86 protein-coding genes and 1 tRNA gene (1 of these 87 running past the window's edge) are annotated in these 115,343 nt (G+C 42.9%); 49 read left to right on the forward strand and 38 right to left on the reverse strand.

Features of this window, described 5'->3' with window-relative positions:
• The first annotated feature begins 69 nt into the window (after positions 1-69).
• Positions 70-1,587: a LamG-like jellyroll fold domain-containing protein gene (locus tag WCM76_02805; protein ID MEI6764542.1), complete on the forward strand. Its 1,518-nt coding sequence runs from the start codon at positions 70-72 to the stop codon at positions 1,585-1,587.
• A 194-nt stretch (positions 1,588-1,781) separates the two neighbouring features.
• Here the strand turns inward: WCM76_02805 and WCM76_02810 are convergent.
• From WCM76_02810 to WCM76_02825, 4 genes are all read right to left on the reverse strand, one after another.
• Positions 1,782-1,854, reverse strand: a tRNA-Gln gene (locus WCM76_02810).
• A gap of 104 nt (positions 1,855-1,958) precedes the next feature.
• On the reverse strand, positions 1,959-3,668 hold the full coding sequence (locus WCM76_02815) for a glutamine--tRNA ligase/YqeY domain fusion protein (GenBank protein ID MEI6764543.1): 1,710 nt from the start codon (positions 3,666-3,668) through the stop codon (positions 1,959-1,961).
• Between the two features lie 151 nt (positions 3,669-3,819).
• Positions 3,820-7,563 carry a C25 family cysteine peptidase gene (locus WCM76_02820; protein ID MEI6764544.1) on the reverse strand — a complete coding sequence of 1,248 codons (3,744 nt, stop codon included), beginning with the start codon at positions 7,561-7,563 and terminating at the stop codon, positions 3,820-3,822.
• A gap of 53 nt (positions 7,564-7,616) precedes the next feature.
• Entirely contained in the window at positions 7,617-11,123 is a 3,507-nt protein-coding gene (locus tag WCM76_02825; GenBank protein MEI6764545.1) for a C25 family cysteine peptidase, read from the reverse strand.
• A gap of 215 nt (positions 11,124-11,338) precedes the next feature.
• Here WCM76_02825 and WCM76_02830 point away from each other — a divergent pair, with 215 nt between their 5' ends.
• Positions 11,339-11,896: an isoprenylcysteine carboxylmethyltransferase family protein gene (locus WCM76_02830; protein MEI6764546.1), complete on the forward strand. Its 558-nt coding sequence runs from the start codon at positions 11,339-11,341 to the stop codon at positions 11,894-11,896.
• Here WCM76_02830 and mutY read toward each other — a convergent pair.
• Positions 11,891-12,955, reverse strand: coding sequence for an A/G-specific adenine glycosylase (gene mutY, locus WCM76_02835; protein ID MEI6764547.1), 1,065 nt, complete (start codon positions 12,953-12,955; stop codon positions 11,891-11,893). The two genes, WCM76_02830 and mutY, sit on opposite strands and share 6 nt — an antisense overlap.
• A gap of 154 nt (positions 12,956-13,109) precedes the next feature.
• Here mutY and WCM76_02840 point away from each other — a divergent pair, with 154 nt between their 5' ends.
• The 6 genes from WCM76_02840 to WCM76_02865 all read left to right on the forward strand — a co-directional run bounded on the left by WCM76_02840 (position 13,110) and on the right by WCM76_02865 (position 21,030).
• A complete protein-coding gene (locus WCM76_02840) occupies positions 13,110-13,394 on the forward strand; it encodes an HU family DNA-binding protein (GenBank protein MEI6764548.1) in 285 nt (94 codons plus the stop codon).
• Between the two features lie 241 nt (positions 13,395-13,635).
• Positions 13,636-15,186 carry an Rne/Rng family ribonuclease gene (locus WCM76_02845; GenBank protein MEI6764549.1) on the forward strand — a complete coding sequence of 517 codons (1,551 nt, stop codon included), beginning with the start codon at positions 13,636-13,638 and terminating at the stop codon, positions 15,184-15,186.
• Between the two features lie 136 nt (positions 15,187-15,322).
• Positions 15,323-15,952, forward strand: a complete 630-nt coding sequence (locus WCM76_02850) for a hypothetical protein (GenBank protein MEI6764550.1) — start codon at positions 15,323-15,325, stop codon at positions 15,950-15,952.
• Between the two features lie 16 nt (positions 15,953-15,968).
• Positions 15,969-17,156, forward strand: a complete 1,188-nt coding sequence (locus WCM76_02855; GenBank protein MEI6764551.1) for a thioredoxin-like domain-containing protein — start codon at positions 15,969-15,971, stop codon at positions 17,154-17,156.
• A gap of 12 nt (positions 17,157-17,168) precedes the next feature.
• Positions 17,169-20,231, forward strand: a complete 3,063-nt coding sequence (locus WCM76_02860; protein MEI6764552.1) for a M1 family metallopeptidase — start codon at positions 17,169-17,171, stop codon at positions 20,229-20,231.
• A gap of 1 nt (position 20,232) precedes the next feature.
• Positions 20,233-21,030, forward strand: coding sequence for a UDP-2,3-diacylglucosamine diphosphatase (locus WCM76_02865; GenBank protein ID MEI6764553.1), 798 nt, complete (start codon positions 20,233-20,235; stop codon positions 21,028-21,030).
• 80 nt (positions 21,031-21,110) lie between these two features.
• Here the strand turns inward: WCM76_02865 and WCM76_02870 are convergent, their stop codons facing one another.
• The 4 genes from WCM76_02870 to mrdA form a co-directional block, all read right to left on the reverse strand.
• Positions 21,111-21,356: a hypothetical protein gene (locus WCM76_02870; GenBank protein ID MEI6764554.1), complete on the reverse strand. Its 246-nt coding sequence runs from the start codon at positions 21,354-21,356 to the stop codon at positions 21,111-21,113.
• An 18-nt stretch (positions 21,357-21,374) separates the two neighbouring features.
• Positions 21,375-21,524, reverse strand: a complete 150-nt coding sequence (locus WCM76_02875; protein ID MEI6764555.1) for a hypothetical protein — start codon at positions 21,522-21,524, stop codon at positions 21,375-21,377.
• A gap of 455 nt (positions 21,525-21,979) precedes the next feature.
• Complete coding sequence (rodA, locus tag WCM76_02880) at positions 21,980-23,242, reverse strand: rod shape-determining protein RodA (protein ID MEI6764556.1); 1,263 nt, start codon at positions 23,240-23,242, stop codon at positions 21,980-21,982.
• A gap of 5 nt (positions 23,243-23,247) precedes the next feature.
• Positions 23,248-25,065, reverse strand: coding sequence for a penicillin-binding protein 2 (gene mrdA, locus WCM76_02885; protein MEI6764557.1), 1,818 nt, complete (start codon positions 25,063-25,065; stop codon positions 23,248-23,250).
• A gap of 216 nt (positions 25,066-25,281) precedes the next feature.
• Here mrdA and WCM76_02890 point away from each other — a divergent pair, with 216 nt between their 5' ends.
• The 9 genes from WCM76_02890 (at position 25,282) to WCM76_02930 (ending at position 33,804) form a co-directional block, all read left to right on the forward strand.
• Entirely contained in the window at positions 25,282-25,893 is a 612-nt protein-coding gene (locus tag WCM76_02890; GenBank protein MEI6764558.1) for a TetR/AcrR family transcriptional regulator, read from the forward strand.
• Positions 25,894-25,898: 5 nt separating this feature from the next.
• Positions 25,899-27,173, forward strand: a complete 1,275-nt coding sequence (locus WCM76_02895; protein MEI6764559.1) for a TolC family protein — start codon at positions 25,899-25,901, stop codon at positions 27,171-27,173.
• A gap of 58 nt (positions 27,174-27,231) precedes the next feature.
• Entirely contained in the window at positions 27,232-28,104 is an 873-nt protein-coding gene (locus WCM76_02900) for an HlyD family efflux transporter periplasmic adaptor subunit (protein ID MEI6764560.1), read from the forward strand.
• Positions 28,105-28,127: 23 nt separating this feature from the next.
• Positions 28,128-29,051: an ABC transporter ATP-binding protein gene (locus tag WCM76_02905; GenBank protein MEI6764561.1), complete on the forward strand. Its 924-nt coding sequence runs from the start codon at positions 28,128-28,130 to the stop codon at positions 29,049-29,051.
• Positions 29,051-29,788 carry an ABC transporter ATP-binding protein gene (locus WCM76_02910; protein MEI6764562.1) on the forward strand — a complete coding sequence of 246 codons (738 nt, stop codon included), beginning with the start codon at positions 29,051-29,053 and terminating at the stop codon, positions 29,786-29,788. Before WCM76_02905 ends, WCM76_02910 begins: the two co-directional genes overlap by 1 nt.
• Before the next feature lie 60 nt (positions 29,789-29,848).
• Positions 29,849-30,205, forward strand: coding sequence for a four helix bundle protein (locus WCM76_02915; protein MEI6764563.1), 357 nt, complete (start codon positions 29,849-29,851; stop codon positions 30,203-30,205).
• A gap of 31 nt (positions 30,206-30,236) precedes the next feature.
• Entirely contained in the window at positions 30,237-31,343 is a 1,107-nt protein-coding gene (locus WCM76_02920) for an ABC transporter permease (GenBank protein ID MEI6764564.1), read from the forward strand.
• 30 nt (positions 31,344-31,373) lie between these two features.
• Positions 31,374-32,495 carry an ABC transporter permease gene (locus WCM76_02925; GenBank protein MEI6764565.1) on the forward strand — a complete coding sequence of 374 codons (1,122 nt, stop codon included), beginning with the start codon at positions 31,374-31,376 and terminating at the stop codon, positions 32,493-32,495.
• Positions 32,496-32,643: 148 nt separating this feature from the next.
• Complete coding sequence (locus WCM76_02930) at positions 32,644-33,804, forward strand: metallophosphoesterase (protein ID MEI6764566.1); 1,161 nt, start codon at positions 32,644-32,646, stop codon at positions 33,802-33,804.
• 2 nt (positions 33,805-33,806) lie between these two features.
• Here the strand turns inward: WCM76_02930 and WCM76_02935 are convergent, their stop codons facing one another.
• The gene (locus WCM76_02935; GenBank protein ID MEI6764567.1) at positions 33,807-34,781 is read right to left on the reverse strand and encodes a substrate-binding domain-containing protein; all 975 of its coding nucleotides are present in this window, start codon (positions 34,779-34,781) and stop codon (positions 33,807-33,809) included.
• A 149-nt stretch (positions 34,782-34,930) separates the two neighbouring features.
• Between WCM76_02935 and WCM76_02940 the strand changes: the two genes are divergently transcribed.
• From WCM76_02940 to WCM76_02955, 4 genes are read left to right on the forward strand one after another with little or no spacing between them, the layout of a single operon-like run.
• Positions 34,931-35,587, forward strand: a complete 657-nt coding sequence (locus tag WCM76_02940; protein MEI6764568.1) for a GNAT family N-acetyltransferase — start codon at positions 34,931-34,933, stop codon at positions 35,585-35,587.
• 13 nt (positions 35,588-35,600) lie between these two features.
• Positions 35,601-37,124: a HAMP domain-containing sensor histidine kinase gene (locus WCM76_02945; protein MEI6764569.1), complete on the forward strand. Its 1,524-nt coding sequence runs from the start codon at positions 35,601-35,603 to the stop codon at positions 37,122-37,124.
• 59 nt (positions 37,125-37,183) lie between these two features.
• Positions 37,184-38,725, forward strand: coding sequence for a GH3 auxin-responsive promoter family protein (locus tag WCM76_02950; GenBank protein MEI6764570.1), 1,542 nt, complete (start codon positions 37,184-37,186; stop codon positions 38,723-38,725).
• A gap of 4 nt (positions 38,726-38,729) precedes the next feature.
• Entirely contained in the window at positions 38,730-39,374 is a 645-nt protein-coding gene (locus WCM76_02955; protein ID MEI6764571.1) for a LysE family translocator, read from the forward strand.
• Here WCM76_02955 and WCM76_02960 read toward each other — a convergent pair.
• The 11 genes from WCM76_02960 to panC form a co-directional block, all read right to left on the reverse strand.
• On the reverse strand, positions 39,371-40,105 hold the full coding sequence (locus tag WCM76_02960; protein ID MEI6764572.1) for a hypothetical protein: 735 nt from the start codon (positions 40,103-40,105) through the stop codon (positions 39,371-39,373). The two genes, WCM76_02955 and WCM76_02960, sit on opposite strands and share 4 nt — an antisense overlap.
• Positions 40,106-40,176: 71 nt before the next feature.
• Positions 40,177-40,620 carry a hypothetical protein gene (locus tag WCM76_02965; protein MEI6764573.1) on the reverse strand — a complete coding sequence of 148 codons (444 nt, stop codon included), beginning with the start codon at positions 40,618-40,620 and terminating at the stop codon, positions 40,177-40,179.
• Between the two features lie 41 nt (positions 40,621-40,661).
• A complete protein-coding gene (locus tag WCM76_02970) occupies positions 40,662-43,436 on the reverse strand; it encodes a leucine-rich repeat protein (GenBank protein MEI6764574.1) in 2,775 nt (924 codons plus the stop codon).
• Positions 43,437-43,506: 70 nt separating this feature from the next.
• Positions 43,507-43,836, reverse strand: coding sequence for a transcriptional regulator (locus tag WCM76_02975; GenBank protein MEI6764575.1), 330 nt, complete (start codon positions 43,834-43,836; stop codon positions 43,507-43,509).
• Positions 43,830-44,468: a hypothetical protein gene (locus WCM76_02980; protein MEI6764576.1), complete on the reverse strand. Its 639-nt coding sequence runs from the start codon at positions 44,466-44,468 to the stop codon at positions 43,830-43,832. Before WCM76_02980 ends, WCM76_02975 begins: the two co-directional genes overlap by 7 nt.
• Before the next feature lie 146 nt (positions 44,469-44,614).
• Positions 44,615-45,979, reverse strand: coding sequence for a DNA repair protein RadA (gene radA / locus WCM76_02985; GenBank protein ID MEI6764577.1), 1,365 nt, complete (start codon positions 45,977-45,979; stop codon positions 44,615-44,617).
• A gap of 30 nt (positions 45,980-46,009) precedes the next feature.
• Positions 46,010-46,423, reverse strand: a complete 414-nt coding sequence (locus tag WCM76_02990; GenBank protein ID MEI6764578.1) for a hypothetical protein — start codon at positions 46,421-46,423, stop codon at positions 46,010-46,012.
• Positions 46,424-46,490: 67 nt separating this feature from the next.
• Positions 46,491-46,988 (reverse strand): D-glycero-beta-D-manno-heptose 1-phosphate adenylyltransferase, encoded by a 498-nt coding sequence (gene rfaE2, locus WCM76_02995; GenBank protein MEI6764579.1) that lies wholly within the window; start codon positions 46,986-46,988, stop codon positions 46,491-46,493.
• Positions 46,960-47,988, reverse strand: a complete 1,029-nt coding sequence (locus tag WCM76_03000) for a lysylphosphatidylglycerol synthase transmembrane domain-containing protein (GenBank protein MEI6764580.1) — start codon at positions 47,986-47,988, stop codon at positions 46,960-46,962. The genes rfaE2 and WCM76_03000 overlap by 29 nt, the downstream gene beginning before the upstream one ends.
• 5 nt (positions 47,989-47,993) lie before the next feature.
• Positions 47,994-48,347: an aspartate 1-decarboxylase gene (gene panD / locus WCM76_03005; GenBank protein MEI6764581.1), complete on the reverse strand. Its 354-nt coding sequence runs from the start codon at positions 48,345-48,347 to the stop codon at positions 47,994-47,996.
• Positions 48,348-48,362: 15 nt separating this feature from the next.
• Positions 48,363-49,205: a pantoate--beta-alanine ligase gene (gene panC / locus WCM76_03010; GenBank protein ID MEI6764582.1), complete on the reverse strand. Its 843-nt coding sequence runs from the start codon at positions 49,203-49,205 to the stop codon at positions 48,363-48,365.
• Positions 49,206-49,365: 160 nt separating this feature from the next.
• On the opposite strand from panC, the gene WCM76_03015 reads away from it, so the two are divergent.
• Genes WCM76_03015 through WCM76_03035 form a run of 5 tightly spaced genes read left to right on the forward strand, consistent with a single transcriptional unit; the run spans position 49,366 to position 55,439 of the window.
• On the forward strand, positions 49,366-50,190 hold the full coding sequence (locus WCM76_03015; GenBank protein MEI6764583.1) for a glycogen/starch synthase: 825 nt from the start codon (positions 49,366-49,368) through the stop codon (positions 50,188-50,190).
• Positions 50,191-50,216: 26 nt separating this feature from the next.
• A complete protein-coding gene (locus WCM76_03020) occupies positions 50,217-51,527 on the forward strand; it encodes a DUF4270 family protein (GenBank protein ID MEI6764584.1) in 1,311 nt (436 codons plus the stop codon).
• A 6-nt stretch (positions 51,528-51,533) separates the two neighbouring features.
• Complete coding sequence (glmS, locus tag WCM76_03025) at positions 51,534-53,375, forward strand: glutamine--fructose-6-phosphate transaminase (isomerizing) (GenBank protein MEI6764585.1); 1,842 nt, start codon at positions 51,534-51,536, stop codon at positions 53,373-53,375.
• A gap of 60 nt (positions 53,376-53,435) precedes the next feature.
• The gene (locus WCM76_03030) at positions 53,436-54,530 is read left to right on the forward strand and encodes a Nif3-like dinuclear metal center hexameric protein (protein ID MEI6764586.1); all 1,095 of its coding nucleotides are present in this window, start codon (positions 53,436-53,438) and stop codon (positions 54,528-54,530) included.
• Between the two features lie 21 nt (positions 54,531-54,551).
• Entirely contained in the window at positions 54,552-55,439 is an 888-nt protein-coding gene (locus WCM76_03035; GenBank protein MEI6764587.1) for a C4-type zinc ribbon domain-containing protein, read from the forward strand.
• Positions 55,440-55,561: 122 nt separating this feature from the next.
• On the opposite strand, the gene WCM76_03040 is transcribed toward WCM76_03035, so the two are convergent.
• The gene (locus WCM76_03040) at positions 55,562-58,519 is read right to left on the reverse strand and encodes a glycosyl hydrolase family 18 protein (protein ID MEI6764588.1); all 2,958 of its coding nucleotides are present in this window, start codon (positions 58,517-58,519) and stop codon (positions 55,562-55,564) included.
• Positions 58,520-58,644: 125 nt separating this feature from the next.
• On the opposite strand from WCM76_03040, the gene WCM76_03045 reads away from it, so the two are divergent.
• Positions 58,645-61,824 (forward strand): serine hydrolase, encoded by a 3,180-nt coding sequence (locus tag WCM76_03045; protein ID MEI6764589.1) that lies wholly within the window; start codon positions 58,645-58,647, stop codon positions 61,822-61,824.
• Between the two features lie 24 nt (positions 61,825-61,848).
• On the opposite strand, the gene WCM76_03050 is transcribed toward WCM76_03045, so the two are convergent.
• Positions 61,849-63,027, reverse strand: coding sequence for an ATP-binding protein (locus WCM76_03050; GenBank protein ID MEI6764590.1), 1,179 nt, complete (start codon positions 63,025-63,027; stop codon positions 61,849-61,851).
• Between the two features lie 183 nt (positions 63,028-63,210).
• Here WCM76_03050 and WCM76_03055 point away from each other — a divergent pair, with 183 nt between their 5' ends.
• Positions 63,211-63,735, forward strand: coding sequence for a prolyl-tRNA synthetase associated domain-containing protein (locus WCM76_03055; GenBank protein MEI6764591.1), 525 nt, complete (start codon positions 63,211-63,213; stop codon positions 63,733-63,735).
• A gap of 7 nt (positions 63,736-63,742) precedes the next feature.
• Here WCM76_03055 and WCM76_03060 read toward each other — a convergent pair whose 3' ends face one another.
• Positions 63,743-64,765 carry a rod shape-determining protein gene (locus WCM76_03060; GenBank protein ID MEI6764592.1) on the reverse strand — a complete coding sequence of 341 codons (1,023 nt, stop codon included), beginning with the start codon at positions 64,763-64,765 and terminating at the stop codon, positions 63,743-63,745.
• Positions 64,766-65,128: 363 nt separating this feature from the next.
• Between WCM76_03060 and WCM76_03065 the strand changes: the two genes are divergently transcribed.
• From WCM76_03065 to gpmI, 4 genes are all read left to right on the forward strand, one after another.
• Complete coding sequence (locus tag WCM76_03065) at positions 65,129-66,382, forward strand: ABC transporter permease (protein MEI6764593.1); 1,254 nt, start codon at positions 65,129-65,131, stop codon at positions 66,380-66,382.
• 157 nt (positions 66,383-66,539) lie between these two features.
• On the forward strand, positions 66,540-67,619 hold the full coding sequence (locus WCM76_03070; GenBank protein MEI6764594.1) for a hypothetical protein: 1,080 nt from the start codon (positions 66,540-66,542) through the stop codon (positions 67,617-67,619).
• Between the two features lie 72 nt (positions 67,620-67,691).
• Positions 67,692-69,608: an NAD-binding protein gene (locus WCM76_03075; protein MEI6764595.1), complete on the forward strand. Its 1,917-nt coding sequence runs from the start codon at positions 67,692-67,694 to the stop codon at positions 69,606-69,608.
• A gap of 121 nt (positions 69,609-69,729) precedes the next feature.
• The gene (gene gpmI, locus WCM76_03080) at positions 69,730-71,259 is read left to right on the forward strand and encodes a 2,3-bisphosphoglycerate-independent phosphoglycerate mutase (protein ID MEI6764596.1); all 1,530 of its coding nucleotides are present in this window, start codon (positions 69,730-69,732) and stop codon (positions 71,257-71,259) included.
• A gap of 48 nt (positions 71,260-71,307) precedes the next feature.
• Here gpmI and WCM76_03085 read toward each other — a convergent pair whose 3' ends face one another.
• The 9 genes from WCM76_03085 to WCM76_03125 all read right to left on the reverse strand — a co-directional run bounded on the left by WCM76_03085 (position 71,308) and on the right by WCM76_03125 (position 86,126).
• Positions 71,308-72,486 (reverse strand): efflux RND transporter periplasmic adaptor subunit, encoded by a 1,179-nt coding sequence (locus tag WCM76_03085; protein ID MEI6764597.1) that lies wholly within the window; start codon positions 72,484-72,486, stop codon positions 71,308-71,310.
• Positions 72,487-72,524: 38 nt separating this feature from the next.
• The gene (locus WCM76_03090) at positions 72,525-76,898 is read right to left on the reverse strand and encodes a CusA/CzcA family heavy metal efflux RND transporter (protein MEI6764598.1); all 4,374 of its coding nucleotides are present in this window, start codon (positions 76,896-76,898) and stop codon (positions 72,525-72,527) included.
• A gap of 88 nt (positions 76,899-76,986) precedes the next feature.
• A complete protein-coding gene (locus WCM76_03095; GenBank protein ID MEI6764599.1) occupies positions 76,987-77,358 on the reverse strand; it encodes a DUF6660 family protein in 372 nt (123 codons plus the stop codon).
• Positions 77,359-77,542: 184 nt separating this feature from the next.
• Complete coding sequence (locus tag WCM76_03100) at positions 77,543-78,409, reverse strand: nitrilase-related carbon-nitrogen hydrolase (protein MEI6764600.1); 867 nt, start codon at positions 78,407-78,409, stop codon at positions 77,543-77,545.
• Positions 78,410-78,515: 106 nt separating this feature from the next.
• The gene (gene hydA, locus WCM76_03105) at positions 78,516-79,898 is read right to left on the reverse strand and encodes a dihydropyrimidinase (protein ID MEI6764601.1); all 1,383 of its coding nucleotides are present in this window, start codon (positions 79,896-79,898) and stop codon (positions 78,516-78,518) included.
• Between the two features lie 35 nt (positions 79,899-79,933).
• A complete protein-coding gene (locus tag WCM76_03110) occupies positions 79,934-81,292 on the reverse strand; it encodes an aminotransferase class III-fold pyridoxal phosphate-dependent enzyme (protein ID MEI6764602.1) in 1,359 nt (452 codons plus the stop codon).
• Positions 81,293-81,404: 112 nt separating this feature from the next.
• A complete protein-coding gene (preA, locus tag WCM76_03115; GenBank protein MEI6764603.1) occupies positions 81,405-82,649 on the reverse strand; it encodes an NAD-dependent dihydropyrimidine dehydrogenase subunit PreA in 1,245 nt (414 codons plus the stop codon).
• On the reverse strand, positions 82,649-83,980 hold the full coding sequence (locus WCM76_03120; protein ID MEI6764604.1) for an FAD-dependent oxidoreductase: 1,332 nt from the start codon (positions 83,978-83,980) through the stop codon (positions 82,649-82,651). Before WCM76_03120 ends, preA begins: the two co-directional genes overlap by 1 nt.
• A 280-nt stretch (positions 83,981-84,260) precedes the next feature.
• Positions 84,261-86,126 carry a T9SS type A sorting domain-containing protein gene (locus WCM76_03125; protein ID MEI6764605.1) on the reverse strand — a complete coding sequence of 622 codons (1,866 nt, stop codon included), beginning with the start codon at positions 86,124-86,126 and terminating at the stop codon, positions 84,261-84,263.
• 152 nt (positions 86,127-86,278) lie between these two features.
• On the opposite strand from WCM76_03125, the gene WCM76_03130 reads away from it, so the two are divergent.
• The gene (locus WCM76_03130; protein ID MEI6764606.1) at positions 86,279-87,031 is read left to right on the forward strand and encodes a hypothetical protein; all 753 of its coding nucleotides are present in this window, start codon (positions 86,279-86,281) and stop codon (positions 87,029-87,031) included.
• Positions 87,032-87,043: 12 nt separating this feature from the next.
• On the opposite strand, the gene WCM76_03135 is transcribed toward WCM76_03130, so the two are convergent.
• Positions 87,044-89,098, reverse strand: a complete 2,055-nt coding sequence (locus WCM76_03135; protein ID MEI6764607.1) for a CotH kinase family protein — start codon at positions 89,096-89,098, stop codon at positions 87,044-87,046.
• A gap of 508 nt (positions 89,099-89,606) precedes the next feature.
• On the opposite strand from WCM76_03135, the gene WCM76_03140 reads away from it, so the two are divergent.
• A complete protein-coding gene (locus WCM76_03140; GenBank protein ID MEI6764608.1) occupies positions 89,607-90,818 on the forward strand; it encodes a site-specific integrase in 1,212 nt (403 codons plus the stop codon).
• A gap of 95 nt (positions 90,819-90,913) precedes the next feature.
• Here WCM76_03140 and WCM76_03145 read toward each other — a convergent pair whose 3' ends face one another.
• A complete protein-coding gene (locus WCM76_03145) occupies positions 90,914-92,029 on the reverse strand; it encodes an ATP-binding protein (protein MEI6764609.1) in 1,116 nt (371 codons plus the stop codon).
• Positions 91,998-92,471: a proprotein convertase P-domain-containing protein gene (locus WCM76_03150; protein ID MEI6764610.1), complete on the reverse strand. Its 474-nt coding sequence runs from the start codon at positions 92,469-92,471 to the stop codon at positions 91,998-92,000. The genes WCM76_03145 and WCM76_03150 overlap by 32 nt, the downstream gene beginning before the upstream one ends.
• Positions 92,472-92,568: 97 nt before the next feature.
• Here WCM76_03150 and WCM76_03155 point away from each other — a divergent pair, with 97 nt between their 5' ends.
• The 5 genes from WCM76_03155 (at position 92,569) to WCM76_03175 (ending at position 98,480) form a co-directional block, all read left to right on the forward strand.
• On the forward strand, positions 92,569-94,068 hold the full coding sequence (locus WCM76_03155) for an Omp28-related outer membrane protein (protein ID MEI6764611.1): 1,500 nt from the start codon (positions 92,569-92,571) through the stop codon (positions 94,066-94,068).
• Positions 94,069-94,614: 546 nt separating this feature from the next.
• Positions 94,615-95,223 (forward strand): hypothetical protein, encoded by a 609-nt coding sequence (locus WCM76_03160; GenBank protein MEI6764612.1) that lies wholly within the window; start codon positions 94,615-94,617, stop codon positions 95,221-95,223.
• 12 nt (positions 95,224-95,235) lie between these two features.
• Positions 95,236-96,150, forward strand: a complete 915-nt coding sequence (locus tag WCM76_03165; protein ID MEI6764613.1) for a cache domain-containing protein — start codon at positions 95,236-95,238, stop codon at positions 96,148-96,150.
• 9 nt (positions 96,151-96,159) lie between these two features.
• On the forward strand, positions 96,160-97,527 hold the full coding sequence (locus WCM76_03170; GenBank protein MEI6764614.1) for a solute carrier family 23 protein: 1,368 nt from the start codon (positions 96,160-96,162) through the stop codon (positions 97,525-97,527).
• Between the two features lie 11 nt (positions 97,528-97,538).
• The gene (locus WCM76_03175) at positions 97,539-98,480 is read left to right on the forward strand and encodes a formyltransferase family protein (protein ID MEI6764615.1); all 942 of its coding nucleotides are present in this window, start codon (positions 97,539-97,541) and stop codon (positions 98,478-98,480) included.
• Here the strand turns inward: WCM76_03175 and WCM76_03180 are convergent.
• Positions 98,463-99,263, reverse strand: a complete 801-nt coding sequence (locus tag WCM76_03180; protein MEI6764616.1) for a DUF3147 family protein — start codon at positions 99,261-99,263, stop codon at positions 98,463-98,465. The genes WCM76_03175 and WCM76_03180 overlap by 18 nt on opposite strands.
• A gap of 264 nt (positions 99,264-99,527) precedes the next feature.
• On the opposite strand from WCM76_03180, the gene WCM76_03185 reads away from it, so the two are divergent.
• From WCM76_03185 to WCM76_03215, 7 genes are all read left to right on the forward strand, one after another.
• Positions 99,528-101,312, forward strand: a complete 1,785-nt coding sequence (locus tag WCM76_03185; protein MEI6764617.1) for a phospholipase D-like domain-containing protein — start codon at positions 99,528-99,530, stop codon at positions 101,310-101,312.
• Positions 101,313-101,339: 27 nt separating this feature from the next.
• On the forward strand, positions 101,340-102,557 hold the full coding sequence (locus tag WCM76_03190; GenBank protein MEI6764618.1) for an MFS transporter: 1,218 nt from the start codon (positions 101,340-101,342) through the stop codon (positions 102,555-102,557).
• A 64-nt stretch (positions 102,558-102,621) separates the two neighbouring features.
• Positions 102,622-104,112 (forward strand): ATP-binding protein, encoded by a 1,491-nt coding sequence (locus WCM76_03195; GenBank protein ID MEI6764619.1) that lies wholly within the window; start codon positions 102,622-102,624, stop codon positions 104,110-104,112.
• Between the two features lie 12 nt (positions 104,113-104,124).
• Positions 104,125-105,255 (forward strand): acyl-protein synthetase LuxE, encoded by a 1,131-nt coding sequence (locus WCM76_03200; GenBank protein MEI6764620.1) that lies wholly within the window; start codon positions 104,125-104,127, stop codon positions 105,253-105,255.
• Between the two features lie 224 nt (positions 105,256-105,479).
• A complete protein-coding gene (locus WCM76_03205) occupies positions 105,480-106,676 on the forward strand; it encodes a phosphatidylserine decarboxylase family protein (GenBank protein ID MEI6764621.1) in 1,197 nt (398 codons plus the stop codon).
• A 94-nt stretch (positions 106,677-106,770) separates the two neighbouring features.
• Positions 106,771-109,416 carry an acyl-CoA reductase gene (locus tag WCM76_03210; GenBank protein MEI6764622.1) on the forward strand — a complete coding sequence of 882 codons (2,646 nt, stop codon included), beginning with the start codon at positions 106,771-106,773 and terminating at the stop codon, positions 109,414-109,416.
• On the forward strand, positions 109,413-110,636 hold the full coding sequence (locus WCM76_03215; protein ID MEI6764623.1) for an ATP-binding protein: 1,224 nt from the start codon (positions 109,413-109,415) through the stop codon (positions 110,634-110,636). Before WCM76_03210 ends, WCM76_03215 begins: the two co-directional genes overlap by 4 nt.
• On the opposite strand, the gene WCM76_03220 is transcribed toward WCM76_03215, so the two are convergent.
• Complete coding sequence (locus WCM76_03220) at positions 110,633-111,391, reverse strand: DUF481 domain-containing protein (GenBank protein ID MEI6764624.1); 759 nt, start codon at positions 111,389-111,391, stop codon at positions 110,633-110,635. The genes WCM76_03215 and WCM76_03220 overlap by 4 nt on opposite strands.
• Positions 111,392-111,982: 591 nt before the next feature.
• On the opposite strand from WCM76_03220, the gene WCM76_03225 reads away from it, so the two are divergent.
• The 3 genes from WCM76_03225 to WCM76_03235 all read left to right on the forward strand — a co-directional run.
• Positions 111,983-113,404: an aldehyde dehydrogenase family protein gene (locus WCM76_03225; GenBank protein ID MEI6764625.1), complete on the forward strand. Its 1,422-nt coding sequence runs from the start codon at positions 111,983-111,985 to the stop codon at positions 113,402-113,404.
• Between the two features lie 11 nt (positions 113,405-113,415).
• Positions 113,416-113,709, forward strand: a complete 294-nt coding sequence (locus WCM76_03230; protein MEI6764626.1) for an STAS domain-containing protein — start codon at positions 113,416-113,418, stop codon at positions 113,707-113,709.
• 104 nt (positions 113,710-113,813) lie between these two features.
• Positions 113,814-115,343, forward strand: partial view of a SpoIIE family protein phosphatase gene (locus tag WCM76_03235; GenBank protein MEI6764627.1) — the 5' portion only. The gene runs 837 nt beyond the window's last position; only the first 1,530 of its 2,367 coding nucleotides appear in the window; the start codon lies at positions 113,814-113,816; the stop codon falls past the right edge of the window.

The raw sequence follows: 115,343 nt of genomic DNA on the forward strand, positions 1-115,343 counted from the left end.
TATTACATTTGTGTCAAATAGCGGCATCAAAAAAGTAGTTTATAGAGGTGCCCATTACATTGGTTCATCATGGCACTTGCTTTTTCTGTAGTAGCAATAAATGCTCACGGTCAAATGGGTTGCCTGATAGCCCATTATACTCTGGACGGCAATGCTGCTGATATCAGCGGTCATGGTTATGGCGGCACCTTGCATGGAACAACTCCCGCAGCCAATCGTTTCGGAAATCCTGCATCAGCATTGTTATTCAACGGTACATCAGATTACATTGAACTTCCGACGGATTTTGACCTTCAGCAGCGTACTATCTGCGCCTGGGTAAAGGTCAATAGCTATTCTACCAATATGGGGCTGGTGTTTTCGACCGACCACGCCGCAATGGTTTATGGTGGGACCGGTTTGAACACCTGGAATAATTCAGGTACAAATGAAATAGTTGTGGGCGTTGGTGCAAATTCCATTGCCAGCCCGAATACCCTTACCGGTGTGTGGTATCATATGGCCCTCAGTGTAAGTACGTCATGGGTTAAATATTATCTGAACGGTTCGCTGGTTGATTCTTTGCCCAACAATAGTTTTACACATTCTACTGGAGGACCAACCAATGCACATTTAGGCTGCAACAGGCTTATCAGTCGCTTTTACAATGGTGTGATGGATGACGTGATGATTTTTGATTGCGCGCTCGATGCTTCTACCATTGATTCTATATATAATGGTGTAGAAACCTGCTTGCTGGCTGATTATCCGCTTGATGGAAATGCTTATGATATTGGTGGTTTTGGTTATAACGGAACCTTGCATGGCGCAACCCTGGTACCGGGTCACAACGGCATTCCCAACACAGCACTGCATTTCAATGGAACGTCTGATTACATCGACCTCGGCTCTGATTTTGATATTCCGGTAAAGACAATCAGCCTTTGGGTTAAACTGGACACTTTTTCATCCGATATGGGCCTGATTTATTCAAGCGATCACGACCTTACCCAGTACGGAGGAACGGGAATCAACTCAACAAGCAGCGGCGGTAACAACCAGCTTGTGGTAGGAGTGGGAGTTAACTCGATATTCTCTCCTGAGAAATCAATAAATACCTGGTACCATCTTGCACTTACGGCAGGACCGGTTTGGCTGAAATTCTATATCAATGGTGTGCTGTTTGATTCTATAGTCAACAACAGTGTGTCTCATTCTACCGGGGGATGTTCCGCGGCTCACCTTGCTTGTAACAGGCTTCATACGCGCTTTCTGAAGGGCAGCATCGACGATGTGAAAATATTCAAATGTGAGTTAAGCCATGATGAAATAGCACAGTTATTATTATCAACAGACATGCCGCTTGCCGGAACTTCAACGATGAGCGTTTATCCAAATCCGGCTGAAGATAAAATAACCCTTGAAGTGCCTGCATTCAAAGGTTGTGCAAAAGCGTCCATTTACAATATGCAGGGACAGTTGATTCTGCAGAAAACAATCACCGGTGAAAAAACTGAGATGGAACTTAACGGCTGTGCAAGCGGAATATATGTGCTTACATTATCTGACGGCATCAACACGTCAGTTAAGAAATTTATTAAGCAATAGGGTTTGCTAAGTGCTTCTTGGAGCCGGTTTTTCAAGAACCGAACACAATGATTGGTCTTTAATAAAAAAAAAGCGTTGCAAATGCAGCGCTTTTCCTTGTTGTCCCGCTAGGGGTTCCGCCGAAGGCGGACAGGCTTCTCCCCCTGGATGCAGGATAAAAAAAAGAGCCACACTTTCGTGCGGCTCTTGCCATGTTGTCCCGCTAGGGGTCGAACCTAGACTCTTCTGATCCAGAATCAGACGTGTTGCCAGTTACACCACGGGACAATAAAACCGCTGCAAAAATATAAAACTTTTATTTGCTGCGGCGAAAAAAGTTGCCTTTTTTTTAAATGCCTGGCAGATAGTGGTTCTTATATGTAATTCGTCAATTACTTACCCTTTTTTCCGGCATCCTGAATGTTTGTCCAGGCACTTTTTAGGGTTACGGTACGGTTTAACACAAATTTATCCGCTGTTGTGTCGCTATCCACACAGAAATATCCAACCCGCTCAAACTGCAATCTGGCTCCGGCTGAAAAGTTCTTAATATGCGGTTCTGCAAAGGCTGTTACCACTTTTAGCGATGCCGGATTCATATTCACCTTAAAATCAACGCCTTCGGGAACATCTTCGGGGTTTTCTTTCGCGAATAACTGCTCATATATGCGTGTTTCCGATTCAACGGCATGCCGGGCCGAAACCCAGTGAATGGTGCCTTTTACTTTGCGGTTACTCCCCGGCAGTCCGGTGCGGCTGTCGGGGTCATAAGTGCAGTGAACTTCTGTAATATTTCCTTCTGCATCTTTGATAACATCCGTACAACGTACAATGCATGCATATTTCAGACGCACCTCATTGCCCGGAGTAAGCCGGAAGTACTTCGGCGGCGGGGTTTCCATAAAGTCGTCCTGCTCAATATACAGCACTTTCGAAAATGGTATTCTGCGGTTGCCCTGTTCAGGATTTTCAGGATTGTTCAATGCCTCAAATTCTTCGCTCTCGTTTTCAGGATAATTTGTTATAACGAGCTTCAGCGGATTGAGTACCGCCATGATGCGCTGTGCCTTTTTGTTAAGGTCTTCGCGCAGGCAATGCTCCAGCAACGCATATTCGATTACGTTATCGCGACGAGCCACGCCAATGATTTCTGCAAAATTTCGCAACGATTCGGGCGTGTAACCGCGCCTGCGAAGTCCGCTGATGGTAGGCATACGCGGGTCGTCCCACCCGTTCACAATGTTTTCCTGAACCAGCTGCAGCAGCTTGCGTTTGCTCATTACCGTATAGCTGAGGTTGAGGCGCGCAAATTCTATTTGCTGCGGTGCATAGATATCGAGTTCTTTAATAAACCAGTCATATAACGGGCGGTGTACTTCAAATTCAAGTGTGCAGATGGAATGTGTGATGCCTTCAATGGAGTCGCACTGTCCGTGTGCAAAATCATACATAGGGTAAATACACCAGGTGTTCCCGGTGCGATGGTGTTCGGCATGAAGAATGCGGTACAGCACCGGATCGCGGAACAGCATGTTGGACGATGCCATGTCAATTTTAGCGCGCAGTGTTTTTGCCCCATCGGCAAATTCACCTTTACGCATGCGGTTAAATAAATCGAGATTCTCTTCAATGCTGCGTTCCCGGAAAGGGCTTTCGGTGCCCGGCGTATTCACTGTGCCGCGTGCTGCGGCCATTTCTTCACCCGTCTGGTCGCACACATAAGCCTTGCCTTTTTTTATCAGTGTTACGGCGTATTGATAAATGGTTTCAAAATAATCAGAAGCATAAAATTCACGATCGTCCCAGTCAAATCCCAACCAACGCACATCTTCTTTAATGGAGTTCACATATTCCACATCTTCTTTGGTGGGGTTGGTGTCATCAAACCTGAGGTTGCACAATCCGTTGTACTGTTTTGCCAAACCAAAATTCAGACAGATTGATTTTGCATGACCGATGTGAAGATAACCGTTGGGCTCGGGCGGAAATCTTGTATGAACTCGTTTCTGATGTTTCTCTGAACGGATATCCTCCTCAATAATCTGCTGTATAAAATGCAGTGATGGCTTGTTCTCGACGGGCTTATTTTCGTTATCGTTCATAATAATTTCAAATATTTTTCAGCAACAAAGTTACAAATTTCACGACATAATTTGGACAGCAGCGGCAGTTTCGCAACACAAAGCAGGATTTTTTTACCCTTTGTTTTCCTTCACAAACGGGGTATTGACGAGCTTTTAAGCTATAGCGAAATTATTTTCCGGCAATTACCAATTTCTTTGTCATTACCGTTTCTCCTGTCCGGATAACCATAAAATACAGGCCATTCCGCAGTCGACTTACATCAAGCACGTGAGTAGTTGCACCATCAAGTGAAACACCGGTTTCTGCTCTTGCAAAAACCTGTTTACCGGTAACATCATACAGCAGAATTTCCACAGCATTATCACTCGATGTAACACTGACATAAACCTGTCCGTTTGCCGGATTTGGGTATATGCTGATATTCTGTGATGATGCATTGTGCTTAATGCCTGCGGTGTTTATTTCAATATTCTGTGTGATGCTGTCGGCGCCACAGCCGTTATATACGACTTCTTTAATCGTATAAGCGCCGTCGGTTGCGTAGGTATGTGCAGGGTTTTGCAGTGTGCTGGTATTGCCATCGCCGAAATACCACAGCCATGATGCAGCATTGGTCGACTGGTCGGTAAACGTGGCAGTATGGCCTGTTATATTTGAAATAAAGGCAGCCGAAGGAGTATTAGAACTTACATTCACAATCGCGGGAATCCTTGCACTTACGCAATTAGGGGTTTGAAGTTCCCAGTCATAGAAATAATAATAACGCAAATAGGCATTTCCACCTCCTGCATTGCTTCGGTTAATACTTATGTAACCCGGAAGTACGTAAGGATACGCAAGGTTGGTTGTATTTCGGTACATATTGGGATAGGTAGAACAGAGCAGTTGAAGACCTGTATCGGCGGGTATCGCAAAGTTCAGTGTGACGCGGCTCATCCCGGCAGGAATATTAACCGTGGCCGTTTGTAAGGTAGTGCCACCACTATTCACTAAAGTGATTGTTCTGCTGGCAGTAGTTTGTGCATTTACCAGAACAGAAACGAGTGTTAATGGTGTATAACAGTCAAAAATTTCACCATAGGTGCTGTTATTATTAAACATTGTTCCGTTAGAGTTGGTGTCTGGGTTCCCAACATATGCAGGGGCTGAAACAACTGAATTTTCAACATAATAGGTTGTGGTAGAAGTGAGAGTTGGGGTAGTATATGTTGTTCCCGTTGTCAGAATATTGCCTCCGGTAGCCGCATCATACCATGTTAAGCTTCCGTTGCCTGATGCGTTTAAAACTGCAATGCCTGAAACGCAGAATGAAGTATCAGAAGTTACGGGAGGTTCTGCGCCGACTGTGATATAATCAATCAGTGTTTCTGTGTCATCTCCGCACACACCGGCCGAGGCCGTAAGTACAACTGTGTATGTGCCCAGGGTTAAATAATCATGTGCAGGATTTGCATCGGTCCCGGTGCTGCCGTCACCAAAATCCCATGAATAGGAAAGGGCATTGGCACTGGTATTTGTAAATTGAACGCTTGCAGGTGCCTGACAAGTGCTGGTGATATCGGCAGTAAAACCCGCACTCACCACTGCATTATTGACTGTAATACTCCGCTGCAGACTGTCGTTATTCGTATTATCATCGCTCACACCGTTAGGCAGCGACGTATATGTTTTAATCAGGTGAGCACCTGTTGTGAGTGTTATTGCCTGAAAAATCACAGTGTCAGTTGCATATTGTGCCAGATTTCCGCTCCACGACTGAGACGTAATCACGCCGTCGTAATTGCAGTACAGCGTACAATTTGTAAGTGCCGTTGTACCTAAATTACGAAGAACTACTGTTGGCAGTACCGATAGTCCTGAGCATGAATAAACCGATGCGGGCTCTATAATCTGCGCTGTTTGTGCGTCATTCGGAAATGTAGCGGCAATTATGTAAACATCGCCCTGATAGGGAACATAGTTGAATGCCGTGGCGGTTACCAGAATTGTGTCAGGATTCATTTGTGCAGGGAAGGTAATATTGGCAATACCTCCCACAACATAAGCAGTTCCAATAATCTGATGATGAATAGTAAGACATACGAGTGCGCCTTCAACGTTGCAATTCACCGCGAGACTTGTTTCTCCAAGATTAATTTGCGGGCTGTGGGTTACGGTCATGCTCATGGGGTTGGCGGTACGTACCATCAATGACGGGTCGCCGAAAATGTGCCATGTGTCCGTCATATTATAATCTGAATACAAATCATTCATTTTAAGATTTCCGTTCACACAGATGCCGCCATAAGTGCGTTTGATGTTATTGGTATAAGCCTCGGTGAGTATACTCACCGACTCGTCTTGCGAAGCCATCGGCGGGTTCCAGCTTTGATTGATACTCGACATAAAGGTTGCGACAGCACCGGCGGGCAGACCGTTGTAAGTGTATCGCATCCATGCTTCGGCAAAGCAGGTTCCTGCTGTGAAATTACCGTTCACACAGGCAACCGATAAAATAAATGGCCACATGCTTGTATTAGTAAGGCTGGTCACATCGGTATTGGCGAAACCTGTCGTTCCCCAGGCATTATCAGCACCATGTCCTGTATAGGTGATGATGCCCGTTCCCGCATTTACATCGGCTGTTACCATGGCGGGTGTGGGATTTCCGGCAGCGTCGGGCGACGCCTGCGTACCGTCGAACAAGGCCGTTTCGGCAGTATATGTATAGTTCATAAGCTTGGCAAGAATCACCTGCTGATGCTGGTAATCATATTCATTATTATCGCCCGGTCCCTGATCGGAACCAATCGCTGTGCAATGGTTGAATTTGCCCGGAGTCATGGTTGGCGTAAGCTCGTATGAAATGCTGCGGTTCACCTGAGTTGTGACCTGTGCAGCATTCTCAGCAGAAAAACGACCTACAAAAATTTCCTGAAAATGATCGTTCCCGACAAGGTAACCATAGGTAGGGTCGGAGCCTCCGCCGGCAACGGTAAATGTGGGGAGCTGTGCGGCATCGCCCACAAGCAATAAAAAGGTAAGACCGTTGGTGTTGTAATAATTCGTAACATAAGTTTTAATATTTGTAGCTGTTCCGCCGGCAGTTGTTACACTTACCATTTCTGTTGGGACGCCCTCGTCATTTTTCCAGTCTACAAAAGGCTGCATGTCGCTCATAAATGCATCATAGCAAACCACCAGCATTTTACCATGCTCGCCAAGTGCTGTGTATTTCGGATTTTGCTTGTAATTCAGGAAGTGTGAATCGTACACGTTCTTAAATTCGGTGTCGATGGCAGTGATTTGTTTTGTGCGGTTAAAAGTATTTGTTCCGCTCAGCCCACCGGCAGATTCCATTTTAACAACAATTTCTGAATACACTCTTAAAACTTTTGTAACCGGATTGTACTGGAATGGATAAATCATCGCAGCCTGTCCCCTGAAATCCCTGAGAATATAAGGATCGTTAAGTGATACCAGATTCCCGGGATAAAAACTGTTTTGAGAATAAACTGCGCCATAAGTATAGGGAACACTTGCCGGATCAATAGTGCGCAGCAAATTACCTTTCGATGGTGCAATATCAACATTCGGGAAATCGGTATAATTTGATGAAACAATGCTGATTGTCATATTGCCCAAATCAGGGATAATAAGAGATGCCGATGCCACCGGAAGGTCGGGAGCACCTGCCTGCTGAATATATCCTGTATTTCCGAGGGCAGGAATTACAGAATTTCCCTGTGGCGTTGTGACAGAATTAAGTGAAAACCCACGCAGGTTTATTTTAAAAACGGAGGTAGTTATATTAGATGAGATGAGTTTTATTTTTGCAGGTTCCTGTGTTGCAGAACCCATATTTACCCAACTCTGAGCCATTACACTCACGGAAATTGCCAGTATGGCCAATACAATAAAAAATCTTTTCATACACATGAATTTGATTAGGGAAACGCAGGATTTGAATTATAGAATATTCCAGATTAATTTATTACAACAAGTTTTGTACTCAATGATTTATCATCTGTTACCAGAACGACTGAATAAATGCCCGCTTCAAATTGAGAAGCATCGAACAGCAGGGTGTATGTTCCGGCCTGCTTTGTGTGGTTATTCAGTATTGAACGAACTTCACGGCCACGGATATCAAATATTTTAAGACTTACCGTCGATGCGGACGCGAGGCTGAATTCCAGACTTGTAATTCCATGCGCGGGGTTCGGGTAACAGCTTAAACGGGTTGCCGTATTTAACGCGTTTTTTTCAATTGAGCTGACGGCCATTACCGGCGGAAACATAATAAAGTCAATCCATGCAGCGTCACTGCCGCTCGATGTGCTGTAATCTTTCACATACGACCATTTGAACGTATGAGCGCCTGTTGTTACAGGAAATTCGGCTTTTGCCCATCCAAGCTCACCATCCCAGCGTTGCTGGCTTACACCATCAATAGAGAAATCCAGAAAATCCCACCAGTCACTATAAACTGAGCCTTGCTCGCACGATACTTTACGGAAAAATGAAATGGTATCAGCCATGGTCACGTTCATAGCAATAAATAAATCTGACTGCTGATTATCGCTGATGGTCCCCGATTTATTGCAGTATAATCCTTCGTAAGGATTCACATTACTGACAGACCATGGCGCGCTTCCTGAAGTTTGCCAGTGGTATTTTGCCATAGTACCGGTTTCCCAGTCTTCCATGGCCTGCCCGATTGGAATAAAATAATCAAGTGCAACAACGCGGCTTCCAGAAGTCACCGTGTAGGTCAGTTTAACAACAGCGGTATCAGGTACTGTAGGTGAAACGTCAAGCGTGAAAATAGCATCCGCATTGGAAAGTTTATTCAGCGTGCCGAAATTATGAGTGCCGGTGGTTATAGTGATATACGGACTGTTGGTTGTCAATACGCCCTGTGTTGTCAGTGCATCGGCATGTCCGGTATTCAGCGTATTGATTATAATGTCAACGGTTTCGCTATGGTCAAGTGAGCCGTTCCCATTGCCCAGAGCCGCATCATCAATAGCGAAATTGCCGATTGCCAGAATCGGAGCATTCACTTTTAAATCAAAATCAGATGTCCATGAATTGCTGTTATTATCGCTTATTGCGATGTCGAAATGTGCGATATGCTGATCGGGAACTGCGTCTGCAACATTGAAAACATAGGCTCCTGCTTGTGTTGATGATGTGTTCGAAGCAATGGCTCCATAGGTTTGGGAATTATCAGTGATGGCAATAAAAGCATCGGCTGATGTAATTGTGGCATTCACACCGTTGGCGGTTGCCGCACCAAAATTCTTCAGTGTAACGTCGAGATTAATAGTATCATTATTATCTACAATTGTGTCTGATCCGCTTTGGTCAACCGGATGATTTTTTGTGTATAAAACATACGGTCCGGCAGGAGATGCTACAGCCACAGTGCCTACATAAGGTTGCCTGTTCTGGCAGGTTACCACTACATCAGCTGTGACGGGGATGCCGATAGGCGACAGCGTGATGTTTGCAACACCGTTTGTATCGGCAAGTGCAGCGCCATACAGTACACCGGCTTTACTAATCGCGGCATATGCAAAAGGCGCGTTTGTTGTAACGGTAAAGTTAGTTGAACCAAGCGGCATAAGTGAATTATACGCAACCGTCATAGCATCGGGAACACCATAATAAATCATCAATGAGGGGTCGCCCATAAGGTGATAAATTTCCCAGTAGTAGTCAGATGAACCACCTGCCTGCATAACTGCCAAATCGCCCGCAACCACCATTTGCCCTTGGGTTGTGAACCATTGTGCAAATGATTCGCCATGGTCGTGGAACGTTCTGTCGTAAGCACCTAAGCCAGATGCATCGTAAGTTGCGTGCAAGGGTGGGTTGCCTGACGGAAAGGTTCGTGCGCCCACACCCCACCAGTAATCTTCATCCCAATACGTACTGTTTGACCCACCGATATAGCCCACCGAGCCTTTACCACTGGCGCGCAGCAGTGCTTCACCGAAACAAACCGTTTCATCAAATTTGTTTGTCAAACAACAATTGCCCACAAGCAAACCATATTTATGATTGTTTGTCAACGAATTTACATCGGTTACCGTAAATGAGGGATTGGAAAATCCGTCGGGCCCGCCATGCGCGGTATAGTTGAGGTAAGCACAACCGGTACTGACATTTTGAATAATTTGTGAGCTACTGCTTCCGGAAACTGCATAAAGATAGGTGTGGGAAAAAAGGCCGTGAGCCATATTGAAATACGTATCGGTCCCGTAATTAATCTGACCGTCGCCGTAGGTAGGTCCGTTAGTCGGATCCTGACCGGCTATCATCACGCAGGTATCAAGATACGACGGGTGGGGCATCAGGTATTTTTCGTACTCCAGCGTCTTGTCAATTTGGGGCTGCAATTCTGCAACTGAAGTTGCCGAAAACCGTCCATAATAAAGTTCCGGCAGCTTATCGCCGGTATATTCGCAATAATACAAATCGGATACGTGTGTGCCGGTAGTACCTGCAAAAGCGGGCACCTGAGCAATATCTCCGACAATCAGAACAAAAGATGGTGCAGGGCTTGAAGGCGTTCCCGCATTGTATAATCCCTGCAAATATGATTTGATAGAAGTCGTAGTTGCTCCAACCAATGGATTATTGGTATAGGCTTCAATTACAGTAAAACCTTTTTTTGTTTTCCATTGTATGAAGGGCTGCAGTGCCGACTGAAACATCGGGTCGGCAACAATCACATATTTTACCGGGTATTGAGTCAGGTTTGATTTTAAATGGTCATTTTTATAGTTAAGAATTTTCGAATATCCCGGTTCAAAATACGGAGAATAAGTGTTTGCTTTTAAAGCCTGCGTTGCTGCAATATCGGCATTTTCAAACGTTATTTCAATTTCCATAGACGTGCAAACTTTTATAAGTCTGCCTGCCGGATTATATTGTACGGGCGAAATCTCTAAGCGTCCCAGACGCGTGCCACGCATGGTGCCCAGTTCAATAACGCTTGCGGTGTTGCGTTCAAGGAAATTGTTCTGGCTGTAAAGCGCTTCGTTATATTTAAAAGGCACAGTTTTAACATCGGCACTTTTACTCAGCGACGGCTGTGATGGCATCACATCGAACGGTATCTGAAGGTCGCTCAGACTGTACGTTTTCCAAATGGCATTCTTTATTTTGACAACAACATTCGCGCCCTGCGGAATCTCAATCAGTTTTTTAAGTACCGGAAGCCGGGGCTCCCCAATAATCATGCTGGTTCCAAAATCTTTTATCACCAGTTCACTGAACAGACCGCGGCTCGTATTTACTTTAATGGTTTTAATATCGTCTGCCGATAACGTATTTACCAATGTGAGTCCATAATCAGTATTTGCAGTAACTTTCAAACCGGTATTATTCTCCGGATTACCTGCAAATAATGAGGGTGTAAAAGTGCTTAGAACAAAGAATATCATCGTTACCACGATGCCTGAAGTGAAAGATTTTTTCATAGCGCTGTTTAGGGAAATATATGAATTAATGGATAAAGATACAAAATCAATGTGTATCTAATGATGTGAATTTTTCTTAACAAAAGTTTAACGGCTTGATTTTTAGAAAATAACAGCTTTTTCAGGCTGGTAACTTTGACGGTTATCACGCTGAGGACAATTATTAATATTACCGGATTATCTTTACATTTGTGTAAATAACTCAAATTGTTGGTATGCACCGGTATTTTGTACTGTCATCATTTATTGTGTTGGGAATTGCATTCTTGGGGGTTCTCATCAGCCATCGGATGCGTGGTCATGAATTTATGGGGAAGCCACCGTTAAGAAAGTCACTGTTCATTCTCGGCAAGATATGTGTTTTCGGCAGCTGGCTTTTTTTTCTTCTCAAAGCCGTGTTTCCTTCAATCGGCTATATTCCTGTTCCTGAATTTTTATCATGGACAGCTACAGCTGTTTTAATTCCGGCAATCCTGATTTTCGTAATTTCTTTTTTTCAGCTGGGCACCGCACTTAAAATGGGGCTGCCCAACGAAAGCACAACGTTGCGCACTTCAGGCTTGTATCGCTTTTCCCGTAATCCTATCTATGCTGCGGTTTTTATGATGTTCTTTGCATCACTTATGTACTTTCCCGACCCGTTGAACTTCTGTTTAGCCATTATAGGTACAATCATTCACTACCGAACGACCCTGTCCGAAGAAAAATTTCTGTTGCAGCGTTTCGGCAGCGAATGGACCATGTATACATCACGGACACGTCGATATTTATAGAATGGACGCCGCTGCAAGATATTTTTCTATCAGCCGCGGAACGGGATATTGCTTGATTTCATTATAGGCAACCCAAACCAGATTTTCTTTTTGAAGTTTTTTGGGAAGATGGATTTGTACAAACCGTACGTGCATGCTTATATGGCTCAGCTTATGAAGGTATTCAGTGCTTAATTTGCCAGATGTAACGGCTGTTTTTCCAAACAATGACTGAAATTCTGGATGTGTGGAAATGTTGTTGAAATATAGTGGTATTAAGGACTCAATGCAAGGGAAATCATATAGGTTTTTCAAAATCCCGGCTGTGGTGCGTTTGCGAAGGCATATTTTTTTTAAGTTGCCGCTTCCGGAAGTAATAACAAAATAGAGATAGTGCCGTTCGGTAACTGTTGTTTTAACCATTTTCACCGGGAAGTTTTCAGGTGTTCCAGTCGCCAGAGCCTTGCATTTCTTTTTAAAGACACAATCTGAACAGCCCGGTTTTTGAGGTGTACAGCAAAGTGCTCCGAATTCCATCACGGCCTGGTTGTATGTGCCGGGATTGTCATCGCTTATTATAGATGTGGCAAGTTGCAGAATTTCTTTTTTGCCATCGGCCGTATCATATGCCTTTTCAATACCAAAAAGGCGTGAAAGTACGCGCACAACATTGCCGTCAACAACAGGATATGCCTTATTAAATGCGATGGATAAGATTGCGGCAGCTGTATATTCGCCAATGCCTTTGAGTTTAATTATTTCTTCATGTGTATCCGGAAAGCGGCCATTATAGTCTGCCACTATTTGTTGAGCAGCGTGGTGCATATTCCGGGCACGGGAATAATAACCAAGTCCCTGCCAGCATTTAAGCACCTGCTCTTCGCCGGCATCTGCCAGTGAAAAAACGTCGGGAAAGGCTTCAATAAACCTGTTATAATATGCAAGTCCCTGGTCGACACGTGTTTGCTGTAAAATAATTTCCGAAACCCAAATTTTATAAGGGTCGTTTGTCAGTCGCCAGGGCAGGCTGCGTTTATGCTTATTATACCATAAAATAAATGTAGTATGGATTATTTTCATATTTAATGAACAAATTTATTTTGAGGGCTTTAGATGAAAAAAAACGTAAAATTACTTTTTTTGAACGAAAATAAGTTTATATTTGCAGCCCGGTTAGAATACGGTATATAAAAAAGATAAAGAACGAACTTATAACCACTTAAATTTTTTAGAAATGACAAAAGCAGAAATTGTAGCAGAAATCGCTAACAAAACAGGAATTGAAAAAGTTGCCGTTCAGGCAACTGTTGAATCATTCATGGAATGTATGAAAGCTTCACTTGCAAAAGGTGAAAACGTTTACCTCAGAGGCTTTGGAAGTTTTATCATTAAGAAACGTGCTCAGAAAACCGGACGGAATATTTCAAAGAATACAACCATTGTTATTCCTGCGCATTATATTCCCGCATTCAAACCTGCTAAAGTATTTGCTAACGAAGTAAAGAAAAGCGTTAAATAATTTTATTTTCTACGTCATAAACACAACTTATCATGCCAAGCGGAAAAAAGAGAAAAAGACATAAAATGGCAACGCACAAACGTAAAAAACGTTTGCGCAAGAACAGACACAAAAAGAAATAATCTGGCCGTTTAAATCTGCCTTTAGTTTATTACACAGCAATCCCGCTGTGTAATAAACTTTTATAGACGATCCTGATTTAGATGTACTATTTGCTGCACCTCCTGAAATAAGGATAAACGTGAACAAGGAATTAATTATAGACTCCGGTCCTGCCGAGGTCACTATCGCCCTTCTTGAAGAAAAGAGACTGGTTGAGCTGCATAAGGAAAAGAATAATAACAATTATTCTGTCGGAGATGTTTATCTCGGCAGAGTAAAGAAAATTGTTTCCGGACTGAACGCTGCCTTTGTAGATGTTGGCTACGAAAAGGACGCTTTTTTGCATTACCTCGACCTTGGTCCTCAGGTGCGTTCGGTGCTCAAGTATACCCGTAGCTGCATATCTGCTGCACAGCCCAGCATTTCAGAAGATACCTTCAACTTCGAAAAAGATATTGATAAATCCGGAAAGATATCAAACATCTTAACCGCGAATATGGATATCCTTGTTCAGATTGCAAAAGAACCGATATCCAGCAAAGGCCCGAGAATAACGGGCGAACTTGCCATTGCAGGCAGATACCTCGTTCTGGTTCCTTTTTCAGACAGAATATCAGTATCACAGAAAATCAGCAACAACGATGAACGCAACCGACTCAAAAGGCTGCTGATCAGCATTAAACCAAAGAATTTTGGTGTAATCATCCGTACCGTTGCTCAAAACAAAAAAGTTGCCGAGCTGATTGGCGATCTGGACGATCTGGTTAAAAAATGGGATAACCTTATCGGAAGGCTTCCTCAGGCACATCCTCCACGCAAAGTTCTGAGCGAAATGGATAGGTCATCAGCTATTTTACGCGACCTGCTCAACGAATCGTTCAACTCCATTTACGTGAACGATCAGGATTTGTACGATGAGCTTAAAAGCTACGTGCGCACCATTGCACCCGATAAAACAGACATTGTAAAATTACACAAGTCTAAAACACCCATTTTTGAGCATTTCGGCGTTGACAAGCAGATACGAAACCTGTTTGGCAAAAAAGTGACCCTTAAAAATGGTGTCTATATCATTATTGAGCATACCGAAGCCATGCATGTTGTTGACGTGAACAGCGGTCATCGCATGAATAACCAGATCAATCAGGAAGCCAACGCACTTGCCGTTAACATGGATGCTGCAACAGAAATTGCACGCCAGCTCAGGCTTCGCGATATGGGCGGCATCATTGTCATCGACTTTATTGATATGCACCTTGCCACAAACAGGCGCATACTCTTTGATAAACTCCGTGAAGAAATGCTCACGGATAATTCAAAACACACCATTTTACCGCCGAGTAAATTCGGGCTTGTTCAAATCACCAGACAAAGGGTCCGCCCCGAGACCAGCGTGAAAATACTTGAGAAATGCCCCGTTTGCGAAGGAACAGGCGAAATTAAAGCCAGCATCACCCTGCTCGACGAAATTGAGAATCATATCCGTTATCTCATCGATGAACAAAATGAGGTGAAGCTCAAACTCGTGGTGCATCCCTACGTTTACGCTTTTATTATGCGGGGATTTTTCACACGCCGCTGGAAATGGTACCGCCGTTTCCACAAGTGGATCGGTATCAGCTCAGACAGCACGTATCATTTCCTCGAATACCATTTTTTTAATGGTAAAGGCGACGAGATAAAACTGTAAGATTTCCGATATTCTTCTTCCCTTTTTTCATGTACTTTCTTTGACCGGATGTGTTTTACATTCAGCAGTGAAAACAATTCACCCAAACGTGATATTATATTTGTATTTTTGATTTGAAAACAAAAACATAACAGTCATGACACAAACACCTGATAATAAAAAAAGCCCTGCCCAAAATGCTGCAGATACAACCGGCACACCGGAGGTGAAGAAAAAAAGCCATGTGCGGCTCATTCTTTGGCTGATATTCATCTTTGTAATTATTGCCGTTCCTGTAATTATTTATTTTGTAAAGGATATTCAGATAAACAATCTGAAAAAAGACCACGAAAAAGAAATCAGTGCAATGCAGGAAAAGGCAAATGCAAAAGTGGCCGAAATGAACCGCGGAAATCTGATTTCTGTTTCCCGCGTATTTTCGTGGGCCGTCCGTTCCGAAATTCAGCGAGGCAACGCCGAGAATGTTGGCATGTATATGACAGAGCTGGTTAAAATTCCGAACATACAACAAGCACTCTATGTTGATAATTCCGGAAATGTTGTACAATCAACAGATGCTAAATACAAAGGAATGGCATGCAGCAATATTTTCGCAGACGCCATTCTCAACAACAATGATATAAAGATATCCGACCGTGAAAACGGCGATTTGATGGTGGTTTCACCTGTAATGGGAATAGGAACGCGTTTAGGTTCGGTGGTAATTACGTATACACCTCAGAAATTGAATTTTGAAGTGCCTGTTGCAAATCCGGAGAAAAAATAAAGAATAAGAGCTTACAATGAGATATTCCAGAAATTCCGGTCTGCTTGTGATAGCAGCCATCTGTCTGATTATTGCTTCATGCGGGAACAATAAAAGCCGTGTCAAAAATGAGTTTACCATACACGGTAAATTTAAAAACACTAAAGGCGAAATGCTCCGCCTGGTGCAGTTAACCGTTGATAGTGTTATCCCTCGTGATTCAGCCATCATAGATGAAAACGGCGCTTTTTCATTTAAAGTAAAAGCAACAGCACCTTCGTTTTATCTTGTGAAAGCAGCTGCCGATAATTTTATAACGCTGTTAATAAATCCGGGCGAAATTATTGAGCTGTCAGGTAACTTCCAGCAGCTTGCCCGCGAATATAATGTCAGCGGTTCTCCCGGATCAGCGCTGCTTGCAGAACTTAATACCCACACCCGTATTAATTACCGAAAGGTCGATTCTATTGAAAATATTCTGAATAAAAGTCAGGATAGTTCACGCTTTGCGGATATTAAAAAAGAAATAGACTCTGCTTATACCCTGATTTTTCTTGATCAGCAAAAATTTGTCAAAGCATTCATCGATAAAAATGACTCGTCGCTTGCTTCGCTCATGGCCATTTATCAGGTGTTTGGACGGGTAAAAGTGTTGAATGAACGCGATCATTTCGAATATTTTGAAAAACTGGATAAACGTTTAACAGCCCTCTATCCCGCTAACGGATACGTGCTTGAACTACATAACCGGGTGTTGCAGATATACAAGAATGACGAAGAACAAAAACTTGCCGAAAAGAAACTGGATTCGGGACTGGTGGCGCCTGATATCTATCTGAAAAATATTGGCGGAGTGACGTGCAATTTGTCGTCGCTCAAGGGCCGCGTTGTGCTGGTATGGTTCTGGGCTGGCTGGAGCAAGTCTTCGCAAAAAGACATTGATACGTATAAATATCTTTATAAAAAATTCCGCAGCAAGGGATTTGAAATCTATGCTGTGTCTCTTGATAAAGAGCGCCAAACCTGGGAAGATGCCGTACGCGGAAACAAAATGCAATGGCTGCAGGTCGGCGATTTGCTCGAATGGGATTCGCCTGTCGTTAAAACATATTGTATCAAAAATATTCCGCATGCTCTGTTGATTGGAAAGGACGGCCGCATCCTGAAACGGGGTATAACAGCCGAGCAGTTGCCCGAATACCTTGCGAAGCAGTTTAAAAATTAGAAACATAGTTGAATGTTTGATAAACGAATTTCCATTTTTATTTTTTTCTTAGCATCGCTGCAATGTGTTGCCCAGTCTTACTTTCAGCAAAAAACAGATTATACCATTTCGGTTTCTTTGAACGACAGCTCACATGAACTCGATGCAACTGAACGTATAGATTATACCAATAACAGTCCTGATACTCTTCATGAGATATGGTTTCATCTGTGGCCAAATGGCTACGCAGATAAGCATTCTGCAATGTCCGAACAATTTCTTTCGCAGGGGAATGGGAACTTTTATTTTGCTGATAACGACGATCTTGGCAGTATCGACGGACTGAAATTCAGAGTGAATGATACCAGCGCCCGTTATGAATTTGACGCCAGAAACAAAGATATCTGCGTACTTCATCTGAACAGGCCGCTTTGCCCGGGGAGAAAAATAACTGTTACAACACCTTTTCATGTTGATATTCCCGATGTTCGCTTTTCGCGTATGGGGCATCACGGACAGGCTTATTACATAACCCAGTGGTACCCGAAACCGGCGGTATATGACAACAATGGGTGGAATACGTTTCCCTACCTCGATCAGGGTGAGTTTTATTCTGAATTCGGTACGTTTGACGTTACCCTTACACTGCCGCAAAATTATGTGGTTGCTGCTACCGGCGATCTCATATCGCCACTGAGCGAACTTGACTGGCTCGACAGTATTGCACGCCGGCCTTTGCCTGCAACGCCTTCGAAAAAAGTAACAGATGAGGTAATTCCTGAATCATCGGTGCTGACAAAAACACTCCGCTATCATCAAGAAAATATTCATGACTTTGCCTGGTTTGCCGATAAGACTTATCAGGTACGGAAAAGCGAAGTCGTACTTCCGTCAGGACGGAAAGTTACCACCAGGGTTTTCTTTAATAATAAAAATGCAAAATTGTGGGATAAAGCCGTTAATTACGTGAACCGCAGCGTTTCCTATTATTCCGAAAAGGTTGGAGAATACCCTTACAACGTTTGTTCCGCTGTTGAAAATCCTTCGTATGGCGGAGGTATGGAATATCCCACCATTACCCTTATCGGAGATGCGGGCAGTGCGCTTTCACTTGAAGAAGTAATTGTTCATGAGGTCGGGCACAACTGGTTCTATGGCATACTTGCATCCAATGAACGTAATGAACCGTGGATGGATGAAGGCATGAATTCCTTTTATACACAGCGTTACATGATGGATACGCATCCTGAATTGAAATTATATGATAGTCAGGGCTTGTATAAATGGATTGCAAAACTCTTTGCTCTGGACAAGGCGCCCCAGCAGGCAATGAGTGATCTTCCGTGGTTGTTTTCTTTTCTTAGGAATAATGATCAGGCCGCAAATCTTACATCAACAGCCTATTCATCTCTTAACTACGGCTCTGTTGTTTACATGAAATCATCGATGTCATTTCTGTGGTTAATGAATTCTCTGGGTACTGCGGAATTTGATAAAGCAATGAAGCAGTATTTTGAAACATGGAAATTGCGGCATCCCGATGCTAAAGATTTCAGGAAATCATTCGTTTCAACGACAGGAAAAAAATCGGAATGGTTTTTCGACGACCTGCTTACATCATGCAAAAAGCCTGATTATAAAATCTGCAACATAAAGAAAACCATGGACCCCCAAAGTTTTACAGGCGATGCATGGCAGGTTACAATAAAGAATTCAGGCGATATTGAAGGACCTTTTTCGGTGTCGTCCATGATTAAAGATTCCATTATTTCAACACAATGGTTCGATGGGTTTAAAGGAAAACGTGCCTTGTTTGTTCATTTTATCGATTTCGATAAAGTAAGGATTGACGCGGGTTATACAATGCTTGAGTCCAATCGTAAAAATAATTCCATTCGCCGCAGCGGAATACTGAAACGCATGAAACCCCCTGCATTCAGGCTGTTTGCATCTGTTCCGCATGAAGATAAAACGGAAATATTTTTTGCACCGGTTATAGGTTGGAATAAATATGACCATTTTATGGCAGGCATTGCCTTGTATTCAAGCCCGCTGTTTCCGCGTAAATTTGATTATCTGCTGATGCCATTGTATTCAACCGGAAGCAAAGAAATTTCGGGAAGTGCGAATATCGGATACAGTATTCTGCCCCGGCAGTCTCGGATTCAGCGCATCCGCATTGGTATGTATGCTTCGCGTTATCATTACAATGATTATCCGTTCTTAATGCACTATGTAAAACTCTCGCCTGAAATAGGTATAGACATCGTGCCAAAATCAGCCAGCAACAGGCTGAAGCAGCATATCCGGCTGCGCGACGTGAGTTTATATAAACAGTCGTATGAGTATGTAAAAATCGGGGAAGGGCTGGGTGATCCGTCGGGATTACCCTATAATATCTATACGCTTGAGCGTACTGATGAGAATTATTCCATTTACGAATTATCTTATTTTATCGGGAAACAGACACCGGTCAACCCTTTCAATGCAACGGCAACCATTCAGGCAGGCGAAGGTATGGCGAAGTTTTTTGTGGAAGGCAACTACCGCGCCGTGTATTCAAAGAATAAAGGTCTTGATATTCGCTTGTTCTACGGCACTTTCCTTATGCGACCGACGAACAGTGTTTATGATTTTCGATTTCATTTAAGCGGACAGTCGGGCTATCAGGATTATATGTACGACAATATTTACCTTGGTCGCAACGACGCCAATATACCATGTTCAAATCAATTTTCCGAAACCGATGGCGGTTTTAAATATGCAACAGCTGTTGGAATGACTTGGGACTGGCTCTTTGCCGTAAATCTGAAAACATCCCTGCCCGGGAAACTTCCGTTTAAACTCTATGCAGATTTCGGTACTTACCGCAATGCCGCCCATGCATTCACTGGTTCAAAAGCCCTTTCATATGATGCAGGTGTGCAGCTTTCTATTATTAATAATATCTTTGATATTTATTTCCCGATGTTGCTTTCTGAAGATTTAAAAAGTGCCGGGAAATTATTTGAAACACATTACCCTGAGAAGATACGGTTCACGCTGAATCTGAAAAAGCTGAATCCGTTGGAACTGATTAAAAATCCTGATTTTTGAGGTGGAGGAACAAACAACCATAACGAACGAGAATATCAGCGGTAAAATATATTTTGCCTCCGACTGCCATCTGGGTGTGCCCGATGCCGCAAGCAGTCTGGTGCGCGAGAAGCTTTTTGTGGCATGGCTTGAAGAAGCCCGCAAGGATGCTGCCGAAATTTATCTTTGCGGCGATATTTTTGATTTTTGGTTCGAATATAAAACCGTTATTCCGAAAGGTTTTTCGAGATTGTTGGGTACTCTTTCTTCTATTACCGATTCAGGAATAAAGGTTCATTATTTTACCGGAAACCACGATATGTGGGTGTTTCGCTATTTTACCGAAGAATTGGGAATGCCCGTATACCGTAAGCCTATCGTCAGGATGATTAACGGAAAAAAAATGATGATTGGGCATGGCGATGGTCTGGGCCCGGGCGACTACGGATATAAATTCATTAAAAAAGTTTTTGCAAACAGAATATGTCAGGTGTTGTTTGCATGGCTGCATCCACGGGTTGGCGTCGGTATGGCACTGTTCTTTTCGCGCCGAAGCCGTGTGGCTCGTGGCAATACCGATGAGGTATTCAGAGGCGAAGACGGAGAACGCCTGCTTGTCTATACAAAACAACTTCTTGCAAAAGAACACTTTGATTATTTTATTTTCGGTCACAGACACCTGCCTCTTGATATTAAGCTTGCCGAAAACTCCAGATATATCAACCTGGGGGACTGGATTTCCAATTTCACTTACGGCGTCTTAGACGGTGGGCACTTTGAGCTGAAACGCTTCGAAAAACAGGTGGTCAACTTCTTATAAAAAAGGAGCCGCGCTCCGGCGACTCCCTTCTTCATTAACCCCAAACCATGTTTTAGAAAATTTTGTGGAACGCTTAAGTGTTAGTTAGTGAAGTTTTCTGCAGCGTTGTTTATATTTGATTTTTTTGGCGATTGGTAAATACCGTTCGCATGTGCAATTGCCGGACTAATTGTGTGTGTGATGCCGTGACTGTTTCCTGTTTCGTGCACCAATGTTATTTGTGCGTTTACCGGGGTGAGCAGCGATATCTGAAAAAGTTTTACTATAAGAACGCGAATCATATTTTTTCGCGAAAAAAATGCCGATTTATTTTTGAAGATTTTCATGACAGTTGTTTTCGGTTGTTACAAATAGAAGCTCTCTCTTTTGTTAATCAATGCCCGACTGCTTGCCGGGTTCATAATAACCGGTTTCAGTAAGATATCCGTCTGTTTGTTACTGAAACCTGTTTTTTTAATTAATGCCTGCCTGAGTAATTCGATAGCATTTTTCATGTTGCTTATTTTTTTTACCGGTTATTGAATAATCCCGGAAAGTAAAAAGTAGGCGGGCAGGTATTGTTAACTGAGTTCTGATTCCGGGATTTTAAAATCAAAGAACAAATGTATTACAAAGATACAATCAAAAATTGAAAAGTCAAGTAAAAAATGAAATATATTTTCATGCCAAAATTAACTATACTGAAAATCAAACAATAATCATATTATTGCATATTAAAAAATCCCAAAATGGGAATAAAATTACATGAAAACTGGCATTTATGATGTGTATATTCATCTTAAGCCTGGGAAACTATTTCGGTGGCATGGTGAATTATCATTCTGTATTTCTATTGATGTTGCTTTTCCTGTAACGGTATCTGGTGGGGATTGTACCGTGGCTCTATTTCAGTCAAACCTTTGATAACGTGGAGAAGCAAACACTTTCTGGCAAGAAGAAGACTGGAAAATCAGATTATATTGAGGCGGTTTGCGTCCTGTTTCAGAAATACGAAAAGAAGAATTGTAAAGGCAAGCATGGATGAACCTCCATAGCTGATGTAGGGCAGGGGTATACCTACAACAGGCGCAAGTCCAATTGTCATTCCTACATTAATAATGAGATGAAAAAAGAGTATGGATGCCACGCCATAACCATAAATCCGACCGAACATAGACCGCTGCCGCTCTGCGAGAAACATCAGCCGAATCAGCAATATCAAGAATAATCCAATTACGACAGTGGTTCCGAAAAACCCCCATTCTTCGCCAATGGTACAGAAAATAAAATCGGTGTTCTGTTCCGGCACAAATTTGTACTTTGTCTGGGTGCCATGCAGGAAACCTTTTCCTAAAAGTCCTCCGGAACCGATTGCAATTTTTGATTGATTTACATTGTATCCTGCACCTTTCAAATCAGTGTCCTTACCAATCAAAACATCAATTCTTTTCCGCTGATGTTCGTTGAGTGCGCGGCTGTACATGAGATTTACACTAAGCACAAAAATAAGGGCAGCCGCCACAAGCCCGCTGAAGACGAGAATATTTTTTCTGCTGCGGCGAATAAAGAAAAACATAACAATAGCCAGAACTACGATGGTTCCGATTATGATATAAATATTCAGCAGCAGCGTCAGCATAAAAACAACAATAGCCAGAAACAGCGTTATCAGAACATTGCCCGAAAGCCCTTCTCTGTAAAGAACAAAAATGAATGCAGTAAAGACAAGCACGGAGCCGGTTTCGTTTTGCAGCAATATCAGTGCTGCCGGAATTAACATCAAAACAATTACAACCACTCTTGTGCGAAAATCCTGTATTAAAATTCCGGAATCGCCGAGGTATTTGGCAAGTGTGAGTGCAACAGCAAATTTGGCAAATTCGGATGGCTGAAACCGTATGGTTTCAGTAAAATAAATCCACGAGCGCGAACCGTTCACCTCTTTGCCAAGGAATAATACCAACACAAGCATCAGTAGGGTAAATCCATAGATAGGGTAGGCAAAGGTGGAAAAGAATTTTGGATCGATGAGCATGATAAAAAATGCAAGCAGAAACGCAACAAGTATCCAGATGAATTGTTTGCCGTATTCCTGCGAAAGGTCGAAAATACTGCGGTGTTCTTCGTTGAATGCGGCAGCATATATGTTTACCCAGCCGATGCCTACAAGCAGCACAAACAACAGCAGCGCGATTCTGTCTATATTGGAGAATATGTTTTTCGGTTCTCTCATCAGCCCTACTGGTTCGTTGTTTTTCCTGTCAGTATTTCCTGCTCAAGGTCAAGGCGTTTCACTTTCCCGGTGAGATAACGCTCAATCAGCAAGCTGGCTACCGGAGCTGCCCACGTAGCGCCGTATCCCGAATTTTCAACAATAACCGCAATCGCAATTTTCGGATTTTCTTTGGGCGCAAATGCCATAAAAATAGAATGATTCTTCCCTGAATTTTGTGCCGTTCCGGTTTTTCCGCAAACGGTAATGCTGTCCATCTTCACGTTGTGAGCCGTGCCGGCCTCCACCACATTGGCCATTCCGTCTATTATCGGTCCAAAATACATCGGGTTTACCAATGTCTGATTCTTTTTAGTATAACGTGCATTTAAATTCTGAAGGTTGCCTATCGCTTTAACTACATGAGGCGTATAAAACCATCCTTTATTTGCAATGATACACGCAACATTTGCCAGTTGCAGGGGCGTGAGCTGAATCTCGCCCTGACCAATTGCAATTGAAATGATGGAAAGTGAACGCCAGCGGTTCTTTCCGAATGCACGGTCGTAATAATTATCGGTCGGAATATAGCCTGCAGATTCATTTGGCACATCACATCTCAGTTTTATTCCGAGTCCAAAACTCAGGATATACTTTCGCCACACGTTGAATGCTTCTCGGGTGCTCCTGTACTTCTTGTTATCAATGATGTTTTTAAACGCTTTGCAGAAATAGGCATTGCACGAATAGGCAATAGCTGCTTCTAATGCCAGAGGCGAAGCATGATTGTGGCAGCCTACCATTTTTCCGTTTCCGAGCGGAAAACCACCATAACATGGAAACAATGTGGAAGTCGTAATAACTTGTTCCTGTTCGGCGATTAGTCCAATAACCGGCTTAAATGTTGAGCCGGGAGGATACCTGCCGTTAAGCGCACGATTGAACAATGGCAGACTTTTATCAAGCAAGAGCGTGAAATAATTAGCGGCACGGTCGCGACCCACCAGCAACGACGGGTTGTACGAAGGGCTGGAAACCATGGCAAGAATACCTCCGGTAGAAGGGTCAATTGCCACAATTGCACCCCGTTTGTTTTGCATGAGCTGTTCGCCATAAGTTTGCAAATCGAGGTCAATAAAGGTGAACAGGTTTTGACCGGCTTTCGCTTCCAGATCAAACTTCCCGTCCATATAACTTCCTTTGTCGCGGCCGTGAACATCAACCATAATTACCTTAATGCCTTTACGGCCACGCAGTTCGCGCTCGTATGATTTTTCAATACCGCTGATTCCGACATAATCACCCGGACGGTAATAATCATCTTCTTTAATCATATCAGGAGTAACTTCCGAGATATAGCCAAGTACATGCGAAGCGATTGGTTGCGGATAATTGCGGATGGTACGTGCCTGTACCCGGAATCCGGGAAAACTGATGAGCTTCTCCTGCAGCATACCATACACTTCACGTGGAATCTTTTCTTCAAATATCGACGGCAAATAGGGCGAATAATTACTCGCGGCCTTCACACGCCTGATAAACACATCTTTTGTAACACCGGTCAGTTTGCAAAACTCAACGGTGTCCATTTTATCCGGCAGCTGATACGGAATTACCACAAGATCATACGTAGCTTCATTGAAAACAAGAAGCCTGCCTTTTGCATCGTAAATGAGCCCGCGGGCAGGGTATTCGGTGTTGTATCGAAGTACATTATTGTCGGCGAAATATTTATAACTGGTATCAATTACCTGAATGTAAAACAGACGGACAATAAAAATAAACCCGATTACAAGAAATACAATAGATATAACGTAACGCCTGCCTGAATATGTTTTTTTCACCGATGGTTCTGTTCAGAATATAGTGAGCAAAGGTAATTTGAAAAATCATACCTGCGGTCTAAACTTTTTTGAAAATTTTAACCGTCCAAAATATTAAACTGAGAAATATCAGTGAAAGTTTTTTAACGAAAAGTGTGGGAGAAATGCATGTTGTATTATCTTTGCCGTCTGGTTTAACCATTTGATTAAACCATTTAATTAAAATTATGTGTTTTCATGGTCGAACAGGAAATAAATACCGAAAATAAAATACTGGATGCCGCCAAGAGGGTATTCCTGAAGAATGGATTTGACGGGGCACGTATGCAGGAAATTGCAACAGAAGCCGGGATTAATAAAGCCTTGCTTCATTACTATTTCAGAAGCAAAGACAAGCTGTTTGATGCAATTTTTACCGAAGCGTTCAGTCAGTTTTTGCCGAAAGTCGGAGAAGTGATGATGACAGACATACCATTTCTTGAAAAAATCAGAATCTTTATTGATAGTTACATCAATATGCTCACTAAAAATCCGCACCTGCCCATTTTTGTGCTCCACGAGCTTCACCGTAACCCCGGAAGGATTGTTCAGATAATAAAAAATACAGGCGTCGACCCCAACATCATTTCTAAGATTCTGAAATCTGAAGCGAAAAAAGGAAATATTGTTGAAATGGACGCAAAGCATCTGGTGCCGAATATTATCGGACTGTGCCTGTTCCCGTTTGTGGCTCGCCCAATTTTACAGGCCATTATTTTTAATGGCGATGAAAAAGCATATGAAAGCTATTTGCTGGAACGAAAAGAGGAAGTATATAAGTTCATTACAAATGCATTAATAAAAAAGTAATCCGAATGATACAGAAAGTAAAAAAATCCATTTTTGTGCTGATGCTGTTGTCGCCATTTTGCATGAATGCTCAGAGTAAGGATACCCTGAGTTTGCAGTATTTTTACCAACACGCGCAAGCCAATTACCCTATTACCCGCCAGAAAGACCTGATGACACAGGCTACCGATATCAAAATTAAAAATCTCACAAAGGCCTATTTTCCTCAGGTGTATCTTAACGGACAGGCGGGTTATCAGTCTGATGTTACCTCTGTTCAGATACCCATGATAAAGCTTCCGGGATTGGATAAAGACAGCTACAAGGCTACACTAGATGTATCGCAAACATTGTGGGATGGTGGCGCATCCTCAGCCCAGAAACATCTTGAACAGGCCGGTTTGCAAGTTGATCAGCAGGGTGTTGAAGTTGAGATAATACGATTGAAAGAACGTATAAACCAGTTATTTTTCAGTGTGCTGCTATTTCAGGAAAATGAACGCCTGCTGCTGAATGCGCAGGAACAGATACGCGCACAACTTAAAAAAGTGGAAGCCGGCGTAGAAGGTGATATTTTACTGTCGAGCAATGCAGATGTGCTGAAAGCCGAGCTCCTGAAAAGTGACCAGCAAATGATAGAAATACGAATGGGGAAAAACACGGCGCTGGAGATGCTTGGCGAACTTTCGGGAATTTCAATACCTGCCGGATCCGCATGCGGCATTCCGGATTTGGCGGTAAATACCGGTACCGAAGAAAATAACCGTCCGGAAATGAAGCTGTACGACCTTCAAATGGTGAAACTAGATGCATCAAAAAAAATTGCAGATACTCGGTTGATGCCTAAGATTTCCGCATACGGGCAGTTAGGCTACGGTCGGCCGGGACTGAATATGCTCTCGAATGAATTCAATGACTGGTATATGTTTGGAGCGAAAGTGAGCTGGAACGTCTGGAACTGGAACCTATCAAAAAATGAAAAGAAAATTGCGGATCTTCAGAAAGAGATTGTCACAACCCAAAAAGAAACCTTCATAAAGAATGTTAATGTAAATGCACGTAAGGATATTGGCGATATTGAGAAGTACTCACAACTCATCGAAAAGGATTTGGAGATTACCGCACTCAGAAAAAAAATAACACAAACATCATCAGCACAACTCGAAAACGGCGTTATCACGGCAACAGAATACATCACGGAGCTGAACAATGAACTGCAGGCCGCATTGAATCTTGAATTGCATAAAATTCAGAAACAAATGGCAAAAATAAGTTTCCTGAGTGATACCGGAAAGCTGTAAGAAATTCAGAGCGCCGAAAAAATAATTCTAAAGAAATAAACTGTAATTTGATAAAGACATGAAAAAATATTTTTTATTAGCTACAATGGCGGCACTTACAGCCTGCAATAGTAAAGAAAAGAATTCTGACGCATTCGGAAATTTTGAGGCAACCGAGGTTATCGTTTCATCAGAAACATCGGGAAAAATAGTGAGTATTAATGTGGATGAAGGGAGTGTCGTTAAACAGGGCGAAATTGCGGCATTGATTGATACCACAGATTTGTTCCTGAAAAAGGAACAAATGAAAGCCCAGAAAGCTTCTGTGGCTTCGCGCTCTGCCGGTGTGTTTTCACAAATTGATGTCCAGAAACAGCAGAAACAAAATCTGCTGGTTGATAAAGCCCGGATTGAAAAACTTTACAAGGACGGAGCCGCAACAAAAAAACAGCTTGACGACATCAACGGCGCAATTAGCGTGGTTGATAAGCAAATTCTCTCCATAGAAACGCAGAATGCGCCGGTGGTCAGCGATATGGCAAGCATTGATAAACAGATTGCTCAGGTTGACGAAAGTCTGCGCAAATGCCGCGTTCTGAATCCTGTCAACGGAACCGTTCTTGATAAATACGCTGAAGCTGGCGAGGTAACAACCGTCGGAAAAGCACTTTACAAAATTGCCGACCTCAGCACCCTGGAGCTACGTGTATACGTTAGTGGAGAGCAGTTGCCTTCGGTAAAAATCGGCGGAAAAACCGATGTTATTATTGATGGGAAGAACAGTGCGCCGCTTGAAGGAACCATAAGCTGGATATCCTCAACCGCGGAATTCACACCTAAAATAATCCAGACAAAAGAAGAACGGGTGAATCTGGTTTATGCCGTAAAAATAAGTGTGAAAAATGACGGCAGCTTAAAAATTGGTATGCCGGGCGAAGTGAAATTTAAGTAAATACTCTAGCGTAATCATTGGCTATGGCTGAATACAGCATCATATCAGAACAAACAGGAAAATCGTACGAAGGCACCATGGCGCTTGAAGATATCACGTTCAGCGTGCATAGAGGCGAGTTGTTTGGCTTCATTGGTCCTGATGGCGCCGGCAAAACAACGCTGTTCCGAATCATTACCACACTACTGCTGGCCGATAAAGGGCATATGGAGGTCGAAGGGTTTGAAGTAAAAAAGAATTACAGAAAGCTCAGACAAATTCTGGGGTATATGCCCGGCCGTTTTTCGCTTTATCAGGATTTGACCGTAGAAGAAAATCTGAAATTTTTTGCTACAACATTCGGCACAACCATCAAAGAGAATTATCATCTCATCAAAGATATTTACGGACAGATTGAGCCCTTTAAAGACCGTCGTGCTGGCGCACTTTCAGGCGGTATGAAACAAAAACTGGCACTTTCCTGTGCACTCATTCACAAACCTGCGTTGCTTGTTCTGGATGAACCGACTACAGGGGTTGATGCCGTTTCAAGAAAGGAATTTTGGGAAATGCTGCGCAATTTGCGGCGTGAAGGCATTTCAATTGTGGTTTCTACACCTTATATGGATGAAGCAGGATTGTGCGACCGGGTTGCTCTGATGCAGTCAGGACACATTATGCAGAGTGGAAGCCCTGAAAGTATCGTGCAAAGTTTTTCAAAAAAAATAGTGGCCGTGAAGTCGACGGAGATGTACAGACTTCTTAAAGATATTGAAAAATCGGGCATTGCAGAAACTATTTACCCTTTCGGAGAATATGCACACATGATACCTGCTGATGGAAGCATTGACGAAACGGCTATTTCCCGATTTCTTGAATCGCAGGGTCACAGTGGCATTGAAGCGAAAATAATCAATGCCGGAATAGAAGATTGTTTTATTGAACTGATGCAAACAGTTAAGAAATAATGGCTGAAGAAACGATTATTCGTGTTCGCAATCTGGTGAAGAAATTTGGCAGCTTTATCGCTAACGACAACCTGAGTTTTGATGTTGCGAAGGGTGAGATTTTTGGCTTTCTGGGAGCCAATGGCGCAGGAAAAACAACGGCGATAAAAATACTTTCGGGACTCTCGAAACCAACATCAGGCGAAGTGAGTATTGCCGGTATGGATGTCTACCATGATACCGAAAAGATTAAAAAAAGTATTGGGTATATGAGTCAGCGGTTTTCGTTGTACGAAGATCTTACCGTTGCTGAGAATATCCGCTTTTATGCCGGAATTTATGGCCTTTCGCGGACGCAGATAAAAGAACGTACCGATAAATTGCTTGAGCAATTAGGTCTGGAATCGTCGCGTAAAAGCCTGATAAAGGGATTGCCGCTTGGTTGGCGGCAAAAGCTGGCTTTTTCGGTTGCCATCATACATGAACCAAAAATTGTATTTCTGGATGAACCTACAAGTGGTGTAGATCCTGTTACACGCAGGCAATTCTGGGAAATGATTTATCAGGCCGCAGCGAACAAGGTTACTGTTTTTGTTACCACTCACTATATGGATGAGGCTGAATACTGTGACCGCGTTAGCATTATGGTTGACGGGAAAATTGCCGCGCTCGACACTCCTTCAGAACTGAAAAAACAATATACCGTTGACAGCATGGATGAGGTGTTTGTAAAGCTGGCCAGAAACGATAGTCGCTAGTAAATAGTCACAAGTAATAAGTACAATAAAATAAATATTCTATTAAGAAAACAATAAATTATGAATGATTTTAAGAAGCTCAGTGTGTGGCAAAAAGCAGTTGATTTCTCTGTGAATTTATATCAAGTAACAGATATATATCCTGCTAAAGAAAAATTTGGTTTGGTTTCTCAGCTGAACAGGAGCTGTATTTCAATCGCTTCAAATATTGCTGAAGGAGCAGGAAGAACGACCATAAAGGAATTTAATAATTTCTTAAGTTTTGCATTAGGCTCATCTTATGAATGCGAAACACAAATTATTATTTCAAACAAACTTGGCTTTTTACTAAACAAGGATTTTGAAAATTTAATTGGTAGAATTAGCGAAATTCAAAAAATGATTATCGGCTTGAGAAACGCTAATTCTTGTACTTAGTACTAACTACTAATGACTAACTACTTTTTTTATGAAACGATTCTGGGGGTTTGTTGTAAAAGAGTTTTTCCACATATTTCGCGATAAGCGAACACTGTTGATATTGTTTGGGATGCCTGTGGCTCAAATGATGATCTTTGGTTACGTTGTTAAGAACGAAATTGCTGACGTAAAAATATCGATACTGGATAAATCGCAGGATGCGGTAACGAAAAAGATAACCGACAAACTGTTGTCTTCAGGTTATTTTGTTCTTGACAGTAAACTCAGCACCGACGCGGATATTGAGCAATCATTCCGCAGCGGCCGCGTGAAAGAAGTGGTTGTTTTTGAACCGCATTTTGCAGAAAAGCTGGATAAAGAAGGCAAGGTATCCATTCATCTTATTGCCGATGCTTCAGATGCAAATACGGCAACACTCATCACGTCATATACCACCGCTATTGTAAACAGCTATATTGCGGAAGAGAACCGTGCTGCCGCAATTCCGATGCAAATCATTCCCGAAGTGCGCATGTTTTACAACGAAGAATTGAAAAGCGTTTTCATGTTTGTGCCCGGAACCATGACCATGATTCTGATGTTGATATCTGCACTGATGACCTCCATCAGTATTGTGAGAGAAAAAGAAATGGGAACAATGGAAGTATTACTGGTATCGCCGTTGCGCCCCTTACAAATCGTGATTGGGAAAGTAATGCCTTATGCTGCATTATCTTTCGTTAACACTGTTTCAATTCTGGTGCTTAGCTATTTTGTTTTCGGATTGCCGATGCGAGGGAATCTGATGCTTTTAATGGGCGAAAGTATGCTGTTTATCATGCTGGCACTGTCGTTGGGCATCCTGATATCAACGGTTACCAATTCGCAGCTTACAGCCATGCTGATTTCTATGGTAGCGCTGATGTTGCCGACGATATTGCTTTCCGGTTTCATTTTTCCGATTGAAAATATGCCGCTGGTACTGCAGGGGCTTTGCCAGATTATGCCGCCCAAATGGTTTATCATGATACTCAAAGGAATTATGCTTAAAGGAAACGGAATCTCCGGTGTTTGGAAAGAAACGGCTGTGCTGGCGGGAATGACATTATTTTTTATAGGAATGAGCGTACGCCGATTTAAAATCAGGATGGATTAATGTTGACGGTTTGATAATGAAATCAAAGAAATGAGAACAATCAGATTTATAATTCAGAAAGAGTTTTTACAACTCCGGCGAAACAGAATGATGTTTCCGATATTGTTTGTGATTCCGCTCGTCCAGCTCATCATTCTTGCCAACGCTGCCACCATGGAAATCAAAAATGTAAACATGGTTATTTGTGACAACGACCTTTCTACAGCATCGCGCAAGCTTACGGGCAAGTTTGCCGGATCACCTTTTTTTAAAATAAAAGACAGTACTTTTTCTGTTGATAACGCTATAAATCAGCTGCAGAGCGGAAAAACAGATGTGGCGATTATAATTCCCGCTCAATTTGAACGTACTCTTGTGCGCGAAAACAAAGCAAAAGTGCAGATACTTGTAAATGCAATAAACGGAGCTGTTGCAGGCATCAGCAGCAGTTATATTACGGCTATCATTGGTGGGTTTAACCGTGACGTAATTGCCGATTGGTATGGAGTACAGAAAGGTGTAGGCACATTAAAAAGTATCAATATCATACCCCAGTACTGGTACAACCCTGAACTGAATTATAAAGTTTTTATGGTGCCTGCAATACTTGTGCTGCTGGTCACCATTACCGGGATGTTTCTGGCTGCCATGAATATTGTGCGCGAAAAAGAAATCGGAACGATAGAGCAGATCAATGTTACACCTATTCGAAAACATCAATTCATTATTGGAAAACTCGTGCCCTTCTGGATTATTGCCTTGATGGAATTGGCGTTTGGACTGACTCTCGGAAAATTGTTGTTTGATATACCGATAGTGGGCAATTTGGGCTTGCTGTTTTTGGTGACGGGCATTTACCTTTTAGCTATGCAGGGTATTGGGCTTTTCTTCAGCACTATGACGAATACCCAGCAGCAGGCCATGTTCATCTCCTTCTTTTTCATGATTGTGTTTACCATGATGAGCGGTATTTTTACCCCGGCCGAAAGTATGCCGCATTGGGCACAGTATTTTAATTATCTGAATCCGGTGGCCTATTTTATGAAGATGATTCGCATGATATTACTGAAGGGCTCCGGTTTTATGGATATCTGGAAAATGATGCTCGCACTCGCTGTGTATGCAGGAGTGATGCTTTCTCTGGCCACTAGACGCTACAGAAAGACGGTGTAAGGGTGCAGCGTTGCGTAACACTTTTTTGCAAAAAAGTGTTACGCGTGAATTCATTCAGGCAATTCATTATACTGATTTTTGACAGCCGCAATGCTGGCACAGCAACTGAAGTAATCCCTATCTTTGACCTCAATAAAACTATTTTGTGATGAAAACCGGTTTCTTTCTGATATTTGTTTCTATCGTTCTTGCCGTTTACGCAGCGGTAAACTATTACATTTTTATCCGTGGATGGCAGGCACTATCGGGGTTAATTACTTTGCGCTACTGGTATTTGGGTGCATTTCTTTTTCTGTCTTCTTCATATATACTTGCCCGTTTTCTGGAATATTATGCTCCATCGCCTGTAAGCCGCATGTTCGTGTGGATTGGTTCTTTCTGGCTTGCTGCCATGCTGTACTTTTTCCTGATAGTTTTTCTTGTCGACATCGTCCGCATGTTCAATTATTTCTTCCACTTTCTGCCGCTTAGCGAGAGTCTGTTTTATGGCAAACTGAAAATTATTTCTATTTCGGCTGCAACCGGAATTGTCGCTATTACCATTCTTGCCGGATATATAAATGCCGTTAATGTGCGTGTTAAGAGAATCGATTTACAAATTGCTAAACACGCCGGAACGCTTCATCAGCTTAATATTGTGATGGCATCCGATATTCATTTGGGCAATCTTGTTGGAAAGAACAGGATGGGTTCAATTGTTGCTCAAATCAATGCGCTGAATCCTGATATTGTATTATTTGCCGGCGATGTTACGGACGAAGATCTGCGACCGGTGATTGAAAATAATCTGGGAGCTATGATTACGTCCATCAGGTCGAAATACGGTGTGTATGCAATTACCGGAAATCACGAATACATTGGTGGAGCGGTAAAAGCTGTCAAATACCTTGAAGAGCATGGCGTGAAAATGCTCCGCGACACAGCCATTACCATTGACAATTCATTTTGTCTTGCGGGACGTAACGACAAAGACAGCAGGCGTTTTACAGGCATTGAGCGCAAGCCTTTTGATGAAGTTCTGAAAGATGCCGATAAAAATCTTCCGCTTATTTTAATGGACCACCAGCCTTTTAATCTTGAGCTTTCAGAAAATGCCGGTGTGGATTTGCATCTTTCCGGACATACCCATAATGGACAAATGTGGCCATTGAATTATATTACGGGAGCTCTTTTTGAATTGGATTGGGGATATAAAAAACGCGGGAATACGAATTACTACGTTTCTTGCGGTGCAGGAACATGGGGACCGCCGGTGCGCACAGGCAACCGACCGGAGATTGTAAATATCGTTTTGCATTTTATGGAATAAAACTATTCCATCGTTTTTATGAGCTGTGCCGCTTTTTCTTTCGGAATAAAGATATAGCCCTGTTGGTCGGTATAATTTTGGCCAATCGTCAGAACCCAGTTCACAAATTCTTTGAGCATTTTATCTTTTGGCTTTTCTTTCAGCACCAGATACATCTCTCTTGTAGGCGGTGACGGGTATTTACCGGTGTTAATAGCCTGTTTCAAATCCGGCCATTTGTCATAAAACAGTTCACTGTCGTCCGCCTGTCCGTTATCGTTAAAATCTACCGGAGGAATATACAGCCCTTTTTGAAGAATACCTGTTGTATTGTTATACAGAAATATCATACTGCAGAAGCCAATACTGAAAGGCGATTGTGTAATGCTTTGAATTACCTCCTGATCGGTAGTGCAACTTCCACCTTTTAATTCTGTTGCCCCAATACCAAGGAATTGCGCCCATGTATCAGACGAACCGCAGCTATCCTGAAGAATATATGCCTTGAGCGGGTAAATACTTTTTTTATTGTACAGGGCCGCCCAGCTTTTTGCTTTTCCCGTAAAAATATCTGCCAGCTGTTTTTTATTCAAACCGCTCATTACAATGCTCTGGATGTGCTGATTGTCAAAGTTGATAACGGGCAGCAGCGCGTCTTTTGCAACAGGAACCGCCCACAGTCCGGAACTAAGTTCACCGGCGGTAAGCGGACGTTCAATAATAGCAGCCTGTGCTTTCCCGGTTAGTAAGGCGCGCAGCGCTTTCATTCCGTCCGATTTATGCACATCCGTAACAACCTTGGGATATGCCTTTGCAAATTCAGTTGCCCAAATCCTTGAAAGAGCATAAACAGCATTGCCGGCTTCAATTTTTAATGTACCCGAAATGTCTCCGGCAGGCTTGTCATTTCCGGACCCATTCTCTTTTTTATCCTTTCCGGGACCACACGATGCAATAAGCAGAATACCCATCAATAAAGGGAAAATATATCTTTTCATAGCTAAAAACATTTTTAGTTTAAGCGAGTCAAAATTAAGCAAAACGGATATACAATGGCGGGACTCTTCGAAATTTATATAATCATCACCTTGCAAATTCATCCGGTAAACAATGGGGCTTTTTATATCTTTGTAGAAATCCGAATATAATGGAAGAATCCTTTCACATAAGAAAAGCTGCAGAAAGGGACATCCCTTTTCTTGTTGAATCGGTTATTGCTGCTGAGAAAAGTGGTACGGAGACTCTGAGTTACAGTACAATTTTTAATATAAGTGAAGAAGAGGTAAAAGCATTGCTTTCCCGGATTTTTGAAGAAGATATTCCCGGACAGGAGCTGTGTATTTCCGGGTTTTTAATAGCTGAAATAAATGGTGAATATGCCGGAGCCGTATCTGCTTGGGTTGAGGGCGTTGAAGGCCCTTCCACAATCATTAAAGCAAACATGCTCTCCTTTTTTCTGGGGAAAGAAAAAGTTGCCAATGCCACGACCAAAGGCACATTGCTTAATACCGTACATATTGAACGTGAAATCGGTGCATTGCAGCTGGAATCGGTATATACATGCAATAAATTCAGAGGACAAGGCGTTAGTGGTAAATTAATCGAAGAGCATATACGTCTGGTTAAGAAGGATTTTACCGATGTTAAAAGAGCACAGATACTGCTTGCTAAAACGAACAACAGCGCCTATAAAGCATATCATAAACCGGGATTTTATACAGTCCTTGAAAGGAAATGCACCGATGCGGCAATACTTGATTTGTTGCCGGCAGATACCATGATTTTGATGCAAAAAGAAATTTGATAACCAATAGAAAATGCTCAGGAATCTGAATATTTATACGCGGAAGCGCCGATGGAAAATACTGTTGTTTGCTGCAGCAATGGTTATCTTCGCTGTTTCGCTGTGGTATATCGACAGTATCACTAAAACCATTGCCACCGACGAACGAAACAAGATACGGTTGTGGGTAGACGCCATTGATAAAAAAGCAAGTCTTGTAAATGCCACCGATTTGTTTTTTGCAAAAATACGAGAAGAAGAACGCAAAAAAGTTGAGCTATGGGCCAATGCCAACGAACGACTGATACAAGCGGGCTATAACGAAGACGTTACCTTTTACCTTGACATTATCAAGAGCAATACAACAATTCCGGTTATTCAAACTGATGAGAAGGGAAACATCAATCTTGCAAAAAATGTTGACTTTGACCTGAGTACCGTTAAGAAGTTTGAAGGACAGGTTGCAAAAGATTTCTCTGCCTATCCGCGAATAGAAATAAACTACTTCGGGAATAAAAAGAATTACCTCTACTACAGAGATTCAAAATTGTTTACAGGCTTGCGCGATGTGCTCGACAAACAAATAAAATCATTTATTTCGGAGATTGTAACCAACGCCCCCTCGGTTCCGGTTATTGTTACGGACTTGACGCGCAAAAAAGTTATTACCTCCGGAAACCTTGATTCTGCTGCTATTCGCGAAGGTAATTTTCTTCAGAATACAATTACTCAAATGGAAGCTCAGAACCGACCCATCGAAATTGATATTCCCGGGCACGGTCGCTGCAACGTTTTCTACAAAGACTCATACCTTCTTACACAACTTAAATATTTTCCCTACATCCAGTTTCTTATCATCGGCGTGTTTCTGTTTATTGCGTATCTGCTCTTCAGTACGGCAAGACGTTCGGAACAGAATCAGGTATGGCTCGGCATGGCTCGCGAAACCGCCCATCAGCTGGGCACACCATTATCTTCCTTAATCGCGTGGGTAGAGTTACTGCGTTTGAAAGGCGTTGATGAAAGCGTGGTTACGGAAGTTATGAAAGATATCAAACGGCTTGAAATGATTACCGAGCGGTTTGCCAAAATAGGCTCTCCGCCTAAGCTGGATGATGATGATATCTGTCGTGTGGTGAGAGAATCTGTCGATTATCTTAAGGTTCGCACGTCAAGTAAGGTTTCATATCAGGTAAATTGCCCGGAAAATGAGGCAATTGTTGCTCCAATTAATTTGCATCTTTTCGAGTGGGTAATCGAGAATTTATGTAAAAATGCGATTGATGCCATGAGTGGCACGGGTAGTATTGTCATAGATATCACTGAAGATGAAACGAATGTTTTTATTGACGTGACCGATACGGGAAAAGGTCTTCCAAAATCAAAATTTAAAGCCATTTTCAATCCGGGCATAACTACTAAAAAAGTTGGATGGGGCCTCGGGCTCACTCTTTCTGAACGAATTATTGAGAACTATCATTCAGGACGCATCTTTGTAAAGTCCTCTACCATAAATAAAGGCACGACGTTTCGGATTGCTTTGCGCAAGCAGATTTAGTATCACTTTTCACGACTCGTTTTTTTTTGTTATTTTCGCACTAGCAAACTACAAACAGAATGCCTGTATTAGGATCGATAATTAAAAGCGCCATTGACCTCAGAGGGAAAGTGCCGAAAGGGATTACCAAGTTTAATCCCTACCGGGCACAAAAAAGAACCTTGAAGCGTTTGTTGCGCAAAGCACAGCTTACATCTTTCGGCGAATATTATGGTTTTTCGGACATGCTTCGCGAAAAAGATCCGGTGGCTGCTTTCATGGAAAAAGTTCCCATCCATGATTATAATCTGATGCATAAAAACTGGTGGTATCGTTCATTGAACGGAGAACCCTATGTTAGCTGGCCCGGAAAAATTAAATACTTTGCCCTCAGTTCAGGTACATCAGAAGCCTCCAGTAAATACATTCCCGTTACAAGCGATATGCTGCGGGCTATCAAAAAAACCAGTACTCGTCAGCTATTTTCACTCGGGCAGTATGATTTTCCCGAAGAGTTTTTTGAAAAAGGAATTCTTATGCTTGGCGGAAGTACCCATCTTCAATACAACGGCACGTATTATGAAGGCGACCTTTCGGGAATAACAACCGGTAATATTCCTTTTTGGTTTCAGCATTATTATAAGCCGGGCAAACGTATATCTAAAGAACGCGACTGGCCCACCAAACTCGAGGAAATCGTTAAAAAAGCACCGGAATGGGATATTGGCGTTATTGTTGGAGTTCCGGCCTGGCTTCAGATTTTACTCGAAAAAATAATTGAACGATACAATCTCAAAACCATACACGACATTTGGCCGAACCTATCAATGTTTGTCCATGGTGGCGTTTCATTCAGCCCATATATCAAAGGTTTTGAAAAGCTTCTTGCAAAACCCATTGCTTACATAGAAACGTATCTTGCTTCCGAAGGATATATTGCCTATCAGGCGAGTGCAGATACAAGCTCGATGCAGCTTGTACTGAATAACGGATTGTTTTTCGAATTCATCCCGTTCAACGAAGAAAATTTTGATGCGAACGGCAATCCGGTACCTAATCTCAAAACCCTTACCATTAAGGAAATTGAAGAAGGACGTGAATATGCGTTGCTTCTATCAAGTTGTGCCGGAGCATGGCGTTACCTTATCGGTGATACTATAAAATTCACCTCAAAAGAGAAGTACGAGATCGTAATTACCGGACGCACCAAGCATTTCCTGAGTATGTGCGGCGAACACCTTTCGCTTGATAATCTGAATCGTGCCGTACACATGCTTGAGGAAGAATTTGATGTTGAAGTGAGAGAATTCACCGTCAGTGGAATCCGCAGCCAGTCAATGTTCGCACATAAATGGTTTTTGGGAATTGACGGAGGTTTTGACCAGCAGCTGGCGGCCCGCAAAATTGACGAATACTTAAAAATACTCAACGACGATTATCGCGTTGAACGTCTCGAGGCAATCAGAGAAATTCAGATGAATATTGTTCCCTTGTGTCATTTTTACGAATGGATGAGAGAACGTGGTAAAGAAGGTGCACAGAGCAAATTTCCCCGCGTTTTAAAGCCCGAGCAACTGGAAGAGTGGGAAATTTTTTTAGAAAAAGCATGCGGAGAAAAATAATACAATGATTCACATACTCCTAAGCGGAATATTTTTAGGTCTTACGCTGGCAATAGCCATCGGCCCGGCCTTCTTTGCACTGTTGCAAACAAGCATTCACAGAGGGTTTAAAAGAGGAATGTTTTTAGCCTTCGGAATATTTTTCAGCGATCTTACACTGGTTGCATTATGTTACTTCGGAATATCTCAATTTATTACTGAGCCGGCAAACCAAACTTTGTTCGGAATCATTGGCGGAGCGATTCTTATAGGCTATGGCATCTGGACGTTCCGTAAAAAAACAAAAATTGAAAAGGTAGACGATGAGTCTGACGACAGAAATATTCCTGCTCAAAAACAGCCCGGACTCATTACCTATGTTGTAAAAGGTTACTTGCTGAACCTTGCAAACCCATTCCTGCTTATTTTCTGGATGAGTGTTGTGGGCGTGGTGAGTGCAACCTACGGCACGCGCTCGCCCCAGCTTTTCGTGTTTTTTACCGGAACCCTGGCCACGGTAATTGCTACCGACCTTCTGAAATGCTTTGTTGCCAATACGCTGAAACGCTTTATTAAACCCAAAGTGCTTTCATTTATAAATCATCTGCTGGGAATCGTACTGATAGGCTGCGGTATGTATCTTATTCTTCAGGTGCTCATGGAACTCTAAGGAGTTAATCCAGCCGATTTTTTCTTAATGTTTCTTACAATCACCAAAATAATGGCAGCAAGGTGCATTGCTTCGCCTGTAATAAATATATACCAGTTAAACCATTGTGGAATAAATGTGGTTCCGTACTTTATAAGGCTTTCGCTTGACGAAACACCCCATAATTCGGAAAACGGAAAACGTTGCAGCATATAGCGCGTGTACTCTTCCGTATACGATATTATTACAACCAAAGAACCCAGAATCAGCAGCACCCACACCCACATTCCGGTTTTAACTGTGCCGGTATCCGCTGAACTTTTTACAATGACCATTGCGAGCAATATCATTGTGAGAGAATTGATAACAGGCGCAATAACCGGTCCTGCCCAGGTTACCGGGACCAAAAACAGTACATCCCACGTTAGTAATGAGGCAGGCCAACCAAGTAGTAATTTCAAAAAAACGTAGTAAAAAAGATCCCATACGGCAAACGAAAAAATAAACCATGCAAAGCGCTCAATATTCTTTTTCGCTGCCAGTATTCCAATACCCGCAAGCATTATTATAGTTGCTATTTCACGAAAAAATTCTGTAATGGCAATGGGGTAATCAATCATCTTTAGCGGAAAACTGAAACCTTCCGGATAATAGAGTTTCCGAAGATAAACAACAATAGAACTTTCGAGATATGCCATGGCAATTGCCAGAACAGAGACCCATATCAGGGTTTGAACGTTTCGGTTTTTCATGATACAACAGCTAAATATGGTTGGGAAAAAAGTTGGGGCACAAAATTCAGTGCCCCAACAAGTCGATACTCTTAAATCTTGTGAGAATACTGATAAATATTTCTGCTGAAAAAGATAGCCCCACTATACGCAAAAAGATAGCCACATATAATGTTGATGAGCATCAGCGGTTCTGTAAAATCGCGTAAAGAAATTGAAATAAATATCAGAAATACGATGAGTGAAACGAGCAGCATTGAAAACGGAATCAGCATTCTGAAGATACTATACCAGTCATTGTCTGGAATATGCTTTTTCAGGATGTAATATCCCGGAAGAAGGAACGCTACTACGTAAACCAGTACCGTCGGCGGATACAGAAAAATAGTCAGGAAAAATGCTGCAAGGTAGGTCTCACCACGGTCGGCATGGATAATGTCATTGGATAATAGCATCAATAACCAGAAACTTATGAGTACAACCGCCGTTGTTTTTAGAAACGCGAACAGGCATGCAAGAAAAACATTGGTTTTCATATCTGTCAGTTTTTTATTGGATATTTTTGTTTTTCCTGATACTAAAACCTGAATTTACCCTGCACATTGCGTGCGCTCACCAGTGTATTGGGTAATTGATCTTTGAGCTTGCCCAGGTCATCTTTAGAAATATCAGATACCTGAAGTTCTTTCAAGCCTTTCAACCCGTACAGCGGACTGTAATCACTGATGGGGTTGTTTGAAATATCAAGTCTTTCCAATTGTTGCATCTTTGCCAATTCGGAAATATCGAAAATTTGATTGGCGGAAATGTTCAGATATCGAAGATTTTTCAACGCTGAAATTCCTCGGATATCGGTAATGCGGTTTCCGGTTACTTTTATTTCTTCGAGATTCATAAACGCGAATAGTACTTTTATTGATGCAAGCGTATTCCCCGTGAGATTGATGTATTTCAGGTTTGTCATGGGCTTCAGCGAATCAATGTTCTGTACACCAATATTGGCAGCATCAAGCCGCTGCAACATAGTAAGCCTGTTCAGCGGTTCTATTGTATTTACTGTGTTTTCCGAAATATCGAGCGATTTTAATCCGCCGAAGTAGCGCAGTGGTTCCAGTTCATAAATGGTATTCGATGCAATATTCAAATCTTCGATTTTCTCGAACAGCGGTTTGATAACCTCCGGCTCTTTGGCTCCCCAGAAGCTCACCACACTCTGGTAATAATTCGTGAGTATGTAAAGTGAATGAAGACTGTTGTTGGCAATATTCAGTTTCTTCAAATTTTTGAAGTCTTTGAATTTGGTGATAAGTATTGCATCTGAGCTGCTCAAACTGTTATTAGAGATATCCATTTCCTCAAGATTTCCGAGCACGGGCAAAGACGTAAAATCCTTGTTTTTTTGAGCGCTGATGTTGAGTTTTTTGAGCGAAGTAAGTTTGCCTATAGTTGAATAATCATGGATTTCGTTGCTGGCGATATTGAGTTCCGTCAATTTCTTGAAGCCGGCAAGTGGCTTAAGGTCAACATTGTCAGAATTGTTTGCAATGTCTAACAGTTCAAGATCTTTTAAAATATTCACCGGTTTAAAATCTCGAACGTTGTTGTTGTTAAGATGGAGCTCTTTCAACGCCCTCATTTTCGGCAATCCGTCAAGGGTATAAATTCCGTTATTCGAAAGATATAAAACCTGCAGTTTGTCAAAATTACCCAGATCTTCAAAATTATGAATGCTGTTGCTCGAAAGATCCATGTATTCGACATTTCTTAACCGCGCCAACGGTGCCAGAGAGTCTATGGATATCCCGCGAAGGAGCAGCTTTTTCAAACTCCCGTCATCACTCATCGCATAGATTTTATCCGCGGCATTTTTATCGGCCCAGCACCACGATTTCCATTTTTTGCGATCCCAGCGTTTCAGAAAATCAAACATACGCTCATGAAGCTGTGCCGTATAATTCCCTTTCTTGTCGGTATAATCACCGTAATAGCTGTGATCATAATCATAGGAATCCACATAGGTGTCTTCTATTACCGGCTCAAAATCGCGTTCGTCTGATGGAAGCGCAAGCAGATAGGGGATATTTGCCGGAGACATCATATCTACCAGATAATACTTGTCAAGTTTTTCAGATTTATTGATGTTGAAACGGGTTATAACAAGGTCCCAGTTGAAGCAGGCAAATAATATCAGTACACCAAAAAATGCCCAGCCATTTTTGCGCCACAAATACCAGTTTCCTTTATGCTGTGCCACTTTGATAGCGACCGTGGCAAGCCCGATAAGTGTGAGGAGCAGCCATACAAAAACGCCAATTCTTTTATACGTGAGATAGTATTCATTGATGTAAAGCAGGTTGCGGTAGGCTGTAGAAATTACAACAAAAGCGTTTTGTGCAATCCATAGATAGACCAGTATTTTCAATGGTCTGCTTTTTTCATAAAAGTTTAAAAATCCACGGAAATAAAACAGCATGACGAAAATTGCCAGCAGAATGGCAACAATCAGTGTCCCGGCGCCCTGATGAACGTAATCGGCGTACGTCATACCGTCGGGAAGCTGTTTGGTTATCCACATATATACAACATCCAGGCTGTTTACAATAAGTAAAAGCACATTCAGCAAAGCTATCAGAACTACGCCCGAACCGGCTTCTGTGCCCGGGTTAATGCTGCGGCCGAACAGTCTGCTGCCTTTTGCCGTCACGGCTTCACGGTCCATGGAGTTTGGTGTGGCCGTGTCTTTGCGGTACCAGCCGGGGAAGTTGCGATGATACAGAAATCCATAAACAAGAAGCAACCCAAGAAGTGTAAACCGAACCCATTCCCACGACAGAAAATCGAGTTTTATTTTACGCGTGAGGTCATGGAACAGGGGGTTGGCATTCTGATACAACAGAAAAAAGACAAGCACCACAATAAATATCCCCAGCCCAATGGTGAGCCGCACCCAGAATTTACTGCTTTTACCTGTCGGCGTCTTATCCGATTTTCGCATGATGGCATCGGCTATCATAAATCCGACGGATGTTATAAATGAATACATCGCGTAAAGCCCTGCAAGAAAAACTGAAGAGCCGCGACTGATGCTGAATGCCGACATCAAACCTAATGATACGATGTTTGCGGCTATGGAAACAGGCGTTCCGTAAAGGGTTACGCAAACACCCGAAACAATTACCGCCGAGGCAGAGGTGTACCAGCTGCTGTCGCGCAATAGCGTGCGGTCGCGGATGAGCAACATGGCAATCAGAGCCACACCAAACAGCAGGAAATTAATTCCGGCAGACTGATGGTAAAACATCCAACTGTACATGGCAACGGATAACAGCAGTATCCAATCATTCTTTTTCATGTGTTATGTGTTTTGGTTTATGACTAATCCCGATTTAATATTTCTTTATAAGTTTCAAATAATAAAGTAATCAACCCTGATCAAGTATATTTCTGAATGCATCGCGCCGTATCAATGATTCCAGTGAATTCAGATGCTCGTTAAACGCTTTTTTCCCCTGATGTGTAATTGAATAACTTGTATTCGGTTTTTTTCCTACAAATTGCTTCGACACCTTTACATATTCGGCCTTTTCAAGCGCAGACAAATGGCTGGACAGATTGCCGTCGGTGGCGCCCAGCATAGACTTCATGGCGTTGAAATCTACCTTATCGGCAACCATCAGCATCGACATAACGCCAAGCCTGAGCCTGTTCTCAAATACCTTATTCAGGTTGTTTATGTTAAATTCCTTCAGCATTTTTCGTACTTGTAAAACATCAGGGTGCCGTAAATAATATGCATCACACCAAATCCTGCCGCCCAAAACAGCAGCCCGTAGCCGGGTATGGTGCATGCAATAAGCCCAAGCCCAATTTCAAATCCGCCTAAATAACGTATATCGCGAAGCGTGTATTTCCCGGCGTTAATCAGTGCCAGTCCATAAAAAATAAGGGTTGCGGGTGCTACCAGAAAAATTACATTATAAAATACAAGTACTACACAAAACAGCCCCCCGGCAATCAACGGTATGAATAGGTTCAGTAACATCATTTTGGTTGCTCGCCCCCATACCTGTTCGTCTTTGCGACGGGCATTGCGCATCGTAAAGTAGATACCACAGCCTAACGCCAGAAACAAAACAGATAGGGCGTCGGCTAAAAAGAACACAAGAAACGATCCGTTATAACTGCTGCCCGAGTAGGCACTGCTATAGTAATTGTCAGATAATAGTCCAAGATCGAGGTACAGATATGCAGCCGCGGCGCCCAGTAAGGCAAAAATTCCCGCAAAAATTCCTGTGAGTCCGCTCAACGATAGAAATCTGGTTGAATGCTGCATCAGGTTTTTTATCTCATTAAGAGTATCTAAATGCTCCTTTTCGCTGTTCATTTTATTTTGTATTAAAAAGTACTTTGTGGTGCAAAGTTAATAGGGAAAAATGAAAAGTCAAGTTTTTTAACAAATATTTTGAATCAGAAATGGGTTATTAATGGGATATTATACTGATATTGTTATCGTTGTGCAACGATTGCAACTTAGCCAAACAACAGTGTGAACATATCAGAGAGTTTGCCGAGCGGCACTACTTTTATTTTATAGTTGTTCTTTTCTATCGAAGAGAAGTTGTATCGTGAGATATAAATTGTGTCGAAGCCGAGTTTCTCTGCTTCGCCTATGCGTTGCTCAATACGGTGTACCGGACGTATTTCGCCCGAAAGTCCAACTTCTGCTGCAAAGCATGATTTCATATCTACGGGAATATCTTCAGCTGAAGAAAGTACGGCAGCCACCAGTGCAAGGTCAATGGCTGGGTCGTCAACACGAAGCCCTCCGGCAATATTCAGGAAAACATCTTTTGCGCCAAGCCTGAAACCGCATCTTTTTTCAAGTACGGCAAGAAGCATATTCATCCGGCGCAGGTCAAAACCGGTTGATGAGCGCTGCGGAGTTCCATAAGCAGCAGAACTTACCAGCGCCTGCACTTCTATAAGCATGGGCCGCAAACCTTCAATGGCGGCTGAAACAGCTACGCCGCTTATGTTTTCATCATGCTGGGAGATGAGTATCTCCGACGGATTTGAAACTTCGCGCAAGCCACTGTTCTGCATCTCAAAAATACCCATTTCGCTGGTGCTGCCAAATCTGTTTTTAACTGCGCGCAGTATCCTGTAAACATGGTTTCGTTCACCTTCGAATTGCAAAACTGTATCAACCATATGCTCCAGCAGCTTGGGTCCGGCAATGGTTCCGTCTTTTGTAATATGCCCGATCAGAAATACCGGAACAGCACTTTGTTTGGAGTAACGCTGAAATTCGGCCGCACATTCGCGTATCTGCGAAATACTGCCTGCCGACGAATCAATAGAAGATGTTTGTAATGTTTGTATGGAATCAATCACAACGATGCCCGGTTGTAACTTTTCAATTTCCTGAAAAATATTTTGTGTTGAAGTTTCCGCCAGAACGTAGCAATTTTCATTTATAATTCCAACGCGTTCGGCTCTCATTTTTATCTGTTGCTCACTTTCTTCGCCTGAAATATACAGCACTTTACAATCGTGGAGTCCAAGCGCTACCTGCAGCATCAGAGTCGATTTCCCGATTCCGGGTTCACCGCCGATCAGAACAAGTGAACCGGGAACAATACCATCGCCCAGAACGCGGTTCAATTCTGCGTTATGTGTATCAATTCGCTGGAGTGTTTCAATGTCTATATCCCGGATAAGCCTGGCATGAGGCGTTTCATTTGCACGGGTATAGTTTTTGCCGGAAGCAGAAGGCTTTTTAACAACCTCTTCTACGTAGGTGTTCCATTCGCCGCAGGAATTGCAATGTCCTATCCATTTTGCCGACTGCGCTCCGCAGTTTTGGCAAAAGAATACGGTTTTTTCTTTAGACATTAAAATAATGTAATGGGGAAGGTGGAATGCTTAGTTGACCTTGGTCATTTCTCTGAAAAGAAGACCGCCAATGTCGTTTACCATCATCAGGTTACTTTCGTCAAGCTTGGTAATTTGCCATGTTCCGTTAACGTGTTCATATCCTTTTCCGAACCCGACAACATCCACTTTTTTATAAGAATCCATGCTAAACTGACCACGCACATATACTGCAGAATCGAAGCCGTTAAAATGGCGAAGTGTGCCGTAAATAACGCGGTTATCGCCTGTAAACTCCCATGTTTCCCAGTTCACCGTGTCGCTCAAGTTGGCAACATTGATAACTTTCCACTTACCAATAAGCTTGCCTTCGGTTTTAGATTTGGAACAACCGGAAAGAATAACTGCTGATACAATAACAACTAACATGAGGGCAGTTATAACTGCAAAACCTTTTGCTTTCATAAACAATGAGAATTTGATGACAGGGCAAAAATAGGTAAAAAATCACGAATTTCAAAAAAACGGATATTTAATTTATACCCTTAATCTTTTTTTCGATATCCGAAGTTGAATATCCATCCACAAAATCAATGGTTTTTATAGTGCCGCCATATGACTTTACAAAGGGTGCACCAACAATCCGGTCTTCTGTATAGTCGCTTCCTTTTACCAGAATATCCGGTCGAACGGTTTGTATAAGGCTGAGCGGTGTTTCTTCGTCGAATAAAACAACAATATCAATAAACCTGAGCGATGCCAGTACAAGCGCTCTTGACCGCTCGTCGGTAATCGGACGGTTGTTGCCTTTCAAAGCACGAACCGATGCGTCTGTATTAAGACCGAGAACCAGAATACTGCCTAAATCAGATGCTTTCGAAAGGTAATCGATATGACCAAGGTGCAGCAAATCGAAACAGCCGTTGGTAAATACAATTTTTTCGGATTTCAGCCGCCACAAGGCAATTTTTCGCAATAGGGCTTCGTCGTTGCGAAATACCTTATTTTGAATTATTTGAAGCTGTTCCATTTTTTACAGAATTGATAATTGGAAGCAAGATCAGAGCGATAATTCCCGCTATTATTATAGAAATTGTTTGAGTCCCCCATAACAGCCATCCCAGTGCGTAGGATGTGGCAGATGCAGCACCATAAAGACCCAGTGTTTCTTTTACAAGAATGGGGTAAATGCCAACGCCTCCCGGCAACAGCATAATTCCGATAGTGCCAATAACCAGCACCGAAAATGCCGGCACCGGCCCAAATCCTGCCATTTCTGTCAGGCTGAAGAATACAATCCAGGTCATTAAAAAATAACAAACCCAGATACCAAGCGTATAGATGATGAAAAGAACAGGCTTTTTTATCTTCGATATGGACTTTAAGCCTATCCAAAAACCTTTCACGATACCAATGATTACACCGTAGGGGCGGAAACGCAATAGTTTTTTATGATAAATAATAGTCAACGTAAACAGGACCACAATTAATAACATCGCGGCCCAAAGAATATATCCTTTGCCAATCCATTCAAACTTCTGAGCAAGCGGAGCGTAAAAGTTAGCAGATACATATTCCTTCAGCGTGTCGTACTGGATAAGAAAATTCACAAAAAACAGCACAATAAAAGTTACTAAATCCAGGGCACGCTCAGAAATTACGGTCCCGAAGGATACCGTGAAAGGCACTTTTTCATATTTGTTCAACAGCCCGCAGCGGCTTACTTCGCCTAGCCGTGGCAGCGCCAGATTCGCAAAATATCCTATCATTAATGAAAGAAAGGTGTTCATAAATCCGGGGTTGTTGCCGGAAGCCTTTAATAGCATTTGCCAACGAAGTGTGCGGATAATATGACTAAGTAAGGCGACAGCTACACTTAACAAAATGATATAATAATTGGCATTTGTAAACGACTCAATAATCCGCGATTTGTCGTCAGAGGTAAGCTTATTATAGAAGTACCAGATAAGAAAAACCCCTATTCCAAGGAACAGAATGACTTTAAGGATATCCAGCAGTTTCTTCTTCACGGGAATTATTTCAGGATTTTATTTGTAATTGAATCGGGGAAAATCACCACCGGTTTAAACGTTTTTGCTTCTTCAAAATCCAAAATGCCAAAAGACATTATTATTACGATATCTCCAACCATTGCCTTACGTGCGGCCGGACCATTTATACCGATATCTCCGGAGCCGCGCTTTCCTTTAATAACATAGGTTTCCAGACGTTCACCATTATTACGGTTCACCACTTGTACCTTTTCGTTTTCAATAATATTGGCTGCATCCATCAGGTCTTCGTCAATGGTAATGCTGCCAATGTAATCAATCTCAGAATGAGTGACTGTTACCCTGTGTATCTTGCTTTTAAGTATTTCTATCTGCATAAGGCTGCAAAACTACTAATAATATTTAATATTGTCGATAAGACGCACGGGACCTACAAATACAGCTATAAATCCAATGGCGGTATTTCGGGCATTCCATGCATTAACAGGTAACAGCGCTTTGTTGTCAGCGATTTCGAAATAATCGAGTTTCAAGCCATCAATTCGATTACATTCATCGGTTACCCATTCCCTGATTTGATCGGGGCTGCACGTGCTGCTCATTTGAAGTGTATGCCGCATGATCCGGGGAACATGGGATGCGCATTCACGCTCTTTTACATTTAATCTTCGATTTCTGGAGCTCATTGCCAGACCATCAGCCTCCCTTACAATAGGGCAGTTAACGATTTTTACCGGCAGATTTAGTTGTTGCACAAGGCGCTCCACGATTAATAGCTGCTGAAAGTCTTTTTCACCAAAATAAGCCTTATCCGGAGTCGTTATTTCAAAAAGTTTTTTAACAACAATAGCGACACCATTGAAATGCCCGGGTCTGAATTCACCTTCCATTTGCCGTTCAAGACCGTCGAAATGATATTCAGCAGTTTCTGGAACAGGGTACATTTCTTCGGCTGTAGGTTCAAACAGTATATCACAGCCAACAGAGGTAAGCATTAGTGCATCTTGCTCAGCATCACGCGGATAGTTAGTATAATCTGCGGTGTTATTAAATTGTATGGGATTTACGAATATACTGACTATGCATATGTCGTTTTCTTCTTTGCACCGTTTTACCAGTGCCAGATGTCCCTCGTGTAGTGCGCCCATTGTAGGAACAAAACCTACCGTAACTTGCTTAATGTGTAAAACATCTGACAAGGATTTCGCTTCTGAAATTTTTCTGATAATCTTCATTTTGAATAAAAAAAGAAGGCAAAGATACCAAAGTATAACTTTATGCCGTTTAAATGACCATAAATAAAAAAACCTGCATAATTAAATGCATTAATTCAGGATTTTTCCGTACCTTTGCCTACCCTTAGCAGAAAGAAAACAAACTAACCTCCCTCAGGATATGTCCAAACACAAAATCTTATTTGTTAATCAGGAAATCGTCCCTTACCTGGAAGAAAGCCCCATGGGTCATATTGGCCGCCACCTTCCGCAGGGTATTCAGGAAAAAGGTAAAGAAATCAGGACGTTCATGCCTCGTTATGGTTGTGTAAACGAACGCAGAAACCAGTTGCATGAGGTCATTCGCTTATCAGGGATGAATCTTATCATTGATGACACCGATCATCCGCTTATCATTAAAGTAGCCTCTATTCAGAGCGCACGCCTTCAGGTATATTTCATAGACAATGAGGATTATTTCCATAGAAAATACACGTTTCACGATAAAAATGGCACTTTTTTCAATGATAACGATGAACGCGCCATTTTTTATTCAAGGGGCGTTTTGGAAACTGTAAAGAAACTTGGTTGGGCTCCGGATATCGTACATTGCCATGGATGGATTTCCAGCCTCGTTCCTCTCTACATCAAAAGAGCATTTAAAGACAACCCTATTTTCAGCGAAACTAAAGTTATTGTTTCATTGTACGACGACGGTTTTAAAGAAAGCCTGAGCAAGGATTTCGCAAAAAAAGTAAAGCACGAAGGTATTGCAGACAAAGACCTGAAGCATTACAAAAATGCGAACTACATAAGCATGATGAAAGGAGCTATTGATTTTTCGGATGCCGTTGTATGCGGTGCGGAAAACATAGAAGCCGAATTGTTGGATTATGCTAAAAAGAGCGGCAAGCCGATTCTTAAATACACACCTGCTGAAAAATATATTGAAGCATACGATCATTTCTACGACGAACTTCTTGTCAATGAAGAAGTATTAATGTAGGCTTTGCCGATAAAACTTTTCCGAATTTGAAACATTTGCGTATTATTTTAAGGCTCCTTGCTGCCTCATGGATATTCGCCCTGCTGTTTGTTTCATGCAAACAGGATGAGCAATTAGGTCTTGAAGTGCAGCCACCCGAAGATAGGTTGGGCGTGTGTTTTACAGATACCTGTTCTGTATTTGCCTATTCCGTTTGGGATAAAGCTATCCGTACAGATGAAGCGCTCTATAATGTGATTGGCTGCTACCGCGATCCCATATTCGGATTGACTACAGCCTGCTCTTACACGCAATTTCATATGCCGGAAAATGCCTTGACGTTTGGGACAAATCCTGTACCCGACTCCTTGGTTCTTTGCCTCGCTTATGCAGGGCAGTATGGCGACAGTACTGAAGCGCTGACATTTTTTGTGAACGAAATTGCAGAAAATCTTTATCTTGACAGTGCCTACCATTCTGATGATAAAAGTACCGTGTTTAAAAATGTTCTGGGTACGAAAACCTTTGTTCCTAAAATTCATGACAGCGTTTTTGTCGATGGTATAAACAACATTGCCCATCTTCGTATAAAACTTAGTCAGAACCTTGCGCAAAAATTTATTGATGCGTCCGGCACTTCTGATTTGGCTGATAATACAAGCTTTGTTTCCTTCTTCAAAGGCCTTCGTATTTCATCCATGCCTGAGTTTTCTTCTGGTTCGGTTCAGAGCTTTGGGTTCCTTTCAAGTGGTACAAAACTCGTTTTGTACTATCATAACGACTCAGATACCACAAGCCAGAAATTTGTTATTGACGAGAAGTGTGCACGATACAACGCTTTTGAGCATTATGGCTATGGTCAGGCAGATCCAATGCTGAAAAATCAGATTCTGAACGGAGATACTCTTGCTCCGAATTCATTGTATTTGCAGGCAATGGGCGGGCTCAAAGTTAAGCTTCAGTTCCCGCACATACTCGATCTTGTGAGCAAAAACCAGATTGCAATTGACAAAGCTGTGCTTGTCGTTAAAGTTGATGAGACAACAATCGGAACGCTCAATCCTCCGGTTAATTTGGCGTTGATAAAAATAAACAACGACGGCACGTTTTCATTTTTGCCTGATCAATATTTTGGAACGTCTTACTTCGGTGGCTCCTATGATGCCTCAACACATGAATACCGATTCACGATTTCTAAATACATTCAGGATCTGTTGCTTTACGGAAGCGGTTATGATAAAGGATTGTATCTTGCCGTTTCAGGTGCAGCAATATATGGTAACAGAGTTGTTATTAATGGCAGCGGAAATACAAACGGAAAGCTCCGTCTTGAAATTACTTATACTAAAATAAACTGATCAATTATGTGCGGTATAGTTGCATATGTTGGCCCCAAGCAGGCCTACCCCATATTGATGAAAGGTCTTTACAGACTTGAATACAGAGGCTACGATAGCGCTGGTCTTGCACTTCTGAACGGAGGCGCGATAAACCTGTATAAAAACAAAGGCAAGGTTTCGGCACTCGAAGAATGCGTTAAAGGTCAGGATGTTGGCGGAAATATCGGAATTGCTCACACACGTTGGGCTACCCACGGCGAACCCAATGATGTGAATGCGCATCCGCACTTTTCACCATCGAAAAAACTTGCCATCATTCATAACGGTATTATCGAGAATTATGCTGCACTGAGGGAAGAACTGAAATCACGCGGATATATTTTTGAAAGCAACACAGATACAGAAGTACTGATTCATCTGATAGAAGATATCCGCACGAAAGAAAAACTTAATCTCCCTGAAGCAGTTATGATGGCGCTGAATCAGGTTATCGGGGCATACGCTATTGTAATTATTGCGGAAGAAGATCCGGATATGCTCATAGCCGCACGTAAAGGCAGCCCATTGGTCATTGGAATTGGTGAAGATGAATTTTTTGTTGCCTCCGACGCAACTCCTATTATTGAACATACCAAAAATGTGGTTTATCTCAATGATGAAGAAGTTGCCATTATCAGGCGCAACGAAGAATTGAAGATAAAGACTATTCGCAATAAAGATAAAACCCTCTACATTCAGGAACTGGAAATGAATCTTAGCGCCATCGAAAAAGGCGGATTTGAGCATTTCATGCTGAAGGAGATATACGAGCAGCCCCGTTCCATACGCGACTGTATGAGAGGACGCATGAATTCCGAAACAGGCACGGTGTCGCTGGGCGGTATTGTAGATTATATCGAGAAGTTTAAAAATGCAAACCGTATCATTTTTGTTGCTTGTGGCACATCATGGCACGCAGGTCTTGTTGGTGAATATCTTTTCGAAGAACTGGCTAGGGTTCCCGTTGAAGTGGAGTATGCTTCTGAATTCAGGTACAGGAATCCCGTTATATATGAAGATGATATCGTAATTGCCATTTCACAGTCGGGTGAAACTGCCGATACGCTGGCTGCACTTGACCTGGCAAAATCCAAAGGCGCGACAATTATCGGCATCTGTAATGTGGTGGGTTCATCCATTGCACGTGCAACCGACGCCGGAAGTTACACGCATGCAGGTCCGGAAATCGGCGTTGCTTCTACAAAAGCATTTACAGCGCAGGTTACCATCCTTACCCTGATGGCACTCATGATTGCCGACAAAAAAGGCACCATCTCAAAATCCAGATTCTATCAAATTATCAATGAGCTGGAAGGCATTCCTGCCAAGGTTGAGAAAACACTCGCTGCCAGCGAAACAATCAAAGCGATAGCCGCCAAATTTAAAGATGCAAGTAATTTCCTGTATCTCGGTCGCGGATATAATTTCCCGGTGGCGCTTGAGGGTGCATTAAAACTAAAAGAGATATCATACATTCATGCCGAAGGATATCCTGCAGCTGAAATGAAACATGGCCCGATTGCCCTCATCGATAAAGATATGCCGGTGGTTGTAATAGCGACCAATAAGGGCACGTATGAAAAGGTGCTTTCAAATATCGAGGAAGTAAAAGCCCGTAAAGGCGTTATCATTGCCATTGTTACCCAAGGCGACGTTGCCGTTAAAAAACTGGCTGATTATACGATTGAAATTCCGGAAACGGAAGAAATGCTGATACCGCTTTTAGCCACTATTCCACTTCAGCTGCTTTCATATTATATTGCAGTAATGAGAAAGTGTAACGTGGATATGCCCAGGAACCTTGCCAAATCTGTGACTGTTGAATAAATGCGTGTGGGTATAATAAGCCACCGTATTTGTTTACCACAGGGTAAGTAAATTTGAATAATGAGAGTCAAAGATATAATCGTATTTTTTGAAAAGATTGCCCCTGTCAGCCTGAAAGAATCGTACGACAATGTCGGTTTACTCGTTGGCAGTAACGAAAAAGAGATCAGCAAAGCGCTCATCTGTATCGATGTTACACAGGCAATTTTGGATGAGGCCGTAAGCAAGGGTTGTGACCTCATTATTTCTCATCATCCTCTGATATTTAGTCCAATAAAGAATGTTACGGGGCAAACGCCCACCGGTCAGATTATCATCAGTGCGATCAAAAATGATATTGCTGTTTACGCCATCCATACCAATATTGATAACTCTATACTCGGTTTTAACAGCCTGGCTGCAGAGAAAATGGGATTGACCGATGTTACAATATTAAGTCCTAAAACAGGATTGCTCAGGAAGCTCGTTACTTTTTGTCCCGACGAACATGCTCCGGCAGTTCGTGATGCATTATTTGCCGCAGGTTGCGGACACATTGGTAATTATGATTCCTGTAGTTATAACCTCAATGGGCAGGGTTCTTTTCGCGGTCTTGAAAACGCCCATCCTTTTGTTGGAACTCCCGGTATCATTCATTTTGAAAACGAAGTTCGGATAGAAACAATATTTCCTTCATCGATGCAGTCATCAGTGCTGAAAGCTCTGTTTGCGGCCCATCCATACGAAGAAGTTGCGTATGATATTTATCCGCTTGACAACGATTATAAGGGCGCCGGATCGGGCGTTATCGGAACCCTGAAACCGGGCGTTGCTGCGTCGGATTTGATGGTTATGCTTAAAGACATTTTTAAAATTCCATGCATCCGCCATTCTGACCCTATTGAAAAAGAAATACGTAAAGTGGCTTTTTGCGGCGGCGCCGGGAGTTTTCTGGCGCGTGAAGCTAAAGCTAAAGGTGCTGATATTCTCATCACAGGCGACCTGAAATACCATGATTTTGCCAACGCAGATTCTGAATTTATGCTGGCAGATATTGGTCATTTTGAAAGCGAATTTTGTTTTAGGGAACATATTCAGTCACTTATGAACAAAAAATTTGCTACTTTTGCAGTTCTTTTATCAGAAGCAGAAGAAAATCCCATTAATTATCTGTAAAACAATAAATTAATTATAATTATGGCAAAGACACCTCCCAAAAGCACCTCAGCAAAATCAGCCGCAACAAAAGTTGACGCCCTTGATAAAAAGGCAAAAAATACTGATATCTCTGCTGAAGAAGTTGAAGTAGCGAAAAAAACCGTCAAAAGCCAATCCGACGATAAAGCTGAAATTTCTATCGAGAAAAAGCTTGTTGCCCTTTATCAGCTGCAGCAGATAGATACTGAGATAAACAAAATTCATATTGTTCGCGGTGAGCTTCCTCTGGAAGTACAGGATCTGGAAGATGAAATAGAAGGGTTGGATGTTCGTCTAGAAAATTACAAGAAAGAAACTGAAACGCTGGAGACTTCTATAAAAGAAAAGAAGACTGCCATAAAGGATTTTCAGACTGCCATCAAGAAATATGAAACTCAGCAAATGAGTGTGAGGAATAATCGTGAATACGATTCTGTTACAAAAGAAATCGAGTTCCAGACCCTCGAAATACAGCTTTGCGAAAAAAAGATTCGCGAATTTACGACTGCCCTTGATGCGAAAAAGGAAACTATTGACAAAACAAAAGTGGCTTTAAAAGAGCGCACCGACGACCTGAAACAGAAAAAAGCCGAACTTGACGACATTGTGAACGAAACCGAAAAAGAAGAAAATAAACTGCTGAAAAAGTCGTTGGATAATCAAAAATATGTTGAAGATCGCCTGCTGACAGCGTATCAGAAAATTAAGCAAAATGTTCGCAATGGCCTGGCCGTTGTTGTTGTGGAACGTGATGCTTGCGGCGGCTGTTTCAATAAAATTCCACCCCAAAGACAACTTGATATTCAGATGCACAAAAAAATTATCGTTTGCGAGTATTGCGGAAGGATTCTTGTCGACATTTCCATCGCAGAACTTGCGCAGGAATAGTACAATATTTTACCTGTTTTGATAAAAAGCTGCCTCAACCGGGTGGCTTTTTTTTATCGGGAAGCCCGAGTAATTATAATTATTGGGAAGGATGGCACACTCTCTATCGGTGCTTATTGGAACTATTGAATCCGTACAATTTTGTAAACAAATGGCGGATGATTATTGAAAATTATCTTCAGAAAATATAAACCGGGAACAGTGATTCCCATAGTTTGTATTGGTAATACAAGCTTCTTTGTATTTGTAATACTTAATGATGACATTAGTTGCCCCGTTTCATTCAGTACTTCTATTCGTACCGGAATGTATTCGCTTTCTGCGAAAGAAATGGAAATGGCATCGGTAAACGGATTTGGTGATATGCTTATTTGAGGCTGAATATGGCTCTCTGCAACAAATACATTGGTTTCAACAAATACTCCGTCGGATATCGCTTTCGCCGATTTAAGTCCTGCACCATTGACCGCTTTTACCGAAAAATAATACGTGTTGCCCTGCACAAGCGTTGCACTTTGGGTGACAGCCGGATTTGTTATCGGCCCTGTCCATGCAATGGTATTTGAATCTCCTGCATGGTCTCCCGCACAATAAAAATAGCCTGCGATTCCGGAATTTGCATCGACCGGACTTGCCCAGTTGGCCGATAATTGATTCTGAATAATGGTTGTATCAATATCCAGAGATGTGCCGTCATTCACCACAGATATTGCTGAGGGCGCCGTCCAGTCTATATTTACATTCAGACTACCGGGAACTGAAACGTTATTATAAATGTCCGTAACTATTGATTTTATGCGGCACGACGGTGTGAGCGGGTCCGGATTTTGGTAACGCACATCCGCAAAACTATTACCAATGCTTACATTGGCGCTAGTTCCGCGAATTTTATAAACTTTTACATCATCAAAAAGTACGCTGGCATTACCGGTTCGTAATGAAATGGAGTTTCCGTTCTGATAGGGTGAGGGATCTGTCCAGGTTGAAACGGCCACATCATTTAAAAATGCCGTTATCTTGCCGCTTGTGCGGTCAAATATTACTTTGCAGTCGTACCAGGTATTTGCATTGATAACACAGTCATCATCGGTCATAAGGTTCATCACATCATTCACATATTTATAAATCTGGACCTTGTCTTGGTCGGGACGGTAATACACCATGTATGAATTTTTACGATTGGGAAATGTTGGGTCGTCACAGCAAAAATGCATGCCACCTCTCTTATTGGTCCCGCTGCCGCCTATGTTCATCTGCCAGTGATATAAAAATGCTGTGGCGGTTGTCTGGTCAACATTTGCATAAATATTTGTATTGCTCAATGCTTCATCTGTTTGGTCAAGCCTTGCCGTGTTGATACTCCACGAGCCTGTCAGGTTGTGCCATTCGGGATGTATCGCAGTGTTAAAATTGTCATTGAAAAATCCATTGTTTCCATTCGCCCGCCATTCGCTTCCGTCCCAGTCCAGCACCTGATAGAATTTCTGCGATACCGCTGTATTATCATTATCGGTAAATGTTGCGGTAAAGTTTTGCGTTTCCCAGTTTGCCGCGCTAACAGCTGTAGTTGGTGGCACATTGTCAGTGCTGCAGTTCCAAATGGCTTTCCAGCCGGGCTTTACGGTGGCGTGGTCGGAGTAGAATTTCAGAGTCAGCGAATTGCCTGAAGACGCAATGGTTCCGGGGTTCACCGTTCCGGAATAGCCGCCAATCAATGGTGATGCAATCGTTGGACCATCAAAAATCCACAGCGAATCATAACCGCTTTCAAGGTTCAGTGTATCAAAATCGAGGCTAAGCGACGACGCGCCTGTCGGGGCAATAGTATAAGTAAATTGCTCGTCATTGAAATAGCTCCATGCCGGTCCTCCAAGGTCATAAATAGTATCGGTGCAGGGAATGACCCCACAATTCGTAAGCTTTGATTCTATGGCGTTCCACAGGTCGGAATAGCCGTCGTCGTACCCAAGTGCCCACATCCCCATTCCGGCTATTCCGCGCATGTTTACCATATCGAGCCGCCGGCTCAGGCTTTTTGAATCCAACCCGAAACACTGGTGCCAGATACCATCGGTCCACAGGTAATAGGGCGTAAAACTATTTCCTTCCCAATGTTTATTCGCATTTGAATAGTTGCCGCTGCTGTTGTCGCGGAGAAACTTATAAGTACGCGCACTGCTTGTTCCTGCAATGGTGTTGGATGGTACGGTGGAACCTGTTGTGTGCCATTCACGACCATAATATGGAAGTGCAAGAATTAATTTTGACGGTGAAGCTCCCGAGTAAAGATAATTGGTGATACTACGCGAAAGGTTGTCATACGTTCCACCGGTCATGCTGTATAGCCCGTCAACAGGGCCTGCCTGTGTACTTCCGCTCCAGTAATAATCATATCCCATGATAATGATAAAGTCAAGATATGGGTTGAGCGCAGCAATATCGAATGTGCTGTTCCAGTTAACGGCGGGTGCGGCAATACTTACTTTAGAGCCGGGCACTGCAGCGTGCATCTGGTTACAGAGGTCAATTAAAAAGTTAGTGAGGTTTGTTTTTTGCGATGACGGGACTGCTTCAAAGTCAATATTCACACCGGCTGCATTGCGCTGCTGAACGGCTGCAATAAGTTTTGTGATGAGATTTTGTTTTGCTATGCTGTGTGTAAGAAAGTACGCATGACCGTCCATCAGCGTTGCGCAAAGATGCACCCTGACACCGTGCGCCTGAGCGGTATCAACAACTGCAGCTGTTGACCAACCATTCGTAGTAATGGCATTACCGGTGAGAGAATCCACATCATACGAAAAGAAACAAAGGTCGGTCAGCAAATCCCAACGGTAATTTTGATAGGCACTTCCGCTCCAGTAAGGATGATATCCGTACACTATTTTGTTGAGGCTGCAATTTGACTTCTGAGTATTGGAACTTCCGGGAATAAAGGCATTCAGAGAATCATAAAAAGCATTGTTCTGTTCGCCAAACTGACGGTAATATTCAAGCTGCTCCTTGTGAATATATGATTGAGCAAATAATGAATATACAGGAAATAATACAGTGACTGCGATAAGTAACAATTTTTTCATTGTATTTGAATTAAAGTTTTTATTACAAAGTTAATCTTTTCGCAATTTCAGATTTGATTTTCTCATTTTGACCCTGTTCTTACTCACAGTTTATCCTAAAACGCCCGGTTTCTAATGTTAATAGCTTGGTTAATATTGCACTGTGCGCGGTATTTAAATCAGGAACAATTTGTGGTATATTCGCAATTGGTCAAAATGAACTCATGGTAACTGCCGACGGTAAACCAATCAAAGAAAACAGAAGACTGCGTAAAATGGGTGTCGGTCTGTATGTATTGACAGGCGCGGCGATTTTGTATTTCTTGGTCTGGTATTTTTTCATACTTCAAAAAGAAGTGCTGACTCAACCTGTAACCGATCGTGGTGTGCCATTTCTCGAAAAGCCTTCAAGGTGGGCAGATTCAGTACTTGCCACTATGACGCTTCAGCAAAAAGCGGCGCAGCTTTTTATTTGCGATGCCGATGCGAACGCTTATCCGAAAGGCGATTCACAGTTTCTCGAGACGATTTACAAAACCGGAATTGGTGGTTTGTATTTTAAACGTGGCAGTATTTCTTCGTTACCTTATACAATCAATCATATTCAGTCGGGGGCACTCGTACCGATACTTTGCGCAACGGATGCGGAATTTGGCTTGTACGGTTCCTCAGACAGTCTGTCCAAATTGTTCCGCATGAATTCATTGATGGATATCTCCGATACGAAAATACTAAAGGAACTTGCCTCGCAAATTGCACTTCAATACAGAAAGAACGGTCTTCACATGGTGTTTGGTCCTTCATTGAATATCATGAATGAGAACACCGATAAATGTTACGAACCCTCGTATTTCATGTTTATTAATGATTGTCAGAAACGATTGGTTTCATATACGCAAGAGCTTCAGAAAAATGGTTTGATAGCTGTTGCTCAGACATTTCCTGCTTATAGAATGGCCGTAGTACGGGATTCAATGGTTCCTGAACTTCTGCGTAAAGCAGATTCGTTGCGGGGCATACCCTTGCAGAAACTTATAGCCGCCGGGCTTTCCGGAATTTTGCTGAATAACGGTCCGGCACCTTCAAAGGCTTCGATTATTGATTCTTTGCATTCTGCTTACCGTTTCAAAGGACTTGTGCTGTCTGATCTTCTTAACGGAAAAACTGCGGTGGGTGCGGAAATGGTGGATGTTATACTGAAGTCGCTGCAAACGGGCAGCGACATGGTGTTGATTCCATATGGTGATGGAAGCCTTCTGCAAAAAGCAATTGATGTGGCTTCAAGTAAATTGCCGGCATCTGAACTGGATGCGAAAGTAAAGAAGATTTTATATGCAAAAGCATGGGCGATTCCTCATCCTTTCAGCCCTGTGAACGTTGATTCTGCCAATTTTTTTGCGCTTGGCGGACGTGCTGAAATGATGGCGCGGAGACTAGCGGAAACATCGATTACGCTGATAACAAATCAGGAAAAATTTCTCCCGCTGAAAAATCTTCGGGATAAAAAAATGGCCGTTTTAGAGGTAGGTTCCTGCAGCAGTGCGGCTTTCAAAAACATGGCAGGAAAATATTCTGATGTGGCCTGCTTTTCGATTACGTCGAATATCAATGAAAAAAGCCTTGAAACATTTGTCGCAAAACTGAAGCCGTACAATACGGTGCTTGTTGCTGTTTATCCTGTTGACAAAGCGATAACGGTTCAAGTGGTTGCTGAAAAATTAAAAGCATTTTTGGAAAAACTGAAGAAACAATCAAAAATTGTTGTGAGCGTTTTTGGTGAAAAGGAAATGCTTGCCGCACTGCGCGGAATGCCTGTTTTGATATGGTGTGGCGGTAGCGGAACATTCTATCAGGAGGCTTCGGCGCAGGCTGTATTTGGAGGAATGCCCGTCATGGGAAGGCTTCCGTCAAGCTGGTCCGATAAGTTATGCTATAACGATGGTATTTATGTGCCGCTGGCAACACGACTGAAATACACCATTCCGGAAGATGCCGGACTTGACCGCACGGATCTTGACGAGATAGACAATATTGTAAAAAGTGCTATCGGTAATGGCGCTTTTCCCGGATGTCAGGTGTTTTGTGCACTGAAAGGAAAAGTAATTTATAACAGAGCATTCGGAAATCATACGTACGAAAAAGTTGAACCTGTACGTACAACTGATTTGTACGATATCGCTTCTGTGACCAAGGTGGCCGCCACGACCATCGCACTGATGACTCTCTATGACAGGGGAAAGATAAAACTCGATACCACTCTGGAATATTATTTTGATGATTTGGATAAAAATGCATCGGGCAAAAAAGTACGCATTGCAAAAATAAAATCACTCAGCCTGCGCGACCTTCTCACACACCGCTCGGGCTTACCGTCGGGAATGCCGATAGGGCGGTTTATCAGTCCGGCATGGGCACTCAAACAGATTCGGCTGGCACAGAAACGTGCGGAAATCGAAGCATCGCAGGACACCACAGAGCAGGCAGAAGAGTCGGTCTATAATTTTGATATTGACACCAATCAGGTGAATCTTGATGCCGACTCGCTGTATAAATATATTTATTCGAAGACTAAAAAGCCTGAATACTCGCTTGAAATTGCCGATAAAATGTTCATGAGGAATACCATTGTTGATTCAATCTGGCAACTGGCAAAACAGGTGGGAGTGCGCAAGAGCAAGAATTATTTGTACAGCGACATGAATTTGTATCTCGTCATGAAAGTGGTGGAACGTGTTTCTGAGTTGCAGCTTGACGAATATCTTGATAAAGTTGTATATGGTCCGCTGAACTTAAGGAATACCTGTTTCAACCCATTGAATTATTATAAAAAGGATTGCATTATTCCTACCGAAGAAGAGAAGATTTTCAGAAAGCAACTGATACATGGCTACGTGCATGATCCGCTTGCCGCGCTGAATGCGGGAATTGGTGGCAACGCAGGTCTATTCTCAAGTGCTCAAGATCTGGGCATTTTAATGCAGATGATGCTCAATGGCGGGACTTACGGTGGTATTCGTTTCTTCAGTGAGAAAACAGTTGACTTATTTACCTCTGTGCAGGAGGGCACATATCGTGGCCTGGGCTGGGACCATCAGACAAAAAGCGGTGCTAAAATGATTGCCCGGTCGGCATCGTCGTCTACTTACGGACATACCGGTTTTACCGGAACCTGCGTTTGGGTTGACCCTGAAATCGGACTGGTTTATGTGTTTCTTTCAAACAGGGTATGCCCGCGCAGCAGCAATCAAAAAATCAATGCAACGGCCATACGGCAAAGGGTTCAGCAGGTAGTTTACAATGCTATCGCTAAGCAGAAGAAAAGTTAAAAGTGGGCGTAAGCATCTTCGAAATCAATCAATACTGCCGGCCCACACAAAATCATGGAAGCCGGCATCCGATATATTAAGACCTGTGAGATAGTGCTTTTTCAGGTTTAGAGACGATGTGCGGTGCTCAAGTATTTTCAAATCATGTACCGACGGTGTTTCCTTCACTTCAAAGGATATTTCATCATTCAAAATGAAATCAATTTCCTGGCCGGTTTTTTTTGCATAATACTTAATGTCTCCATGCAGTGCTAACTGGTTTGCAACCGAATTTTCAAGTAATATGCCGGTTATATTTTGCCCGAGTATTTTAAGTATTCCATTGTCAGTAAAATACAGTTTCTTTTGAAGGGCAATTTCACGATCGGCATTTCTCACAAATGCCGGTACCAGTCGGATGAGGTATGTGTCCACAAAAAAACCAAGATATTCTTTGATGGTTTTACGGTCTATTCCGCTCAGGTTTGAAAGTTTTGTATAATCAATTTTATTGGATGCGCGTGACGACAGAAGTGTAATGAGTTTGTATATCTCATCGGTCCTGGTAAAATCGGCGAGAAATTTAATGTCTATTCTCAGGTAAGAATTGATGATATCTTTCAGTAATTCTTTTTTGTCTTCTATATTCCTCGCCAGCACTACCTCCGGAAATCCGCCATAATTAATATAATCAAGATAATGATGCCTGAGATTATTATATTCGGAGGTATTCACCCGTCTGAAAATATGTTTTTTCACGGGCGTTTTTACTTTTTTGAAAAGCAGGTATTCCCCGAATGTAAGAGGATGCATTTCAAATATGCGTTTCCGTCCGGCAAGGCTTTCGGTAAAATAATTTTTTATGTAGAAGGAACTTGAGCCTGTGAGAATGAATTTAATATTGTAAGTGTCGTAAAGGTATTTGATTACACTTGTGATGTTTGGCACGAGCTGTATTTCATCGATTGCGATATATGCTTTTTTGTCAAAATCAAGCCCTTCAGCCCGGAGAGAGCGCACAATGTTTCCATAATTTGCTTCTCCAAAAAGTGCGCGGTACTCGACACGTTCGAGGTCGAAGAATTTTTTATTTGACGAGCGAATCTTTCCAAGCAGATGATGAACCGCTGTGGTTTTCCCAATCCGCCTCAATCCTGTAATTACAATAATCTGTTTTACGTTCAGGGCTTTTTCCAATAATGGAAAAATTGTCCGGTTTATCATGATTCATATTTTTTTACAAATTTACTAAATGGCAACAGAAATTCCAAATAATATTATAAAAAGGATAAATTATTTCCAAAAAGTAATACTAAAAGGATGAAAAATTGCCAAAAAGTACAATTACAAAACAGAAACCGTTATTCCCAAAAGCAGTATTTTTGTTTTCAGTAATGAACCCTGATTATGGAAAAAGTACTGAGAGGCGATGTAAGGCTTTATGAAATACTGGATCAACTGCGGATATCTTTTGATTATTATGAGCATCCGCCGGTACCGACGGTCAAAGAGGCTGCCATTTACTGGAAAGATCTGGTTGCGACGCATTGCAAGAATATCTTTTTTCGCAATCATAAGGGAAATCGCCATTATCTGGTCATCATGGAGTTTTACCGCATGCTCAACATTCACGATTTGGAGCAGCGACTGCGGCAGGGAAAGCTCACCTTTGCCTCGCCTGAAAGGCTCATGAATTATTTAGGATTGACGCCCGGTTCCGTATCACCCTTTGGTCTGATAAACGACCCCTCGCATCATGTACATTTGTTTCTGGACGAAACACTGAAGCATGCCGAGCGCATCAGTTTTCATCCGAATATAAATACGGCATCTTTAGTGATAAAGAATGAAGACTTTATCCGTTTCCTGCAGTGGACGGGCAATACGTACGAGTTCGTGAAAATGTACGAAGACGAAGAATCAAAAGACTAATTCCGCTTTACTTGATCAGGAACGGGAATTTATCGAAGTTCTTAAGCGCAATTGCGGTTCCGCGTGCAACAGCTCTCAAAGGGTCTTCTGCAACATGAACGGGCAGCTTCGTTTTAAGATGAATGCGCTTGTCGAGACCACGCAGTAACGAACCACCACCTGCAAGGTAGATACCCGACATATAAATATCGGCAGCGAGTTCGGGAGGCGTCATTTCAAGAGCGTTCAGAACGGCTGCTTCAATTTTAGTGATTGATTTATCGAGTGCATGCGCTATTTCGGCGTAATTCACCATAATTTCTTTGGGAATGCCGGTAAGCATATCGCGTCCGTGAACGGGGTAATCAGGAGGAGGATTATCAATTTCGGGAAGTGCCGCGCCTACTTCAATTTTAATACGTTCGGCAGTGCGCTCACCAATACTGATGTTGTGCTGCTTGCGCATGTATTCTTCAATGTCGGCGTTGAAATCGTCGCCGGCAATACGAATGGATTTATTGTTAACGATACCGCCGAGTGCAATAACGGCGATTTCGCTGGTGCCACCGCCAATGTCAATTACCATATTACCATTTGGTTCGAGTACATCCAAACCTATACCGATTGCGGCGGCCATTGGTTCATGTATCAGTCGCACTTCTTTGGCACCGGCCTGTTCGGCTGAGTCGCGTACGGCGCGCTCTTCCACTTCCGTGATACCCGAAGGGATGGAGATGACCATTTTTAAAGCGGGCGGAAATAAGGATTTGCGGTTGCTGATCATCTTGATAAACTCCTTTATCATGATTTCGGCAGAATGGAAGTCGGCAATTACACCATCGCGCAGTGGTCTGATAGTGCGTATGTTTTCATGAGTTTTGCCATGCATCATCATTGCTTTTTTCCCAACGGCAAGTACTTTACCGGTAATACGGTCAATAGCAATGATAGATGGTTCTTCCACCACTACTTTGTCGTTGTGAATAATAAGTGTATTGGCCGTTCCGAGGTCAATGGCAATCTCTTTGGTAAATAATGAAAGCAATCCCATTTGTTCTTAATTGTTATAGTCCTGAAGAATCGTATCTGTCTGTATTTCTTTGGTGGCGCAAAGTTAGCCCGTTTTTCGCACAATGCCGCATATTATCATTAATATTTCTGTAAAGAGCATTGGTTTTTAGTGAAATAAGGGCATTTTGTGCCTTTTTTGTGCATCCGTTCATCCCCTCAAAAAATACATAATGAAAAAAGCATGCCTTGAGGTGGCTGCAGGTCGCAGGTTTATTATAATTTTACATTCCTTTTCTTATTTTATGCGAGAGCGGTGGAATATTCCAATCGGTCTGGCGTTATTAATTGGGTTTTTAACGAGAGAAGTTCTTACTTTGTTTCCAATTGTTCAAAATATTATACCATGATATTATTTCTGAGGCTGTTGCGCGAGAGTTATTTGTTTGCAATACAGGCAATTATAGTTAATAAATTACGTACTATTTTATCTCTTTTAGGAATCACTATCGGGATATTTGCGGTTATAGCCGTATTTACGATTGTGGATTCAATGGAGATGACCATCCGCAAGAGCATAGATTCTCTGGGAAACAATGTGCTTTTTGTACAGAAATGGCCGTGGTCATTCGGAAGTGATTATCCCTGGTGGAAATATATGAACCGCCCGGTACCAAAGCCTGAAGAGCGGGAAGATGTTGAACGCCGCAGCCTTGGAGCAGAAGCGACGGCATATATGATCAGCGCTTCAAAAACCGTTAAACATGATGATAAAAGTGTGGAAGGTGCTGCGGTGTTGTGCGTAACTCAGGATTATGATAAGGTATGGTCGTTTGAGCTGAGCGACGGCCGGTACTTTACTCCATCCGAATCAACAAGTGGTAAAGGCGTTGCCATTATAGGAAGCACGATTGCTGAAAATCTGTTTAACGGCACGGAAGCGGTGGGTCAGGATATTAAAGTTTTTGGTCGGAAGCTGGAAGTAATCGGCTTATTCAAAAAGGAAGGCTCCAGCTCGATTGGTAACAGTGCCGATGACCAGGTTGTGATACCGATAAATTTTGCACGTAATGTTATCGATATCAACTTTGAAGGGTATAATCCAATGTTGATTGTAAAGGCAAAAGCCGGTGTTTCCAATGACCAGCTTCGCGATGAGCTTACCGGGATCATGCGTAGTGTCCGCAGGCTTAAACCGGGTGCTGAAGATAATTTTGCAATTAATGAAACAAGCTTACTCACACAGGGTTTTGAGAGCCTGTTCGACATTATTTCCATTGCCGGATGGGTGATTGGTGGATTTTCACTATTGGTGGGAGGCTTCGGCATTGCCAATATCATGTTTGTATCGGTTCGTGAGCGAACCAACATCATTGGCATTCAGAAATCGCTGGGTGCGAAGAATTTTTTCATACTCTTTGAATTTTTATTTGAAGCAATCATACTCTGTTTGATGGGAGGCGTTATCGGGCTCTTGCTGGTGTATATCGGAACACTGATTGTTTCGGGCGCTTTTGATATGGAACTTTCACTTACAACAGGAAATATCATGATGGGCATATTGGTTTCAGCGTTTATCGGGCTGTTGGCCGGAGTGATACCGGCATGGTCGGCCTCACGTATGGATCCAGTGGTGGCAATTCGGGCTTCGGGAAGCTAAATCATAATCAATGGTTTGACGTAATAATTTTCACTATATTCACGTTGTTTTATAACGGTTTTGTTAAGGTGTGCATACCATTTTTCAGACCGTGAAATTCCTTTAAACAGTGCCTGATTTTTATGGTACTTAAAATCCAATCAAAAATAAAATGCGTATGAGAAATTTGACGATGGCAGGTTTGTTGATGCTGCTTTTGGGCGGCACGGTTACATCTCAGAATAATATTTCAAGGACCGGCAGCACTGTCCAGATAAAAGAAATCACCTATGATGTAGGCATAAACAATCACGATTTAATGCGCGAATACGGTCCTGAAGGAATGGCCGATCAGTGGTTCCGTGATAATATTGAAGCATCATCGCGCTGTGCATGGCTCAATGAATTATTTGCTGCCGGAACCGCCGGAAAACTTTCTCTTACAGATACAAACGGTCGTGCGCTGAACAGGATCGAAAGCATGCGCATGTTTTATTACTGTGATACAATACGGGTTGTTAGGCCTCAGCCGCCATACGATGAATTTGACACGGTATTATGCTCTTATATTAATCCGCAGAAAGTGGTTGCCTTACGATTCAGGGAATCGTGGACCATAAATCCAACAACCATGGAGATTTCGAAAAAGATTATCGCCATGGCACCCCTGATGGGGGAAGATATCTTGGAATCGGGATTTCCGCAAAAACAAACGGTGAGACCGATGTTCTGGATTGTATACGATCAGAAGGTCAGCGGAAATACGTTACTTACACCGCGTATTGTTGCCAATACGGTATTTGAAAAGAAAAGAATGATGAAGCCTTCTGATTCTTCGTCGGCCATACAATACATGAAACTATTAATCGATAAAGCCACGAATGAGGGTATTTCATGCTATACATTCAATGAAAACCCGGTATGGGATTTACCCTTAACCGGACGGGAACTCTACAGCCGGCTTTACTCCGCAGATACCCTTAGCCTGATGCGTAACGGGGCCATGGTTGATACGGTAATCGTACACAATCCTGATCCTTCATCGTTTCGGACGCTGCGTTTTATGGAAGAATGGTATTTTGATGAAGCCACACTTCAGATTACCAAAAAGGTTATTGGCGTTTGTCCGGTAATTGAAGTCTATACGGATAATGGCGAATTCAGAGGCTACAAGCCGTTATTCTGGACGTATTTCAGCGATGTATGGATGCCATTTAACCGTAAAGCAACCGTAAAAGTTACAAATCCAAAACCCTGATATTTCTCATTCTTTGTTTTTATTTCTCAAAAAAAATTGTAGGTTTGGAATGAAATCCTAAAACCTGCAAACGTGAGAAAAGAACTATCAAAACCCGGATTAGCCGAACGCGCCCGATATTGGTTTGATAATGTGATGAGCCGTGGTGCCATTGCAGTTATCACGCTTTTGGGAATATTATCGCTGCTCATTGTAATTTTTGCCGGTCTGACTATCAGCATTGCCGGTATTACCACGGCCGATTCAGGAAAGATGTCGTTTTTTGAAGCCGCATGGCAAAGCCTGATGCGTACTTTTGATGCCGGTACGATGGGTGGTGATACCGGGTGGAAGTTCCGCATTGTGATGTTGGCGGTGACTATTGGCGGCATGTTCATCATCAGCGCTCTTATTGGTATTATCAGCAATGCCATCGGGAATAAGATTGAAGAATTGCGCAAAGGGCGATCGAAAGTGATTGAATCGGGGCACACGCTTATTATAGGCTGGTCACCGAAAATATTCGCAATCATTTCTGAGCTGATTATTGCAAATGAAAACAGGCGGCATGCGCGAATTGTTATTCTCGCCGGCAAGGACAAAGTGGAAATGGAAGATGAATTGCAATTCAGAATTCCAAAAACAAAGAATACAAAAATTATCTGTCGTTCCGGAAATCCGATTGATTCGGAAGACCTGGGCATTGTGAATCCGAACGGAGCCCGCTCCATAATTATACTTGCTTCGGAAGATGATAACTCAGATATCAGCATTATAAAAACCGTGCTGGCCATTACCAACAATCCGCTTCATGCCGATGGCGATTATCATATCGTTTCAGAAATTGGAGAGAAAAAAAATATGCGGGTTGGCGAAATGATTGGAAAAGGCAAAGTGACATTTATTCTGAACAAGGATATTATTTCCCGGATGATTGTACAAACAAGCCGTCAGTCGGGCATGAGCGATGTCTTTACCGAACTTCTCGATTTTGATGGTGATGAAATTTATTTTAAAGAAGAACCGGCACTGACGGGTAAAAAATTCAGCGAAGTGCTTTCGTTATACGGAACGTCATCTGTGATTGGAATTTTTGGTCACGATAAGGTCGTTCGGCTGAATCCGCCTATGGATACAGTGCTGGGTGCCGGAGACAGCATCATTGCGATTGCTGAAGACGATGATAAAGTGATTATGAACGGAACCCCCAATCCGGAAATAGATCAAACAGGCATCAGTGGTGATAAACCATTTGTATATGAACCTGAAAAAACACTGATTCTGGGATGGAACAATAAGGGTTCGGGCATTGTCCGTGAACTTGATAATTACGTGGAAGAAGGCTCTGAAGTTCTTATTATCTCTGATCTTTCAGAAACAAAGGCTGCTCACGAAAAGATGCATGTTGAAAAATATCTTAAGAATCTTACCGTGGATTTTAAAAAGGGCTCGGTTACCGACCGTGACCTGCTTGAAGCACTTGATATTGCCAAATATGATCACTTGATTTTACTTAGCAACGGTGAAGCAAAAAATGCACAGGACGCCGATGCCCGCACACTGGTGGCACTGCTTCATGTTCGTGATATAGCAGCAGGTCTTGGTAAAAATTTCAATATCGTTACCGAGATGCTTGATATCAAAAACCGTGAACTGGCAGGCATTACAAGTGCCGATGATTTCATTGTGAGTGATAAACTTTTAAGCCTGATGCTGGCTCAGCTATCGGAGAATAAATATCTGAAACCCGTATTCGACGACCTTTTTGATGCCGATGGTTCGGAGATTTATATCAAACCTGTCTCCAATTATATTGTTCCCGGAAAGGAGGTGAATTTCTACACGGTAATCAAAGCAGCTGCCGCGCGTGGTGAAGTGGCTATAGGCTACCGCATTATGAACTATGCAGGAAACAAAGACAAGGCAAACGGTGTTGTTATCAATCCAAAAAAATCGGATTTTATAGTTTTTACTCCCGCAGATAAAATCATTGTTATTGCCGAAGATTAAAGGGCCGCAGAATTTCAATTCGTTGCTTTTTTTAAATTTATAATTTTCGAATCTTAAAATTGGCTCATTTTCAAGTCATTTTTTCAGGCTACCTTTGTGGTCTAATTATGCTGTAACTATTATGAATAAAAAAGCAATGCTTATCATCATGGATGGTTGGGGTCAGGCTCCAGCCGGTCCGTCCAACGCTATATCAAGTGCCGATATTCCTTTTGTGCGCAGTCTGTATAATAATGCTGATGTTGCCTTTAATACACTCGATTGCTCCGGGCTTGCCGTAGGTCTTCCTGAAGGTCAAATGGGAAATTCCGAAGTCGGTCATCTGAATATAGGTGCCGGGCGCGTGGTATATCAGGATCTGGTGCGCATAAACAAAGCCATTGAAAGCGGCAGCATTGAGCAGAATCCCGTTATCAACGAAGCATATACATACGCAAAAGAGCAGGGCAAACAGGTTCACCTGATAGGATTAATAGGCGATGGCGGCGTACATTCGCTTTCGGCGCACTTGCTGAAACTGTGTGATATGGCTGAAAATGCCGGACTTACAGATGTTTTTGTTCATGCGGTTACCGATGGCCGCGATACCGATCCGCGCAGCGGACTCGAATTTGTGAAGGAAGTAAAAGAGCACCTCGAACATTCGGCAGGCGTCATTGCAACACTCAGCGGGCGTTATTATACCATGGACCGCGACAAGCGGTGGGAGCGCGTGAAGCGCGGGTACGACCTGATGATTCACGGTATTGGTAAAAAGCATACCGACGTACTTGCTGCAATACAGGAATCATATGATGAAGGTGTAACCGATGAATTTATTTTGCCGGTCGTCTTTACCAAAGAAGACGGAACACCGATTACTACCATTCGCGAAGGGGATGTGGTGATATGCTTTAATTTCAGAACGGACCGCCTGCGTGAAATTACTGTGGCGCTTACCCAGAAGGATATGCCCGAATTCGGGATGCAAACCATGAATCTGCATTATCTGACCATGTGCCGCTATGATGAATCCTTCAAAAACGTGCATGTGATTTATGATAAAGAAGATGTACAGATGACTCTGGGCGAAGTGGTAAGCAAACTCGGGAAAACTCAGTTGCGTATTGCCGAAACCGAGAAATATCCGCATGTGACATTCTTTTTCAGTGGTGGTCGGGAAGATGTTTTTGAAGGCGAAAAACGTATTATGATACCGTCGCCCAAAGTGGCAACATACGACCTGCAGCCGGAGATGAGCGCTTATGAAGTTACCGCGGCATTGCTTCCCGAGATTAATAAAAAAACCTTCGATTTTATTTGTCTGAACTTCGCAAACTCAGATATGGTAGGGCATACCGGATTCTGGGATGCTATACAAAAAGCGCTGCATACGGTTGATACCTGCGTAAAACAGGTTATTGAAGCTGCCCTTGCCAATGGTTATTCCGTATTACTTACCGCCGATCACGGCAATTCTGATTTCGCTGTGAACGCCGACGGCTCACCGAATACGGCTCACAGCATGAATCCCGTTCCGGTGTTTTTGTTTGATGCGGACTATAAAAAACTGAAACACGGTAAGCTCGCAGACATTGCGCCTACGCTGCTTACCGTGATGGGAATTCCCGTTCCGGGGGAAATGACGGGCGACGTGCTGGTGGAAAAATAGCAAAGTCGATGACTCCCTTTTCCCTATTACTTATTACCTATTACCTGTTTAACACGCCATATCGCCTGCATTCTTCATGGCAGAGAGCAGGTTGTACGCGCCTTTTACAACAATTCTGTTCCTGGTCAGGTCAAAGTTTTTGGGCAGTGTGATTTGCGTAAACCCATTTTCCGTTACGCCTTTTTCTACTTCGACAATCTGGTAAAGTGTCACTACTTTGTCGCCTTCTTTCTTTGTTTCATAGAAGGTGAAAATAAAGTTTTTATCTTCGAAAGAAAGCACGGCTTCCTGCGGAAGCACGGTTGCAGAATCATTTTGTTTTTCTATGGTAGCATTCACAAACATACCGGGCAACAAATTCTTGTTTGTATTCTCAACGGTAGCATAAACCTTTACCGTTCTGTCGTTATTAATTGCCTTCCCGACCTGATAAATCAGCGCGCTCTGTTTGTTTTCGGGACTGTCGGGCGCTGCAAAATTTATCTTCTGTCCGATGGCTACTTTTGCAATATCCTTTTCAAAAACGGTCAGCTCAAGCGTGAGATTCTGAGTGTTCACAATTTCAACAATCACATCCGTTGGATTTACGTATTTTCCTTCATTTACACTTACCGTTTTTACGTAGCCGCTTATCGGTGAAACAATAGAAACAGCGCCGGTAATTTTTTCATTCTGCAGATTTGAAGCATCAATACCTATAAGCTTCAGCTTCTGTATAAGTGCCGAAACTTTTGCCTGTAAGCCTTTGTATTCCGACAATGCAAGCTGATATGTTTTTGCGGCAGCCACATTCTCACGATACAGATCTTTCTGACGGTTGCATTCTGTTTCTGCATATTCGAGTTTGCTTTTGCTCTCCAGATAATTTTGCTGCAGCTCAATAAAATCGGGGTTTTCAATGACTGCAATCACTTGTCCTTTGGTTACAGGGCTGCCCTGCACCAGGCTGATGCTTTTTATGTATCCGCCCATGATTGCGGAAACCGACACTAAATTCTGGGGTGTAACGTTCACGAGGCCGCTGACCTTTAACTGGGTATTCAGCATCATCTGATTCACGGTGCCGAGTTCAATGCCGGCAGCTTTGATCTGTGCGTCGTTCATCTCCACCGTATTCGGCGGAAGTACTTCGTGTTCTTCCGTTTTTTCGGCATCTCCGTTGCGACTGGTACAACCCAGCATGAATAACGACAAGCCAATGATAATAACTGCGAGTGGTGTTCTCATTTTATTTTTGTTTATTAAGTTCATAAGGCGAAATGGTTTTATTTTGTTTTTCCTAAAAGCGCGTCAATAGCTATGATTGATTGATTGTGATCGCAGAGCGATTGCAGATAATTTGTCTTTATCTCAAGCGCTTTATCAAGACTAGCGACATACTCGATGTATCCGATATCGCCGGCTATGTAGCTTTTACCTGATTGCTCTATAATCATATCAGCCTGATGAACTGCTTTGTTTTCGTAATAATCAAGCGCGTATTTTTGTTTCTGATATTCCTGCAGAAGATTCCGAAACTCGCCCTGAACGCCTGAATTGTAGGTTTCATAATTTGTCAGAGCGATTTGTTCGTTTATTTTAGCTGCCTGAATTTTTGCTGTCTGCGAGCCAAAAATCAGCGGAATTGAAATGCCTGCCTGTATGCCGGTAAAACGATGGTCGTTGTTGAGTTCTTTATTTGACTGATTAAAGTAACCGATAGAAATATCGGGCATCAGCTGTAGCTTTTCAAGACTAGTTTCCTTCTTACTTATAGCAATTTGCTGCTTCATCACGGCGAGTGATGGATTTCCGGAAAGCGCTGCACTGTCTGATGAAAAGGTAAAATCGATTTTAGAAAGTTCAGCATCTGCAATATTCACCGGGTCTTTCACATTCATCAGCACCGCGAGGTTTTGCCTGCCAATCAGTATGTCGGAGCGCACCTGATTCAGCATTGTTTTAATCTCCATAGAGCGCGTTTCGGCGGTTACTTTTTCGAGCAGAGGACTGTCGCCACCCGAGTTTTTTAGTTCGGCAGCTTTCAGAAAATTGGCATAGAGTGAATCCTGAAACAACAATAGTTTAAGTTTTGAATAGTTGAACAAAAGATTGTTGTACACAGAACGAACATTGGCAGCTACCTCACTGCGTGAGAGTGAAAGTCCCAGTTCAGCATTTTTGACGTAGGCTGCTGCAAGTCCGCATCGACCTGCATTCTGGAAGATTGACGGAAAAGACTGGCTTATCGTAAAGCCGTTATCCTTTTCAAACGAATTGGTTTGACCGTACGAATAATCAATTCCCGTTTTTTGAAATTCCCAGCTTCCGGCTTTAATCTTTTTCTGATATTCAACCTGCAACGCGGCGGAACGTATGGTTCCGTTATTGTCCAATGCCTTATCAATAGCCTGTTCCAGTGTGTATTTTGTACCTGTTTGTGATTGAGCTGACGCACTGTTAGTATTTGCAAAGAATGAAAACAGGGAAATAATACAGGTAATAATCAGGAGATTCACTAATTCAGGCTTTTCTTTTTTTCTTCTTCCCGAGAATAATATATAGAGCACCGGCAGCACAATCAGTGTGAGCAGTGTTGCCGATATTAATCCTCCGATAACTACCGTTGCAAGCGGTTTCTGAACTTCGGCTCCTGCCGACGACGACAGCGCCATCGGCAAAAAGCCGAGCGATGCAACAGCTGCCGTTATCATGACCGGTCTCAACCTTGATTTAATTCCTTTGCGTACACGCTCATAAATATCGGAGATGCCTTCTTCCCGTTCAAGCCGATTGAATTCGGCCACAAGCACAATGCCATTCAGTACCGCCACACCAAACAGTGCAATGAAACCAACTCCCGCAGAGATACTGAAATTCATGTCTCTCAGGAATAAGGCCACCACACCGCCTATCAGCGCAAGCGGTACAGCCGAATAAATGAGCATAGTCTGTTTTAATGAGCCAAAAGTGAAGAACAGCAATACAAAAATGAGCAACAGGGCTACCGGAACAGCTACGCTCAGGCGTTCCTTGGCTGCTTCCAGATTCTGGAACTGCCCGCCGTAGGTGATATAATATCCGGGCGGACGCTTAATGTTCTTATCAATTTTGCTGCTGATTTCTTTGATGATGGACTGTACATCGCGGTTGCGCACATTGAAACTAACAGTAATGCGCCTCTTGGTGCTCTCGCGTGAAACCTGTGCGGTTCCTGTCTTTATGCCTACATTGGCAATCTGGTCGAGGGTGATGCAGTTTCCGTTTTGCAACGGAATTGCGAGGCTTTTTATGAATTCAATATCATTTCTGTATTCTTTATCGAAGCGCACCACCAGGTCAAAGCGCCTTTCTTCATCATAAACAACACCAGCAACATTCCCTGCAAATGCAGTCTTCACCAGATTATTGATATCAGCAATGTTTAATCCGTACTGGGCTATTTTGTTCCGGTCATAAATAATCTGAACCTGTCCCGAACCTGTAACCTGTTCTACATTTATTTCTTCAACACCTTCAATGGGGCTGACGAGCGTTGCAATATTATTGCCGATGGCCGACAGCGAATCCAGATTGTCTCCGAATATTTTAATGGCCACATCCTGCTTGGAGCCGGTCATCAGTTCATTAAAACGCATCTGAATGGGCTGCTGCAGCGTGAATACTACACCCTTCAAATCGGATAAGGCGTCCTGCATCTTTTCCATCATTTCTTCACGTGTCTTTGCCGATGTCCATTCTTTTTTACCTTTCATTACAATGATGTAATCTCCTGTTTCCATAGGTGTCGGATCGGTTGGAATTTCGCCGGTACCTATCTTGCAGACCACATGCTTTACTTCAGGAAACCTCGACATCAGTATCTTGTTTGCTTTCTCTACCGATTCAATGGTATTTGATAATGAGCCTCCCTGTAAGGTCATTACACCTGCCGCCAGATCTCCTTCTTCAAGCTGAGGAATGAATTCACCTCCTAAAGAATTGAAAAGTAACAGACTCGAAATAAATAATACCACAGAGGTTATCACCACCGAAATTTTATGTTTGAGCGCGAAATTAAGCAGCGGGCTGATGAGTCTTTGCAGACCGTTCAGCAGCCTGTCGGAGATGTTCTTTTTGTGCGTGGTTTTGCGGCTGAGAAACAGTGCTGATGCTACGGGCACATAAGTAAGTGATAGTATTAGAGCACCCATAATTGCGAAGGTCACGGTTTCGGCCATTGGGCGGAACATCTTGCCTTCAATCCCAACCAATGCGAGTATCGGCAGGTACACGATTAAAATAATAATCTGCCCGAAAGTGGCTGAGCGCATCATTCTTTTTGCCGAGCCCAGCACCTGATGATCCATTTCTTTTGACGAAAGTTTTGCAAGTCCCTGATGGTGCGACTTGCTCTGCGTTATTCGGTGCACTACGCTTTCCACTATAATCACCGCGCCGTCAACAATCAGTCCGAAGTCAATGGCGCCTAAGCTCATCAGGTTGCCCGATACACCAAACAGGTTCATCAGTGAGATGGCAAACAGCATTGAGAGCGGTATAACTGATGCAATGATAAGCCCTGCGCGCAGGTTTCCCAGAAACAATACCAGCACAAAAATTACAATCAAACCGCCGAGTATAAGGTTCTCTGAAACTGTGCCGACAGCTCGGTCAACAAGATCGGTGCGGTCATAAAAGGGTGCAATCTCAACCCCTTCGGGCAATGATTTTTCAATCAGTTTAATTTTCTCTTTCACACCATCAATTACCTCCGATGCATTTTTCCCTTTGAGCATCATTACTACGCCGCCAACGCCTTCGCCCAAGGTATCTACAATGAATGCACCGTAGCGGGGAGCTGCACCGAAATGCACTTGTGCGACATCGCGTATCAATACCGGGAGGCCGTTATCGGTTGTTTTTACAACAATATTATTGATATCCTCCAGAGAGGTTATCAGCCCGATTCCTCTGATAAAGTAAGCCTGTGGTTTCTTTTCTATATAAGCGCTTCCCGTATTCTGGTTGTTCTTTTCCAGTGCGGTAAAAATATCCGTTAACGTAATATTCATTGCCTTCAGCCTGTCGGGATTCACTGATACCTCATATTGCTTCAGATACCCGCCGTAGCTGTTAACATCGGCTACGCCGGGTGTGCCGAGCATTTCGCGCCTCACAATCCAGTCCTGAATGGTGCGAAGTTCCATTACGTTGTACTTATTTTCGTACCCTGGTTTTACATTCAGTGTGTATTGATAAATTTCGCTCAGCCCGGTTGAAATGGGCGCCAGCTCTGGTGTTGTAACACCATCGGGGATAAGTGCCACGGCTTCTTTGAGCTTTTCCGAAATTTGCTGACGTGCCCAGTACATATCTACTTTATCTTTGAACACTACCGTTACCACCGATAATCCGAGCCGTGAAATTGAACGAAGCTCCAGCTGATCGGGAATATTCGCGACGGAAATTTCTATGGGAGCGGTGATATACTGCTCCACTTCGTTGGCGGCCAGCGTGGGTGCTACCGAGATGATTTGAACCTGATTGTTCGTGATGTCGGGGACAGCATCAATCGGCAGCTTTTTAAGAGAATATATACCCCAGCCTATTAAGCCCAGAACCAAAAGACCGATAATAAGTTTATTCTTGATGGAGAATTTGAGAATGCGTTCTATCATGGTAATCGTAATTAGCGTTAATACCGTACATGCAATGCAACATGCCACAGGCAGTATGCTTGCTTAAATAAGAAATGAAATGATGGTATTAACTGACTTTTGGCGGTTGCCAGATAGAGTAGGCTATTCCTTTGGAGGGCTCGCTTATAATTGCGTTCGGCCGCTGGGCAGGCATAATGTTAAGAAGCTCGAAAAAACTCTGCATGACCACGACGGTATGTCCCTGGCAGCAGTTACAGATACAAAAAGGGGAGCAGTGATGGCATTCATCTTTACCTCCGGAATGATGGGTGCCGGCAAGGTCGTGCTTTCCGGTTGTCCCCACGTCGTTTGCGGCATCGTGTTTCCCGGGAATGGAGGCACAATGCGATTCGTGTGACTCGCCACAGCCATTATCCTGACAGGGATATACCGCCAGACAGAGTACATAAATGCTTATGATGGCATAAATCAGCTTCACGCCGCAAAGATACAAAAATTCGATGCTGTCTGCAGATAAGGCAGGTATATTTTTACCCCTTAATGGAGGCTGTAGATTATTTCTGTAATGTGGGTATGGGGAGTCTGACTGTATAAAAAAGAGAGGCAATCGTCATTTGATTGCCTCTCTTTTGGATTAATTGCTAAATACAAATTAGCGGGAACTATATTTCCGTGAGCTTGCCGTAAGTTTCAGGCCGTCTGTCGCGGAAGAACTGCCAGGTAGAACGAACTTCGTCAATCATGTCAAGATCAAAATCAGCAACTAGCAATTCATCTTTATCATCAGACGCGCAGGCGAATATTTTGCCTCTGGGGTCAACAAAATAAGATGTACCATAGAAATGACCCAGATTCCAGGGTTTCTCTGTACCAACGCGGTTGATGCATCCCATAAAATATCCGTTGGCAACGGCATGGGCAGGCTGCTCCAGTTTCCACAAATATTGCGACATGCCGACGGTAGTTGCCGACGGGTTGTAAACAATCTCCGCACCATTGAGTCCGAGACAGCGCGCGCCATCGGGGAAATGACGGTCGTAGCAGATGTACACACCCACTTTGGCATATTTCGTCTGGAACACAGGATAGCCTAAATTACCGGGTTTGAAGTAGAATTTTTCCCAGAATCCACCGGTATGAGGGATGTGATTTTTACGGTATTTGCCCAGATAGGTTCCGTCGGCATCGATTACAGCGGCGGTATTATAAAGCACGCCTGCCTGCTCCCTTTCATACAATGGAACAATTATTACCATCTGATATTTTTTAGCGTAGGTTGCCAGAAGCTCGGTTGTGGGGCCGGGCACTGATTCTGCGGAAGCGTACCATTTGGCATCCTGTCCCGGGCAGAAATACGGCGTATTGAAAATCTCCTGCATACACAATATCTGAACGCCTTTTTTACCGGCTTCTTCGATATACGGAATATGCTTCTGGATCATGGCATCGCAAATTTCCTTGATGGTGCCTTCGCCTTCGGTCATGGGCAGACTCATCTGAATAAGTCCTGATTTAATTATTCTCGGCATTGTTTACAGATTTTTGGTTAATACTATTATGTTCAGTTTGTTTCTTTACAAATGTTGCCGGCGTTCGTTTGTAACGAGCGCCGAATTACTATTTCAGGCAGCCTTTTTACAGGGCTTTTGGCGACGGAGCCCTTTTAATATATGTACCAAAACCCTTGCCCACCTTTGCTTCGTTGTTCTCAATGGCAACTTCGCCACGCAGCAGTACGGTCTTGCATTTTCCGGTTACCTGCCATCCTTCATAGGCTGAATAATCGCAGCGCATATGGTGAGTGCCGGCAGAAATAGTGTGTTTTTCGTTAGGGTCAAATATTAAAATGTCGGCATCAGAACCAATGGCAATAGTCCCTTTGCGGGGATGGCAACCGAATATTTTTGCTGCATTGGTGGATGTCAGCTCTACAAATTTATTCAGGCTGATACGTCCTTTGGCAACGCCTTCGGAGAATAGCAGCTCCATGCGGTGTTCAATGCCCGGTGCGCCGTTCGGTATTTTCGAGAAATCTTTTTCACCCATCTTTTTTTCTTCCCACATAAAAGGGCAATGGTCGGTGGCAACGGTCTGTATCAATCCCTGACTGATACCTGCCCACAGGGCCGCCTGATCTTTTTTCTCGCGGATAGGAGGGCTCATCACCCATTTGGCTGACTCAAATCCTTTATCATAAACAGACGCATCGAGAACTAAGTATTGCGGACAGGTTTCGGCATATACGTTCTGATTTCTTTTTGTTGCTTCGCGCAGATGATTCAGGGCGTCGCCACTGGTAAGATGAACCACGTATGATGTGGCTCCGGTAAAATGAGCCATATCGGCGAAGCGTGCCGTGGCTTCCGATTCGGTAACCTCGGGCTGCGAAAGATAATGATACAAAGGCGAGAGTTTTCCTTCCGCTTTATGTTTTGTAACCAGATAATCAATCATGCCGCCATTGGTGGCATGCACGGAAACGAGTCCTCCAAACTTTTCAATTTCTGCCATAAGCTCCATCATCTGGTTATCGTCAATCATCAGAGAGCCTTTGTAAGCCATGAATGCCTTGAACGAAGTGATGCCTTCTTTCTCAATCATGTCACGGATTTCGGAACGTGTGGTCTCGTTGAAATCGGTTACGGCAAAATGAAATCCGTAATCTCCAACGGCGATACCGGCCGAACGACCTTTCCATTCTTCGAGGGCTGCATGCAGCGTTCCGCCTTTTTTCTGTATCACAAAATCAATCACCATGGTGGTTCCTCCAAAAAGTGCCGCGCGGGTTCCGGTCTCGAAATTATCGCTGGACGCGGTTCCCATAAAAGGCATGTCAAGATGCACATGCGGATCAATACCGCCCGGAAATACTAGCTTTCCGCTGGCATCAATTACCTTGTCTGCTTTTACATCAAGGTTTTTTCCAATCGTGGTGATGGTATCTTTTTCAATAAAAATATCTGCCACATAATCATCGGCGGCAGTAATGATGCGACCATTTTTTATCAGGGTTGACATAAGTTCAGTAATTAGTATTTAGTACTCAGTACAATTTAATAACAAAACGTATCGGCGATGGCGATTCCTTTTTCAATGGCATCAAGACCTTCGTCCATCTCAGCTTTATTCACGGTAAGCGGAGGTGCAACAAAAATCCAGTTCCAGCGAATCATCGCGTAAACGCCCGATTCCTTTATTTTCGCAGCCACCTTGCTCATGATTTCCATCTCGGCAGGTTTGGCATTCCATGGAGCCATTGGGTCTTTATTCTCTCTGTTCTTCACCAGTTCTATCGCGCCCAGCAAACCTCTGTTGCGGAATATGCCTATCGACGGATGTTTTTCTGCCATCTGTGCCACGCGCAAATCGGCGTATTCGCCCATCAGGCGCGCATTTTCAATGATGTTGTCATCTTTGTAGATGTCGAGTACTTCATTCGCGGCAGCCAGACAAACAGGATGTCCGTAGTGTGTAAGTCCCGTGACAAGCGGGTTTGTATCAAAGAATGCTGACACTTTTTCGGAAGCTACCACGCCGCCCAGAGGCAGATACCCGGCAGTGATGCCTTTGGCAAACACAAGCAGGTCGGGCACTACGCCATGGTGCTCAATGCCGAACCATTTGCCGGTCCGTCCGAATCCACTCATTACTTCATCATCAATTACCAGGAAATCGTATTTTTCTGAAAGCGATTTCACGCCTTTCCAGTAACCGTCAGGATATTTTGTGCAGCCCGATGTGCCCGATTCGCCTTCAAGGATGATGGCGGCAATGGTTTGTGGTCCTTCAAACTGAATGATGCGCTCAAGGTGGTTCAGAGCCATCACACAGCTTTCTTCGGCCGTTTTGCTTCCCCATGGGCAGCGATAGGGGAAAGGTCCTTCGAAATGTACGATATTCGGCATCAGATTCTGATACATGGGCTGATTGCGGGGGTCGCCTCCGGCAGCAATGGCGCCATGTGTAGCTCCGTGATACGAGCGATATTGGGTGAGTATTTTTTGTTTTCCCGTGAACCAACGGGCCATCTTCATCGCGTTTTCAATGGCTTCGGCTCCGCCGAGCGTGAAAAATGTTTTGGTAAGGTCACCGGGGGTTATCTCTGCGATCTTGCGACCAACCTCACCTCTTACTTTTGTTGTAAACAGTGCCGGGCAAACAAAAGAGAGTTTTTCCATTTGCTTCACAACGGCCTGTGTCACGCGCTGGTTGCCGTGTCCTATGTTCATGTTGACCAGCTGTGATGCAAAGTCAAGGAATTTTTTGCCTGTGGCTGTATAGAAATAAACACCTTCTGCTTTCTCAATGATTTCGGGATTAAGCCCTGCCTGTTTGTTCCAGGGGAAAAAGGTGTATTTTTTTGATTCGTTTACCAGTTCGGCACTCTCTTCAGTTGAAATAAATTCGTCCATTATTTAATACGTTTTATTATGAATTAATTTTTTAATTTCTGCTTGTAAAGTCAATAATTTTTCAAATTTTTCCGCTAAAGGCGGACAGGCGACTTTCGACTTTCGACTATGTTTACCCCATCGTTATCGTTTCATCTCTTACCCAGTCGGAGGGCATTTCGTAATAATTAATCATTTTATGAACCGGGCACACGAAACTGCATACCATACAGCTCAGGCATTTGTTCTCAAGGGGTACCGGTCTGCGTTTGTTACTGTCCCATTCAAGTGCCTGTCCGCCCGAATCGTTGCACACTACGAAACACTGTCCGCATCCGATACAGCGGTCAAGGTCGTATTTGGCAATACCCTGACGTTTCAAATCGAAATGATCGGTCTCGCACAAACTGGGCAATGCTTTACCAACAAGGTCAGAAACATGCGCGATATTCTTGCTCTGCATGTAGTCTGATAATCCTTCAATCATATCTTCAACAATGCCGTATCCGTAGTGAATCACACCTGTTGTGACCTGCACCGTACTCGCGCCAAGCAGAATATATTCCAAGGCATCTATCCATGTTTCTATGCCGCCCATGCCTGAGATGGGAAGTCCCAGTTCTTTATTCTGAGCCAGATCTGCGATGTAGCGCAGTCCGATAGGTTTCACTGCAGGACCTGAGTAACCGCTGATTGAGCCTTTTCCAAACACGTTCAGCGTAGGAACAATCTGGTTAATGTCGATTCCCGACAATCCTTTTACCGTATTTATGGCTGAAATTGCGTCGGCACCGCCGCGTTTGGCGAAGAGTGCGGGCACGTTCATATCGGTAATGTTCGGTGTCATTTTGGCAACCAGCGGAAGGTGTGTAACCTTGCGAACTGTTTCTGTGAATTGTTGTACCAGATGTTCTACCTGACCAACCTTGGCACCGGAGCCTTCAACGGTCATGTGGGGGCAGGAAAAATTCAGTTCAAGAATGTCGGCACCGGCTTCGGTTGCAGCAATGGCAAGGTCTGCCCATTCCTGGTTTGAGAAGCCCATGATACTCGCCATTAAAATATGATCCGGCCAATGTTTTTTTAAATACGTCATGTCTCTGAGATTCGCTTGTAATCCGCGGTCAGAGGTTTGTTCCACGTTCTGCAGTCCGATGAGCCTTTCGTCGTTGTAGCTATAGTCCTTCATGCGTGGCGACGGATGAATGATGGGAAGCCTGTCTGAAACGATGGTTTTATAGGCTACTCCGGCCCAACCTGCATCAAATGCACGACCCACCATTTCGGCACTGTTTGATACCGGTGATGATGATAGCAGGAAGGGGTTTTTAAACTTCACACCACAAAACTCAACCGATAAATCTATCTTATGTTTCATTATTTTACCCTCCTGTTTTTGATGTAATGGTCAATGGCGGCCGCTGCTTTTTTGCCGTCGCGCACGGCTTTTATAATAAGTGCGGGACCGTTCACAATATCGCCTCCGGCAAATATTCCGGGAACAGATGTGGCGCAGCTTGCAGCATCCGTCTTTATCAATTCTTTCTCAACTTTTACGTTGGGATACATTTTATATTCTGCATCAGCGGTACCGGAGCCAATGGCTTCAATAATGGTATCAGCCTTGAGCTCCCAGTCGGAACCGGCTATTTCAATGGGTTTACGGCGACCGTCTTTGTCAGCGGCCCCGAGTTCGGTGCGGCGTAAAAGTATTCCGGAAACCTTGCCATCTTTTTCAATATAATCAATCGGCTGATTGAGCAATAGCAGATGTGTGCCAGCATTCAGGATGTTCAGCTTTTCGTCTTCCTCGGCAGGCATCTGCAAAAATGACCGTCGGTAAACAAGATAAACATCTTTTGCGCCAAGCATAACAGATGTTTCAACGCAATCCATGGCAACGGATCCGCCGCCGATTACAGCCACTGTTTTATCTTTTAAATGTGATTCAATCAGCTTCGAATTCCCTTCTTTCATCTTCGAAAGAATTTCTGTGGATGAGAAAACGCCTTTGATATTTTTATCGTTCAGGCGGGCCGGATTCCACAGGCCGGTTGCAACAAATACCGCGTCGAATCCTGTGTTCAGAAGATTCTCAACAGCGCCGTCGCCATGAATGGTTGTATTGCATTTGAATGTAACGCCCAGTTTTACGATAGGCTCCAGTTCTTTCTGAAGATAATTGACCGGAAAGCGGTGGTCGGGAACACCGTAACGCAGCACGCCGCCGGCTTCGGCACGGGCTTCAAAAACGGTGACACTGTAACCCAATTTTGCAAGAGCTGCAGCGCAAGTAATACCTGCTGGTCCGGAGCCAACAATGGCAACTGCGCTGTTTTGTTTTTCAACAACGTCTCCGGCACTGAAATCAAAATCAAGATTCCACGAATATTCCATCAGGAATCGTTGAATTTTCCCGATGCGGATAGGTTTGTCAATACTTGTAGCGCTGCATTCTTTTTCGCAGAGTTGAGCTGTTGGGCATAAAATACCGCAAGCAGTACCGAGAACATTATTATTTTTTATGGTACGGATGGCGCCTGTGATATTGCGCATTCTCAGTTTCCGTATAAACGCACCGGGGTCAGTTCCTCCGGGGCAGCCTTTGGAGCAGGGTGCATCATAGCAAAGCAAACAGCGGTTTGCTTCGGCTAATGCCTGCTGAATATCAAATCCATTTTCAAAGGTGTATGATTTTGTTTTCTCCATTTTTGCCTCCTGAAATTGATGTTATTACAACGTGTCAGATAATGTTATTTATATACCCAATCAGAAATCTGTCTGACGTGCATTTATTGAATACACATCAAAAATTTGCCAAGTATAAAAGTAAACATTTTTTTATGACAAAGAGAGTCATCAGGCGATTTCCCGAATCGATATTGTTTTGGAATAGCCGGAAAGTAGAGACTGCAATTTTCACAAGTGATTGCAAAAGCAGGCAATACCTGTATTGCATTTTACCTGCAATTAAAGCAATTTAATTGATCTATTCAGCAATCAGTCTTCCTGTGCCAAAAAGTTTTTGGTTGCTGAACAGCATAAAGAAATAAATACCTTCAGTGAGGTTTTTACTTTCAACCTTATACGATTCTCCGCTTATCTTTTCAAATTGCTGAACCAACCTTCCGTCCGTGTCGTAAATACGTAATGTAAGCAGGTCATTATCCGGATTACTGAAAGTGAGAAATGTGTTTTCATTGAATGGGTTGGGAGAAACAATTACTGCATTTGTTCCGGAAGGCATTTCTTCTGTCGATGATCCTGAGCAACCGGTATAATTTAAAGTCATGGCTGCGGGACCGCAGGGATTGGCAACAGTACTTCCTCCTGTATTACCAATAACCGCGAGTTCATTGGCGTTATTTCTGGTAAGAACATAATTTGCACCCAATATCTCATATGCCGGTCGAAGTGTTCGGGCGGTCATTCCGCTGTCAAGCGCCCAGTGCATCACATCTCCCAATTCTCCGTAATGTCCCTGCTGCACAAAATGACCTATCTCATGCGTTGACACACTTTGAAAATCATATTCATTGGTGGCAGGCAATGCCGTTAAGAAATTCCAGCTTATGGTATGATTAAAAATGATGTCACATTCTTTCAGGTACCTGTACGTTGAGCCACCCGCCTGGCATGCATCATAAAAGGAAGTTGCTCTTCCCAGCGTGCCCGCGGGGAGTGCAGCCGTATTGTCGAAAGAAATTACATTTGTTCCGTCCATTTGGCTTATCCCTGTTGCCGTCGTTGCTGCGCCTGCTGTTTTCCAATTCACGCCTGTGGCACATCGCCATAAATCAAGACCATATGTGAACCGTGCCACGGCATTGGTATTTGTATAAAAATCGTTATTGAAAGTCCATGTATAGCCGCCTGTGGTATTCGTATTTACAAGGTCAAAGGTGAAGGATTTATAGGTAGCGCCTCCGTCGCTTGAAAGGTATGAGTTGGTAATATTATAGGTGACAACAAGCGGTTGGGGAGATCCATAGTAAATCGTGTCAGGACCTAATATATATACAGTACCGCTCGTGGCCTGAGTGGGCACATACGTTTTAATCTGGGTGTCGCTCCAGCTAATAATCTGGTTGCAGGCAGTAGGCGGCGAAATGATACCGTTCGGTGTATTGTTGGCATCGTGGAACCATATACTGGTTGGAATAGTTCCAAAGCCGCTTCCGTTGATTGTAATCTCGGTGTAAGTACCGGCAGTAACTGTGAGAGGCGAGATAGAACTGATAACAACACTTTTATTGTTATTCGCATGTATGCTGAGATAATCTTTAGCAGAGAATGACGACAATTCAACAAATGATTGATGTGTGATTGATGATATTTTTTGATAAAGCAGGTCAATATTTTCGTAGGAATCATAGACCCCGGAAATAATGTTTCTGTTTTTAAAATAGCGGATAAAGCTCTGACCGCCTGCGTAAGCCTGATAAGCTGGATTGCTGAAGCTGATATTACTGACAAGATTATTTTCAGTCAGGTCAAAAATACCGACGTCGCCAACGGCTAAATCAATGTTTGGAACTAATGTAATCAGCTCATCACCCACCTGACCACCTTCTGCAAGTAATGTGATGTTCAAATTGTCGGTGCTCCCTTTGAAATATTTATACACAGTAACATCGTATTGTGTAAAAATCATCGTTTTTTGAACGTTCCAAAACGATTGCTTTGAAACTACCCTGCCTTCGATTACGATGCTCGAATTATTTATTCGTTGCTGCAATGAAACCGGCTTCATCATGCAGTTCTGAGCATTCAGGGTAGGGAGGGATAAGCCGGTCATTATACAAAGGATAATGGCACAGCATACAGATGTTAATCGTAGAATGTTTGTTTTCATAGTGTGATGTATTTGTTGACGCAAATTTCGTAAAATATTGTTAAGAATTACAAAAAATGCCCTGTTGATATTTTTTTCAGTTAAATTAACATATTGTTAGTGGCTTGTATGTATATTTGAAGGTTAATAAAAATATCATTAATCCGCGCCTTATGAAAAAGACCATTCTATTATTAACCGCACTTGTGTTTACGGCAATATCTGCAAATGCTCAGGAAGCAAAAGTCAAACATCATGATATACGCATCATGGTAAATAACATCGCTAACCGGAGTCAGAATGATTTCTTCGAATATTTATTTTATTATGACTGGATGGATGATGATTATGCTTATTACGATTTGCCGAGCAGTTTTTTTAATAAAAAGAATTATGGAATAGGGTACCGCTATCGTTTCGGAAATAATGCCTTGAGGTTCAATATTGGCTTTAATTACACTACGCAAAAGAATGTCAGGAATTCAACATCTTTAACAAGTGGCGGTTTAACAAAATATAAAAATACGCTGATGGATATGTTTACCAGTGTTGGGTATCAGCGGGATTTTGTTTTCGATAAATGCCACATTTATGTTGGTGTGGATGCCAAATATAATTACATGACTTATGATGAAGATTATACAACAACCAACAATGCTTACCCGACTGATTATACGATCGATTATGGCGTTAATAATTACACAACAGGCATCGGCGGCGGACCATTTGTCGGAGCAGAATATTTTATAGTGCCGGCACTTTCGGTTTCAATTGAAACCGGATGCGATTATTTTCATGAAGTAGTTGGTTCGAAATACAAACGGAACCCCAGCAATGCTGCGAGCGATGAGTCATCACGAGAAGATGTAAAACAAAACTTCAAGTTCAATCCGCTTTCTACAATAAGCGTGAACGTTCATTTTTAAGAAAATGGATGATTATTCTTTGATAATCTTTTGGATGCCGGTGCTTCCGTTCTTATGGTGGTATTTCAGGATGTAAACTCCGTTTTGAAGTGCCGTCAAATCAATCATTGTACTGCTGTTACACATATCTATATTTAGCACGGGTCTTCCGGTAATATCAAACAATTCAATCTTGCTGAGCATAGCTTCCGACTCGACGAAAACAAGACCACCCGTCGGATTTGGGAATACGCGAATAAATGAATCATCTTGCGAAACAGCTACACTCAGATCGGGGCAGCTTCCAGGCATATTTGCATCGAGCCATGCAAGCCGGTCACTGATCCAGGATTTGAATTTTGTGATTTCACCATCATATGTTGTAGGCTGTGGGCCAATTTCAGGAGTTCCGACGTTAATGCCGAGTATGGGCCATTTTCTGTAATGACGGGCCTGTGCCTGCTCAACAAGCATATGCACAGAATCAATGTAGCTGAACAAATACGCGGTATCTAAAATTGTCTGCCGGAGCGTAAAATACCTGCAATTGAGCTGATGGGTGAAGGTACTGTCCTGCATGAGCCGCACTGCCCAGCCGGGAGAGTTCACGTCCGGGCCGCAGTCATTTATCTTATATGCCCATCCCGAACCATCGGTAGCAGCAAAGATCGGGCACTCGTTAATATTTTTCCATGCCCAGTCAAAATCCCATACCGGTCCGAAATTAAGCCGCTTGTCTTTGCTGTCCTTATCTTTGCTCATGTACCAGCTTTTCTTGAAGCCATCATTATTCCGCGAAACCTCATTCACAATAAAATAATCAATAAACGACGGAACGTCCATCCATGCACGGTATCCCGTTGCAGGTTCGGTAAAATGGCTGCTGTAAAGAGCGTTCTCAAAGGATTCCATGAAACTCTGAATATATAATTTTTGCTGTGTTGTAATGGTGTTTTGATCAGGGTATTCATAAACAAAATACACATCCAGGTTAGAATGGTCGACAGGCGAAAAGCCCGACAACCAGCTATTGTTGGCATCGTGATAATCTATTTTAATGATGTAACCCCCGGTGAGGCTGTCGCCTGCATTATCGTCGGCATCAAGTTTTGAAATATCCACCCGGTGTTTATCCCGTTTAATCTTTTCCATTAGCAGGTACATTCCAAGGTAGTTATTGTTGACCAGCAATTCGCAGAAGCGGCTGTGAGTGGCATAATGCCCCGATAGCTCGAATAATTTATGCGCAAGTGTATTACGCATAAAAACCTTATCGTTGTAGAGTGCAAAAAGTATCCAGTCATTTTCAGAAGGCATGCCGAGCAGCGGCACATCCAGATTATTTCCCAGTGCATCGCGGGTTTCAACCCCATAAGGCTTTTGGGGAAGGCTGGCCGAATAGGAGCCGCGGATTTCAATGCCAATACTTCCGTCATAAGCATTCGCCACATCCGTTATGTGGTTGTAATTTCCGGGGCCGTTATCAATAATTTTCATGGAGGCCGTAATCTTAGGCTCGTTAGGTATTTCCTGACCATTTGTATTAATAAGAACCAGCGGCAGGTTCGACGAATCCATTACAAAAGGTGCGCTCGGATTGTTTCCGAATTCCAGCGACCAGTTATTCAACGTGCCGGCATCAGCCGCGTATGTGTCAGTTATTTTCAGTGTCCAGTTGCCGTTTCCATTCTGACCGTTATTCACATTTCCAAGAATATCCATCGGGATAAACGTACCCGTGAAGGGTGCTGTTGCGGTACTTATCATGGTGGCCGCGCTGTCGTTTAAACAAGTTCCGGTAAAATTATCATCGCCGCCGCCGATTCCGCTGAACAACAGAACCGTTGTTCCATCGGGAGCAATCAGTTTAACATCCAGATCAGAATCGTAGGTATGGGTGATATCAAGACAAACCGAAAGCAGCCCGTGACTGCCGTTGATAATAGCCGGGTTCATTCCTGACACGTTAATTATATAGTAATTTGGTTGTCCGTCGTCAGTAATGGAACCGCCGGTTCCGGTGTAGGTCTGGGAAAAGCCATTAAGAAAGGAGAAAAGCAACATGAGGCAGGTGAAGAAATGTTTCATCGGGAACTGTATTTGCAGAAGTGTAACCGCAAAAATAGGAATTAGTGATATGCAGGAACATAAATATTAAATAAATTGTATCCGGAGAATTATTACCGGCAGCGGAGAATGTTCGCTTTCGCTCTCACTCTCCGCTTTGTTTTTGGCTCCACCCTGCTAGACTTGAACTAGCGACCCTTCCGCCTGTGGCGGATCAGATGCTGATTCTATTTATAACTGTTCGTATCAACAAAGAGACAAATAAAAAAGCGGAGAATGTTCGCTTTCGCTCTCACTCTCCGCTTTGTTTCTTGCTCCCCCTGCTAGACTTGAACTAGCGACCCTCTGATTAACAGTCAAATTTATAAGTGTTTTCGATGTCTTGCTATTTTTTTTGTAAATTATATAAATATCAGTTAATCAATATTTAAAAGTGCAATATTTATTTTATTGATTTGTGTTTGTTTTCGATATTTGACTATATTTGTGTATCAAAATGTGTATCAAAATTATTTTATCCTGTAAAAGTATGATTACAACAACAGCAATAATTCTCGACACCCGTAGAGCTACGAAAGATAATAAATATCCACTTAAACTTAGGGTGACATTTCAACGAAGAAGAAAATACTATGGAACACAATACAAGCTGACCTTAGACGAATGGGATAAAGTCAATGGAAAAAAACCGCATAATGATTACAAAGAAATCCGTAACCAAACAAATAAAATCGTTGAGGAGGCGGATGCTGTCATCAAAAAAATGGAAAGCTTTTCGTTTGACCTTTTTGAAAAACAATATTTCAAAAAGGCAAGTGTGCGGGATATCTCAACTGCTTTTCAAAATTATATCGACAAACTCAATGAACAGTCTAGAATTAGTACGGCCATTTCATATCGGTGCGCAAAAAATAGTTTAGCAAAATTTAAAAATGAATTTTTATTTCAAGAGATCACTCCGGATTTATTGAGAAAATATGAATCTTGGATGCTTTCCAAAGGTAAATCAACTACTTCTGTTGGGTTTTATCTGCGCAGTCTCCGTACAATTGTTAATGAAGCAATGAAAGAGGGGGTTATAAAGGCTGAGCAATACCCTTTCGGAAAAGGGAAATACCAAATACCAACCGGACAGAATATCAAAAAGGCTCTCACAATAAAAGAAGTTCAACAAATCATAAGTTTTGAAACGGTTCCTGGAACTGCTGAAGACAAAGCCCGCGATCTCTGGATACTGTCATATATGTGCAATGGCGTTAACATGAAGGATATTTGTCGATGGAAATATAAAAATCTGAAAGGTGACAAGATCACATTTTATCGTGCGAAAACCGAAAGAACTAGTCGTAACCCTAAGCCAATTGTTATAATTCTCACCGACAAAGCAAAGAAAATTATTTGCAAGTGGTCAAACAAAAGAAAAAGCGATGAAACCTACATTTTTCCTTTTCTTAATGATATAAACGATCCCATTCGTGAAAAAAAAGCCGTTGAACAAGTTGTCAAAACTACTAACAAATATATGGTTCGTATGGCAAAAGACCTAGGTATCGAGACTAATCTAACGACGTACGTAGCTCGCCATACTTTTTCTACAATACTTAAACGCGGAGGCGTACCCATTGCTTTTATCAGCGAAAGTCTTGGGCACTCAGACCTTCGTACTACGGAAAATTATCTTGGGTCGTTTGAAGATGAGCAGAAAAGAGCTTTTGCCAGGTTACTGATTCCTGAGAAATAATAGAATGCTATGTGCAATACTTTTTTAACCCATCCAATATGCGAAAAAAAGCAAATCACGCCAGTCAGTCACAACCTTCGGAGCTTTTCCGTAGTTTATGTTCGCGGCAATGAAAAATAAAATGTTGCGCCCTTATCCGGTTCGGCCTCAGCCCAGGTTTTGCCGCCATGCCGCGTAATGATATTGCGGACATTCGCAAGACCGATGCCGGTTCCATCAAAACCTTTTGAGGAATGCATGCGCTGAAAAACACCGAATAATTTTTGCGAATATTGCATGTCAAAACCAATACCATTATCGTTGATAGAGAATAAGTATTCGTTCTCCGTTTCCCGAAAATCTATTTTTATAATGGATTTTTCTTTATTCTTTGAATATTTAAATGCGTTCCCAATAAGATTGATCCAAACCAGCAAGAGTAAGCTGTAATCGCCCTTTACCAAGGGCAGTGCTGAAACATGCCATTCTAACCGTGCTTCGTCGGCAGGCCTTATCACTTGCAGTCGGGCCGCTTCAACCACTTTATTCATATCCAGTTCTGTTTTCAACAATTCTTTGCGGTTGGTTCTCGAAAACTCCAACAGGTCGTCAATCAGTCGCGCCATCAACTTTGCATTTTTTATGATGGTATTCAAAAAATGCTGTGCTTCTTCTGCAAGGTTTTCTTTGTAATCGCTGGCAAGCATATCTGCAAAACCACTGATGTGTCTCAACGGCGATTGCAGATCGTGCGAAATTGTGTAGGAGAATGATTCAAGTTCCTTGTTGACTTGTTCTAACTCAAAAGTGCGCTCCTGAACGCGTTGCTCCAAATTGCTATTTAATTGTTTGACTTCATTTGTAGCGTTCCGGAGTTCTGTTATATCATTGATAACCCCCACCAAAAAATTACGACCCTTAGGGTCAACGTACAACGTTTTTATGGTAATGACTGTTCTTATTATTCCCTGTCCGTCTGTCAGTAACTCTTCGCTAATAATTTCCCTGCCTGTGTTAAGTACTGCTTTATCTTTAGAAATGAACACTTCCATCTGATCTTTTGGAAGATACTCATACCCGCTTGTGCCTAAAATTTCTTCTTTCGGAAGGTTAAGCATGGTGCAAAGGGCCTCGTTGACTAAGCAAAATTTATGTGTATCGTCTTTGACAAAGATTGGCGATGCCACTGAATTTATTATTTTATCCAGATAATCTTTTGATTCTTGTTGCACCGTACGTATCGGTTATTTTCAGTGTCCAGTTGCCATTTCCATTTTGGCCGTTATTCACGTTGCCCATAATATCCATTGGGATGAAAGTGCCGGTGAACGGTGCTGTTGCGGTACTTATCATGGTGGCCGCGCTGTCGTTGAGGCAGGTTCCGGTAAAGTTATCATCGCCGCCACCGATTCCGCTGAAAAGCATCACCGTTGTTCCATCGGGAGCAATCAGTTTGACATCCATATCAGAATCGTACGAGTGAGTGATATCAAGGCAAACTGCGAGCAGCCCGTGGCTGCCGTTGATAATTGCCGGGCTCAATCCCGACACATTAATTATGTAGTAATTGGGCTGTCCGTCGTCAGTAATAGGACCGCCTGTTCCGGTATAGGTCTGGGAAAAGCCGGTAAGAGAGGTAGATAAGAGCAGGATGCAGAGGAGAAATTGTTTCATCGGTAATCATTAAGTATGGATTGATGAGCAAATATAACAAATCAGATGTTTTTCGTATTGAATTTCATATATTTGTTACAACAAAAAAATAACAGTCATGGTACGATATTTTAAGATTTTTTGTGTTGCAATGCTGTTTTTCTCAAATGCAGCCAATGCACAATTCTCCGTTCAGAAAGCGGTTGTAGAGGTTTTTACCGGTAGTTGGGTGCAATATTCGCCTGATGGATTTGTGATACTGGATACATTGCTGGCACATCATCCGAATGCTATTGCTGTTAATATCCATAATTATGATGCAATGTCATTTACCGACGGAGATAGTATATCAAGTTTCTATAATCCGTCCTATCCACGGGCGGTGATAAACCGTGCTGGCGCCCCAATTAGTAGAACCGTCTGGGAGTCGACTACCAGCGGTATCCTTGCCGATCCGGCGTCAGTCACGGTCACCTTCGATTCCGTGATCTATAATTCCGGAACACGTGCACTGGATGTATATCTCAGAGCTACGTTTACCGGTACGGTTACAGGAACTCTTAATTTCAACTGCATCATAGTGGAAGATAGTGTTGTTGGAGTCGGATCTGGTTACAATCAGGTGAACAGCTATAATACAACCCCCGGGCATGCCTATTATGGCGCAGGAAATCCCATTGTCGGCTTACCTCACCGTTATGTAGCGCGGAACTATCTTGGCGGTGCATGGGGTACATCAGGCATCATAAATAATTCTGTAGGTTTCGGTGATATTTTCACACATCATTATTCAACCGTATTGCCGGCATCTTATAATGCGAACAGGATTTCTCTGGTTGGACTGGTTTGCAGGAATGACGGGTCGGCAACTGACCAGCGTAAGATATTAAATGCTGCAGAATGTGTTTCATTGTCACCACCCAACGCTTCTTTCACTGCCAGTACAGCAAATATTTGCAAAGGAGAATCGGTGACTTACACGAATACGAGCACCGACGATCCGACAGCATGGAGCTGGACTTTTGAAGGAGGCACTCCAGCCACATCGTTATTACAGTCGCCGGGGCCGGTTACCTATTCCATTCCGGGAAACCATATCACGACACTGGTTGTTACCGGGGCCACAGGATCAAATACGCATTCAATGAATATTGCAGTTGACAGTGCCGAAATTGGCGTAACACAGACACTTTATTCGCTTACGGCGAATGCTGCAATTGCAACTTATCAGTGGCTTGATTGTGATAACAATTTTGCAGTGATAGGCGGTGAAACGGGGCAGGAATATGTTCTTACGCATACGGGCACTTTTGCCGTTCAGGTTACTGAAGGCGGTTGTACCGATACTTCAGCCTGTATTGTGGTAACATCATTTGGAATTAACAACAATCAGCCGGGTGCGCTTTTTTTATATCCCAATCCCAATAGCGGCAGTTTTACGCTTGAGATGACGGATGATGGTATTATTGAGATAATAAATCAACTTGGGATGCCCGTATATTATTCCGGTGTGTTGCAGGGAAAAAATGATATAAGTGCAAATCTGGCTGCCGGTGCCTATATGTTAAGGGTGGTAAATGGGACTTCGACACACAACTTCCGGCTTATGGTCCAATAGCGAACGGAGAAAAACAAAACGGAGAATGTTCGCTTTCGCGCTCGCTCTCCGTTTTGTTTCCTGCTCCCCCTGCCAGACTTGAACTAGCGACCCTTCCGCCTATGACCGATCAGATGCTCTGACCTATTTAAAATCCATTTCATCAAGCCACCGCCTTTCCTGCCCGGAGTCACCACAACTTGTGCATGAAATAATATAAATTTGACATCAGAAAATGATTAGTATCTGGGACAAAAAGAAATCAATAATGTATCTGAATCGAGCGAACCGAAAAACGGGGAAGCTAGAACACAGCCGCGGAGAGGGAGTACAGGTCTTACTTAGGAAATAATGAATGAGAATGACAAGAACAGTGATGCAAAGGTGAAAATTTAATCATGTTGCACGTTCAATTGAATCTATTGTTCCGTCAAAGAATTTTCAATACTTTTGATTCTGAAATTACTAGCATTTTACAATCGCCCGTTTTGGAATGTTCCAGCACAATCAATTCTTATAACTCTCATGTCATTTTACATTCATTATAAAGATCCGAATTCCGCTGAAATGCAAATGTTACTGGAAAGTATCCCTAAATGCCCCGGGATATGTTTCTTCATGGATATCAACAAATCAACAGATCTTAAATACGCGTGCGGTATTGCCGACTGGGGAAGAAAACTGAATAACACGTTCAATTTCCTTGTTTACTCCAATCATTTTGAGAAGGATGTTGTAAAAGGTATTGGCGATGAGATCATGCTGTTTATTCCCGACACAGAATTGAAAAAAAAATACCCGGCGGGAGGTTATTACAATTTGCTGGAGGATATTTACGCTGCACTGTTCATGATTAACAATCACCCTGATGCCAGTTTATTTCTTAACTGCAAAGTATCTATACATTATTGCACTGAAGTTTACAATATCACGTTTCTTGAAGGGGCAAACGACTATTATGGCAGCGACATTGACCTTACCGCAAGGCTGATGACAAAATGTACTGAAAACCGGATTGTATTGAGTGAAGAATTTCTGGCAAAAGTCAGGAATGATCTTGAAGCTCAGAGCTTACCTATTGATAAAGGTTGTTTGCATCAAATCTCAGATAGGTTGAGTGAAAACTTCAAAGGTGTTCCGGGGAGTACTGAGTATAGAGTATTAGATGTAACATAAGCGTCATTTATAATGAAGGTGAGTAAAAATCTCTGCGTTTTAAGTTTCCTGATTGTGATTTCTTGTACAAACAGTCCGAAACCTCAGGAAGACATGAGCCAGTACAGGTATCAGGAAACTCGGGATCTGGTTAGTTTTGTTAATGATGCAGCAACACTTTTCTCGGCGAAAGGGAACGATGCATTTACTGAATTCGGCAAGCATAACAGTAAGTGGTTTACCGGTACAAAATACATTTTCATCTACGACCTGACAGGAAGGTGCGTTTTTCATCCTGTTTCAAAAGAGCTTGTTGGTAGGAATATGCTAGACATGAAAGATATGAACGGAAAGCCGATTATACAGTTAAATATGATGATCGCGTCAAGAGCAACCAAGCCTTATGGTTGGATTCATTGTCTCTGGGCTGAACCGGGAGAGATATTTCCTTCATGGAAAAATATATACATAAAGGGTGTTAAAGGGCCTGATGGAAAAAAGTATGCCATTGGCAGCGGTACGTATAACATCCGCACCGAGATACCTTTTGTTGTTGATATTGTTGATTCGGCTGCACAGCTCGTGCACCTAGCCGGAAAAGAAGCATATCCGCAACTTCTGGATAAAGCGAGTGTTTTTTATTTTAATGATTCCTACCTTTTCGTACTTACGTTAAATGGCAAGCTGCTCGTTGACCCTTCATATCCGACGAAAACTGGCAGGGATGTAAGTGATTTCAGGGATTATGCCGGCCATTATACTATACGGGAACTTCTAGGAAAACTGAAGAAGAATGATTTTGTTTATCTTTCTTATATGTGGCCGGCACCTGGACAACCGAACCCAATAAAAAAGATGCTATACGCGAGAAAAGTGGTTTCTGACAATGATACAGTTGTAGTTGGTTCAAGTTTATACCTTATGGAATCCATCTGGAAAAAATTCTAACATCCTGCAATGGCGACAAAACCCGCAAATTTAATCTATGGCGTAGATGATAAGCCGCCCTGGAAAACAGCTTTTGTTTTAGGGTTACAGCATGTCTTCAGCATGTCCAGTTGTTTGTTTATTCCCGTTTTAATTGCACAGGAGATTGGAGGAGGGTTTGACGTTATTCAATCACTCGTTTGTTTTTCCATGATTGCCGGCGGCTTAGGAACGGTATTGCAATCTCTGAGGAAAGGGCCGGTTGGATCCGGCTATCTGTGTCCTCATCTTGTGGGTCCATCTTATCTGTCGGTTTCCATTCAGGCCGCGGGAATGGGTGGGCTGCCGCTAATGCATGGGATGACACTAATAACAGGCCTTTTTGAAGTTCTTTTTTCCAGGGTTGTACATAGGCTCAGGTCATTATTCCCAACTGAAATTACCGGTCTTGTTGTACTGATGATTGCAGTTGGCCTGATACCTCTGGGTGCATCAAAATTTGTCGGAATTGATTATGCCGGCGACTCAATAAACACTAAAGAGTTATTCGTAGCCCTTATTACGCTTTTCACAATGATTGGTTTTAATATCTGGGGAAAAGGGAAACTGAGGCTTTTCTGTGTATTAATCGGGCTAGGAATTGGATATATAATATCAGCTATTACTGGAGTGATATCACATGATGATTATAATGTAGTGTTGAATGCCCCTTGGTTTTCACTGCCAGGAAAAGGAGTAAAAATGTTTAGTTATCAGTTTGACTGGGGATTAGTCATCCCGTTTTTTATCGTTTCATTGTGCTCCAGCCTTAAGTCTATCGGCAACCTTATTACTTGTCAAAAAATCAATGATGAAAAATGGTCCCGCCCGGATATGAAAAATATTGGAAAAGGATTATTTGCTGATGGATTAAGTGTTACCATTGCCGGTGCTTTAGGCGGTACGGCAACCGACACTTCGGCGAGTAATGTGGGCCTTTCTGTGGCCACATCTGCAACTAGCCGAAGAATTGGATACTTTGCAGGTTTTATCTTTACAGGGATTGCCTTCATACCAAAAATCGCTTCCATATTTTCCATTATGCCCTCGTCGATAATGGGTGCAATTGTAATTTTTGTAACCAGTTTTATGGTCATTTCCGGCATTCAGATCATACAGAGTTGTAAACTAGACACGCGGAAAACTTTTGTAATAGGACTGTCATTTATTTTCGGTTTAAGTGCGATTATATTGCCCGACCTCTATTCCCGGCTTCCGTCGTGGCTAAGCCCGGTCTTTTCATCCTCACTTACTTTAGCTACAATGCTTGCTATAATTTTGAATCAAATATTTCATATCGGAGCAAAGAAAAATGAAAAGGATCAAAAGGAAAAAGAAATTGAAGAAATGTCAGTATAAATTCTATTGTAATGGCCAATCCTGAAAATGAGAAGTTAATTGAATATCTGGTTGTCCGGAACAAACAAGGCCGAAGATTCTCCACCGAAAAGGATTCACGCTGGGGTGGACTTCTGGAGCCGGGCACTTCGGAGAATCCTGACAAAACAGGAGAAGGGCTGAGGGTCGCTTTGTTTGCAAGCTGGGATTTTGGCTATCTGGTACTTGAAACGTTAAAAGAATTTGAGAGGGACCAACCCGGAAGAATAAACCTTGTTGGGTTGGTAACCGACAATCCGTTGAATCCTGATGCAAAAATATCACTCAAAAAAAGAGTGTGGAACCTGCTCGAAATGCCTTATCGGGTAATCGATGAAACATATATCATTGAGTCAGGTCTCTGCCATGGTATCCCGGTATATACCGGTGAGATTAAGGTGCCATCTTTTCAGGCCATACTAAAACAATGGAATCCGGATGCCATTCTGGTATGCGTTTTTGGACAGGTGATAGACTCCTTCATTATTAATCTGGCTCATTATGGTATATACAATTTTCATCCGTCAGATCTGTCAAACCATCAGGGTGCTGGACCAGCGCCTTATGACGATCTCGCGAAGTATGATTTAAAAACTACGGTTTGGTCAGTGCATCATGTATCGGAAGAAATTGACGGCGGAGCTGTCGTCGGGAAGTCGCCTCTGGTTAACGTTCGTAATGAAAAAGGAGAACTTCCTGCCGATCCGCTTAAGGTTTACCGAAAACTTGCAGAAGCATTAAGTCCGCTTGCTTATTTTCTGGTGGATGAACTATTAGAGAAACACGAGCAAGGAAAACCTGAAAAGATCAGTAGTATTGACTTTGACAACCTTATACCCGGTTCAGTCAGGAACAAACTTCTAAAACCTGTAACAGGTGATCAGCCTGCCGATGCACTCTGTCTTCCAAAAGATTTTCTATTTAAGTCTGGGTAAAATAAAAGTGTACGTCAGGTACGCGCCTATGCCGGACGCGACAATGGCGCAAAGGGTGCCGATATACAAACCTGAAATCATATAGAAATGACGGATCGAGATGGCAAATACAGCGACCGTGATCATCCCCGTAATCATCAACGGCTTGGTCATTGCTCTCGAAAACATGACGCCGTTAGCGTAATATGAGATCGTAAGCATAGAAATAAACATTGCCGGGAATGCTGCAGCGATACCACCCAGGGCAGGACCACCCGCCTTTGCAATCAGCACGCTGAGCATTACTGCAAATCCTCCGAATACAGAACGGATCAATAGATGTTTTTCGGGTTGCCCCTTCTTTTCAGAAACAACGGATCTGATCCGCAGAATTTTCTCAAGTGTGATAAATGCACCGGACACAACAACGGCATATATAAAAAGATTGAGCAGAAAGTTAGCCCAGTTGAAAAAGTCAATAATAAACGCTGACACAAGCCAGAAACAAAGGGCAGACACCATTGCCAACCAAAAACCCCGCCGCGCCAGGGCAGCATAAACCACTAAGAACAAAACGGATATTGAAATGGCTATTGGAAATATTGTCGTGTCGGCAGCGGCATTTTCCGGAGATTCTGTTATTCCAATAAAAAAGAATGACAGCAGTGCAGTCGAAGGGAGTCCTCCAATAAAACCACCTGTTCTCGTGCCAAGCCGAAGCCCGGCAAGTACCGTGAAATAGATCCAACCGCTTGCTACCATAAATGTTAACAGCAGCTCTAACAAAAATATTTTGGATGTCATTTTTTACTAATCCGCCCGTTTACGTTACATGCAAATATATAAAAATAGGCGTTGCTGACTATCTTTCCGTCGCGATATGAGGCTATTGTACTATCGGGAACCGGCTATAATCAGGTATATTACACAAGTAAACAAGAAAATATGTTATTCGGTATTTTTATTATATTTGCTAACATTGGCAAACGATGTTTCCAACACGTACATACATGCATACAAACAACAGAACAGCCAAAGCAAAATTGACAGTTATAAAATCCCGGGAAAATGAAAAAACTTATACGCTCACTGGCGTTCGTACTTGTTGCCTCCTTTGTTCTAACCGCTGTGCCTTGTAGTGGAACTATGCTAATTCGCAATTTCTCAAAAACTTCGTTTTCCTATTTTTGCAGTATTCCCGATGCCGGCCCATTTATTTCAAACCTGTCATACGACAGCATTACAAAAACTGGTGTCAAAGTCTTTTGGCAAACAGATGTGCCCGCGGATTCAAAAATTAAATGGATGGTGTCAGATTCAAATTATCAGCCCATACTGTTTACGGATTCGATTTATTATGCCGCGCAGATAACAAATCACGCGATAATTGTCACCAACCTTAAACCGGCCACTATCTACAAATACCAGATTGTTTCTCAAAATCCAGGTGGGACAGCTGTCGATTCAGGCTACTTTATTACACAATCCGAATCAACCGGTGCTACTCAGGTATATTTTAATACCACGGTCGATACTACCGTCAGTATTGGAGAAAATGCAAAGGGTAGCCAGCATTTTGAAACACTTCTGTTAAACAGGATCGACAGCGCGAAATATAGCATTGATATTACGTTGTGGGACTTTGACTATTATACATCCATTTCGAATGCACTGATCAATGCAAAAAATCGCGGAGTGAGCGTGCGGTTTGTTTATAATCACACCTCTAATACACCCTTGATCAATTCGCTGCTCGCGAATGGTATTCCAGTGCTGAAAAGAGAATATGATACGACCTTTTCAATGCATAACAAGTTCTGGATTTTTGATTACCGCTTTAATCATGATTCAGTCCATAAGTATTTGTGGACTGGTTCGGCAAACGTTTCTCATGCGCAGTTTCACACCTCCAGAAATAATGTTATCGTTATTCAGGATGAAGCGCTGTGTGCCGCATATACACGGGAATTTGAAGAAATGTGGGGTTCGCATACGAATTTGCCCGACTCGGCAAACGCCCGCTTCGGAGATCGGAAAGTTGATAATGTACCGCACATTTTTAATGTTGCAGGTGTTCGGATGGAAGTCTATTTTTCGCCTTCCGACAGCGTTTGCGCATTCCTCTCTGATCTGATTTTGACGAAGCCGCAGCAAAGTCTGTACTTCTGCATGTTGAAATTTCAATTGCCGGCAATCGAAAATGTGCTGCATGTAGATTTCAATAATGGAATCGAAATCAAAGGTGTGTTTGATTCAACAGATTCCAAGCTTGCCAATTCCGCGTATCCGCGCATGAAAGGCCTTCTGGTACCCAACACATGGAATCCCGCGGCTGACGTATTCATTGATACAATACCCGGACTGGTTCATCATAAATATATGATCATTGATGCCGACTTTCCGGGAGGGAATAAAATCACTTCAACGGGATCATTTAATTGGGAAACGCCTGCCAATATTGGAAATGATGAGAACTCAATTACAATATTCGATGCAAGGATCAACAACCTGTATTATCAGGAATTCATTAAGCGCTATCATGAATCGGGCGGGCTTCTGCTTACCAATATTCAAAATGAAAATAAGGTACAATTTCCGCGGCTTGGACAGAACTACCCCAACCCATTTGATCTGAATACCGACATAGACTATCAGGTCACAATGCCCGGTAATGTCAAAATTGTTGTTTATGACATTGTCGGCCATGAGGTTCAAACATTGGTAAACGAAGTACTGATGCCCGGAACGTATAAGACATCATTTGATGGTTCTTTATTACAGGACGGAGTATATTTTTATAAAATTTATTCCGGAGATTACTCAGAAGCAAAAAGAATGTTATTGCTAAAATAGCCGGTTATACTTATAAACAAACAGCGGATGAAAGTAGAATTTGCCAGACACCCTTTAGTACAATTCAAGCAATTCAGGATTTTTTTCACGGGCAGGATGTTGTCTTCTGTAGGAGATAAGTTCTTTACCATAACACTGGCCTGGTGGATTATTTCGCAAGGGCAGCAGGACAGCAAACTGCACCTTGGAATACTGATGGCGCTTAATGTCCTGCCAGCGGTATTGCTGGGTTCGGTAATGGGGACACTGGCCGACAGATTCAGTCGGAAAAAATGCATGCAGCTGGCAAATTTCATCAGATTTTCATTGATAACAGGATTAACGGTATTGTATTTCACCAATACCCTGAGCATGTCATTGCTATATGTTATGGTCTTTGCAATTTCAACCTTTGTACCGCTGTTTGAATCGTCGGCCCAGTCATCACTCAGAAACCTCTCGGATGAAGAATCAGTGTCGCAGGTGGTAGCATTGAATTCCACGTCAATATACCTGTCGAATATTCTGGGCGCCATGATGGGAGGAATTATGATAGCAACGATCGGTATCGGATGGGCACTTGCTTTTAATGCCGGATGTTATTTCTTTTCTTTTGTCCTGATGTCGTTCATACGGCTTGACAGCAAAAGCACGGCGCTTAAAGAGAAGTTTTCTGAGCAGCTAAAACAGGGCTTCAGGTTCCTGAAAATGAATAAGCCCATTCTTTACATGCTGTTGATCTTTGCTTCACTTAATCTTTTTGCTGCCCCGCTAACGCTGATCATCCCGATGATCGTAAAATTCGAGTTGAAGGAAACGGCGCACTGGCTTGCACTACTTGATGGATCATTTGCACTGGGAGCAGGCATCACAGCAATGATTCTCAGTTTTAGAAAATCATACAGCAGCATTTACCTCACTATTTTTCTCGCCTTATTTACCATGGGACTTTCTATGGTACTTGTGGGGCTTACGCCGATAAAATATGTGCTGATCGCAGAGTTCCTCGTGATCGGTTCAACGCTGGCCATAACCAATGCAATAGTAATTACACTATTTCAGCGTCATGTGCCAGATGCTATGAAGGGACGGTTCTTTTCACTTCAGGTGAGCATTGCTACAGCAGTCATTCCTCTTGCATATCTCCTGAATGGCCTGATGGCACAGAGCATGGCTGTTCAAACCATGCTTTTTATCAATGGAGGACTCACTGTGGTAGCCGCAATACCAATATTGTTTATCCCGAGAATCAGTAATAAATTATAAAATGAATGCCTGAACCGGCAGTATCGCATTATTGCCGGCGTTTTTAAAAACAAATTTCAAGAACATGGAAGACCTCCGCATATCCGCAAGAAACGATATCAGTCTGATAAAAGCAGTAATGGCTGGTGCCGTAGCCTATGCGCAAACTATTGGTTTTAGTGGGAAAGAGTGCAGCCACATCGAGTTGATCCTTGAAGAAGTGCTGAGCAATATCATCAAGTATGAGTATTTGCCGGGGCAACAAGGGCTCATCGAAACCGAAATGCAAACGACCACACTGGGCATCGGAATTACGCTCAAAACAACCGGTATCCCAATGGATACAGATGCTATAAAAACATTTGAGCATGTTAAAATTGAAGATATTCTGTATCACGATGCCCATGGCCTCGGGATGTTACTGATCAAGAACCTTGCTGACAATGTGGTTTATACCAACAAGGGCAAAGAAGGTCAGGCAATATGGATTGAAAAATACCTTCCGCACAAACACATCAATCACGATGAAGCCCTGCCGCCTGCACCTGAGGATCCCGTCGAGGAAGCCGCACGGGTAAATTTCTATATACGCAGAATTAAACCTGAGGAATCGCCCGTCATTTCACGGCTTGCTTATTATACCTATAACCTGACCTACATTTACGATCACATTTATTATCCCGAAAGGGTAAGGCAGCTGAATGAAAAGGGCGAGCTAATGAGTTATGTCGCCGTTAATACTGCCAATGAAGAGATAGTTGGTCATTGCGCCCTGATCAAAGATGACTTATCGGAGATGAGAGAAATGGCTGTAGCTTTCGTCAACCCGGCCTACCGGGGCTCAGGATGTTTGAAGGAATTGTCAAAATATCAGCTTGCTGAAATTGAGAAAATGGGTGCTGACGGTGTTTTTGTGCATGCCGTTACAACACACCCCTACTCGCAGAAAGCAGCCATGAGCATGGGTTTAGGAGAATCGGCGCTGTTCATTTCGCGTTTAACAGTGTTGAAGATGAATAAACTCAATACCGAAAATGAGAACCGGGAATCCCTGCTTTTTCAATGCAGCTTTTTTAAGACACGTCAGCACAAAAACGTTTTTGCGCCACCCCATCACCGCGATATGATCACGAAGATATTAAAGAATATAGGCGTTGATATTGAGCTTTGCGAAACTGCAGCTAAGCCCAATGGCAATGACAGTGAAATGAACAGTGCTATTGAGACAAAAAGCGATGCGTATTTGTGCGGACATATTTTTGTGAAGCAGTATGGTAATGACATTCAGAAGCGTATCAGCAAAACGCTGAAAGCTTATTGTGTCAGTCGGATAGAGACGGTATATCTGTACCTGCCGCTCGATAGCCCTGAAACAGCGCAACAGTGTAGTGCTTTTGAAGCCCTCGGATTTTTCTTTGGCGGGCTCCGGCCTGGAAATGATGGCTCAATATGGCTGCTGCTGCAATATCTCAATAACCAGAAATATGACTATGAATCCCTGCGCTTCTGCTCTCCATTCGGACAGGAGCTGATGGACTATATCCGGAATCTTGACCCTAATACCGAAAATGAATAAAAAATCTCAGTTATGAATTTCCCCAATATTGAAGCGCTTTGTAACAACCCGGAAGCATACGCATTCTCCGGCGAAAATGATCAGTTGTTCTTTGAGGCAATGAAAGAGAATTACCTGTTTCAATTCGAAAAGCAGCCATTCATCCGCTTTCTGGCCGAACGCGCAGGTTTTGGCCCGAAAATGTTAAAGAAATACGAGGACATTTTCAAAATCCCGACACTGTTTGTTGGAACGATGAAAACACACGCTTTCAAAAGTGTCGCTGACGAAAATATCGTGTTAACACTGACCAGTTCAGGAACAGCCGGACAAAAAACACAGACCTTTTTTGATGCACCCTCACTGGCCAGGCTCGAAAAACTTTCAGGCTTTGCGTTCGACAAAATTGGAATGGTAAGTCCAACTCCGGTTCATTATTTCATCTTTAATTACGATCGGGGAAAAGCAACTGATGTTGGTACCGCCTGGAGTGCCGAACAAAAAACAAAAATGGCACCAGCAATTGACAGCTACTGGACCATTGAATGGGATGAACAAAAAGGAGAATTCGATTTTAACATTGGAAAATGGGTTGAAAAAATCATCAGCCTGCCACCAGATCAGCCGGTAAGATTTGTCGGATTTCCAGCATTCATTTCGCGCTTCGTTCAGGAGCTGATTCGTGTAAAACCAGGTTTTAAAGTGCATCCTGACAGCTTTGTGATTGCTGGTGGCGGCTGGAAAAATCATACCGGCGAATCCATGACACATAAAGATTTTGCAACATTCCTCGAAAAGAATATCGGTCTTCCTGCCTCGAATGTTCGCGACACATACGGCATGGCCGAACATGGCATTCCGTATGCCGCATGTAAAAACGGATTTCATCATGTACCCGTTTACGGACGTTTGCTGGTACGCGACCCACTCACTATGAAAATCCTGCCTCATGGTGAGGAAGGGCTGCTGCAGCTCCTTACGCCTTTCAACACTTCACAGTCTAATCTGTCTGTTCTGTCTACCGATCTGTGCACAATCAAAGATCATTGCACTTGCGGAATGCCCGGCCTGTACATCGCATCCATCAGGAGAGGCGGCATTCGTAAACATAAAGGCTGCGCTATTGCAGCTCAGGAAATTCTTAATAAATCTCAAAAAAGTTAACTCGTACAGTAGAATAATTTTGATTATTAAAGAAGAATATAACAACCAGCGAAAAGAAGTACATAATAATAATGACAACAATTATGAGAAAATTCATTCTGGCGTGTTGCGGTCTCATCCTGGCATCATGCAGCTTGCTTGCACAAAAAGAACCATCAAATAATGTAAGCACAAAGCCGGAGGCATTTCGTGTTGGGCAATGGCTCCCTTCCGACCAGGCAATTATGGAAAAATGGCTTGTAAATCTGATAGAAGAAACAGATTCGGACAAATCACCGCTGCTACCTGTTATGCAGGAATTCAAAGATCTGATTGAAGGTGACCCGACAATTTTTATGCTTTTTAATCAGATGTTCACACAAGTTCCGAACAAATCGCATTATAACAATGATCCTACCGGAAAGCCTGAAGTGCGGGACTATAATCAGATGTTGCGCCTTATCAATCGCATATTGAAAACAGCCCCGAAATTCGATAAAACAGGACTTGTAGGGTTTCCGATAAATGCGATCTTCGACTGGCCTATGGGAACACAGGCGGGATTTGCAGCGTTTACGAACGAGAAAGTGAACCGTCAGCTTAAAAAAATTCTGAATGAATGGGGGAAATATCTGAGTTCGCCGGAATCCCGTTATGTATTGAGTGATGACCCGAAATCAGGGTGGTTTGGTAAGGATGCGATGGAGGCGATGCCTGATTTTGCAAAAGAGTTTCAATGTGACCCGGCAAAACAGTATTACGGTTTCACATCATGGGACAACTTTTTTACAAGAGAATTTCGCGAGGGACAGCGGCCTGTTGCAAACCCCGACGACAATAGCGTGATCGCAAATGCATGTGAGTCGGCTCCATACCGGATAGCAACAGATGTGAAAGACTATGATAATTTCTGGATCAAAGCACAACCCTATTCACTGCAATTTATGCTGGCCGATGATTCACTGGCGCCACAGTTTAAAGGTGGCACCATATACCAGGCATTTTTAAGTGCTCTAAGTTATCACCGCTGGCATAGTCCGGTAAGCGGAAAAATTGTGAAGATCAGGGTAATTGATGGCTCGTATTATGCAGAAGCGTTATCCGAAAAATTCGATCCTGCCGGGCCTAACGAATCCCAGGCATTTATTACCGAACTGGCTACAAGGGCGCTCGTCTTCATTCAGGCCGACAATCCTGATATCGGCCTGATGTGTGTGATGTTTGTTGGCATGGCCGAGGTGTCGTCATGCGATGCAACCGTTAAAGTGGGGCAACATGTGAACAAAGGAGATCAACTGGGCATGTTCCATTTTGGAGGTTCTACACATTGCCTGATCTTCAGACCGCAGGTGAAGTTGAATTTCGACATGCACGGTCAGAAGCCGGGTCTTAATTCAGGTAATATTCCGGTAAGGTCAAAAATAGCAACTGTTGTTAAATAGGGTTTATAAACAACAAAGGGAATAAAAAGCTCACGCCACACACTGGCCAAAATAACCAGCATATTCCGTATCAATAACATTAATGAAAATTATTATGGAACTCAAGGAATTTAAACATTACATATTTGGTGCAACACATCAATTTGCCGGCGAAATCGAAGCTGAATTTGCGTCACAGATATTCACTGAAGCCATACTGGATGAAAAAAGCAGGCAGTTCATGGATGTGCCGATTGATACTATTCTGATGGTGCTGGAACGAACAGCAAAGATCCTCTGCGATACCAATGGCAAATACTACAAAAAAGCGATGCTTGAGTTACCCGAACATCTGCAATATTCGCCTGAGATGGTTACCTATGGATTCAATGCTTTCAGAGCTTCAAACAGTCGCGATACGCTTAAGCGGATGCTGAAACAGATCGGCCCCGATCATCATTGCCTTGATTATTACGTAAGCTTACGTCATTCACGCCACCAGCGCGCCATCCCGATGGGAACTGTTTGCCATGTTGCTGCAGGCAATATTTTCCTCGGCTCCGTGGGTTCGCTCATCCAGGGTATCATCACAAAAAATATCAACATACTCAAAGTTTCTGCTCAGGATTTTCTATTTCCTACAATGTTCATGGAAGCTCTTACTGAAGCGGATATTCACAACGAAATTGTTCCGTATATCGCTATGACATACTGGAGCCGGCACAATAAGGGTGTTGAAGATATCATCAAACAGGTCTCTGACGTTATTTTACTTTTTGGCGGGGAAGATTCCGTTAAACAATATAAGAACGGCCTCGCTGCTAAATCGGAAGTGCTGGCTTTTGGTCCAAAAATTAGTTACGGGATTGTGAGCCGCGGACTTTCAGATGCACAATTACGTGAAGCAGCTGCAGGATTTGCACATGATATCGTGCTGTGGGAACAGCGAGCCTGTACATCCTGTCAGAATATCTTTATAGAAGAAGATGCCGGTAATGACGATTTTCTGAAATATCTGTACGAAGGCCTCGAAGCCGAAGCTGCAAAATTCCCGCAGTCATCAATGAATATAGACACCGCCATCGAGCTGAGAAAAGAGCGCGAAATGCTTCTCTGGAAAGAATTCAATGGCGCACTAACTATGAAGGAAGGTAAAAAAGCGCATCATACGGTCATTGTGCAACGGTCGGCAGATATCATTGATTCCCCGCTCAACCGTACTATTTTTGTGAATATTGTAAACGATTATACGGATATCCTGAAAGGGAATCTGAGTCGGATGAAATACTATATGTCAACACTTTCGGTGGCGTCATCCGGTAAGATGCAACAGATCACCGAAGATTTTATGCGCATGGGCGTGATGCGATTCGTAAAGCCGGGCATCATGTCGTCAGGCCGGAATCCTGAACATCCGCACGACGGAAAAATGATTCTGCAAAACCTGGTACGCCTGATGAATTATGAAGCCCTGCCTTCAGAGAAATTCGGACTGGAAAATATTTCGGGCAAAGCGAAAGACACCTTCATGCTGGCAAAAATCAATGATCTCCTACTCACCGCTGCCACAGCGCCTTTCTATTCCGAATTTTATAAAGATATTAGTCTGCCGCTGAAGAACCTTGATGAATTTCTTGCTGTGCCGCCACTTGAAAAGAATCATCTGTTTGAATGTTCTGCCGACGAAAACTTCAGGCTGGTAACGGGAAAGCCTGACCATTGCTATATTTTCGCTTCAGGCGGCACAACAAACCGCCCGAAGTTCCTGCTGTATGGTATTGACGAATTTGATGAATCGAAACGAATATTTGGTGAAGGTTTCAGAGCTGCAGGCGTAAATGAAAACGATGTAGTTGCCAATTATCTGAAAGCCGGCGGGCTGTATACAGGCTTTCTGGCCGTCAACGCTGGTCTGGAAGAAACGGGGTGCCGGATCATTTCGCTCTCCTGCAACCAGCCGGTTGACCAAACGATAGAATATCTGAAGACATTCAAACCGAATGTTATTCTTGGCTTTCCAAGTGGTTTGATCAGACTTGCCGAAGCATGCGAACACACAAATGCAGGGATTACCATTGAAAAGGTCTTTTATGCCGGAGAATACATCTCGCAGGCTGACATTGATAACCTGATCCGTGTCTTTAACGTTAAGCTGTTTAAGTCATTTGGATATGCCGCTGTAGAAACAGGACCTATCGGCTATCAATGCGAACACTGCAAAGGAACCGAACATCATGTGGCAGAAGACTGGTGCAGGGTTGATCTTAATGAATCGAAAGAAGTGCTGGTAACAGTATTTGGCCGCACCCTGTTTCCGGTTGTGAAATATAACGTCGGAGATCTTGCCGAATGGGTTCATGAACCATGTGCCTGCGGACGAACATCACCCAAATTACGCTTACTTGACCGCTCCGCTAAATGCATCGTATTACCCGCCAGCAGTATCTCATTTCAGGATATTACCAATGTGTCGGCAGTATTTCCGGAGCTCACCTCTATTTATCAGGCTGTGATCGATGAAGATGAAGTAAAACGGGTGAACATTACGATAAATATCGAGACACGCATCGCGGCAACCGCAACGGACGAAACACTCAGAAATAATATTGAGACCGCATTCAATAACCAGATCCATGCGCTGCGCGATTACCGGGAAGCCAATAATATTGGGAGTTTCAGTGTGATTCTTATCCCGCCTGGAGGCATTATGAGCGCCGAACGAACAGCAAAAACGAAACGAATAATTGATAACAGGAAATGATGAGAACATTTGAGGAATATGCACGTGCTTTTGAAATCAGCTGCGATCCTGAAACGCTCGATCTCTATTGTGACGATCATAAATATTACATCTGCTCCGGCTCTAAACGCCTTCTTACGCCCGGGCTGAATGAGTTTTCGCACCCATCAGAATCCGTGATACGTTTTCTGATCACCGACCTTCAATTAAAAAACAACACCTTCTTGCACGGGCTCTCCTCGCATATAATTTTCTCTTATCTGCATGATGTTTTTCTTTCAGAACAAACCCTTTCTCACACAGCTTGGGAAACACAGCTGTCTGCGGATCCATTTGTGATGCTTAAAACTTCAGGCCGTTCGGTGAAACCATTATCGGGTCCCGACGATCCGCTCTTTACTTTTTCCCTCACCTCACTCACCGGCCTGATCGGCGCTGTTAATTCCTTCTCCGAAAAGGTCATGAGTGAAATTAATCTGGAAGACAACGACTCACATCCTTTTCCTGAAATTCTAAAACTCAGTTACAGCCGTTTATCCAACGATCAGAAAGTCGCGCTTCATGCATTGAGCAGTTGTCATCAGTCCGGCACGGTGCTGCCGCTTCTGCTTGTACTCGGTGAAATCAATCCTGTTGAATACGCGAAAGGGACCATTTCACTTAAATTTCAGAGTGAAGAAAAATACACAGAAATTCTTGCTGCAGTTGCAGGAGTATCAGCATATCTTGAATTGCTTTCGGAAAAGGCAGCCTCAGTGCCACTCATTTCCGATATCATCAGCAAAGGAGAAGGCGATACGCTTGAGTTTAAATCTACGCTGCGCTGGGATATACGTGCCGGAAAAACCAATGCTGCCATTGAGCGTTCATGTCTTAAAACTATTTCTGCCTTTTTAAACTCAAAAGGTGGTTACCTGCTTATTGGTGTTCGTGATGATGGTTCAATAGAAGGAATTGAATCGGATAAGTTTGCCAATGAGGACAAATTTCTGCTCCATCTCTGGACCCTGATTCGGACCTGCCTGGGCCGCGATTTCAGTCCTTATATCCGCACCCGGCTTGAAAAGCTTTCCGATAAAACGGTATGTGTGGTCGATTGCCTTGCGGCGGACAGACCGGCTTTTCTGCGGCAGCCCGGATTCGACGAACAGATGTTCATTCGTATAGGGCCATCAAGCAATGCTTTGGACATCAGCGAAGCGTTGAAATACATCAAAGCCCGTTTCGGCGATAACTATTAGAAGTTTACTTCAATAGAATTGCCGAAGTAATGCGTCTCTTTTGGCACTCCAATAGCCGGAAACGTATCATAGGTATAGAGGTAGCTGAACAGGAAAGAAAAATGTTTGGAGATGCTAATTTTCAAATCTGATTGAGACAATATCCTGTAATCTGAAAACTGATTTACCTTAGGTTGGTAGTAACTCGTATGCAGCAGGCTCAAATTGTCTTTTATTTTCAACGTGAAAGATAAATAGTTGCTCAGCCTGTTATTCCGGTTCACGATATTGGTATCATAAAGCTCTTCGTGCTCATACATGTACAAGGTGGCCGCGTAGAGGCGAAATGGTTTGGTGTTAATTACTTTAAATCTGGGACCGGCACCCACCAACCAGCGGATCTTCACTTTCAACACCTTATTGAACTGGGCCTGGGTGAACGCTTCTGCGGTAAACCAGTCTTTGATTTTGTAGTTGTAACGAAAATGCTGCGCCCCGGCATTTACAAAATCGCTTCCTGATCCTTTGGTAAGGTTATATTCAGTAAGGCTTAGATAAAGGCTGCGTTTTGTCTTAAACTGAACATGAACATTGGCACTGCCTGTCCATAGATCCTGTCCGTTCTTTGTGTACTCCGCCGAAAGTTTTGCTGAGCCAGCCCAACCTGTCGTGTCTGTTTTGATACGTTCCTGTTCAATGTTCATAACCTGGGCCAAAGCAGTCAGTCCGCTAAGAACAGCAACAAACGTCACTATACATACCTTTACTGTTTTCATAATATCGTGGTTTGTAATCACAAACATAATAATATTTTAATAACTTCAAGGGAACTCCGAAAAGTCACCTTCGTCATTGCGAATCCGTCCTGGCGGATGAAGCAATCTGTAATTCGCTGCTTTTAAGAAGATTGCCTGCCTGCCCGTCCGGTCAGGCGGGCTTCGTCGTCCCTCCTCGCAATGAAGCAAATAACACTTCCCGGAGTGGTCTGAACTTTTAATTATCGTTACGTCACATTTGCTTTTTCATGGAGCGCCACCATAAAGATATCAGGCCTGCCTTTAAACATATAAGTATTAATGCGAATCAAGACTTGAAAATATATCACTGTGGTTTTCTGTAGCAGTCTGTGAACCTCTGTGAAATTTTTAAAAAACTAACACGGAGAAACACAGACCTGCCTAACGGCAGGCAGGGATATCACGGAGTTACGCAGAGAAAATCTAAACCTTGATTCTAATTATTAACTCTTTCACATGCGGTGCAGGGAAATGCACTATAATTTAATTGTCAAACCTGAAAATAATAACTCGTTTTAATTTATTTTTTTCGTTTATTTGTAACGATAGTTTAACGATAATCAAAAATTTATGAGAGATACTATTGACGAAGTTATTCAGTACGCAACCATGGCAGCCGCTGAATACAGCCAGTTTACTCAGGAGCAAACCGACCGCATTGTAAAAAGTGTGTTCGAGGCGGCTTTTAACAACCGTGTTAAACTCGCAAAAATGGCGCACGAGGAAACCGGCATTGGCATATGGGAACACAAAGTTGTGAAGAACGTTGTTGCCTCACAACTGGTTTATGAAGATATTAAAGATCTAAAAACCGTTGGTATCATAAGTGATGATGTAGAAAGTGGTATCGTGGAAATTGCACAGCCGATGGGCCCTATCCTGGCCATAATTCCGGTAACGAACCCTACCTCAACGGTTATTTTTAAAGTGCTGATATCACTCAAATCTCGCAATCCGGTTATCATTTGCCCTTCAAAAAAAGCAATAGATTGCTGTAGCGAAACGGCACGCATTTGTTATGAAGCCGCTTTAAAAGCGGGCGCTCCCGAAGGCTGTATCCAATGGCTTACCACGGTCACCCGTGAACAAACTCAGGAGCTGATGTCGCACAAAGGGCTATCGCTTATTCTGGCAACCGGAGGATCAGGACTTGTGAAATCAGCTTATAGCTCCGGCACACCAACCATAGGCGTTGGCGCCGGCAATGTTCCGGTGTTTATTGAGCGATCTGCCGATATTCCTTTCTCCGTGGCGCAGATATTTATGTCAAAGACTTTCGACAACGGCACCATCTGCGCAAGCGAACAGGCCATTGTTGTAGAAAAGGAGATCGCCGATACGGTTATTGCTGAATTCAAAGCACGCAAGGCATATTTTCTCAACGACCAGGAAATTGTACTACTTAATAATCTTGCTATAAATAGCACAACATTGCTGATGAACCCCGACATTGTTGGACGATCGGCGTATGACATTGCGCAGAAAGCCGGGATAAATGCACCCGCCGATGTTGCCTTGCTGATCGCTCCGCTTACCGCTGTCGGTGACGAATATCCGTTATCGTCAGAAGTATTAGCGCCAATACTTGCGTTCTATGTGGTTGAATCATTTGAGAAAGCCATCAACATGTGCATCGACCTCAACTACCACGGCGGGATTGGACATTCTGCAGCTATCTATTCCAATAATGAAGAAAAAATAAAATATTTTGCCATTCACATGAATGCAGGGAGGATCTGTGTGAATACGCCGTCATCACAAGGCGCTGTTGGCGGCATGTTCAACAAACTAAGCCCTTCACTTACACTTGGCTGTGGCACAGGAGGCAAGAATATCACAACAGATAACGTGAGTGCCAAACATCTGCTCAATATTCAAAGGATTTCGAAACGCAGGCCAAACGAACGTTTTATACGTTTCGATACATCATTGTATCTCGACGAAAACAACAAAGCCGACAAATTGCTTGAGCTGTATAATAATAATTACTAAACACGAACATCATGAATACATACCATAAGAATGATAATCTGCTTACCTGCATACTGCAAGGTAAAATAGACACCATGAATTGTGCAGTACTTGAAAACGAGATCAGCGAACAAATGAGCAGTGATATCACAGCGGTGACTTTTGATATGGGTGACGTTGATTATATTTCTTCTACTTTTTTACGTATTGTGATCAGGCTGGTAAAAGCGCTGGGCAAAGAGAAATTCATCATCAGTAATGTACAGCCCTCGGTAATGAAGGTGTTCAAAATATCAAACTTAGCGGAGATCGTCACCATTAACTGAGGGGGTACCGCCGCTAAAAGATGATTCTTTTAGGAGTACCCGCCTGTTTTCGCTGAAATCATTTCAAATAACCTTACTTTTAAGGTCAGCTTGCTAAATAATCCATGTTCAAGAACAAAAGACTGGCATATAAACTCAACGTTTCGATACTATCGGCAGTATTTGTGATATTTGCTATGATACTGCTGTATAACTATTATGTCTCCAGAAAACTCATTCTTAAAAACGTTCAGGAGAATACAAAAAACCTTACTTCCTCGGCTATCAACAAAAGTGAAGGTTTTTTCAAAGTAATTGAAAAGATCGTGCTAAATGCCGGGTATACGATACAGGATACGGAGAAATCAGCAGAAGAAGTTGAATTGATGCTATCGGGTATTGTAAAAAATAATGATGAGATATACGGTAGCTGCCTCGCGTTCTCTCCGTATAAATTCAGCCCCCGTGTAAAATATTTCGCACCGTATTATTTCGAAAAAGGTGATTCGCTATTATACAAAGACCTGGCAAATTCAGGCTATTATTATCCTGACTGGGCATGGTACCGCAACGCTATTGATAAAGGCAAACCCGTATGGAGCGAACCCTATTATGATGAAGGCGGCGGCAACGTACTGATGACCACTTACTCGGTTCCCCTATACCAGAAGTGCAGACAAACCGACAGCATCTGTGGGGTCATCACGGCAGACGTATCGCTGAAATGGCTTCAGAAAATTGTTTCGCAGATAAAGATATTTGAAACCGGATATGCCTTTCTTATCTCCCAAAAAGGAACGTTTATCACGTATCCCGACACTAGTTTTGTGATGCATGAGAACATCTTCTCACTTGCAGAAAAAACAAATGACCCAGATCTTAAAAAGATAGGTGATGAAATGGTTGCCGGCCATGAAGACTTCGCGCCCTTCAATTCCAGATTTCACGAAGGAAAATGCTGGATATATTATACGCATCTTACCAATAATGACTGGTCACTCGGGTTTGTATTTCCTGAAGATGAACTTTACGCCGACCTGCATAAGCTGAATCAGATGCTGATATTGATGGCTGTGGCAGGGCTCGCCATGTTACTACTTATCATCATCTCCATTTCTAACCGGGTTACAAGGCCGCTGCGTCGTTTGGCATTAATTGCTGAAGGTTTCGGAAAAGGAAATTTTGATATTACCATTCCACCAAGCACTTCGAATGATGAGGTCGGCTCTTTGAATAAATCATTCGGACACATGCAGGCTGAGCTGAAGCAATATATCGAGAACCTAAAACGCACCACTTCAGCAAAAGAAAAAATTGAAAGCGAACTGAAGATCGCCCGCGATATACAAATGGGAATGATCCCCAGGAATTTCCCAGCCTTCAGCGACAGAAATGAATTTGATATTTACGGATTTATTGAACCGGCACGCGAAGTTGGCGGTGACCTTTATGACTTCTTTTTTATTGATGACCACCATCTTTGTTTTGTGATTGGCGATGTTTCCGGTAAAGGAATGCCGGCAGCGTTGTTCATGGCAATTACCAGAACCATACTGCGCGCCGAAGCACAGATGGCAGAGGTGAACGCCAGCAAGGTTATTGAACTTGTGAATGATTATCTGTGCAGGGATAATGAAAGCAACTTATTTGTGACC

This window comes from Bacteroidota bacterium (assembly GCA_037133915.1).
Classification (GTDB): Bacteria; Bacteroidota; Bacteroidia; order Bacteroidales; family CAIWKO01; genus JBAXND01.

What these genes read in the sequence shown, in the direction of transcription:
- WCM76_02805 (MEI6764542.1), top strand. Translation starts at nt 70, where the DNA reads ATGGCACTTGCTTTTTCTGTAGTAGCAATAAATGCTCACGGTCAAATG.
- WCM76_02815 (MEI6764543.1), bottom strand. Translation starts at nt 3,668, where the DNA reads ATGAACGATAACGAAAATAAGCCCGTCGAGAACAAGCCATCACTGCAT.
- WCM76_02820 (MEI6764544.1), bottom strand. Translation starts at nt 7,563, where the DNA reads ATGAAAAGATTTTTTATTGTATTGGCCATACTGGCAATTTCCGTGAGT.
- WCM76_02825 (MEI6764545.1), bottom strand. Translation starts at nt 11,123, where the DNA reads ATGAAAAAATCTTTCACTTCAGGCATCGTGGTAACGATGATATTCTTT.
- WCM76_02830 (MEI6764546.1), top strand. Translation starts at nt 11,339, where the DNA reads ATGCACCGGTATTTTGTACTGTCATCATTTATTGTGTTGGGAATTGCA.
- mutY (MEI6764547.1), bottom strand. Translation starts at nt 12,955, where the DNA reads ATGAAAATAATCCATACTACATTTATTTTATGGTATAATAAGCATAAA.
- WCM76_02840 (MEI6764548.1), top strand. Translation starts at nt 13,110, where the DNA reads ATGACAAAAGCAGAAATTGTAGCAGAAATCGCTAACAAAACAGGAATT.
- WCM76_02850 (MEI6764550.1), top strand. Translation starts at nt 15,323, where the DNA reads ATGACACAAACACCTGATAATAAAAAAAGCCCTGCCCAAAATGCTGCA.
- WCM76_02855 (MEI6764551.1), top strand. Translation starts at nt 15,969, where the DNA reads ATGAGATATTCCAGAAATTCCGGTCTGCTTGTGATAGCAGCCATCTGT.
- WCM76_02860 (MEI6764552.1), top strand. Translation starts at nt 17,169, where the DNA reads ATGTTTGATAAACGAATTTCCATTTTTATTTTTTTCTTAGCATCGCTG.
- WCM76_02870 (MEI6764554.1), bottom strand. Translation starts at nt 21,356, where the DNA reads ATGAAAATCTTCAAAAATAAATCGGCATTTTTTTCGCGAAAAAATATG.
- WCM76_02875 (MEI6764555.1), bottom strand. Translation starts at nt 21,524, where the DNA reads ATGAAAAATGCTATCGAATTACTCAGGCAGGCATTAATTAAAAAAACA.
- rodA (MEI6764556.1), bottom strand. Translation starts at nt 23,242, where the DNA reads ATGAGAGAACCGAAAAACATATTCTCCAATATAGACAGAATCGCGCTG.
- WCM76_02890 (MEI6764558.1), top strand. Translation starts at nt 25,282, where the DNA reads ATGGTCGAACAGGAAATAAATACCGAAAATAAAATACTGGATGCCGCC.
- WCM76_02895 (MEI6764559.1), top strand. Translation starts at nt 25,899, where the DNA reads ATGATACAGAAAGTAAAAAAATCCATTTTTGTGCTGATGCTGTTGTCG.
- WCM76_02900 (MEI6764560.1), top strand. Translation starts at nt 27,232, where the DNA reads ATGAAAAAATATTTTTTATTAGCTACAATGGCGGCACTTACAGCCTGC.
- WCM76_02905 (MEI6764561.1), top strand. Translation starts at nt 28,128, where the DNA reads ATGGCTGAATACAGCATCATATCAGAACAAACAGGAAAATCGTACGAA.
- WCM76_02910 (MEI6764562.1), top strand. Translation starts at nt 29,051, where the DNA reads ATGGCTGAAGAAACGATTATTCGTGTTCGCAATCTGGTGAAGAAATTT.
- WCM76_02915 (MEI6764563.1), top strand. Translation starts at nt 29,849, where the DNA reads ATGAATGATTTTAAGAAGCTCAGTGTGTGGCAAAAAGCAGTTGATTTC.
- WCM76_02920 (MEI6764564.1), top strand. Translation starts at nt 30,237, where the DNA reads ATGAAACGATTCTGGGGGTTTGTTGTAAAAGAGTTTTTCCACATATTT.
- WCM76_02925 (MEI6764565.1), top strand. Translation starts at nt 31,374, where the DNA reads ATGAGAACAATCAGATTTATAATTCAGAAAGAGTTTTTACAACTCCGG.
- WCM76_02930 (MEI6764566.1), top strand. Translation starts at nt 32,644, where the DNA reads ATGAAAACCGGTTTCTTTCTGATATTTGTTTCTATCGTTCTTGCCGTT.
- WCM76_02935 (MEI6764567.1), bottom strand. Translation starts at nt 34,781, where the DNA reads ATGAAAAGATATATTTTCCCTTTATTGATGGGTATTCTGCTTATTGCA.
- WCM76_02940 (MEI6764568.1), top strand. Translation starts at nt 34,931, where the DNA reads ATGGAAGAATCCTTTCACATAAGAAAAGCTGCAGAAAGGGACATCCCT.
- WCM76_02945 (MEI6764569.1), top strand. Translation starts at nt 35,601, where the DNA reads ATGCTCAGGAATCTGAATATTTATACGCGGAAGCGCCGATGGAAAATA.
- WCM76_02950 (MEI6764570.1), top strand. Translation starts at nt 37,184, where the DNA reads ATGCCTGTATTAGGATCGATAATTAAAAGCGCCATTGACCTCAGAGGG.
- WCM76_02955 (MEI6764571.1), top strand. Translation starts at nt 38,730, where the DNA reads ATGATTCACATACTCCTAAGCGGAATATTTTTAGGTCTTACGCTGGCA.
- WCM76_02960 (MEI6764572.1), bottom strand. Translation starts at nt 40,105, where the DNA reads ATGAAAAACCGAAACGTTCAAACCCTGATATGGGTCTCTGTTCTGGCA.
- WCM76_02965 (MEI6764573.1), bottom strand. Translation starts at nt 40,620, where the DNA reads ATGAAAACCAATGTTTTTCTTGCATGCCTGTTCGCGTTTCTAAAAACA.
- WCM76_02970 (MEI6764574.1), bottom strand. Translation starts at nt 43,436, where the DNA reads ATGAAAAAGAATGATTGGATACTGCTGTTATCCGTTGCCATGTACAGT.
- WCM76_02975 (MEI6764575.1), bottom strand. Translation starts at nt 43,836, where the DNA reads ATGCTGAAGGAATTTAACATAAACAACCTGAATAAGGTATTTGAGAAC.
- WCM76_02980 (MEI6764576.1), bottom strand. Translation starts at nt 44,468, where the DNA reads ATGAACAGCGAAAAGGAGCATTTAGATACTCTTAATGAGATAAAAAAC.
- radA (MEI6764577.1), bottom strand. Translation starts at nt 45,979, where the DNA reads ATGTCTAAAGAAAAAACCGTATTCTTTTGCCAAAACTGCGGAGCGCAG.
- WCM76_02990 (MEI6764578.1), bottom strand. Translation starts at nt 46,423, where the DNA reads ATGAAAGCAAAAGGTTTTGCAGTTATAACTGCCCTCATGTTAGTTGTT.
- rfaE2 (MEI6764579.1), bottom strand. Translation starts at nt 46,988, where the DNA reads ATGGAACAGCTTCAAATAATTCAAAATAAGGTATTTCGCAACGACGAA.
- panD (MEI6764581.1), bottom strand. Translation starts at nt 48,347, where the DNA reads ATGCAGATAGAAATACTTAAAAGCAAGATACACAGGGTAACAGTCACT.
- panC (MEI6764582.1), bottom strand. Translation starts at nt 49,205, where the DNA reads ATGAAGATTATCAGAAAAATTTCAGAAGCGAAATCCTTGTCAGATGTT.
- WCM76_03015 (MEI6764583.1), top strand. Translation starts at nt 49,366, where the DNA reads ATGTCCAAACACAAAATCTTATTTGTTAATCAGGAAATCGTCCCTTAC.
- glmS (MEI6764585.1), top strand. Translation starts at nt 51,534, where the DNA reads ATGTGCGGTATAGTTGCATATGTTGGCCCCAAGCAGGCCTACCCCATA.
- WCM76_03030 (MEI6764586.1), top strand. Translation starts at nt 53,436, where the DNA reads ATGAGAGTCAAAGATATAATCGTATTTTTTGAAAAGATTGCCCCTGTC.
- WCM76_03035 (MEI6764587.1), top strand. Translation starts at nt 54,552, where the DNA reads ATGGCAAAGACACCTCCCAAAAGCACCTCAGCAAAATCAGCCGCAACA.
- WCM76_03040 (MEI6764588.1), bottom strand. Translation starts at nt 58,519, where the DNA reads ATGAAAAAATTGTTACTTATCGCAGTCACTGTATTATTTCCTGTATAT.
- WCM76_03050 (MEI6764590.1), bottom strand. Translation starts at nt 63,027, where the DNA reads ATGATAAACCGGACAATTTTTCCATTATTGGAAAAAGCCCTGAACGTA.
- WCM76_03055 (MEI6764591.1), top strand. Translation starts at nt 63,211, where the DNA reads ATGGAAAAAGTACTGAGAGGCGATGTAAGGCTTTATGAAATACTGGAT.
- WCM76_03060 (MEI6764592.1), bottom strand. Translation starts at nt 64,765, where the DNA reads ATGGGATTGCTTTCATTATTTACCAAAGAGATTGCCATTGACCTCGGA.
- WCM76_03065 (MEI6764593.1), top strand. Translation starts at nt 65,129, where the DNA reads ATGATATTATTTCTGAGGCTGTTGCGCGAGAGTTATTTGTTTGCAATA.
- WCM76_03070 (MEI6764594.1), top strand. Translation starts at nt 66,540, where the DNA reads ATGAGAAATTTGACGATGGCAGGTTTGTTGATGCTGCTTTTGGGCGGC.
- gpmI (MEI6764596.1), top strand. Translation starts at nt 69,730, where the DNA reads ATGAATAAAAAAGCAATGCTTATCATCATGGATGGTTGGGGTCAGGCT.
- WCM76_03085 (MEI6764597.1), bottom strand. Translation starts at nt 72,486, where the DNA reads ATGAGAACACCACTCGCAGTTATTATCATTGGCTTGTCGTTATTCATG.
- WCM76_03090 (MEI6764598.1), bottom strand. Translation starts at nt 76,898, where the DNA reads ATGATAGAACGCATTCTCAAATTCTCCATCAAGAATAAACTTATTATC.
- WCM76_03100 (MEI6764600.1), bottom strand. Translation starts at nt 78,409, where the DNA reads ATGCCGAGAATAATTAAATCAGGACTTATTCAGATGAGTCTGCCCATG.
- hydA (MEI6764601.1), bottom strand. Translation starts at nt 79,898, where the DNA reads ATGTCAACCCTGATAAAAAATGGTCGCATCATTACTGCCGCCGATGAT.
- WCM76_03110 (MEI6764602.1), bottom strand. Translation starts at nt 81,292, where the DNA reads ATGGACGAATTTATTTCAACTGAAGAGAGTGCCGAACTGGTAAACGAA.
- preA (MEI6764603.1), bottom strand. Translation starts at nt 82,649, where the DNA reads ATGAAACATAAGATAGATTTATCGGTTGAGTTTTGTGGTGTGAAGTTT.
- WCM76_03120 (MEI6764604.1), bottom strand. Translation starts at nt 83,980, where the DNA reads ATGGAGAAAACAAAATCATACACCTTTGAAAATGGATTTGATATTCAG.
- WCM76_03125 (MEI6764605.1), bottom strand. Translation starts at nt 86,126, where the DNA reads ATGAAAACAAACATTCTACGATTAACATCTGTATGCTGTGCCATTATC.
- WCM76_03130 (MEI6764606.1), top strand. Translation starts at nt 86,279, where the DNA reads ATGAAAAAGACCATTCTATTATTAACCGCACTTGTGTTTACGGCAATA.
- WCM76_03135 (MEI6764607.1), bottom strand. Translation starts at nt 89,098, where the DNA reads ATGAAACATTTCTTCACCTGCCTCATGTTGCTTTTCTCCTTTCTTAAT.
- WCM76_03140 (MEI6764608.1), top strand. Translation starts at nt 89,607, where the DNA reads ATGATTACAACAACAGCAATAATTCTCGACACCCGTAGAGCTACGAAA.
- WCM76_03150 (MEI6764610.1), bottom strand. Translation starts at nt 92,471, where the DNA reads ATGAAACAATTTCTCCTCTGCATCCTGCTCTTATCTACCTCTCTTACC.
- WCM76_03155 (MEI6764611.1), top strand. Translation starts at nt 92,569, where the DNA reads ATGGTACGATATTTTAAGATTTTTTGTGTTGCAATGCTGTTTTTCTCA.
- WCM76_03160 (MEI6764612.1), top strand. Translation starts at nt 94,615, where the DNA reads ATGCAAATGTTACTGGAAAGTATCCCTAAATGCCCCGGGATATGTTTC.
- WCM76_03165 (MEI6764613.1), top strand. Translation starts at nt 95,236, where the DNA reads ATGAAGGTGAGTAAAAATCTCTGCGTTTTAAGTTTCCTGATTGTGATT.
- WCM76_03170 (MEI6764614.1), top strand. Translation starts at nt 96,160, where the DNA reads ATGGCGACAAAACCCGCAAATTTAATCTATGGCGTAGATGATAAGCCG.
- WCM76_03175 (MEI6764615.1), top strand. Translation starts at nt 97,539, where the DNA reads ATGGCCAATCCTGAAAATGAGAAGTTAATTGAATATCTGGTTGTCCGG.
- WCM76_03180 (MEI6764616.1), bottom strand. Translation starts at nt 99,263, where the DNA reads ATGACATCCAAAATATTTTTGTTAGAGCTGCTGTTAACATTTATGGTA.
- WCM76_03185 (MEI6764617.1), top strand. Translation starts at nt 99,528, where the DNA reads ATGAAAAAACTTATACGCTCACTGGCGTTCGTACTTGTTGCCTCCTTT.
- WCM76_03190 (MEI6764618.1), top strand. Translation starts at nt 101,340, where the DNA reads ATGAAAGTAGAATTTGCCAGACACCCTTTAGTACAATTCAAGCAATTC.
- WCM76_03195 (MEI6764619.1), top strand. Translation starts at nt 102,622, where the DNA reads ATGGAAGACCTCCGCATATCCGCAAGAAACGATATCAGTCTGATAAAA.
- WCM76_03200 (MEI6764620.1), top strand. Translation starts at nt 104,125, where the DNA reads ATGAATTTCCCCAATATTGAAGCGCTTTGTAACAACCCGGAAGCATAC.
- WCM76_03205 (MEI6764621.1), top strand. Translation starts at nt 105,480, where the DNA reads ATGGAAAAATGGCTTGTAAATCTGATAGAAGAAACAGATTCGGACAAA.
- WCM76_03210 (MEI6764622.1), top strand. Translation starts at nt 106,771, where the DNA reads ATGGAACTCAAGGAATTTAAACATTACATATTTGGTGCAACACATCAA.
- WCM76_03215 (MEI6764623.1), top strand. Translation starts at nt 109,413, where the DNA reads ATGATGAGAACATTTGAGGAATATGCACGTGCTTTTGAAATCAGCTGC.
- WCM76_03220 (MEI6764624.1), bottom strand. Translation starts at nt 111,391, where the DNA reads ATGAAAACAGTAAAGGTATGTATAGTGACGTTTGTTGCTGTTCTTAGC.
- WCM76_03225 (MEI6764625.1), top strand. Translation starts at nt 111,983, where the DNA reads ATGAGAGATACTATTGACGAAGTTATTCAGTACGCAACCATGGCAGCC.
- WCM76_03230 (MEI6764626.1), top strand. Translation starts at nt 113,416, where the DNA reads ATGAATACATACCATAAGAATGATAATCTGCTTACCTGCATACTGCAA.